The sequence below is a fragment of the Mycolicibacterium rutilum genome, assembly GCF_900108565.1.
Classification (GTDB): Bacteria; Actinomycetota; Actinomycetes; order Mycobacteriales; family Mycobacteriaceae; genus Mycobacterium; species Mycobacterium rutilum.
Genome location: NZ_LT629971.1, coordinates 173,015 through 286,091 on the forward strand (window position 1 = coordinate 173,015; position 113,077 = coordinate 286,091).

A 113,077-nucleotide genomic window follows, 5' to 3' on the forward strand; every position below is an offset into this window, starting at 1 on the left:
CGCGGCGCTTCGCGTTCCGCATCCTGGCGCTGCCGCGCGCCGGCCGCTCCACCACCGGCGTCATCATCGCGTTCGGCGTCATCACCTGCCTGCTGTCGGCGTTCGTGTCGAACACCGCGACCGTCGCGATGCTGTTGCCGACGGCGATCGGCATCCTCGCCGTGATCGCCAAGATGATGCAGCAGCGCGGCGACGTCGAAGCCGACTTCGATCCCAGACGCCTGCGAGTCGGCACGGCGCTGATGCTGATGCTCGCCTACGGCGCCAGCGTCGGCGGCCTGCTGACCCCGGTCGGCAGCCCCCCCAACCTCATCGGCCGCGGCCTGATCGAAGAGGCCACCGGTGAGCGCATCAGCTTCGGGCAGTGGATGGTGATGGCCGTACCGATCTGCGTGCTGATGTTCGTGCTGCTGGCGTTCACCCTGCTGCGGCTGAACCGGCCGGAGATCAAGCGCATCGACGGTGTCGCCGAGTACGTGGCGAGCGAACGCGAGAAACTCGGAAAGTTGTCGCGCGCCGAGAAGAACACGCTGATCGCGTTCGGCATCACGGTCACGCTGTGGATCCTGCCCGGCGTCGTCGCGCTGATCGCCGGCACCGAATCGTCGGCGTACGAGTTCGTCAGCGACCGGTTGGACGAAGGCGTGGTCGCGGTGTTCGGCGCGTCGCTGCTGTTCCTGCTGCCGACCGACTGGGGCACCCGCGAGTTCACCCTGCGCTGGAAGGACGCCGCCGAAATCGACTGGGGCACAATCATCCTGTTCGGCACCGGCATCATCTTCGGGTCGCTGATCTCGTCGACCGGGCTGGCGGAGACCATCGGCACGTCGGTCAACGACGCGCTCGGGTTGTCCAGCGTCGTGCCGATCACGATCTTCGCGGTGATCCTGGCGATCGTGGTGTCGGAGACCACGAGTAACACCGCGTCGGCGGCCGTGGTCGTGCCGATCGTCATACCGGTGGCGGTGGCCGCGGGCGTGAACCCGTTCGTGCCCGCCCTGGCGGCGACGTTCGCGGCGTCGTTCGGCTTCATGCTGCCGGTGTCGACACCGCAGAACGCGATCGTCTACGGTTCAGGCGTGGTCCCGATCACCAAGATGATCCGCTCCGGCATCACCTTCGACATCGCCGGGGCGATCCTCATCATCATCTTCCTGCCGCTGATGATCAGCCTGCTCGGGTTGGGTTCATGAGCGATATCGCGGTCATCCCGGGCGACGGGATCGGCACCGAGGTCATCGAGTCGGCGCGCGCAGTGCTCGACGCCGTCGCCGGTAAGCACGGAATCTCGTTGTCCTACACCGACTTCGACTGGTCGTGTCAGCGCTACGCCAACGAGGGCGCGATGATGCCTGACGACGGGCTCGAGACGCTGCGCGGTTTCGACGCGATCTTCCTCGGCGCGGTCGGCTGGCCGGGTGTACCGGACCATGTGTCGCTGTGGGGGCTGCTGATCCCGATCCGGCGGAAATTTCGCCAGTACGTCAACCTGCGACCGATCCGGGTGTTCAACGGCGTCGAAAGCCCCTTGCGCACAACCGGTGAAGTCGACTTCGTGGTGGTCCGCGAGAACGTCGAGGGCGAGTACAGCGAGATCGGCGGACGGCTCAACCGCGGCTTCCCCGACGAGATGGCGGTGCAGGAGTCGGTGTTCACCCGAGTCGGGGTGAGCCGCATCGCCGACTTCGCGTTTGAGCTCGCCCGCAGCAGGCGCGGCTACGTCACGTCGGCGACGAAGTCGAACGGGATCGTGCACACGCTGCCGTTCTGGGATGAGGTCGTCGCCGAGCGGGCAGCGGAGTTTCCCGACGTCCGCTTCGACAGCGAGCACATCGACGCGCTGGCGGCGAAGTTTGTGCTGCAGCCGCAGCGGTTCGACGTCGTCGTCGGCTCAAACTTGTTCGGCGACATCCTGTCCGATCTCGCCGCAGCTGTCGCCGGGTCGATCGGCATCGCGCCGTCGGCCAACCTCGACCCGACCAAGCAGTACCCGTCGATGTTCGAGCCGGTGCACGGGTCGGCGCCGGACATCGCCGGGCAGGGCATCGCCAACCCGATCGGCGCGGTGTGGTCGGCGGCACTGATGCTCGAGCACCTCGGGCACAGCGAAGCCGCCGCGGCGGTGATGACGGCGATCGAGTCGACGCTCGCGAACCCCGACACCCGCACCGGCGACCTCGGCGGCCGCGCGTCGACGGCTCAGGTCACCGACGCGCTCGTCGCCGCCCTCTCTTAGTCCGCGAGCACCGGGAAAGGTCAGAAGATGACCCGCAGATGCCCGAGGTGTACGACGTCGCTGTCGAGCAGCACCCGACGTTCCCGTAGCAGCAGCCCATCGCCACCGTCGACGAGCACGTCACGTCGTTCGGCCGTCGCGAACACCGGCGGCTCGCCGCGCTGGTTCCAGCTCAGCAGGATGTTGCTCGCGACCCGCAACACGTCGTCGCCGCAGGGCTCCACCCGCACATTCGTGACGAACCGCCGTGTGCGCACCGGCGGGTTCTCCGCATAGGCCGACCCGATCAGCTCCTCGGACAGCCGGTCGACCCACAGCGCGATCGTCGGCTTGGTTTCGGCCGCCAGGACGCCTCGTTCGGAATAGCCGGCTTCACCGGTTGCGCCGTAGGTCACCGGGATCGGGACCTCGTAGCGGAAGTCGTCGTGCAGCCAGTTGTACCAGTCGGCCAACCGGTTGGCGTCGAGTTGTTCGGCCTCTCTGCGGTAGGCCGACTCCACCCGCGCCAATCGCAACAGCTCGGTGGTGTCGACCGCCGTCATCGGTCGCCCGCCGTTCCCGGAAGCCGGTCGGTCCACTCACGGAAGAATTCTCGTTGCAGCACTTCGGTGTTCAGCGGCGCCACGTGGACCCGGCCGGGCAGCTGGTGTCCCGCGACCTCACTCTGCGGCTCAACATGCGCACCGCCGAAGAACAGGAAATCGCCCTGGCTTGCGCGGGTTCCGGTGTTCACCGACGACACCGACGCCGCGTTCGCGAGGTCGTCGGGCTCGAACGTGCCGCTGACGCCGAGTGTCCGGACCAGTGACTCCTGAGACCACCGCTTCCAGCGCGACTCGGCGGCACGCGGCACCAGGATCCACATCCAGATGTCGGTTGCGGTAGGACCGACCGGTTGCGCCAGCCGCAGCATGAACGCCGCGACCGGCGGCGCCTCAGGATCGCCGGTGGTGTCGTGGACGAGCTCGATGAAGCTGAGATTCGGGAACACGTTGCCCTTGCAGACCACGTTGTCGGCGGCGAACCAGCGCTGCGCGGCGCTACCGCGGCCGCCGAACTCGGCGACGAGTTCGGACGGATAGCCCGGATAGCGCGGATCGCCGTCGGCGGGCAGCTTGGTGGCGGTGACGCCGTGCCCGCCTCCGGTGGTGACCGTGTACGCCGTCGGTTTCGCGTCGCCGGCGCCGAAGACTCCGAGCTTGATCGGGTTGGCGTGCAACGTATCCAGATGCAGGCTGTCGAAGCCGAAGTTCTCCACGGACAGCTTCCAGTTGCATTTCGTGCGCCAGCGCAGTGGTTCGCCGACCACCTCCCAGCCGTCGCCGCACTTATCCAGCAGCGCGTCCAGGTAGAACGCCATGTCGCCGAGCCACTCGCTGAATTCGAGGCCTTCGGTGCTCCACGTCGCAAAGATCAAGCCTTGGTACGACGCGACCGTGGCCGTGGTCAGGCCGTGCCGGGACGGATCGACCTCCGGCGGGAACAATCGGCGGTTACGGATACCGCGCAGGTTCCCGTCGGTGTCGTACACCCAACCGTGGTACATACAGCGGAAGTTGGTCGCCGAACCGCGATCGGTCCGGCACAGCTGGGTCCCGCGGTGGGCGCACGAGTTCAGCATCACCCGGACGTCGCCGCCCTTCGACCGGCAGACGATAACCTCGTCGTCACCCATCTTGCGCACGACGTAGTCACCGGTCTCCGGGATCTCCGACTCGTGGGCGACGAACAACCAGGACTCGCCGAAGACGTACCGAAGCTCGTCGTCGAACACCTGCGGATCGAACACGGTGCCGCGGCGGAGCCGGCGAAAGTCGTTGCGACGCTGCCCGGTTGTCGTCACCGTCACCTCCTGTCAGACCTCAGCGCACCGTCAGCACTGCCCGTTCTTGATCTTGGCCTGCGAGTCCGCGAGGTTCTCGGTCGTGATCGTCAGCGCCTCGACGGGCACGAACCGGTTCTCCGGCTTCTTGTTCTCGCGCAGATAGCCGATCAGCGCCTCGGCGCCGGCGCGGCCGGTGGCGTAGCCGCACAGGCTGATGGTCATGTCCATCGACTTGGCGGCGATCGCGTCGATCGCCGGTGCGCCACCGTCGGTACCGACGATGTAGATGCTATCCATCGGTCGATTACGTTGCTGCACGGCCATGATTCCGCCGAGCGCGATGTCGTCGTTGTCGAAGTACAGCGCATCGACGTCTGGGTTGGAAGTCAACACGTTCTCGGTCGCGGTCAGGCCGGCATCGGAACTGAACTGCCCGGCGTAGGGACCGTCGATGACGGTGATACCGGGGTTGGCCGCGAACACTTCCTTGGCGCCCTGGGACTGCAGCTCGCTGAACGTCAGCCCGCGGATGCCGTGTACGTAGCCGACGGTGCCTTGCCCACCGAGGGCGTCAACGAGATACTGAGCCTTCTGCTTTCCGAGGTCGACGTACTCCTGGCCGACGTGGGCCAGCTGCGAGTCGTGACCGGACTCCTCGATGTCGTTGGCCATCGTGACGACCGGCACGCCATTGCTGGCGGCCTGCTGGATCACGGGGATCAGCGCCGACGGGTTGACCGGCACGATCAGCAGTCCGTTGGGCGAGGTGCTCATCGCGTTCTCGAGCTGGTCGTACTGCAGCTGAGGATTGGTGTCGCCGTAGGTGACGTCGACCGTGGTGTGGCCGTCGGCCTTGGCGACGTCCTGCACGCCGCGGATCATGTCCTGGAAGTAGGGCAGCGTCCGGGAGTACACGTTCATCGCGAGCGTGAGTTCGGTGTCGGCACCGGCCGACCCGCCCGCGTCGCCCGCACCGGAATCGTGTGAACACGCCACCGTCAGCAGCGCAGCTGAGGTCACCGCCGCTGCGGCCTTGGCGAATCTGGCAAGGGTCATTCTGCTTCTCCTCGGTTGGTGGCGGATCGACTCGGTTGTGCGAGTTGCTGATCGGGTGGGGCGGGCTCGAGCGCCGCTGATTGGCGCCGCGACCGCACGAAGCGGCGACGCAGGAAGTCGACGGAAGCCGCGGCGATCAGCACCGCGCCGACGACGACGTTCTTGTAGTCCTCGCTGATGCCGCTGATGTCGAGTCCGTTGCGCAGCACCGCGATCAACAACACACCCCACAGCGTGCGCACGATCGACCCGCGTCCGCCGTTGAGGCTGGTGCCGCCGACGACGACCGCCGCGATCGCTTCGAGCGCCAGCGTGGCGTTGGCGTTGGGCTGGCCGGACTGCACCCGGATCAGCAACGCCAACCCCGCGAGCGCGGATGCGACGCCGGTGATCAGGAACACCAACATCGTGATGCGCTGAATCGAGATGCCGGACAGCCGAGCGGCTTCGGCGTTGCCTCCGACCGCGAGCACGCGGTAGCCGAACACGGTCTGGCGCTGCAGCCACCACAACACGAAGAAAACGACCACCGTCAACCAGACCAGCAGGGGCAGGCCGGCAATCCGCAGCGTGGAAAGTGAGCGGAAGCCCTCGGGCAGCCCGGTGACGACACCACCGTTGGTCAGTGCGAGCGCGATCGCGCCGCAGATGATCATCGTCCCGAGGGTGGCGATGAACGACGGTACCTCCAGGTACGTCACGATCGCGCCGTTGAGCAACCCGAGCACGACGCCGACCGCCAGACACACGGCGATGCCCTGCAACGCTGATCCGGTCTGCACCATCGCCGTCGCACCCAGCACGCTGATCAACGCCGACGCGCTGCCCATCGACAGATCGAGCTGTCCGGCCATGATCACAAACGTCGCGGCGAAGGACACGATCGCCAGGATCGACGCCTGGGTCAGCACATTCGTGATGTTCATGGTGCTCAGGAACGCGTCGTTGGTCGCACCGAGATAGACGATCAACAGCAGCAACACGCCTGGCACGAAAGCGGTGTCGATCCGCTCCCCCAGTGTGCGGTGCGGACGCCGCGGCGACGGCTCCGGTTCGGCCGGCTTCGGTGAAGCGATGTTGTGCGTGAGGGTCACGACCCACCTCCCTGACTGATGGACACCGCGTCCACGTGGACCGGTTGCGGCGCGACGTCGTCGTCACGGATCTGGTCGCCGACCACCAGGGCGGCCAGCTGATGCTCGGTGAGCTCTGATGTCGGAAGCATGCGGGTGAGCGCACCGTGCCGGAACACGCCGACACGGTCCGCCACTGCGAGCACCTCGGTCAGGTCGGTCGAGTAGACCAGCACACCGTTCCCCTGGGCAGCGAATTCGCGTAGCAGGTAATGGATCTGGGAGCGGCCGCCGATGTCGACGCCCTGTGTCGGCTCCTCGACGGCCATGATGCGGACGTCGGAGGCGAGCAGCTTGGCGAGCATGACCTTCTGCTGGTTGCCGCCCGACAGCGTGGCCGCCGGTGCGTGAGGCCCCGCCATCTTGATGCCGAGCCGCTCACGGTAGCGCTGCGCACGGCGGACGAGGTCACGGCGGGCCAGCCAGTACGACCGGCCCACCCGGTTGAAGGAGGCGAGTGAGACGTTGAACGCGCACGACTGATCCACCACCAGGCCCCGGGCCTTGCGGTCCTCGGGGATCAGCCCGATGCCGACCTTCTGCGCGTCACGGACCGACCGGATCGACGCGCCTGCTCCGGCGATTTCGCACTGCCCGCGCAGCGGCACATCACCGCCGGCCATCGCGACCACGGTGGCCGCCCCTGAGCCGAGAAGGCCGGTGACCGCGACGATTTCGCCGGCATGCACGTCGAGGTCGACGGCGGGTCCGTCGTCGACGGTACGCAGGTCCCGCAGCCGCAGCAGCACCTCGTCACGCTTGGTGGAGACGCTGTTCGGCGCCGACCGCTCCGATCGGTCTCCGATCATCATGGTGGCCAGTTGCCGGGTGGTCAGGGCGTCGACCGTCCTGTGGTCGACGCAGGCCCCGTCGCGCAGCACCGTCACCTCGTCGGCCGTCTCCACGATCTCGTCGAGTCGGTGCGACACGAACGCCAACCCCAGTCCTTGACCGCGCAGCGTGCACATCAAATCCAGCACCTGGCGCGCGGCAGCGGGTTCTAGCGCCGCTGTCGGCTCATCGAGGATCAAGAACCGCGGCTCCATCAACATCGCCCGGGCGATCTCGACGAACTTGCGCTCCGCCGCGCCGAGCGTGCCGACCTTCGCGTGCGGATCGAGGTCCACGCCGAGACGGTCGAGCAGCCGGCGCACCCGCTGCCGCCACCGCCGATGGTCCACCGCCCCCAACCGGCGCGGATTCCTGGGCGGCCGGGCAGCGCCCGCGAGCAGGTTGTGTTCGACCGACATCTCGGGGAACAGGTTGTAGTTCTGGTGCACCACCGCGATGCCGGCGGTTTGCGCCGCCTGCGGGGTCGTCCACGACACCTGCTCCCCGTTGAGCACGATCGCGCCGGCGGTCGGCTTCACCGCGCCGGTCAGGACCTTGATCAATGTTGACTTGCCCGAACCGTTCTCGCCGATCAGCGCGTGGATGCTGCCGCCGCGGATATCGAAATCGACGCCGCGCAGCACCACGACACCCGAGTAGTCGTGGGTGGCACCCCGGACTCCGAAGTGCACAGCCGGGTCTGCTGCGGTGACCGGCGCACCGGCCTCGGTGTCCGAGGTGGCCATCTTGGTCATTCCGCGGCCGCTCCGTTGACGCTCGCGCCCACGGTCTCGTACTTGCGGACGTCGTTGACCAGATCCAGGCGCATCTCCCGCGGCCAGTCCAGCTGGGTCTTGGGCAGCTCTCCGCCTTCGAACACGCGCTCGTAGGTCAGTAGCTCCCAGCCGTATTCGTGGGGCAGGTAGTTGTTGCGGATGAACCGCGTGCGGATGTCCTCGGGGAACGTCTGGACGGCGCCGTTCAGGATGACATGGGTGATCTTGCCCGGCGTGTAGAGCACCCGGATGTTCTTGAGCGGATCGCCGTCCACGACGATGATGTCGGCGAGCTTGCCTTCGGCGAGCACGCCCACGTCATCAGGCAGATTCACAGCTGGCGCACCGTGTTTGGTGCCGGCCTGGATGGCCTCGAGCGCCGACATGCCGGTGTAGAGCATCAGCATCTCGAGCTCACGCGCGTGGAACTGGCCGTACGGCACGGTGGCGAACCCCGAGTCGGTTCCCATGGCGAACTTGACGCCGGCGGCGTAGGCGCGGTGCAGGCTGACCATCGTCGCCTCGTTCATCCGGGCAGTGGCGTCCACGATGGACTGCCTGTTCCGGGAGATCTCGGCGAATTCGACGATGTGGTGCATGAACAGCTGTGTCGGCGCCAGCGGGATCTGCGAGGCGGCCAGTTTGGCGATCGTCTCGTCGTTCATGTGGTTGCCGTGCATGATGTGGTCGAAGCCCGCGTCCACGGCGGCGGCCACCTCCGCCGAACCCCGCGCGTGGATGGTGATCTTCTTGCCCAGTTGGTGAGCGAGGTCGGCGCACAGCTTCAGCTCGTCGTTTGTGAACGCCTGGAAGTCGCCGTAGGGGCTGTCGGCGAGTTTGATGAGGTCGACGCCGGCCTTGGCCTGGCGGCGGATCTCGTCGACCATCTCGGCGGTGGTGTTGGTGAGCTTGCCGATGCTCGACTCCGGGTTGCCCGTCGCGTCCGGGAACCAGTCGGTCAGACCGTTGCTGGTGGTGAGATACCTTCCGGCACTGGTCATCCGCGGTCCGTGCACGAGGCCCTGCTTGATACCTTCGCGCAGTCCGACGCCGATGAAGTAGCTTCCGCCGGGTTGCGAGATGCTGGTGACACCGGCGGCGAGCACCTTCTCCACGTTCGCGGCCGCGATCAGCGTCCGCAGCTCGGGCGGGGTGTAGATGCTGATCTCTTCCTCGGTGCGCGCCAACCCGTAGGTCATGTGGCAGTGGATGTCGATCAGGCCGGGCATCACCGTCTTACCGCGGGCGTCGATCACCGACAGCTGCGCGCCGCGAGGGATGTCGGTCTCCCGGTCGACCGCGCCCATCTTGACGATGCGCGCGTTGTGTACCAGCACGGCACAGTTGTCGATCGGCGGGTTGGCATCTCCGTCGATGACGGTGCCGTTCTCGATCAGCAGCCAGGTATCGGTCATGATGTACCTCCAAGTTCGGTGTCGTCGAAGAACGCCATCTCGGCGTCGTCGAAGAACGCGGCCACGACACCGACGAAGGTGTCGGGGTCTTCGAAGTACGGGGCGTGCCCGCATCCGGACATGACCCGCAGTTCCGAGCCCTTGAGCAGTTCGTGGGCCGCGTGCCCCATCGACAGCGGTGTCCACCGGTCGTCTTCACCCCACACGATGAGGATCGGCAGGTCGGGCCGTTCCTTGGTGAGACGCTCGGTCTGCCGGTCCGCGTTGGCTTCCGAGTTGAGGTGTTGCGCCGCTGTCAGCAGCGCATCGCGCGCGCCGTCCGACGAGTTAATCATCGACTCCTCACGCACCCAGGCGTCGCTGACCATCTCGGGATCAGAAACCACGAGGCTGAACTTTCTCCGCACCGCCGCCTCGCTGCCGTCGGCCACGCCCTCGGGGGCGACCATGTTCTCCTCGGGCAGCTCGGAGATCCCCATCGTGCCGATGAGCACCAGACCCGCGACCAGGTCGGGCCGGTCGCACGCGAGCCTGGCCGCGACGTGACCGCCCAGCGATGTTCCGGCGACGATCGCCTCCTTGAGTTGGAGTTCGTCCAGCACCGCGGCGATGAAGTCGGAGAACCCGCGTGCGCGGTAGTCGATGCCGTCACGTTTGTCGGCGAACCCGTGGCCGGGAAAGTCGATCGCGTAGACGTGGAAGCCGGCTTCGACCAGTCCCGGTATCGCCGGGATGAACCGGTCCGCACGGGACCCGACGCCGTGCAGGCACACCAACGGCACTGATCCGCCGTGAGATTCGACGACCCTGGTACGGATTCCGCGGGCGGTCACGGGATAGGAGATCACGTGGTCGCGCCCGTGGTTGAAAGGCAGCGTGCGCCGGTCGACGAACATCATGCGTCCTTGGACCGCGCGATCGCCTCGATCTCGACGACGAACTCCTCGTGCACCAGACCCGCGACGATCAGCAGCGTGTTGGGCGGGTAGACGCCTTCGGGATAGATCTCGGCGAACACCTTCTTGCGTTCGGACATGAACGGCGGAATGGTCTCCCTGCCGACCAGGTACGTGGTGAACTTGATGACGTCGGAGAACCCGAGTCCCGCGGCGGCGAGTGCCTTGCCGACGTTGGCGAACGCGCCGCGCACCTGCTCCTCGGGGGACGTTCCGTCGGTGCCGAACTGCCCCGCGACGGCGACCACGCCATCGGTGACCGCCACCGGCGAATAGTCGCCGAACAGCGAAAGTCCTTCAACTTCAGGCATATAACGTACAGTCATGTGTCGTCCCTCTCGTTTCGTGTTCACTCGGTCAGCGTCGGCGCAACGTGCTCGACGGTCGATCTGAGGTGTTGGCGGATCGCGGCCTCCATCGCGTCGGGATCGGCGGCACGCAGCGCGTCGAGCATCTCCTGGTGCTCGTGCACCGCCCCGATCGCAGGTGGTTTGCTGGACACCAGGATTCGGACGTAGAACTTGGCACGCGCGGCCAGCACACCGATCAGCGTGACGAGTTCGACGTTGGCGCACGGCGCGTATACCGCCGCATGGAACTGCTGGTTGAGTTGGGCCCATTCGACGGGGTCGTCGACCTGGGCCATCCGGTGATTGATCGCGGCGATCTCGTCGATGTGGCTGGTGTCGGCGAGCGAGGCAACCTTGCGGCCCGCGTACACCTCCAGCAGCTCGCGGATTTCGTACAGATCGAGCAGCTGCTGCACCGTCGGTTTGGTCACCACCGCGCCGCGGCGCGGGTCCAGTGTGATGAGTCCCTCGCTGGCGAGCCCGTGCAACGCCTCACGCAGCGGGGTCCTGCTCACCTGCAGACGGGCGGCCAGCTCGTCTTGTCGCAGTGGCCTGTCGATGTCGACGCCGCCGCTGATGATCAGGTCGCGCAGTGCGTCGCGCACCGCATCACGCACTGTGCTGCGTGCGATCGGCGCGATCCCGGCCACCCCGCCGGCTGGAGCGTCTGCATTGGTCGTCATGGATTCCCCGCGGCGCCAACGGTGTTCACCAAGGTGCCCAACCCGGTGATCGTCATCTCGATGACGTCCCCGGCGCGCAGGAAGCGCGGCGGGTCGAAGCCGATGCCGACTCCTGGTGGCGTACCGGTGGCGATGATGTCGCCGGGCACCAGGGTCATCCCGGCGCTGATCGTTGCGATCAGCTCGGGGATGTCGAAGATCAGGTCGACAGTCTTGGCGCTCTGCCGCAGTTCACCGTTGATCCGCGTCTCGATCAGCATGTCGCGGTAGTCGACCTCGTCGGCGGTGACAGCGAACGGCCCCATCGGGCACAACCCGTCCTTGGACTTGCCGAGGAACCATTGCCGGTGGGCGTGCTGGATGTCGCGGGCGGTGACGTCGTTGATGATGGTGTAGCCCCACACGTGCGACATCGCGTCGTCGGGACTGATGTCCCTGCCTTCACGTCCGATGATCACCGCGAGTTCCGCTTCGTAGTCGAGTGACTGGGTCAGCTCGTCGTGCGCGGGGATCTCCTGCTCGGGACCGATGACCGTCGTCGGCGCCTTGGTGAAAACGACAGGGCGGTCGGGGATTCCCTTGCCCGCCGTGGCGTTGAAGCCGGATTTGTCGAATTCGATCGAGTGCTCCACGTAGTTCTGTCCGACGCAGATGATGTTGCGCCGCGGCACCGGGATCGGGGCGACGAGCTCGACCGAGTCCAGCGGAACCTCGGTGCCGGTCGTGATGGCCTCGCGTCCGCCGCCGATGTGTTGCAGCAGTCCCGTGGGTTGTCCGGCCCAGTCGACAGAGTCACCTCCGTCCAGCGGAACCACAGCAGCGCCGCGTACGACGCCGGCGACGATGCCGGTCGGACCGAGGAACGACGCGAACTTCACCTGAAGGCCTCCTGAATATGTTGTGGAAAAGCAACTTTGATCGACATCAGAGCCGGACCGGGTCGGTCCTGGCGCCCGCGGGTACCGTGCGTGCGCCTTTGTTGAGTCCGTTCTGGAAGACCTTGGTGCCCGACACCGCGCGCAGCATCCGGGCGCGCACCGGGTCGAGCCGCTCGGGGAACTTGGAAACCACGAAGCCGTAGAGATACGACCACCATTGGACGTGGTCGGACAGCGCCCGGCACTCCTTCTCCCAGCGCCGTAGCGCGGTGGGGATGTCGGATTCGTCCTCGAGGACCATCGCCAGTGCCATGGCGTTGATGAACGCGGTGTTGGCGGCCTGCCCGAGATTCGGAGGCATCGCGTGTGCTGCGTCGCCGATGATCGCGGCGTGCCCCTGCGACCAGTGCCGGCAGCGCACGTTGACCAGCCGGTCCCATCGACTGGCTTCCGCGAACCGTTCGACGAGATGGGCCGCGCTGGGGAACGCCGCGCTCCACAGGTCTCGGTCGACGGGCATGGCGCTGGCCCGCTTGTCGTCGACGGGGGCGCTCAGGAAGATGTAGTCCTGGCCTTCAGTGCAGGGGTTGTAGAGCAGCCGCCGCCGGCCGTGCCAGTACTCGATGATCGTGTCGTCCGGATCGTCGTCCTTGCGGTCGATCATCATCCGGATGCCGGCCTCGACGCCGTAGTCCACCCACCCTGTCGCCAGAATCGATTCGCGCAGACGGGAATACGCACCGTCGGCGGCGACGACGAGGTCGGCCTTCAACTCGGTGCCGTCCAGCATCTGCAGGACGCCGTCTCCGGTGACGCTGACCGCGGTCGACGATGTCTGGATGTCGACACCGAAGTGCTCGGCCTGCGTGATGAGCGCTTCGTAGAGGTCGGCCCGCGGCGGCAACAGCAGGCGATCACTGGCAGTGGTGTAGCGCGACATCAAGGGGCGTCCGTTGTGGTCGGCGATGCGCCATTCGGCGATCGTCCGAGCGCGCGCGACCGCCTGGTCGTAGGCGCCCACGACCTCCAGCGCGCGCAGTCCGCTTTCCCAGATCCAGATTCCGGCGCCGAACATGCGGAGGTCGGGGTTGCGCTCATGCAGCCGCACCTGCCATCCGAGCTGAGCCAATCTGGTCGCCAGGAGCAGTCCTGACAAGCCCGCACCAGCGATTTCCGCAGTTCGTCGCATGCTTCTCCTGCCGTCGAGCTGTCGTTCGGATCCTGGATCCAGGATTCCGGACCCGGGATCCTGCGAGCGTAAGTCGACTTAATTGACTCCGCAACAGGAACGGCGAAATTGGTTGTTACGTTTTTGTTGACTGCGAAATTCGCGGTGAGTTAAGCGGTTTCGCCTCGCCTGATCCCGCGAGCGCCAGGAAAGGGTCAGCGCACCGGCGTGACCAACGCACCCGACGACAGGAACGACGCGACGTTGCGCAACGTCAGCTCCGCCATCGCCGCGCGGGTCTGCGTCGTGGCGCTGCCGACGTGGGGCAGCAGCACGACGTTGTCGAGCGCGAACAGCGCTTCGGGCACGTTCGGCTCATCGGCGTAGACGTCCAGACCCGCGCCGGCGAGCCGCCTCTCCGTCAGCGCGGCCACCAACTCGGCCTCGTCGACCACGCTGCCGCGCGCGATGTTGATGAGATACCCGTCGGGGCCCAGCGCGTCGAGCACGGCACGATCGACCAACCCGCGACTGGAATCACCGCCGGCCGCCGCGACCACGAGCACGTCCGCGTTCCGTGCCAGCTCCTCCGGCGACGACGCATACTCGTACGGTACGTCGACCCGGTGTCGATTGTGGTAGCTGATCGTGCAGCCGAATGCGCTGAGCCGCAACGCGATCGCGCGACCTATCCGCCCCAGCCCGAGGATGCCGACCCGCGATCCGCTCACCTCGCGGGTCAGCGGGAACATCTTGTCCACCGGCCACCGGCCGGCCCGCACGAACCGGTCCGCCGCCGAGAACCCGCGCAACGTGTCGAGCAGCAACCCGACCGCGGTGTCGGCCACCGCGTCGTTGAGCACCTCGGGGGTGTTGCTGACCCCGATCCCCCGCGCGAACGCCGCGTCGACGTCGACCGTGTCGTATCCGACGCCGAAGTTCACGATCGCGCCGAGGTTGGGCAGCGCATCGATCAGTGCGGCGTCGACCACCGCGGAGCCCGACGTCACGACGACAGTGATGTCGCCGCCGTGCGTCGCCAGGAATTCGGCCGGCTCATCGGGCAGGACGTAGGCGTCGTAGTCGTCGCGCAGGCCCTGCGCCACCGCGGGCATCAGCGGGCCGACCTGCAGGACCTGGGAAGTACTCATAGCCGCCACGATGGCGACCCGAGGCCGCGGTGTCCAGCGAGAACCGCGCTGTTTGAAGGTAGCCGGTACCGCCTTCTGCAACCACCCGGAGCCCAACTGCCTGACGCTGTCGTCATTTTCGCGTAGCGTGAGGTCGTGGCCGAGATCGACCGCAGCCGCACCCTCGCGGCAACCCCGACACAGATCTGGACCGTGCTGTCCGATTTCGGTGCGCTCAGCGCCTGGGTCGACAAGGTCGACCACTCGTGCATCCTCGAGCGTGGCCCCGACGGCGAGATGGTCGGCACGACTCGTCGCGTGCAGATGGGCCGCAACACCGTCGTCGAACGCGTCACCGAGTGCGACCCGCAGTACGTGCTGGCCTACGCCATCGAGGGGCTGCCGAAATTTCTGGGCCGGCTCGGCAACCGCTGGACCCTCGAAGCCACCAGCGCCGGCGACACCGTCGTCACGATCACCAGCAGCGCGCGCATCGGCGCAGGCAAAACCCAGCAACTCGTCGAGCGGTTGGCGTGCCGGCTGGTGGCCCGCGAGTCCGACGGCATGCTCGCCGGGCTGGCCCAGCGATTGGAGAACACCCGTGACTGACCGGCCCGACATCGTCATCGTGATGACCGACGAAGAGCGTGCGACCCCGCCGTACGAGGCGCCCGAGGTGCTGGCCTGGCGCGACTACACGCTGACCGGCCGCAAGTGGTTCGACGATCACGGCGTCAGCTTCCAACGGCACTACACCGGGTCACTTGCCTGCGTGCCCAGCCGCCCGACGATCTTCACCGGCCACTACCCCGACCTGCACGGCGTGACGCAGACCGACGGCATCGGCAAGTCCGCCGACGACTCCCGCATGCGCTGGCTGCGCGCAGGCGAGGTGCCGACGCTGGGCAACTGGTTCCGCGCGGCCGGATACGACACCCACTACGACGGCAAGTGGCACATCTCGCACGCCGATCTCACCGACCCCGGCACCGGCGCTCCGCTGGCGACCAACGACGACGACGGCGTCGTCGACCCCGCCGCCGTGCAGCAGTACCTCGACGCTGATCCGCTTGCCCCGTACGGGTTTTCGGGCTGGGTCGGCCCCGAACCGCACGGCGCGCTGCTGGCCAACGCGGGTGTGCGGCGCGACCGCCTGATCGCCGACCGGGTGGTCGCGTGGCTGACCGACCGCTATCAGCGCCGCCAAGCCGGCGACCCCGACGCTCTGCGCCCGTTCCTGCTCGTCGCCAGCTTCGTCAATCCGCACGACATTGTGCTCTTCCCGGCCTGGCAACGCCGCAGCCCGGTGCGGCCCTCGCCGCTGGATCCGCCGCACGTGCCGCCGGCGCCGACGGCCGACGAGGATCTGTCTGACAAACCCGCCGCGCAGATCGCGTTCCGCGAGGCCTATTACTCCGGCTACGGCCCGGCCCCGGCGATCGACCGCACCTACACCCGCAAGGCCCAGCAGTACCGCGACCTGTACTACCGGCTGCACGCTGAGGTCGACGGGCCGATCGACCGGGTGCGGCGCGCGGTCACCGACGGCTCGACGGACGCGGTGCTGGTGCGCACGGCCGACCACGGCGATCTGCTCGGCGCGCACGGCGGCCTGCACCAGAAGTGGTTCAACCTCTACGACGAGGCCACCCGCGTGCCGTTCGTCGTCGCCCGCGTCGGCGCCCACCAGACCGAGCCGCGCACCGTGACCGCGCCGACCAGCCACGTCGACATCGTGCCCACGCTGCTCGGCGCTGCCGGCATCGACGTCGACGCCACGGCGGCCAGACTGGCCGAAACCTTCACCGAGGTGCACGAGCTGCCGGGCCGCAACCTGATGCCGGTGGTCGACGGGGCACCGGCCGACGAGTCGCGCGCGGTCTACCTGATGACCCGCGACAACGTGCTCGAAGGTGACACCGGAGCCTCCGGACTGGCACGCAAGCTCAAGCGGTCGACGAATCCGCCTGCGCCGCTGCGGATCCGGATACCCGCGCACGTGGCGTCGAACTTCGAGGGGTTGGTGACGCAGGTCGACGGGCAGCTGTGGAAGCTGGTCCGCACCTTCGACGATCCGGCGACGTGGACCGAACCCGGGGTTCGTCACCACGCGGCGAACGGTATCGGCGGCGACGCCTACCGCTCGACGCCGCTCGACGACCAGTGGGAGCTCTACAACCTGACCGCCGACCCGGCCGAGAGCACCAACCGCTGGGTCGATCCGGATCTGCACGAGCTGCGTCAACACCTGCGCACGCAGCTCAAGCAGGTGCGGGCGGCCTCGGTGCCCGAGCGCCACCAGCCGTGGCCGTACGTCACGCGCCGGTCACAAGTGTGACCGTTTTCCGAATCTCCGTGCCCAATCACGTTTTGCCGCCACGCTGACGGCTACAGTCGGCACGTCCGGTCAACCCGCTTCAGCCGAAGCCAGGGCGAACCGGAGGCTCGGAGGGGCGATGTGAGCCGATTTACCGAGACGATGTACAGCAATGCCCAGTGGAGCACCCACGGCATGATCACCGGCGAACCGGTCGCACCCGTGCGGCACACCTGGGCCGAAATCCACGAACGCGCCCGCCGGGTCGCGGGCGGCTTGGCGGCCGCCGGGGTCGGACATGGTGACGCCGTCGCGGTGCTGGCCGGCCTGCCCGTCGAGATCGCGCCTGTGGCACAGGGTGTTTGGATGCGCGGCGCCAGCCTGACGATGCTGCACCAGCCCACGCCGCGCACCGACCTGGTGCGGTGGGCAGTCGACACGGCCGCGGTCATCGACATGATCGAGGCGAGCACCGTCGTCGTCTCCGACCCGTTCATGGCCGCCGTACCCGCGTTGTCCGGCCTCGGGTACTCGGTGGTCACCGCTGAACACCTGCTGGCCAGCGCCCCCTGCGACCCGCTGCGGTCCGATGATGACGACGTCGCGCTGCTGCAACTGACCTCGGGTTCGACGGGCAGCCCCAAGGCTGTCCAGATCACGCACGCCAACATCGTGGCCAATGCCGAGGCGATGACCGTCGGCTGCGATTTCGATCTGGACACCGACGTGATCGTGAGCTGGCTGCCGTGTTTCCACGACATGGGCATGACCGGCTACCTGACGGTCCCGATGTACTTCGGCGCTGAACTGGTCAAAGTGACGCCGATGGACTTCCTCAGCGATATCTTGTTGTGGCCCAGGCTGATCGACAAGTACCGCGGCACCATGACGGCCGCGCCGAACTTCGCCTACAACCTGCTCGCGAGCCGGCTTCGTCGACAGGCGACGCCCGGCGACTACGACCTGTCGTCGCTGCGATGGGCGCTGTCGGGGGCCGAGCAGGTCGACCCGCGCGACGTCGAGGCGCTGTGTGAGGCGGGCGTACCGTTCGGGTTGCGGCCCGAGGCGATCGTCGCCGCCTACGGGATGGCGGAGACGACGGTCGCCGTCTCGTTCTCCGAATGCGGGCGCGGTGTGCTCGTCGACGAGGTGGACGCCGATCTGCTCGCGCTGTTGCACCGCGCGGTGCCGTCGACCAAGGGCCGCACCCGGCGGCTCGCCACGCTCGGGCAGCCGCTGGAGAACCTGCAGGTGCGCATCATCGGCGACGACGGCGCCGAACTGCTGTCGCGGGGCGTCGGCGTGATCGAGGTCCGCGGTGACGCGGTCACCAGGGGATACACCACGACCGCCGGGTTCATCGCCGCCCAGGACGGCCAGGGCTGGTACGACACCGGCGACCTCGGCTACCTCACCGAGACGGGCAAGGTGGTGGTGTGCGGACGACTCAAAGACGTGATCATCATGGCCGGCCGCAACATCTACCCCGCCGACATCGAACGCGCCGCCGGCCGCGTGCCCGGAGTGCGGCCGGGGTGCGCCGTCGCGGTGCGGCTCGACGCCGGCCAATCGCGCGAGACGTTCGCCGTCGCCGTCGAGTGCACGGACCACGCCGACCAAGACGCGGTCCGCCGAGTCGAGCGCCAGGTCGCGCACGAGGTGTTCGCCGAGGTCGACGTCCGGCCCCGCAATGTGGTGGTCCTCGCGCCGGGAACGATCCCGAAGACACCGTCCGGCAAGCTGCGACGCGCCCACGCGTTGTCGCTGGTGAACTAGCGGTCGGCGAACTTGCGCTCGGACGCTGTCTCGGGGGCATCGTCGCTGGTCGCGGACAGGAATTGATCCGGAAGGGCGAGCTTGAGGATCGTCCGCATCGTCAGCAGGTACTGACGCGGCAGCGGGCCGGTGGTGTACGGCAGGTCGTACTTGTCGCAGATCGCCCGCACACGCACGGCAATCTGCGCGTACCGGTTGCTGGGCAGGTCCGGGAAGAGGTGATGCTCGATCTGGTAGCACAGGTTGCCGGTCGAGAACGCCAGCACCGGGCCCGCGGTGAAGTTGGCCGCGCCCAGCATCTGGCGCAGGTACCACTCGGGGCGGGTCTCCTCGTCGAGCACGTCGGCGGTGAATTTCTCGGCGCCGTCGGGAAAATGGCCGCAGAAGATCACCACGTACGTCCACAGGTTGCGCAGCAGGTTCGCGGCGACGTTGGCGCCCAACGTCCGGCGCCACCGCCGTCCGCTCAACGCGGGCGCCACCGCGTAGTCCTTGACCGCCTGGCGGGTGATCTTGCGGATCAGCCGCGTCCGCTCCCGCGTGACGCGCTGGGTGTCGCCTTCGGCCCGGTCGCGTTCGGCGTGCACGCCGTGTAGCGCGATGCCCCACTCGAAGATCAAGGCCAGCAACGCGTTTCGCAGCGGCTGCAGCAGATGGACCGGCTGCCAGGGCACGTCACGTGAGATCCGCATGATGCCGAAACCCAGGTCGTCGTCGACGCCGACCACATTGCTGAACACGTGGTGGCGGTAGTTGTGCGAGTACCGCCACTGCGACGACGCCGCGACCATGTCCCACTCCCACGTATTGGAGTGGATCTCGGGGTCGTTCATCCAGTCCCATTGACCGTGGCCGACGTTGTGGCCGATCTCCATGTTCTCGACGCTCTTCGCGTACGCCAGCGTCGCAGTGCCCAGCAGCCACCCCGCCCTCGACCGGGTGCCGGCGATCAGCAGCCGCCCCGCGACCTCGAGTAAGCGCTGGACGACGATCGTGCGCCGGATGTAGGCGGCGTCCTTCTCCCCCAGCGACTCTTCGATGTCGCTGCGGATCGCGTCCAACTCGGTGCCCAGCGCCTCGATGTCGGCATCACTGAGGTGCGTGTAGGCGGCGATATCGCTGATTGCCAAGAATTTTCCGTTCGCGCGGGTGGTGCAGGTCGGAACTCGCGGTGACGGCCGAAGAACGCGGACGACGGCAACGCGTCGAAAGTAATTCCAGCCTAGAGAAGCCGTCGGCGGGTGTCGATGCCATGGACTCAGCCGATCGACACGAGATCGTCGATGGAATCGCCGGGCAGGTCACCGTCGACGACCGCGGTCACCAGCAGCTTGTCCAGCGAGATGGTGCCGCCGTGGTTGGTCAGGAAGGCGGTGTCGGCCGCATCGCGGCCGGTGGCGATGCGCACCAGCGACGACCGCGGAGCCAGCAGGGTGCCGTCGACCACCCGCCAGTGGCCCTCGATGAACGCCTCGACCACCGCGTGGAAGTCCATCGGATACAGGCCCGGCGCGTAGACCGAGACCATCCTCGCCGGCACGTTGACCGCGCGCAGCAGCGCGACCACCAGATGGGCGAAGTCGCGGCACACCCCGGCGCCGGAGAGCAGGGTGTCGACCGCGCCGTCGATCGGGTCGCTGGAACCGGGCACGTAGTTGAGCCGGGTGCCGACCCAGGAGGAAACCCGCTCGAGCAGCGTCGCCGAATCGGCGTAGCTGCCGAATTCGGTTGCGGCGAAACCATAGAACTTGTCCGCCTCGGCGTAGCGGCTGGGTCGCCGGTAGGCGAGCAGGTCGTACGCGGTGACCGGCGGCGGTGCGGTCCGGCCCTCGATCGCTGCGCTGTACTGCACCGCCAACGTGCCCGTGGCCGCCGGCATCGTGTGGACGCGGGTGCCGTGCGGCCCGCTGATCTCCTCCGGCTCAATCGGCTCACCGTCCAGGACGAACGACAACCGCTCGGTCACCTCGGTGCCCGGATGCGGCGCGACCGCGATCTGGAATTCCAGCAGGGTCGGTTCGGTGATCTCCACCTGCAACTCGACGCCGACCTCCCGCCTCATGAGTAAAACGTCAGGCGCCGGTCGAGAGCAGTGCGTCGACGGTCGAGGTGTTGTCGGCGGAGGCCGCAGCCATCGAGATGGTGTGGGCGAGATCGGCCTCGGTGCGCGACGGCACCACCAGCAGGACCAGTCGATTTCCGCGCCCGTCGAGGACGCCGATCGTGTTGGCCGGTTGCCGCTGATAGCCGTCGAGTTTGACGAATCGGTCGTTGACCAGCATCTTGCGCGGCGCTTCCGCCCATTCGCCGAGGTGGTAGGTCACTCGGGCCACGCCCCCGAGGCGAACCGCAAGAACGCTCACCAGATCGGGGAGTTCGTGCGGCAGATCGTCGCTGTGCGGCCACCAGGCGCCGTCGACGTAGCCGCTGGCCGGAGCCTTCCGCTTGAGCCGAAGCCGCGGGCTGTTGTCGGGCCCGTCGTGCGGCCCGTCGTGGCGCCTCGAGTCAGTGGAAGTTTCTTGTCGTGCCATGGGGTTGATCCCGCCTGAGCCGACGCGCGGCTCATCTATCGAATCGGCGACGACACGATCTCAACCTTCGTATGCGAGGAATCGCCGATACCTACAGCCTACGGCACCGGTCAACCGTTCCCCGACCGTCGCGGTTTCCGTTGGCGCACTATGCATTTGGGCGCTCAAACGAAAAGTGGGCCGGTGGGATAACCCACCAGCCCACAATGTTCGATCTGACTAGACGGCGCTTACGCCGACTGCCTGAGGTCCTTTGGCGCCCTGTTCGATCGTGAACTCGACGCGCTGGTTCTCCTCCAACGACCGGAAGCCGTTACCTTGGATTTCCGAGTAGTGGACGAACACATCCTTGTCGCCGCCGTCGGGGGCGATGAAGCCGAAGCCTTTTTCGCCGTTGAACCACTTCACAGTTCCCTGTGCCATACTTTTCCAACTTCTTTCATCGTGATGGATGTAGAAGAACATCCAGGTAGAGGCTAGCACGGCCGACGGAAAACGCGGGTGTAGTGTCAGCAGGGAACCGTTTCGTCTGTCGACGTGGTCCACCCCGTGCGGTGTTGAACATGATCAATCTGCGATCCGATTCGTCGATTACAAACGAAGGATTGCAGTGAATCAGGCGACTCAGCGGCGCAGCGCCAGCCCGATCCGGCTCACCATGGTCAACGCTCCCGGCGAGGGTCTCGACGGCGCCTGGTGGCCCCGCACCCCTTCTATCGCGCGTGAGTTGCCCCAACTGATCGACGCGCTGCGCGCCTCGCTGGGGCAGATCGTCGACCTCAACGTCAACTGGTCCTCGGCCAATGCCGTTCCCGATCTCGACATGCTCACCCGCCGCGGCATCGGCGCCCTTCCCGGCTGGAAGGACCGCCCCCAGCGGGTGATGTGCGTGACCGGCGAGACGGCGAAGGCGAAACTGTTGGTGGTCCCCTGCCACACCACGCCGGCGCTGGCGGTCATGGTGCTTCGGCACGCGGCAGGCCTCCCTGTCGACAGCAAGCATTACGACTCGGCGCGGTATCTGGCCGCGTTCGACATCGTCGAGGCCGCTCGCACCGTGTGCGCGCAGCAGGCGACCTGAGCGCTGTTACGCGCACATTTCCGCGGTGAGCGCTTTCTAACGCAGACGTAGTCCATCGCTAACCACCCGGACATCGTCCAGGCCTGTAATCGGTAGAGCCGAACTTCACTCGGCCCGCGACCTGCTACCGAATCCTGGAGATCTCCATGCCATTTGACGCCGCCATCGACGAGAACATCAAGACCTCGCTCGCCGAGATCCCCCACCCCGCGCTGCCCAAAGGGTCGAACATCTACGGCGGCACCAAGATTTTCCCCGACTACAAGGCCGAGGACGGCGAGACCTACTTCACCCTCGTGCACGGCATCGCCCACGAGTCGTCGGTGAGCTTCGTCGCGGTGCTGCAGGCGACCCGCGCCCTGCGCAAGGGCTTCGAATCGGCCATCTACTTCTACGGCCCCGGCGCCATCAACTGCCTTGCCACCCGCGGCTTTCCGAAGACCGGCGACTCCGGGTTCCCGGGCGAGCAGAACATCAACGACGCACTCGAGACCTTCATCGGCGAGGGTGGCACCGTGTTCTGCTGCCGCTTCGGCCTGGCTCTGCACGGTGGCCGCGAGGAGGACCTCATCGCCGGGGTGATCCCCGCCCACCCGCTCGACGTGCAGGACGCGATCATCCACTACGCCCGCAAGGGCGCGATCATCAACTCCACCTACATGGTCTGAAAGCCGCTGCGAGATGACCACTTTGGCCGCCGTATCGGCGAACTTCACCCGCGACCTCGAACAAAACTACGCGCTGATCTCCTCACTGGCGGCCGAAGCCCGCGACCGGAACGTCGACTTCCTGGTCTTGCCGGAGGCCGCGATCGGCGGGTACCTGTCGTCGCTCGGCAACCACGGTGACACCGTCAAGACCACGCAGCGGTCGCTGCCGCCGGCGATCCGGCTCGACGGCCCGGAGATCGCCCGCGTGCAGTCGATCGTCGGTGATCTGGTGGTCGCGATCGGATTCTGCGAACTGGCCGACGACGGTGAAACCCGCTACAACGCCGCCGCGGTGCTCGACGGCGGCACCGTCTACGGCAGCTACCGCAAGGTCCACCAGCCGCTCGGCGAGGGCATGTCGTATTCGGCGGGCGCGCGCTACGACGTCTTCGACACCCCGGTCGGCCGGGTGGGCCTGCAGATCTGTTACGACAAAGCGTTTCCCGAGGCGGCCCGTGTCATGGCGTTGCAGGGGGCGCAGATCATCGCCAGCCTGTCGGCCTGGCCCGCGGCGCGCACCGCGACCGCCGAGAACCTGCAGGAGGACCGCTGGACCTACCGGTTCAACCTGTTCGACATGGCCCGCGCCCTGGACAACCAGGTGTTCTGGGTCGCGTCGAATCAGAGCGGCACGTTCGGGTCGCTGCGCTACGTCGGCAACGCCAAGGTCGTCGATCCCGGTGGAAATGTCTTAGCGACAACGCTTCTCGGTAGCGGCATGGCCGTGGCCGAGGTGGACGTCGACGCCACGTTCCGCACCATGCGGGCGGGCATGTTCCACCTGCGCGACCGTCGCCCCGACGTCTACACCGCGCTCACCGAGTGGCAGGAGCTGGTGTCGTGACCAAGGTGGCGATCATCGGTGCCGGGCAGGCGGGCCTGTCGGTCAGCTGGTACCTCGGCCGCGCCGGGATCGACCATGTCGTGCTCGAGGCCGCGACGCCGGTGCACGCCTGGGCCGACAGCCGATGGGACAACTTCACGTTGGTGACACCGAACTGGCACTGCCGGCTGCCCGGCTACCACTACGACGGCCCGGACCCCGACGGGTTCATGACCCGCGACGAGGTGGTGCAGTGGCTCGCGGGCTGGCTGGACACCTTCGCTCCGCCGGTGCGCACCCACACCCGCGTCACGAAGTTGCGTCCCGCCCCCGACGGCGGTTTCGAGCTCACGCTGCACACAGCGACGGGCGAAGAGACGCTGAGCTGTGAGCACGCGGTCGTCGCCACCGGCGGCTACCCGCTACCCGTGACACCGCCGTTCGCGAGCGCGCTTGACCCGTCGATCACCCAGATCCACTCCGAGCAGTACCGCAACGCCGACCAGTTGCCCGACGGCGCCGTCCTCGTCGTCGGCACCGGCCAATCCGGCGCACAGATCGCCGAGGACCTGCACCTCGCCGGCCGCCGAGTCCACCTCGCGGTGGGCAACGCGCCGCGGGTCGCCCGGTTCTACCGCGGCCGCGACTGCATGACCTGGCTGTCGGACATGGGCCTCTACGACCGCGCAGCCGGCGAGTACACCGGCGGCAAGGCCGCGATCGAGAAGACCAACCACTACGTCACCGGCCGCGACGGCGGACGCGACATCGACCTGCGCCAGTTCGCCGTCGAGGGGATGCGCCTCTACGGCACGCTCGACGACGGCAAGGACACCACCCTGCGGTTCGCGCCGACGCTGCGCGCCGCACTCGATCACGCCGACGCGGTGTACAACTCCATCTGCGCCGACATCGACGCCCACATCGACGCCACCGGCGTCGACGCCGGTCCGCCCTCGCGGTACACGCCGGTGTGGGAGCCCGAAAACGAGGCGACGACACTGGATCTCGCCGCCGAGGGCGTCACCAGCATCGTGTGGGCGATCGGCTACCGCCCCGACTACCGGTGGATCGAGGCCAGCGCGTTCGACGGCGCCGGCCGCCCGATGCAGAACCGTGGCATCACCACCGTGCCCGGCTTGAGTTTCATCGGGCTGCCGTGGATGCACACCTGGGGCTCGGGCCGGTTCCTCGGCATCGACCGCGACGCCCGGCACATCGCCACAACGATCGTGGCCGACTACGACGACTCCCTACTGCGCCTGGCCGCCGGCCACTGAGGAGGTCCGATGTCCGTATCGACCCGCGTCGACCTCGCCCTGCTGGGCATCCGCGGCCGGCCACCGGTCACCCGCACCGCCGGCGCAGGCCCCAGCGACGACGGGCACCTCGTCATCGACGGCCTCAACGCGGCGATTCCGCGAAACCCGCAGAGCCCGTTCGTGTTCGACGGTGATCAGATCCTGTTCGACGGGCAGGACACCGGCCTCGACGTGCAGGTGATCGAGCGTCCGAAGTTCTACGATCTGGTCACCGCCGACGGTGTGCCCTACGAGAAGCTGGCGCGGCTGCACGGACGCAACGTGCTGGCCACCACCGTCGTGCAGACCTGCATCCGGTACTCCCCCGACCAGCGCTGCCGCTTCTGCTCGATCGAGGAGTCGCTGCGCGCCGGCGCCACCACCGCGGTCAAGCGGCCGGCCGAGCTCGCCGAAGTCGCCGAAGCCGCAGTGCGATTGGACGGCGTGACGCAGATGGTGATGACGACCGGCACCTCCGCGGGCACTGATCGCGGCGCGCGCCACCTCGCCCGCTGCGTCGCCGCCGTCAAGGCCGCGGTGCCGTCGCTGCCGATCCAGGTGCAGTGCGAGCCACCCGCCGACCTCGCCGTCCTCCAGGACCTGCGCGACGCCGGAGCCGACGCCATCGGCATCCACGTCGAGTCGCTCGACGACGAGGTGCGCCGGCGGTGGATGCCCGGCAAGGCAACGGTCCCGCTCGCGCAGTACCGCGCCGCGTGGCGGGAAGCGGTGCGGGTGTTCGGCCGCAACCAGGTGTCGACGTACCTGCTCGTCGGGCTCGGCGAGGATCCCGACGAGTTGATCGCCGGCGCCACGGAACTGATCGCGATGGGGGTGTACCCGTTCGTCGTGCCGTTCCGGCCGCACCCGGGCACGCTGGCCGTCGACGTCGACGACGCCCGCGCGCCCGACGCCGCGCTTGTCGAGAAGGTGTCCCGCGAGGTGGCGACGCAGCTGCGGCTCGCGGGCATGTCCGGCGCCGACCAACGCGCGGGCTGCGCGGCGTGCGGGGCCTGCGGCGTCCTGCAGAATTTCGGCGGGTGACACCATGATTCGTGAGTTGTCGATCCTGGCGGGCCGCGCCGCGGACCCGCAGCCGCAGTTTCTCATCCACCCCGCCGACAACCATGAGGTCGCGGCGTACCGGCGGTTGCGGCGCGACGAGTTCGTCGTCACCCAGAACCTGTTCGACGGCAGCGACCGCGACGACATCGACGACGACCCGCGCGCCGTCGTCCTGGTCGCCACCGCGGCCGACGGTGCGGTGCTCGGCGGCGTTCGGCTGGCGCCCTGCTGCGCCGACGACATCGGCTGGTGGGCTGGCAGCCGGTTGGTCGTCGACGCGCGGGCCCGGGCCGCCGGTGTCGGGCCGGCGCTGATCCGCGCGGCCTGCGCGCACATCGAATCCGCGGGGGTGCTGCGCTTCGAGGCGACCGTGCAGCGACGCTATCGCGACCTGTTCATCGGGCTGGGCTGGGAGGTGCTCGGGGACTGTGCGGTCGCCGGGCAACCGCATGTCCGAATGAGGTATCCGCTCAACCAGTTCGAACGCCTGGCGGGCGCGACGAAGGCGTTCCTTGGTGAGACCTTGGCGCCGTTGCGGTCGGTGCCCGGTGCGCTCGGCCCGGCCGGCTTCGTCGGCGACGACGGGGTGCCGCTGCCGGGCAGCGACATCGTCGCCGCCTGCGACGCGATCATCCCGTCGATGGTCGAGCGCGACCCGGAGTGGGCGGGCTGGTGCTCGGTGCTGGTCAACGTCAACGACCTGAGCGCGATGGGCGCCGCGCCGATCGGTCTGCTCGACGCGGTCGGCGCGCCGACGCGGTCTCTGCTGACCCGCATCATGCGCGGCGTCGCCCGCGGATCGCAGGCCTGGCGGGTGCCCGTCCTCGGCGGGCACACCCAGCTCGGCGTGCCCGCCGCGCTGTCGGTGACGGCGCTGGGCCGCACCGCGAATCCGGTCCCGGCGGGCGGCGGTCGCGTCGGCGACGATGTCCGGTTGACGACGGACGTGACCGGTCGCTGGCGCGCGGGTTATCCGGACAGACAATGGGATTCGACCAGCACACGCTCCTCCGACGAGCTGGTGCGGATGGCGGGACTGGTCGCGTCGATGCAGCCCAGCGCCGCCAAGGACGTCAGCATGGCCGGTGTCGTCGGGACCGCCGGGATGCTCGCCGAGGCCGGCGCGACCGGCGTCGAACTGGACGTGGCGGCCATCCCGAAACCCGCCGCCGCGGACATGGGCGCGTGGCTGACCTGTTTCCCCGGTTTCGGGATGCTGACCGTCGGCGGCGAGGCGGTGCCCCTGCCCGACGGCGTGGCCGGCGCGGACTGCGGACGGTTGACCGCGCAGCCCGGGGTGCGGTTGCGGTGGCCGGACGGTGCGGTCACGACCGTTATCGGCGCCGGTGTGACGGGGTTGGGTTGCGCGTGACGGTGTCCGCATGGCGGTGGTGACGATCGGGGCGGTCGCGGCGCACTTCGGCCGCGACGTCGACCGCTGCGTCACCAAGGTCGTCGGCATCATCGAGTCGGCGGCCCGAGAAGGTGTGCAGCTGTTGGTGTTTCCCGACGCCTGCCTCGGCGGCTATCTGGGCGACCTGCGCTCACCGGATCCGGCCGACCCGCCGCCGGCGCTCGACCCCGACGGCCCGGAGATCGAAGCGGTGATCGCCGCAGCGGGTCCGATGACGGTGTGCGTCGGCTACGCGGAAGCGACCGTCGGTGGCGGACGGTACAACTCGGCGATCTGCGTGTCCGGCGACGGTGTGCTGGGCACCCATCGCAAGGTGCACCAGCCGGCCGGCGAATCGTTGGCGTATCTACCCGGTGACGCGTTCACCGCGTTCGACACCCCGGTCGGACGGGTCGGCATGCTGATCGACTACGACAAGACGTTCCCCGAGTCGGTGCGCGCGCTGACGCTCGACGGGGCGTCGATCATCGCGGCGCTGTCGGCGTGGCCGGCCAGCGTCACCGACCGCGCGTCGCGGCTGCCCGCCGACCGGCAGTCGCGGCTGTTCGACCTCTACGACTGCGCGCGGGCCGCCGAGAACCAGGTGGTGCTGGTGTCGGCGAACCAGACCGGGGTGATGGGGTCGCTGCAGTTCCTCGGGCAGGCCAAGGTCGTCGGCCCGGGCGGCGACATCGTGGCCACCACGCGGTCGAAGGGCGGGCTGGCAAAGGTGGCGCTCGACGTTGACGCCGAGATCGCCCGCGCCAGAAAGGTGTTGAACCACGTGGCCGAGCTGCGGCTGGACGCCTACCGAGGAGCCGACCGGTGCGCGTCGCCCTGATCACGTACTCGACCAAGCCGCGCGGTGGCGTCGTGCACACGCTGAACCTCGCCGAGGCGATGGCCGACCTCGGCGCCGACGTCACGGTGTGGTCGCTCGCGCGACAGGGTGACCGCGGGTTCTTCCGCACGGTCGACCCGAAGGTGGCCGTGCGGCTGGTCGATTTCCCGGAGGTCGACGGTGAGACGGTGACCGAGCGGATCGTGCGGTCGATCGACATGCTCGCGCACGCGTTCACCGCCGCAGACTACGACGTCGTGCACGCCCAGGACTGCATCAGCGCCAACGCCGTCGGCCCGTGCATCCGCACGATCCACCACCTCGACACGTTCACCACACCGATCCTCGTCGAGTGTCACGAAAAGGCCGTCGTCGCACCGTATGCGCGGATCTGCGTGTCGGCGGCCGTCGCCGCCGAGGTCGCCGCGGGCTGGGGGCTGAATCCGACGGTGATCCCGAACGGCGTGCGCGCGGACCGGTTCATCGCGGCGGCCGCCGACGTCGACGGCCAAGCGTCATGGCGGCGGCGACTGGGCCGCTACGTGTTGGCCGTCGGCGGGATCGAGCCGCGCAAGGGCACGCTGGACCTGGCGGCGGCGTTCCATCTGTTGCAGCGGCGGTACCCGGAGCTGTCGCTGGTGCTGGCCGGCGGTGAGACGCTGTTCGACTACCGGGACTACCGCGCGGAGTTCGACCGGTTGTGCGCCGACCTCGGCGTCGCGCCGGTGATCCTCGGGGCGGTGCCCGACGACGACCTGCCGAGCCTGGTCGCCGCGTGCGAGGTGTTCGCGTTCCCGTCGACCAAGGAGGGCTTCGGGCTCGCGGCGATGGAGGCGCTGGCGGCAGGCCGGCCCGTCGTCGCGCGCGATCTGCCGGTGCTGCGCGAGGTGTTCGGCGCGACGGTTCGCTACGCCGCCGACCCGGCGGGGTTCGCGTCGGCGCTGGCCGACAGCGTCGGCGACGACAGCCGGGCCGCCGCCGGCCGTGCGCTGGCGTCGGCGCTGACGTGGGAGAACGCCGCCCGCGCGCACCTGGACTTCTACGCCGGCCTGCTTTGAATCGCGCTGAACCTAACCGGTGACGCGCACGCCTCCGGTAGGCAGCCTTTCCGGGTGACCCGTGTGATCCGCTTCAACGCCTTCGACTGGGGGCACCACCCGCTTGCGGGGGAGAACTGCGTCGCCCATCAGTCCCCCGGGTTGTGGAAGCACCCCGACGACCAGTCGTGGCGGTACAAGGACCTCGAGTACTGGACCGAGCTGGCCAAGCTGCTCGAGCGCGGCCGGTTCGACGGGCTGTTCATCGCCGATGTGCTCGGCACCTACGACGTGTACGGCGCCAGCGACGAGGCCGCCATCCGGCAGGCCGCGCAGATCCCGGTCAATGATCCGCTGCTGCTGGTGTCGGCGATGGCGCTGGTGACCGAGCACCTCGGCTTCGGCATCACCACCGGTACGGGTTTCGAGCACCCGTATCCGTTCGCGCGGCGCATGTCGACGCTCGACCACCTCACCAAGGGCCGCATCGGCTGGAACGTCGTCACCGGCTACCTGCCCGCGGCTGCGCGCAACATGGGCCAGACCGACCAGCCCGCGCACGACGCCCGCTACGACCACGCCGACGAGTACCTCGAGGTGCTCTACAAGCTGTGGGAAGGGTCGTGGGAGGACGACGCGGTGGTCCGCGACGCCGCCCGCGGGGTGTTCACCGATCCGGACAAGGTGCATCACATCGGCCATCAGGGAACGCATTTCAGCGTCCCGGGGGTACACCTGTCCGAGCCGTCGCCGCAGCGCACACCGGTGATCTACCAGGCCGGGTCGTCACCGCGCGGGGTGCGGTTCGCCGCCGAGAACGCCGAGGCGATCTTCACCGCGTCGCCGACCAAGGAGATCCTGCGCCAGACGGTCAGCACCATCCGTCAGGAACTCGAAATCGCCGGCCGCGACCCGTATTCGGTGAAGATCTTCAACCTGTCGACGATCGTCACCGCCGCCACCGACGAGGAGGCGCACGCCAAGCACGCCGAATACCTGTCCTACGGCGATCCCGAGGGTGCGCTGACGTTCATGTCCGGATGGATGGGCGTGGACCTGTCGCGCTACGGGCTGGACGAACCGGTCGGCAACGTCGACTCCAACGCGATCCTGTCGGCGGTCGCGGCGTTCCAGTCCGCCGATCCTGACGGCCGCGAGTGGGCGGTCCGCGACATCGCCGAGTGGGGCAAGATCGGCGGTATGGGTCCGCGCTTCGTGGGATCCGGTGTCAGCGTGGCGGATTCGGTGCAGGAGTGGGTCGAGGAGACCGACGTCGACGGGTTCAACCTGGCGTATGCGATCACGCCCGGCTCCTTCGCGGAGTTCGTCGACCATGTGGTGCCGGTGCTGACCGAGCGCGGCGCGTACCAGCCGTCGTACACGCCCGGCACGCTGCGCCACAAACTGCTCGGCAACGGCGACCGGCTGCCCGACGACCATCGCGGCTCCCGCTATCGTGTCGGCGGGCCCCTCTCGACGGTCATCGACCGGCCCGCCACCGTGCCCTCGACAGGACTCTGACATGACGATTCAACTGCACTGGTTCCTGCCCACCTACGGCGACAGCCGACTGATCGTCGGCGGCGGCCACGGCATGCCCGCCGGCGCCGCGCACGGCGACCGCGACGCGTCGATCGACTACCTCGGCTCGATCGTGCGGGCCGCCGAGTCGTTCGGCTTCACCGGCGCCCTGATCCCGACCGGCGCCTGGTGCGAGGACGCGTTCATCACCGCGGCGCTGTTGGCGCGCGAGACAACGTCATTGGCGTTCCTCGTGGCGTTCCGGCCGGGACTGGTCAGCCCGACCCTGTCGGCGCAGATGGCCGCAACGTTCGCGCGGCACGCGCCGGGTCGCATCCTGCTCAACGTGGTCGTCGGCGGCGAGGCCCACGAACAGCGCGCGTTCGGCGACCACCTCGACAAGGACGGCCGCTATCAACGCTGCGACGAGTTCCTCGAGGTGGTCCGCCGGCTGTGGGCCGGCGAGACGGTGTCGCTGAACGGCGAGCACATCAGCGTCGAGGACGCGACGATCCCGACATTGCCGAACCCGGTGCCGCCGTTGTACTTCGGCGGCAGCTCGGCAGCGGCGGGCCCGGTGGCGGCGCGGCACGCCGACGTGTACCTGACGTGGGGTGAGCCGCCGGCCGCGGTGCGCGAGAAGATCTCGTGGATCCGCGGGCTGGCCGCCGAGGAAGGCCGCGACGTGCGGTTCGGCATCCGGCTGCACACGATCTCACGCGACACCGCCGACGAGGCGTGGGCGCAGGCCGACCGGCTGGTCGCCGCCCTCGACGAGGAGACCGTAGCCAACGCGCAGAAAGGGTTGCACCGCAGCCAGTCCGAGGGTCAGAAGCGGATGCTCGCGCTGCACGAGCAGGCCCGCAGCAGCGGCAGCTGGCACGACGCGCGGTCGCTGGAGATCGCGCCGAACCTGTGGGCGGGTGTCGGCCTGGTGCGTGGCGGCGCGGGCACAGCGCTCGTCGGCAGCCACGCCGAGGTCGCCGAGCGCATCGCCGAATACGCCGACATCGGCATCGACGAGTTCATCTTCTCGGGCTACCCGCATCTGGAGGAGCTGTACTGGTTCGGCGAGGGTGTGGTGCCGATCCTGCGGGAGCGCGGGCTCTACAAGGGTGCGGCGACGACGGTGACGCCGGCCTCGATCCCGTTCGTGAGCGGTTCGCGATGACGCAGATCGCTTCGGCGGACGAGGCGCTCGACGTCGCGGCGAAGCTGTCGGCCGAGTTCGAGGCGGAGGCGTCGACGCGCGACGCCGAACGCCGGTTGCCGCACGAACAGGTCGCCGCGCTCAAGAAATCAGGGCTGCTGGCGGTGACGGTGCCGGTCGACTACGGCGGTATCGCGGCGCCGGCGGCGGTGCTCGCCGAGGTGTTCCGGCTGATGGCCCACGCCGACCCGTCGCTGGCGCAGATCCCCCACTCGCACTTCGTGTTTCTCGAGGCGCTGCGATTGCAGGGCACCGACAGTCAGAAGGCGTACTTCTACGGGCAGGTGCTCGGCGGCGCGTTGCTCGCGAACGCGCAGTCCGAACGCGGTCCGCATACCATCGACGTCGACACCACCACGCTGGTGCGGCGCCCATCGGGTGACTACCTGCTGTCCGGCCGCAAGTTCTATTCGACCGGAGCGTTGTTCGCCGACTGGGTGTTGGTGCGGGCGTCGCTGACCGACGGATCGACGGTGCCGACGGCGCAGACACCGAAGGCGATCGCGTTCGTCGCGCGTGACGCCGACGGCGTCGAGGTGGTCGACGACTGGGACGGCATGGGCCAGCGCACCACCGCGTCGGGCACCGTCACACTCGACGACGTCGCGGTGCCCGTCGAGCATGTGGTGCCGTTCTCGCCGATCTTCGCCGGGCCGTCGGTGTACGGCGCACGAGCGCAGTTGATACACAGCGCGATTGACGTCGGCATCGCGACCGGCGCGTTGGCAGCCGGGGTGCGTCAGGCCGAACGGGCGCGACCGCACTTCGAAGCGGGCGTCGCGACCGCGGTCGAGGACCCGACGCTCGTCGCCCTGGCGGGCGAGCTGGCGGTGACGGTGCGCGGCGCGCAGGCGCTGCTAGCCGAGGCCGCGCGGGCCGTCGATCACGCGGCAGCGCACCTGAGCGACGAGTCGGCCGCCGAGGCGTCCATCGCGGTCGCCGTGGCCAAGGTCGCGGCGGTGCGGGCCTCGCTGGAGGCGTCGAACGTGCTGTTCGACTTGGGCGGCACCAGAAGCGCTTCGGCGTCGGGCAACCTCTCGCGCTACTGGCGCGACGCCCGCACGCACACGTTGCACGACCCGACGCGGTGGAAGGTGCAGCACATCGGCCGGTACACGCTGTCCGGCACACCGCCGCCGCGGCACGGCCAGCTCTGAGTCAGGCGCCCGCCTTACCGATTTCTACACCAGGGCTGCGATCGATCGGAGATCGCGACCCTGGTGTAGAAATCGCGCGCTACACGGCACCTACTCCTTGGAGTAGTCCAGGCTGATCCAGCGCTGCGGCCGCATCCGGATCGCGATCGAGGTCTGCGTCAGGTTCTCGTCGGTGAACGCGTTACCGGCTTCCTCGCCGAGGTAACGGATAGCCAGCCGGCGCACGTCGGCGTCGACCGCCGGGCCGATGCTCGTGACGTCGCCCTCTGCCGAGACGTACTTGTACGGCGGCGCCTCGTCCTGCGCGGTGATCGAGAACCGGCCGGCGTCGCGGATCAGCCGATGCTTCAGCGAATCGGACTCGGTCCACAGCAGCACCTCACCGCCCGGCTCGTAGCCGTACCAGATCGGCACGCTCAACGGCGCCCGACCTGGCCGTTCGACCGCTATGACGCCCACGTGCACGTCGGCTAGAAACTTCTCCCGCTCGTCATTGGTCATCTTGGCCATGACTCAACCAACCGCTGCGACGCCGATCACATTCCCGCGCCGGTCCGGCACCCGCGACAACCCGAGGTGGCCGCGCAGCGTCGTGTGCCGATACTCGCGGCGGAACAACCCGCGATCGCGCAGGATCGGCACCACATGGTCGACGAACAACTCCAGGCCCGACGGGAACACGTCCGGCATCAGGTTGAACCCGTCGACCGCGCCCGCGACGAACCACTCCTCGATCGCGTCGGCGATCTGCTCGGGCCCGCCGATCACCAACCGGTGCCAGGTGATGACGCGGTCGAGCAGTTGCCGCACCGTCAGGTTCTCCCGCCGCGCCAGATTCACCACGATGTCGCGGGCGCCCTGCGAACCGGTGTCGGTCACCGCGCCATCGAGCAGATACCGCGGCAGCGGCTTGTCCCAGGACAACTCCGACGGGTCGACCGACAACTGTGACGCGAAGTGCGCCAGCCGCCGCTCCCCCGCCAACGCGTTGAGTTCATCGTTGCGCCGACGCGCCTCCTCCTCGGTGCTGCCGAGCACGAACGACAAGCCGGGCATGATCCGCACCGCGTCCCGCGGTCGGCCGTATGCCGCTGTGCGCGAACGTAAATCGTCGGCGTTGCGCAACGCGTCCGGCAGCGACGCCTGCGCCGCGAACACCCCGTCGGCGTACTTGGCCGCCAGATCCAGTCCACCCGCGGACCCGCCGGCCTGGAACAGCACCGGATGCCCCTGCGGGGACCGCGGCAGCGTCAGCGGCCCGTCGACGCTGTAGAACTCGCCGCGGTGGTCGATGGTGCGGATCGCGCCGACCCGACTGAACGCGCCAGCAGCCTTGTCGGCGAGCACGGCGTCGTCGTCCCACGAATCCCACAGCGCCCGAACGACATCAATGAACTCCGCGGCCTGGCGGTACCGGTCCCGTCGGTCCGGCTGCCCGGAGACCCCGCCGCCACGGCCGAAGTTGTTCCACGCATACGGGTCGCTACTGGTGACGACGTTCCACGCCACCCGGCCGCGGCTCAGATGGTCCAGCGTCGCGAACCGTCGCGCCAGGTTGTACGGCTCCTCGAACGACGTCGACACCGTGCCGATGAGCCCCAGATGCGTGGTCGCCGACGCCAGCGTCGACAGCAGCACAATCGGGTCGAGCGCCAGCGGCGGCGCCGTCAACGGCGCGTCCGGCGGCTGGAACAGCGACGGGCTGTCGGCCAGGAACAACGCGTCGAGTGTGCCGCGCTCGGCGATGCGCGCCAGCTCGATCCAGTAGGCGGGGTCGGTGAACCAGTTCGGGTCGGCGTCGGGATGCTGCCACGCCGCCGGGTGCATCCCGTCGGACAGTACGTTCACCCCGAGGTGCAGTTCCCGGTCGGTCATGCCGGATTCCCGGGCAGCGCCAGCTTTTTCACCTCGGGATCCTCGGCGATATAGGCCTGCACCCGCGGATCCTTGAACGCCTTGATGAGGTTCTGGATGTTCTCAGTGTCGACGTAGTCGCTGCCGACGGTCAGCACGGAGGCGAACTCGTCGGGCGATTCCGGCGCGAAGATCAGCTCGTCCTCGGGCACGCCGGCCGCCAGGAACGACTCGGCGTAGCCGACGATCGCGTCGAGGTCGCGTAGCGCGCGCGGCTGAGCGGCCAGGTCGAGCAGCGTGAACTTCAGGTTCTTCGGGTTGTCGACGATGTCCTTCTGCGTCAACGCGGTGATGTCGGCGTCCGGGCGCAGCGTGATCAGCCCGGCCTGCCCGAGGTACCACAGCGCCTGCGCGTTGTTGGCCGGATCCGACGGCAGCGACACGCTCGCCCCGTCCGGAAGGGCCTGCGGCGTCGGGTACTTGTCCGACCAGATGCCGAACACCCAGTGGAAGAACGGCCCGGTGACCGCCTCCTCACGGAAACCGGGATTGGCGTCGAGCACCTGCTGCAGCCAGTGCCGATGCTGGAAAATCGTTCCGGCGTAACGCCCGTCGCTGACCGCCTGGTTGATCTGGGTGCTGTCGCCGAGACCGACGGCGCCGACCTTCACGCCGTAGTCGGGCGCGATGTTCTCGGCGATGTACTCGATGATCAGCTTTTCGGCAGGGTTGGAGTCGAGGTAGACGACGTCGAGGGTGGCGCCGGCCGTTTCGTTGGGTGACGCGCTGCCGCTGAAGCGCGCGATGACGAACGCGGCGACGACCGCGGCCACCACGACGGCGCCGATCACCAGATACGGCCACTTGCGGCGCCTGGCGATCGTGAAGCCGTGCGGATCGTCGCTGACGGAGACAGACTCGTCGATGCTCATGCCCATGACAGTGGGGCGCGGACACGCTCCCGGCCATGGTTTGAATCAGGGTGAATGCCTTATGACCGGCATTGATTCACGGTGAGCGCAAAGGTATTGGCCGCGACGGCCGTTTGGCACCGTCGATCCGGCGGCGATGCTGCCTGCGTACTTTCCCTTCCCACAAGGATTTCTCTCGCATGATTGAGCTGACCGATCTGACCAAGGTCTACGGGCACGGCGACGACCGCACGGTGGTGCTCGACCGGATCAACTTCCGCGTCGAGGAGGGCGAGATCCTCGCCGTCGTCGGCCCCAGCGGTGCCGGCAAGAGCACGCTGGCGCAGTGCATCAACCTGCTGACACTGCCCACCTCGGGGTCCGTCGTCGTCAACGGCGAAGATTTGACCACACTGTCGTCACAGAAGCTGCGGGTGGCGCGCCGACGGATCGGCACGGTGTTCCAGTCGTCGGGGCTGTTCGAACGGCGCACCGCGGCCGAGAACGTCGCACTGCCACTGGACTACCTCGGGGTGACGGCGGCCGAATCACACAAGCGGGTGGCCGAACTGCTCGACCGGGTGGGGTTGAGCGCCCGCGCGAACCACTACCCGTTCCAGCTGTCGGGGGGTCAGCGGCAGCGCGTCGGGATCGCGCGGGCGCTCGCGCTGCGGCCGTCGGTGCTGCTGTCCGACGAGGCGACGGCCGGGCTGGATCCGACGACGACGTCCTCGGTGGTCGACCTGCTGCGCGAACTGCGCGACGACCTCAACCTGTCGATCGTGTTCATCACCCACGAGATGGACACCGTGCTCAAGATCGCCGACTCGGTGGCACGGCTGGACCACGGCAGCATCGCCGAGTCCGGCCGACTGGTCGACCTGCTGACCAACCCGGCGTCGTCGTTGGGCGCCGAGCTGCGCCCGCAGGGCGTGGCCGCCGACGCGGGCACCGGCCAGCGGGTCTGGCAGGTGGTGTACGACGCGCCGGATGTGCCGTCGGACTGGATCTCTCGCGCGTCTGCCGACCTCGGTGCACCGGTGTCGGTGCTGGGCGCGTCGGTGCAGTCGGTCGGCGGCGTGACGGTCGGCAGCGCGACGCTGGGCATCGCCGACCGATTGAGCGCACGGGTCCCCGAAGTGTTGGGCCGCTACGGGCTGGCCACCGCCGGAGCTGAAGCCGCGAAAGAACTGGAGGGCGTGGCGTGACCGAGACCGTGCTGGCCAACGCCAAGGTTCCGGTCAACGAGCTGCCCGGCCTGCTGTTTCCCGCCCTGCTCGACACGCTGATCATGGTCGGCATCGTGATGACGATCGTCGTGCTCGTCGGCGTGCCGCTCGGTGCGCTGATCCACAACCTTGCCCCCGGCGGGCTGTTCGAAAACCCCACGCTGCACACGATTCTGAGTTGGGTCATCAGCATCGGACGGTCGCTGCCGTTCCTGATCCTGATGGCGTCGATCATGCCGTTCACCCGGTTCATCACCGGCACGAACATCGGTATCGCCGCCGCGGTGGTGCCGATGTCGTTGGCGGGTATCGCGTTCTTCACCAGGATCGTGGAGAACTCGCTGCGCTCGGTGCCGCCGTCGGTGGTGCAGGTGGCGCGCGCGTCGGGCGGATCGCGACTGCAGATCATCCGCACCGCGCAGGTCAGCGAGGCGGTGCCGTCGATCCTCGGCGGCCTGACCATCAACATCATCGCGATGATCGAGTACTCCGCGATCGCCGGCACCATCGGCGCGGGCGGAATCGGTTATGTCGCAGTCACATACGGATACCAGCGCTTCGATCAGGGCGTCATGCTGGCCACCATCGTCATCCTCGTCATCACCGTCGCCATCGTGCAGTTGACCGGCGACGCACTCGTCCGATTCACCACCCCGCACGCGCGGATCCGCGCGGCAGCAGCCTGAAAGAGGTAATCATGGCAACGACAACGACACCGGTCGACGGCGATCACGGTTTCGAACTCAAACGCAGACCCAAATGGCTGTGGATCGCGGTGAGCCTGCTCGTCGTGGTCGCGCTGGTGATCGCGGCGCGGTTCATCTTCTTCGGAAAAGCACAGTCGCCGAACGAGATTCCGGGCGCGACGCTGATCGTCGCCACCAACGAGGGCAACGCGGCCGAACAGGCTCTGATCGAGTACATCGCCCGCGAGGTGGCGCCGCGGCACGGCATCACCGTGGCCTTCCGCGGCCTGGCCGACAGCAACACGATCAACCGCGCGGTCAGCGACGGCGAGGTCGCGGGCACCATCTACCAGCACAAGCTGTGGCTCGGGCAGGTGCTCGAGGCGAACCCCGACTTCCGCGAGGAGGCCGCAACGCCGGTGTTCCGCTGGGGCTTCGGGATCTGGTCGGACAAGTACACCGACCCGGCGCAATTGCCCGACGGCGCGACGGTGTCGCTGTACTCTGACCCGGCCAACGAGGCGCAGGGGCTGTGGCTGCTGGAGCGCGCGGGGCTGATCACGCTGGACCCCGCCAAGGACAAGTGGACCGCCACGCAGAAGGACATCGTCGCGAACCCGAAGAACCTGAAGTTCACCCTGCTCGACTTCGCCGCGCAGTCCCGGTCACTGCCGGACCTCGACGCCGCGGTCGGCTACACCGAGTACTACTTGGCCGCGAAAGTGCCGCTGCAGTATCAAATCTTCGCGCCGCCGGCCCCCGACGAGTTCGCCGGCCAGTTGACGATCGGCAGCCGCTGGGCCGACACCGACAACATCAAGAAGCTCGTCGAGACGTTCAAAGACCCGGCGGTGCAGCAGTTCCTGGCCACCGACCCGAGCGTCAAGGACATCCTGCTGCCGCTGTAGAACCCTATTGCGCCGAGTTCTACGTCAGGGCTGTGAAATGTCGAGAATCGCTACCCTGGCGTAGAACTCGGCGCAGGATTAGGCCAGCTCGAACACCGGGATGACGCGGTCGGTGCGCTGCTGGTACTCGCCGAAGCCCGGCGCCCGCTCGACGACGATCGCGTAGATCCGATCGCGCTCGTCGCGCGGCAGCTCGCGAGCGGTAACGGTGCGCGGCGGGTCGGCGCCGATCTCGACCGAGGCGCTCGGATTGGCGCGCAGGTTGAACACCCAGCCGGGGCTGGCGTCGCGGCCGGCGGCGGAGCCGACGATGTAGATGCGGCCGTCGATGTCGAAATACGCGACAGGGCTGACGCGCCGCTTGCCGCTCTTGGCGCCGGTCGAGGTGAGCAGCAGCAGCGGGAACCCCTCGAACGGCCCACCGACCTTGCCGCCGTTGCGGCGGAACTCCTCGATGTTGCGTTCGTTGAACTCGCGCTCGGCGGACATGTCGTCGGTCATGCGGTTCATCGTGGCAGACGACGGCCGCCGGCGGGGCTCACTCGTTGTCGTTGGCCTCGCGCCAGGCCTGCCAGATCTCGGGACGCAGCCGCCCGCGGTCCGGCACAGACAACCCGGCGCCGCGCGCCCAGGCACGAACGGCGGCGGTGCTGGGCCCGGAATCGTTTGCCGGGATCGCGGCAGTCGGCACGTGTCCGATGCGCTGCAGTACGGCCTCTTCAGTGACAGCCCACGCGTGAGCAGCAGCGAGGAATCGATACGTCCATTCCTCGGCCAGCTGCCGGGTCTCGCAGAAGACGACCGGCACTGTGGGCCAACGGATCTGCAACTCAGCCAAGTTGTCGGCAGCCAGCGCCGGCCGGATGAAGCTGTTTCGGAAGAGTTGCGAGTACCGGTCCTCGACCACGACGGCCGCCCGTGGCAGCGACGCCAGATGCCCGACCTGGTATCGCAGCTTGCCGTTGGTCAGGCTCGACGTGAGGTCCGACAACGACTTTCGTTCCACGCTCGCCACCATCGATCCCTCGACGGCGACCCCGTAGTCGCCACACGGCAACGCCTGTTTGACGAGGTCGACCTGCTGAGTGGCGAACGTGTACGCGTAGCGCTCACGCGCGTCGACCAGGATCTGTAAGCGCTCGATGCCCTGTGCGCGCGCGGTCGGGGTGCGCACGTTGGGTCGTGCCTGCTTGCGGGTGCGCGGCGACTGCCAGAAGACCGTCTCGCGTCCGCGCGCGGTGGTGAACACGATCTGCGATCGGTTCTCCCGCCCGCGCGTCAGGATGACGTCGATCGCGGCGCCTCGGCGTTGGCACGACTGCAGCGGCAGCCGTTCGACGATCTCGGCGTCGGCGGGCCACTCGTCGATACTCATCGGGTGGCAGTAGAGCGCCTTGACCCGCGGCCAGGTGCCCGACGTTCGAAACAGCAGGTCACCGCCGGGCTGCGGAAGCCGCAGCAGGTACGGCAGCCGGGAGTCCTGCTGGGGATTGACTGCGATCAGCAGCTCTGCCACGCGTTCAGTGTTGCATCGGGACTCGGATTTGGCCGTCATACTGACCGACGTGGCGGCAAAGCGGGACACATCACCTAAACGGGGCTGGTTGACAGCCAAACAGCAGCGCGCCTGGCTCGCCTACATGCGGGTGCAGCTGCGGATGAACTACGAGATGAACCGCCAGCTGCAGGCGGACTCCGGGCTGTCGCTGACCGACTACGACGTGCTGGTGGCGCTCAGCGAGAACAAGCAGGGGATGCGGGTCAGCGACCTGGCCGCGCACATCGGCTGGGAACGCAGCAGGCTGTCACACCACTTGCGGCGCATGGAGGAACGCGGCCTCACCGCACGGCGTCCCGGGACCGAAGACGCCCGCACCACCACCGTCGTGCTCACCGACGGCGGGTGGCAGGCGATCGTCGACGCCGCGCCCGCGCACGTCGATCTGGTGCGCCGCCTGTTCTTCGACCCGCTGCCCGACAACCTGCTCGGTCCGTTCACCGCCGCGCTGGAACACATCCACGTCAACCTCAACCACAACAGCTCGCTGCCGCCGTCACCGCGCTGACCACGTTTCAGTCCCGACCACACGGGAATAGGTGACATATCACCTATGTTGCAGTGCGCGAACGCACGAAACACGCAGACGAAACGGAGCGCACTCATGGGACAACTCGACGGCAAGACAGCACTGGTCACCGGGGGAAACTCGGGCATCGGGCTGGCCTCGGGCAAGCGGCTCGCCGCAGAAGGCGCGTACGTCTTCATCACCGGCCGTGACCGCACCCGCCTCGACGAGGCCGCTGCGACGATCGGCGCCCAGGCCGTGCAGAGCGACATCAGCAAGCCCGAAGACCTCGACCGCCTGGCCGACGAGATCGCCAAGCACGGCAAGGGACTCGACATCCTGTTCGCCAACGCCGGCGGCGGCGACTTCGCCACCCTCGAACAGGTCACTCCGCGGCACTACGGCGACAACTTCGACCGCAATGTCGCCGGCACCGTGTTCACCGTGCAGAAGATGCTGCCGCTGCTCAACGAGGGCGCGTCGATCGTGCTCACGGGGTCCACCGCCGCCGCCGAGGGCGATGCGGCGTTCGGGCTCTACGCCGCGTCGAAGGCGGCCATCCGGTCGTTGGGCCGCACCTGGGCAGCCGAGTTGGCCGGCCGCAAGATCCGCGTCAACACCCTCATCCCCGGCCCCGTCGACACCCCCGGGCTCGCCGGGCTAGCCCCCGACGAGGAGCGGCAGAGTCTGCACGACAGCCTGGCCGCGCAGACGCTGATGAAGCGGCTCGGCCACCCTGACGAGATCGCCGCCGCGGTGCTGTTCCTGGCGTCCGACCAGAGCAGCTTCATGACCGCGGCCTCACTCGTCGTGGACGGCGGGCAGATCAAGCTCTGACACTCGCGGGATTGTCGTACCCCGTCTCTACAGTCCCGGACATGAACAGCGACACCATCGACACCACAGCGCCCAAGCCGGTGGCCAGGCGGCGTCCGGCCGACGTCGTGCCGGCTCGTCCTCGGCCGGTCACGACGGTCGCGGTCGTGGTCGCCGGACGCGGCGGTGAAGCTCGCTACTCGGCGTGTTCGGCGACGCGCAGCTGGACCGGCGCGGTGACGGTCGATTCGGCCGAGACCGCGATCCTCGATGTGATGCGGCTGGTCCGTGCCGAGTCGCCGGCGACCGCACGGCTGCGGTTCGTCGTGCAGTTGCCGCCGCGCAGCACGCTGTGGGCGCTGCGCGACGAGATCCCGGTGCTGATGCCGGGGGTGTGCATCGAGCGGCCGACGCTCGCGGACGACGCGTTGATGACGGCCGCGCGCACCGGGCTGCTGCGTCGGCCGGCCACGCAGGCGCCGGTGACGGTGGCGACGGACGGCTCGGTGCGCGGCAAGGTGACCGGATACGGCTGGCTGGCGTCGACGGGCGAGTACGGGCTGATGGGATTTCGCCACTCGCGCAAGCAGATTGGGCCGAGGGTCGTGCTGGTCGCCGAGCTGCGGGCGATCGCGAAGGCGGTGCAGTATCTGCGCGGCCGCGACATCACGGTGCTCAGCGACAGCAAGCTGGCGATCGCGATGGTGCAACGCTGGAAGGCCGGCGACGACGTGCTGCCCGACGGCTACAGCCTGATCCGGGAGAGCGGCAAAACTCCAGGACTGGTGACAGCCCAGCGGATGATCTACGCCGAGCGCGACCGGATCCATCCGGTGTGGGTCAAGGCGCACACCGGAGAGCCGCTCAACGAGGGCGCCGACGCCCTGGCCCGGCTGGCGTCGCGGTACGTGCTCGGCGACAGCGGACTCGACAGCGCCGAATACCGCCGTCGCGCCGAGGATCTCGCCGAAACCTTCGCGGCCGAGTTCACGCGGCGCAGGTCCGCCTGATCAGCGGGTCAGACGCACGGCGCCGAGGGAGCGGAGCACCCCGTCGGTGAGCCGCTGGGCGAAGTCGGTCGGGAAATCTTCGTCGAGGATGACTCCCTTGAAGTAGAGGGGGCCGCCGAACATGTCCTGGGCCATTTCGGGGTCGCTGTCGGGGGCGATCTCGCCACGATCCATCGCCCGCTGAAACATCGCGGCACCGGCGGCCCGCCGGGGCTCGATGAACTTCTCGGTGATGACGGCGTCGAGGTCGGGTGATCGCCGGCGCTCTGCGACCAGTGCTCTGATGACGTTGCGTACCAACGGATTCTTCAGCACGTTGATGGCGTCTTCGGCGACTGCGCGCAGGTCTCCGGCCAGGCTCCCGGTGTCCGGGGGCAGGACGGCTTCCGTCGCGTAGCGCCCGACCAGGTCGATCAGCATCTCCTTTTTGGAGTGCCACCGTCGGTACAGGGCCGCTTTCCCGACACCCGCGCGTTCGGCGACCTTGTCCATGGTCAGACCCTCATATCCGCAACCGCCCAGCTCACCGAAGAACGCGGCGATGATCGCCTCGGTCTTCTCCGGTCGCAGAACGGCGGCACCGGCCGGGGGTCTGGCTCGCATACGGCCAGTTTAGCTGCGTCGGCACTCACCAGTTCCGACGCACGTGTACGCTGAGGATACGACGGAACGAAATAGTTCCGTTCTAACGCGCGCCAGGAACGCGCTCCACATCCGACCAGGAGGAAGTACCCGCATGACTGCTCCCAACGATCTGGTGATCGCCGAGTTCCGCGCCAACGGCGGAGCCGTCGTCGAGGCCATGGGCGGCCACTTCAAGGAGGTGCACCTCCTTCTGCTGCACCACACCGGAACGCGCACCGGCCGGCGGTACGTCACACCGCTGATCTACGTCGCCGACGGTGACTCGTACGTCCTGGTCGGCTCCAACGGTGGGGCCGCCAAGGAACCCGCGTGGGTCGCCAACCTCGCCGCCGTGCCCGAGACCGTCGTCGAAGTCGGTGAGCGAACGCTCACGGTGCGGCCGACGGTCCTGCGCGCGGGTCCGGAGTGGGATCGGCTGCACCGCTTGGCAGTTGACTACTGGCCCGACCTCGTCGAGTACCAGTCCCACACCGATCGCACGTTCCCGCTGGTCGTGCTGACACCGCTCACCGGGTAGACGGTCCCGGGCGTGAGTCCGCGTGACCGTACTCAGGGCGTCACGAGAATCGCGACGTCGCTGTGCAATTGAGCAAGCCCTTCGTCGAGTGTGGCCAGTCGACCCGTGCGACTCCTCGCGAGCGCCGCCAGATACGCGTCCGTCACTTGCCGGTGCCCGATGATCCCGGCGGTGTCGATCTCTGCGTAGGACAACGAGTCCGGCCAAAACTCATGCCGGTCGCTGGCGGCCAAGGTCGTGACGACTTCCTGAGCCACAGCCACAGTCTGGCCAGCCCGAATGAGGAACCGGACCAAACTCCCCTCGGTGATCGGGCACGTCGCGATCGCGAGGTCGCTTGCCGCCAACCACTCCGCTGCCCGGTCGTGGTGGACATGGTCAGCGACGACGAGCGCAATGAGCACGTTGGCGTCGAGCAGTGCAGTGGTCACTCGTCTTCCAAGGAACGGACGTCCTCGGACGTCACCACGGTTCCCACGCTGATCACGGGCAATCCCGTCCGAGGATGCTTGGCAAGCGATGACACACCACCTGCTGCCAGACCGCGGCGCATGAGGTCAGCCACGGTCTGACTCAACGACCGGCGGGTGTCGCGCGCGATCGCGAGAGCCTGTTTATGCAGGTCATCCGGCAAGTCGATGGTGGTACGCATATCGCATCTTAGCATCAGTGCATCAAGATGCATCGATGTAGAGCTGTTACGCCGACGGCGCCCACGACTGCCGCAACAGCGCACACGCCTGCTGAAAACGCGCCCATTCCGCGGCTGTCGGACGCACCGCAAAGTCCGCCAACGCTTCGGAACCCACCTCCATCCCCGGCGCGAGGGGCGCCAGCATCCCGGCCAACGTGGCAATTTGACCGGCCGGACTGTCTTCATAACTCTCGAAAACCCGCTTGGCGATCCATGATTCGGCAAGGTCCACGCCCCCGACCAGATCGAGTTCCGGGACGCGCATCGCGCTGCCGCATGCGGCGACGTGGTTCTCGTAGCGATCGTCCCACCGTTCGGTGCGCCAACCCGACCACAAGTCCGGCAGCGCCTCGAAGAAGCCCATTGTGTCGGCGGTCTGCCAGGCGCCGATCGTCTTGTTGGGTACATCGATGTGCGCACCACCCTCCGGGATCTTCTTCAGCCGGATCCGGCTGATCCCGGGACCGGGCAACTTGTCCAGCAGCGCCGGGCCATGCCAAGCCTTACTCAGATGCCACCACAACGGCCAGAACCGGAGCCGACCGTCGCTGTCGACGACAGAGATCAAATGACACAGGTGGTTTCGCCCCCGGGCCAGCCGCAACGTCGGATCCCGGCCCCACTTCGACGGCCACAACTGCGCGCCGACGTACTTCGCGAGCTCGGAGGTCCGAAATCGATGAGGGCCCCGCCGTCGACCCACGACGCGTCGGTCCATTCGTCCTTGTGACACTTGCGAAGCGAATTCACGTATCGCCGCGCGAGATCGGGGCCGCCGATCAACGCGTCGAGCAGCCGACACCCGCCCCAGTGCGAGTAGTACAGCTTCCAATCCCGGTTCTCGACCACGACGACGTTAGCTCGGTTTCCCCATATCCTTTCCCGATCGCCCAGACGCGGATGCGTCGCTGCTGCGAGTCTCGGATGGCGCCCCGACAAAATCACCTCACCCGACCCGAGCCTGGGGATAACTAGGGCGTTGTCCACAACCTCCGCCCCACCCCGCCCGAAGGTCGGCCGCGTGCCTTATGTTGGACCATCGCGTCGAGACAATCGAGGGACATCGAGGACACCGGGTGGACGACACCGCCGACAACGGGGGGCTTGCGGCCGCCGACCTGCTCGAACTCAATCGCGACCTGCAGTCCAGCCCGACGATCCGGCTGCTGGCCACCACCAACCTGAGCTCCTACGCCACGCTGATGGAGCGCCACCTGTCCGACGGGGTGAGCACCGAGACCGAGCTCGTCGTGCGGCTGGAACGCGACCTCGACGATCTCGGGCATCCCGACGGGCAGTCCGGGCTGGCGCTGATCAAGTCGTGGGCGAGCCAGGGCTGGCTGCATCGCATCGTCGATCCGCGCACCGACCAGAACGTCTGCTACCTGACCCAGGAGGCGCGCCGGGCGCTGGACTTCCTGCGTGGGATGCGCCGCCAGGACACCATCGCGACGGGCGGCTCGATCCAGGGCATCGCGTCGCGGCTCAAGCAGGTCGCGATCCGGGTCGGCAGCGACCCGGCCCGCGTCCGCAAGCACATCGAGGCCGAAATCGCCGCTCTGCAAGCCGAACTCGACGAACTCGACGCCGGCGAACGCCCGCAGCCCGACGTCACCGACGCCTACGACGAGGCCCGCGCGATCGCGCTGCAGATGGAACGGCTGATCACCGACATCGGCCAGTACGGCACGATGATCGAGCAGGCCACCGCCGCGCTCGACGAGCCGATCGACAGCAACGTGGCCTACCGCGACCGGCAGCGCCAGATGTACGCCGACTACCAGGCGGCATGGGATTCGCAGGGCCGCGACAGCCACCGCGCGTTCCTGCGGATGATCAACGACCCCGACCAGCGCGCCGAGTTCGAGGCCGACGTTGCCGCGGTCGCCGAGGCGCTGCCCGCGCTGGATCCGGCGCTGCGCAAGGTGATGGCCGGATTCTTCGAACTCGTGGGCCACCAGATCGACGAGGTCGAGCGGATCCAGCAGCGGTGCGCGCAGCGGGTCAAGCGGTTCACCGCGTTCGGCACGCTCGAGCAGAGCCGCGGGGTGGCCCGCCAGCTCAACGAGGCGATCGGCGCGGCCCGCGCCCTGCTGAAGTCATCGCTGACCGATTCGCGGCTCGACATCGACGTCCCGCTGGCCCGGCACGCGATCAGTTCCGTTGGGGCGCTGAGCTTCAAGATCGGCGACCTGTCCAACCCGAAGCCGGCCGTCGCCGCCGAGGGTGAGGTCGACCTGACCAGCTTCGCGGCGCTGACGACGCAGGTGGACGCGCCCGCGATGTCGGAGATGCTCAACGCCGCGGTCAGCTCGGGCCCGGTGTCGCTGCCCGAGGCCGTTGCAATGCTGGACAATGCATACCTCGGCCACGTCATCGTGCTGTGGTCATGGGCGTTGAAGCAGCCGAATGGGGTTGCGGCCGCGGGTAAGTCGACGACGGTGCGGTTCCGCTCCCTGGACGGCCCCGACCGCGAGATCGACGTGCCCGACCTGTTGTTCACCGAACCCATCACCACCCTGGCAGGAGTCACGCAGTGACCGCTGAGCCCGAGGTCGACTTCAGCTCGCTGCCGGAAGTCGACCAGAACGCCCGTCCCCCGCACCAGCGCCGCCCGCGCTTCGACGGCGACGTCTCCGAACTGCCCGACCGCGCGTGCTGGGCGCTGCAGCACCTGCTGACCCGGCGCTACATCAGCGCCGACGCCGACAGCGACATCTACTCGTGGGTGCTGGAGTACCGCGACCAGCTCAGCGTGCGGCTCTCCGAACTGGACCTGATCATGCGCATCGTCGACGGGACCGACGTCGCGTTCGTCGAGCAGGCCCGCTACGAATCCGCCAGGGGCATCAAGCTTCTGCGCCGCGAGCCGCTGGGCACCTACGACTCGATCCTGGCGCTGCACCTGGCGCAGATGATGCGGGCGTCGGGCGGGCAGGCGGTGCTGATCAGCCGCGAGGAGATGCACGGCCTGTTCTCCGGGGTGCTCAACGACACCGACCGCGACGCGGTGACCTTCGCCGCGCGCATCGACGGCGCGATCGCCCGGCTGGCCGGGCTGGAGATCCTGCGCCGCAGCCGCGACGACGAGGACAGCTACACGATCAGCCCGGTGATCACCGCGATCATGACCGCGTCGGTGATCACCGAACTCCAGCAGCAATTCGAGCAGCTGCTGAGCGGCGGCGCACCCGCAGAGGAAGAACCCGAAAATGACTGAACAGTTCCACCTGTCCCGGCTGCAGGTCATCAACTGGGGCGTGTTCGACGGGTACCACTCGATTCCGTTCAGCGCGGGCGGCGCGCTGATCGCCGGCGCGTCGGGCAGTGGGAAATCGTCTCTGCTGGACGCGATCTCGCTGGGCTTCCTGCCGTTCAACCGGCGCAACTTCAACGCCTCGGGCGACAACACCGCGGCGGGGTCGAGCGCGGGCCGGCGCACCGTCGACAAGTACGTGCGCGGCGCGTGGGGCCAGCGCAGCGACGGCGGCACCAGCCGGGTTATGTACCTGCGCGGCGAGGGCACCGCGTGGTCGGCGGTCGCGGTGACCTACACCGGGGACTCCGGGCGCACCGTCACGGGCCTGGTGCTCAAGTGGCTGACCGGAGAGTCGCGCAACGACTCGTCGAGCCGGTTCGTCATCGGCGACGGCGACCTCGACATCGAGGACGTCTGCAACCGCTGGGCGGCAGGGCGTTTCGATACCGGCGTGTTCAAGGACGGCGGCTGGCGGTTCACCACGAAGGTGGAGTCGCAGTACCTGGCGCAGCTGTACGCGACGATCGGCATCCGCGCCTCCGACGCCGCGCAGCAGCTGCTCGGCAAGGCGAAGTCGCTGAAAAGCGTTGGCGGGCTGGAGCAGTTCGTCCGCGACTTCATGCTCGACGAACCGGAGAGCCTGGCCCGGCTGCCGGAGGCGCTCAAGCAGATCGACCCACTGGTGGAGGCCCGCGAGCTGTTGGCCGTCGCGCAACGCAAGCGCAAGATCCTCGGCGACATCGACAAGATCCAGCAGCGCTACGCCTCGGAGTCGACGGATCTGGGCATCATCGACCTGGTCGACCTGCCGATGGTGCGCGCCTACACCGACCATGTGCGGCTCGCGCAGTGCCCGGGGCAGATCGCGCAGCTCGACACCACGATCGAGCAACTCGACAACGAGTACGAGGACGTCACCCGGTCACTGAATCTGGCCAAGGCCGAGGCGGATTCGCTCAACGCGCAGATCAGCGGGTCGAGTGCGAGCATCGGGCCGCTGCAGTCGCAGGTGACGGCGGCCGAGACCGAGGCCGAGCAGGTGTCGCGGCGGCGCGGCGCCTGCGAGGACATGCTGACCGCGCAGGGCCTCGACGTCCCGGAGACCGCCGAGGACTTCTGGAACTTGCGCGAGGAGCTGCTCGCCGAGGCCACCGAGCTGCTGGCCAAGGTGGAACGCAACCGCGAGGCCTCCACCGACGCCGAGTACGCGCAGAAGGCGGCGCGCATCACCCGCGACGACGCGGCCAAGGAGCTCAAGCGCGTCGAGCACGTCGGATCGGCGCTGCCGGAGTTCGCGCTGGTGATGCGCGAGCAGATCAGCGCCGCGGTCGGGGTGGACCCGAGCGAGCTGCCGTACATCGCCGAGCTTTTGGATCTGCGGCCCGACCAGACCCGGTGGCGCACCGCGGTGGAGAAGGTGCTGCGCGGCGCCGGGTTGCGGCTGCTGGTGCCGGATCAGCACTGGGATGCGGTGCTGCGGTTCGTCAACGAGACGAATATGCGGGGCCGGCTGCAGCTGCACCACGTGCGGGCCCGCTTCCTCGGCGCCGAGCCGGTCGATCCGGAGCCGAACACCCTGGCGGGCAAGCTGTTCGCGGTCGACCCGGCGCACCCGTGCGCGGCCGAGGCCGTCGACGTGGTGACGTCGGCGGGCGATCACGTGTGCGTCGACACCCCCGACGTGTTCGCGCGGTTCCGTCGCGCGGTCACCGACACCGGCCTGTACAAGGACAGCGACCGGTTGGCGGTCAAGGACGACCGTCGTCCGCTCAAGCAGTCCGACTACCTGTACCAGGGCGACGTGTCGGCGAAGATCAATGCGCTGACGATGGATCTGGCCGCCGCCGAGGAGGCCTACCAGAAGGCCCGCCGCGTCGCCGACGACATCGCCGCGCAGCGCCAGCAGTGGCGGGACCGGGCCGCGGCGTGCAAGGCGATCTGCGAGCAGTTCCCGCAGTGGAGCCAGATCGACATCGAGACCGCCGACGGGCACGCCGACCGGCTGCGCGAGCAGTACGAGCTGCTGATGGCCGACCATCCCGACATCGAGGCGCTCAATGCGCGCGCCGACGAATGCTGGTCGCAGATCCAGACATTGATGACCCGGCGCGGCGCGATCCAGACGCGTCGCGACGACCTCGACGCGCGTCGCACCGCGGTGCTAGAGCTCTCGGAGCGGCTGTCGCCGGCGTTCGTGTCCGAGCCGCTGACCGAGTTGTTGACGCGGTATGCCGCGCAGTTGCCGGTGTCGCTCGAGTTGCTCGACCCCGAGCCGCACCGGGATGCGTTGTTCACCGCGATCAAGAAGGAGCGCGAACAGTTGCGGGAGAGCCGCCGTCGCTCCTACGACGAGCTGGCGCGCATCCTCAACACGTTCGACACCGCGTTCCCCGACGCGATCCCGAACGACAGCGACAATTTCGACGAGCGGGTGCACGACTACGTCGCGCTGTGCCGGCACATCGACGAACGCGAGCTGCCCGAAGCCTACGAGCGGATGATGCGGCTGGTGACCGAGCAGGCGCCCGACGCGATCCTGACGCTGCACCGGGTCGCCGAGCAGGAGGCGCGGCGCATCGCCGAGCAGATCGACCGGGTCAACACCGGTCTGGGCGCGGTCGAGTTCAACCGCGGCACCCGGCTGACGCTGCGGGCCACGCCGCGGTCGCTGACCGCGGTGTCGGAGCTGACCGAGATCGTGCGGGCGATCTCGCGGCGCATCGCCGAGGTGGGGCTGGGCGACAAGCAGGCGATCCTCGACCAGTACGCCGACATCCTCCGGCTGCGCAACCGGCTGGCGTCGACGGCGCCGGAGGACAAGGCGTGGACGCGCGACGCGCTGGATGTGCGCAACCGGTTCACGTTCGACTGCGCGGAATGGGATGTGTCATCCGACGAGCTGATCCGCACGCACTCGAATGCCGGCGACAACTCCGGTGGTGAGCAGGAGAAGCTGATGGCGTTCTGCCTCGCGGGCGCGCTGAGCTTCAACCTGGCCAGCCCCGAAAGTTCGGACAACCGACCGGTTTTCGCCCAGCTCATGCTCGACGAGGCGTTCTCCAAGTCCGACCCGCAGTTCGCGCAGCAGGCCCTGCAGGCGTTCCGCAAGTTCGGGTTCCAGTTGGTGATCGTGGCGACCGTGCAGAACGCGACGACGATCCAGCCCTACATCGACAGCGTGGTGATGGTGTCGAAGACGGAGCCGACGGGCCGCAACGCGCGCCCGGTCGCGACCGTCGCCACGCGGACGATCTCGGAGTTCTCCGCGCTGCGCCGGGAGATGCGGGAGAAGGTGCCGGCCGGCGTCTAGCGTTCGCGCGCCGCTTTGCGCCGAGTTCTACGCCAGGGCTGCGATCCGCGACTGATCGCGACCCTCATGTAGAACTCGGCGACCGGTAACGTGCCAAGCGTGAGCGAGTTGATCCTCACCGACGAGTTCCGGGAGGCGCTGGCGCTGCTGGCCGGCGGTCGCCACCTGTTCCTGACCGGTAAGGCGGGCACCGGCAAGTCGACGCTGATCCGGCGGTTCATGGCCGAGACCGAGCGCAACGTGGTGGTGGTTGCGCCGACGGGCATCGCGGCGCTCAACGTCGACGGCTACACCATCCACCGGCTGTTCGGGTTCCGCACCACGACCACCCTGCACGACGTCACCGGCGGTGAGTACCGACCGGGCCGGTTCGCCAAGACGCTGGCGTCGCTGCAGACGCTGATCATCGACGAGGCGTCGATGATGCGCGCCGACGTGTTCGACATGGTGGCCACCGCACTCGAGCGGTTCGGCCCGCAGCCGGGTGAGCCGTTCGGCGGGGTGCAGATCGTGCTCGTCGGCGACCTCTACCAGTTGCCTCCGGTGGTCGCCGACGGCGAAGAGGGTTACTTCACGAGCGTCTACGACACGCCGTACTTCTTCTCCGCCCGCAAGTTCTCCCGCGACGACTTCCCGACGATCTCGCTGACGACGGTGTTCCGGCAACTCGGTGATGACCGGATGACCGCGATCCTCAACGAGATTCGCGAGGGTGTGCTGCTCGGCCACGCGCAGGAGCAGCTCAACGCCCGCGCCGACAAAGATTTCGTGCCGCCCGACGACGAGTTCTGGCTGACGCTGGCGCCGACGAACCGGCTGGTGACCGCGCGCAACCGCCAGCAGCTCGAGCGGCTCGACGGCGACGAGATGCTGCACCGCGCCCGCGAGTCCGGCGACCTGTCGCTGTTCGACAAGCCGATCGAGGATGAGCTGCGTTTCAAGGTCGGCGCGCAGGTGATGATGCTCAACAACGACCAGGGCGACCGCTGGGTGAACGGCTCGATCGGCCGCGTCATCGGCGTCGGCTACGACCGCTACGGCGTCGTGGTGGAGATCGAGTTCGCCGACGGGACGTGCTCGGAGGTCACGCCGTTCACGTGGGAGGCGACGCGGCCGGTCATCGACGGCGGCTCGCTGCGGCGTGAGGTCATCGGGACGTTCACGCAGTTGCCGTTCAAGCTGGCGTGGGCAATCACGATCCACAAGAGCCAGGGGCAGACGCTGGAGCGTGTCGTCGTCGACCTGACCGGCGGCATGTTCTCGACGGGCCAGCTGTACGTCGCGTTGAGCCGCTGCACATCGCTGGCGGGGCTGGTGCTCAAACGCCCTGTGCTGCCGAAGGATCTGAAGACCGACCGGCGGATCGCGCGGTTCCTGCGCAGGTCGGTCGGCGGTGCGACGGCCCGCCGGTACTGCGCGATCGGCATGCTGACCGTCGGCGACGAGGGCCGGATGTCGCGGCCGCGGCCGGTGGAGCTGGCGGTGGTGTTCGACGACGGCACCGCGGTGTCAACATTGATCAACCCGCAGCGTGATCTGGCCGATGCGCGAAATGCGTACGGCATCACCGTGTCCGATGTGCTGCTGGCGCCGACGCTGCGCGAGGCGTGGGCGGTGATCGCGCCGATGCTGGCGGGATGCACCCCGGTCGGCCCCGGGGTGGACGAGACGCTGGGGTTGATCGACTTTGAGCTCAAACGCCTGGGCCATGTGGCGGTCATGCCGCTCGGCGTCGAGATGCGGCGCGTGCAGGTGTTCGGGCGCACAGCGCTGGAGCGGGCGCAGTCGGTTCTGGGGGCGTTGGCGTCGGCGACGGTCGAGGAGGGGTCGTCGGCGTTCGAGGAACCCGAACCGGCGGAGTCGGTTTCGGGTCTGCTGGTGACCCGCGATCCGGCCGTGCCGACGCCGACGGCCGACCATCTGCCGGGGCTGTCGGCGTTGCTGCGGATCAGCCGCGACGTGGGAGCGGTGCTGCTGGGGGCGACGGTGCACCGCGACCTCGATTCGTCGTGGGATGCGGCGGCGCGGTCGGCGGTGGCCGATCAGCTGCGCGCGGCGGCGAGCCGGGCCCTGTTGCCGGACGAGGTGGTGGCGCGGCTGCACAAGGCGTCGGAGCTGCTCGGTGTCGACGTGATGGCTGATATCGCGACGGTGGTCCGCCATGACATCAACGAGGCTCTGGTGCCCGGCGCGCGGATCTGTTTCACCGGAACGGCTTTGGACCCGGCGGGCCGGGTGGTGGAGCGCGACGAGATCGAGCGGATGGCCGAGTCGGCAGGCCTCAAGCCGGTGCGGTCGGTGACCAAGACACGGTGCGAGGTGCTGGTGACGGCGGAGGCCGGTACGCAGTCGGGCAAGGCACGCAAAGCGGTCGAGTACGGCAAGGCGGTGTTCACCGCCGACGAGTTCTTCGCCTGGCTGTCGGAACGTGTCGGACCGCGGACGTAGCGTCGATGCATGGGGGTCAGGCACGCCAAGGAGGCGTCGCACGCGCTGGAGTGCGCCAAGTGTCGCAGCGCGGGTGATGTGCTGCTCGAGTCCAGGGGTAGTGAGGCGCTCTGCCTCGACTGTCTCGAGCTCGGTCATCTGCAGTTCCTGCCGGCGGGTAGCGCGCCGCTGACCCGTCGTGTGGTGAAAGCCAGCGCAGAGCCGATCGGCGTGATGCGGTGGAATCCTCGGTGGTCTCGCTTCGAACGGCAGGGGATCCTGGCCGAACCGGCGGTGATCGAGGCGGCGGCGCGGGCGAGCCTGGTCGACGCCGACGTCCGCGGCCGCGACGAGGTCACTGCGCAGATCCGGGAGCAGTTTCCCGGCTGTCCGGTGGAGCGCGCGGAGGCGATCGCGTTGCACACGGCCGTCCGGTTCCGCGGCCGCGGCCGGTGGCGACGCGGCCTGCGGGAGGTCGGCCCCGAGGAGGTCCGCCAGGCCGTCGAGGAATCCGTGCTCCATGTGGACACCGACTACGACGAGCTGGTCCGATCGGGCGTCGACCGCGCTGCAGCCCTGGCGCAGGTGAGTGGTCGGTTGGGAAACGTCCTCAGCGCGTGGCGCGGCGGCGTCACCATGCTCGACCCCTGACTCTACTGCCCGCGAGCCAACATCTCTCGGAGCGTCGGAAGCACGCGTTGGTCCTTCGGCCGATTGGCAGCTTGTTTGGAACGGATCACATCGGCCAGTGAGGCAATCTCGACGGTGACGTCATAGATCTCCGTCACAACGGCATCGCGATGCAGATCGGCGTAGCCATGGGTTCCCGACGGCCGAAACGCGATGTCGATGTCGCCGGTGTCGGTGACGAGGTTCCACGTCTGAGCAGCCGCCAAAGACTTCGCGTCACAGATGAATTCGACGCCTTCGCGGACACCGTCGACACGGATCCGTGCGCCGAGTTCACGGAGAGCGGCCGCGAGCCTTTCGAGGTTTGCGTCATCGCTATCCGGCGTGATGTCGGCATCTTCGGTCGGGAACGGAGAGCCGTGAAAGACCGCGGCAAGTCCACCGATGAGCACATATCTCACGCCATGGTGGTCGAGCGTCGCGAGTAGCCGCGGAAGATCCAGCTCCACGTCATCCTCGACTGCCGGCGGCGCGTAATCCGCTGAGCTGGCGTGCTATCCGAGCGTGCCGATCGAGCCGCTGCTGACCGGAGAGTCCAGCCAGCCGTGACGCTTGGGCGAGATCACTGTTGTCACACTCGACGAGGTGCAGCTCCAAATCCAGCCCACAGAGGCGGACGAGCCGGATGACGTCGTCGAGGCTTACCGCCGTCCGGCCGGATTCCCAGCGCGCGATCGCCGGCTGAGCGGTGCCCGCGCGATCGGCGAGGTCCGCCTGCGTCAGACCGGCGCGCTTGCGGGCCTCGCGAATCAGATCACCGCCATAGGACATGAACTCACTATAACAGAACTGTTATAGTGCCTCTCTGACGTTGACGCACTAACGCGCTAACCCGAGGCGAGTGCGAGCACTTCCTCCGGCGACAGCGGGCTCGGCGGATGGTGGGTCAGACACCAGGGCGCGACGATGCGGTGGAACGCCTGCCCTTCGGTGGCGACGTAGAAGTTGCCGGAGCGCAGCCGGCTGATGTCGGGCACCAGTCCGCCTTTCGCCCTGGCCATTTCCTTGGCCGACTCGATCTGGGCGGGTGCGTTGAGCAGCCCGTAGAACTGGGTCGTCGCGTTGCCCGGGATCTGGTTGTGCAGCGACTTGGGTGCCTGCGTCGCGAACACCAGCCCGAGCCCGTACTTGCGGGCCTGCGACGCCAGCGCCAGGGTGCTGCGGGTGCATGCGGTGTAGCCCTTCGACGGCGCCAGCGTCTGCGCCTCGTCCATCACGAGCAGACCGCCCAGCGGCCGGTCCCCTGCCGGATTGCGTTTGATCCACGCGAACAACGCCATCTGCAGCTGATTCACGAACCCTTGCCGCTGCTCGTCGGACGGCAGCCCGATCATGCTGATCACCGACACCCGCGCGCGGTAACCCTGCGACGGCGTCAGCAGCACGGCCGGGTCGACGGGCGTTCCCGCGCCGCCGAACAGCGGGTCGTTGACCATCGACGCCCGCAGGTTCTGCCCCAGATCGGACGCGATCTTGCGCGCGTCGGCCAGGCCGCTGGCGTCGTCGGGCAGGTCGTTGAGCACGCCGATGAATCCGGCCAGCGTCGGATCGGGCTGTCTTCCATAGTGCTGCAACGCTTCCCGCAGCACGGCGCGGGCGCGGTGCGCCTTCTGGGTCTGTCCGGTGATCGACGCGCGGGGTTCGAGCGCGGCGGCCGCCGACTCGACCGCGTCGTTGAACTCGTCAGCGTCGTCGAGCACGCTGGCGAAGTCCGGCAGCGGCTGGAACGCCAACGGCCGTCCGTTGTTTCGCCGCGGCGTCCACACGACGACCTCGGTGTTGTCGAGGTAGGCGGTGGCGCGGTCGTCGTCGGAGCGTCGCCACCCGTTCGGCGGTTCGGGCCATGCGGTGCCGAGCCGGGCGAGGTCGTTGTTGGGGTCCAGCACGATCGAGGACACCCCGCGCAGCGCGCACTCCTCGACCAGACGCCGGATCAGCACCGTCTTACCCGACCCGGATCCGGCGAACACCGCGACGTGCTTGCGCAGCGTCGACAGCTCGACCGAGACGGTCGTGTCGCTGCGCAGATCGGTGCCCAGCGGTAACTCGTTGTCGGGCACGAACTCTGGCTTGTCGTCGATGACGACGGGTTCCTCCCGCTCCCGCGGTGGCGGTGGCGGCGGCGCGACGCGCCCGTCGTCGCCGAGCACTTCTTGCAGCAGCGCCAAGCCGTGGGCGGGGCGACGGGCCCGCAGCCAGCCCGGCAGATCGGCGTCGTCTTCGGCGATGAGGTCGCGCAGCGCGATCATCGTGCGCAGGTCGTCGTCGGTCACCGCGAGCGTGCGGCCACCCGCGCGGTGGAACTCGTCGATCAGCGCGGCGGTCTTCGGCCCGGTCGGCCACGGGGTGTTGCGCAGCAGGAAGAGCCGGCGGCGGTTCGACCCCTCCCCCATTCCCGTTGCGCTCCAAGCTTTCTTGATCCGGTTCTGGGCGGCCAGGGCGTTGGTGGCGGCGATCGCGCGAAACGCCCAGTGCCGCTCGTCCTCGGTGGTGGGGTCGAGGCTCTGGCGCAGTCGCGCGTGCAGCAGGACGTGGCTGCCCGGCGGCGGATCACAGGCATAGGACTGGAAGTCCTCGTCGCGTTCGGCGATCCAGGCGGTGAGCGCGGCGGACAGCAGTTCGGGCATCGCGGTGTCCTCACCCTCGGCGTCGAGGGCGGCCGCGGGCACCGCGCGCTGCCGGTAGTCGGCGAAACGGCGCTCGAGCGCCGACGAAGTCGGGACGTCCACGACCGTCGTCCCGCCGCGGTGCACGGAATCGTCGCTCAAGTGGTCGAGTTCAACCACCTCACCGTCGCGCAGGCACTGGCGCACATGGGCGTCGGCGATCTTGAGCAAGTTGCGCGGGGTGCTGTCGGTCGCGTCGGCGAACGCCTCCGCCCGGATCGGCCAACTCGGGTACGGCGGGAGGAAGCCGACCTCGGCGTATCCGGCGGCGAAGCGGCGCTCGAGGATCGCGCGGCCGATGTCGGCGGTGGGCAGACCTTTGAGCGGCTCGGGCTCGCGGAACCGGTCGGCGACGCTGGCGGTCGCGTCGCGGCGGATGCGCTCCCACACGCCGGGCAGGCAGGCGACGACACCGACCGTGCGGCGCATCGTCTGGCGCACCGCCATCAGCCCGTCGGCGACCTGGTGCAGCACGTCGTCGCTGTCGTCGCTCGTGTCGTCGGTCCGTGAGACCGATTGCGCGAGAAGCGTATCGATCTGATCGAGCGCCAACACGGCGGGCCCGGCGAGCGCGACCAGCCGGGAGATGTCGCGCACGCACTCCTGCGCGGACTCGGGCGAGGCGCGCAGGCCCCAGGTGCTGCGGTCGTCGCCGCCGAACTCGTCGCTGGCCTGCAGCCAGGCCTCGCCGACGTCGTGGGCGGTCAGGTCGGAGGCGGCGAGCAACACCAGCGCGCGCAGGGTCTGGTGACAGTCGCGGACCGGGTCGCGGTGGCTCTTGGCGAGCGCGTTGACGAACTTGGTGAGTGTCTCGGGTTCGAGGTCGTCGTCGCCGATGATCGCGCGCCGCTCGGCGCGGCTGACGTGCGCGATCGACGACAGCTCCCACAGCAGGTCCTTGAGTTGCGTCTCGCGGGCGGCGCCGGGGCGGCCGAGGCTTTCCAGTACACCGCTGCGCACCGACTCCCAGAAGCTGGCCGCGTCGAGCAGTTCGACGACGAAGAAGAAGCCGCCGTCGGCCTGCACGCGTTCCCGGACCTGGCCGAGCAGGTGGGTCTTGCCGGAGCCGGCCGAGCCGCGCACGACGACGCCCAGCGGCGCGGAGACCGGGTCCCTGGCGGCGTCGCCGAAGGCGTCCATCACATCGTCGACGGCGTACTCGTTGAGCCCGGGGACGTGGGTCCTGGCCTGCGGGCGCCACAGGTCGTCGGTGGTCGGGGCCCAGGTGAGCCGAAGCGACGCGAGCGCTTCCCGTTCCGCGTCGCGCATCAGTGCTCGATCGCGATGAGGTGTTTGGGCTGACCGCCGATGACGACGGCGGCGGAGCGGTCGGCGTCGGTCAGCACTTTCTGGTTCTCTTCGGGGATCAGGCTGATGCCGGGTTGGCGGTACAGCGTGCGCAGGGCGGCGTCGACATCGTCGCGGCCGGCGCCGTTGAGCGCGGCGCGCAGCTTCGTCAGGCCGACCCAGCCGCCGGGGCGCGGTGCGAGGTCGGCGTATGCAGCGCGGATGCGGTCCTCGAGCGAGGGCGGTGGTGGCGATCCGAACACGTCAGCCAGGCTCAGGTCGGCGGCATCGAGGTAGCGGCCCAGCGCGCCGAGCACGGTGTACAGCGCCTTGCCGGGGCCGGCGGCGCGGGGTGGCGGGCCGGCGGAGACCAGGTCGCGGCAGGTGCGCCAGCCCTTGTCGGTGAGTTCGTGGACGAGGCGGTTGCCCTCGCGGGTCGACTCGATGAGGCCGAGGTTGTTGAGCTTGTCGCGGCCGGGCTTGTCGAGCTTGGGCCCGAGCGCGACCAGGTCGGGGTTGGGCACGGGTCGGGACTGGGCCATGAGCACGAGAAGGACGGCTCGTTCGGTTCCGGTCAGGTCAGCCACCCTTGCCAACTTAACGACTCCGGCGCGACGCGGTCGTCGGGGTGCGCCTGGGAATCGACGGTCGCGTAACGATCGGCGCAGTGGCCTCGATAACACCGGCAGCAACATCAACCTCATGAACCTCAGTCGGGGAGGTCGCATGCGTCGGTGGAAGACGGTCATCGGAGCGGTGGTCCTGGCGGCCGCCGCAGCACTTGGAGACGTGGGCACGGCGCAGGCGCAGCCCGCGCTCGTCGCGGCGAAGGACTTCTCGAAGCCGGCAATCGTCATCCTGGGCTACGGGCTGAACGACAACGGGACGATGCGCCCGATCCTGCGGCGGCGGGTGCTGACGGGGTTGACGGTGGCGCAGTTCTTCCCGCAGTCGCCGATCATCGTCACCGGCGGCAACCCCCGCAGCGGCAACACCGAGGCCGGCCAGATGCGGAAGATGCTGACGATGCTGGGCTTTCCGGGCAATCGAATCATCGTGGAGGACAAGGCGAACAGCACGGTGCAGAACGCGCGGTTCTCGGTCCCGCTGGCGAAGGAGGCGGGGACGTCGGGGATCATTCTGGTGACGTCGTCGACGCATCAGGACCGGGCCGACGGCAACTTCGCCGACGCGGGCGGCAACGTGCTGGCGACGGTGAGCTACCCGGACGGCAACCCGACGGTGAATGTCGTGCAGTTCGCGCGCGATGCGATGAGCCCGTTCCTCAACATCAGCTGACTCGTGGCGCCGAGCGTGCCGTTTCGTTCGCAACACGCCGCGCGGCCGTACCAATCCGCACACTCGCGGCGGCGATGACGCCTCGGCGTAGGGTGCGACGCGTGCACGTCGACGTGATGACCACGCCCCAGCCACTGCAAGCGATCGGCGACCTGGCCCGCCAAACTCACGATGCCGGCTTCGACGGAATGTTGTTCACCGAGACCGGCCGCACCCCGTACATGAACGCGGCGCTTGCTGCACAGGCCGCGCCGGGCCTCGAGTTGTCGACAGGCGTGGCGGTCGCGTTCCCGCGCAGCCCATTCGTCACGGCCGCGACGGCGTGGGAGCTGCAGGAAGCGACGGGCGGCAACTTCCGGCTCGGCCTCGGCACCCAGGTCCGCACGCATGTGGTGCGCCGCTACGGCGTCGAGTTCGAACGCCCCGGCCCACGGCTCCGCGATTACGTGCTGGCGGTCAAGGCCTGTTTCACGGCGTTCCGGACCGGCAAGCTCGACCATCGCGGCGACTTCTACAGCCTCGACTTCATCACCCCGCAGTGGAGCGCGGGCCCGATCGACGCACCGGACCCCAAAGTCGATGTGGCCGCGGTCAATCCGTGGATGCTGCGGATGGCCGGCGAGGTCGCCGACGGCGTTCACGTGCATCCGCTCGGCGAGCCCGGCTACATCGCACGGCATGTCATGCCGAATCTCGCTGAGGGCGCGGCGAAGTCGGGCCGCACCGCCGACGACATCGCCGTCATCGTGCCGGTGATGACGATCGTCGGCGACACCGACGAGGAACGCCACCACGAGCGCGAGATGGTTCGCGCCAGCATGAGCTTCTACGGCAGCACCCCGAACTACGCATTCATCTGGGACGAGGCCGGTTTCGAGGGCACCACAGCGCGGATCCGCGAGAAGCAGAAGGCCGGCGACTACAAGGGCATGGCCGCCCAGATCACCGACGAGCACATCGCGACGTTCGCGACCGAGTCGACGTGGGACGGGCTGGCCGACGCGCTGGTCGACAAGTACGGCGACACGGCGACGCGCCTCGTGCTTTACAACGCGCTGGCCGACATGGAGCGGTTCGAGCGCTACGGCGAAGTGGCGCAGCGCATCCGAGCCCGTTAGTCAGGCAACGGGCCGGATGGCCGGCCGACCGCCGTCCACATCGAGGATCGCGCCGTTGATGTAGCTGGCCGCCGGCGAAGCGAGAAACGTAATGGCGCTGGCGATCTCGTCGGGATCCGCCGCTCGTCCCAGCGCCGTCGTGCGGCCCATCGCCTCGATACCATCGGGCCCGAAATCCGCCGTGCCCGCGGTCTTAGTCGGGCCGGGCGAGACCGCGTTGAACCGCACGCCGCGGGCCCCGAACTCGTCGGCCCACGACTTCGTCAGCAGGTCAAGCCCCGCCTTGCTCGCGCCGTAGATACCGGCACCGTCCGCAGGGGTGCTGGCCGCCACGGTGGACAGATTCACGACGGCGCCTTCACCGCGGGCGAGCATGCCCGGCACCAGCTTCTGCACCAGCACATAAGGTGCCCGCAGGTTGACGTTGATCTGGGCGTCGAAATCGGCGTCGGTGGTGTCGAATGTGGGTGCCACGGGGTAGATCCCGGCGTTGTTGATCAGGATGTCGACCTCACCCGCCTCGTCAGCGAGCCGGCGGACGTCGTCGGCGTCGCTCAGATCGGCGGCGACGAAACGTGCTCTGCCCCCAGCATTCTCGATGTCCTGCACGGTCTTGGCGCCGCGCTCGGCGTCGCGGCCGTGGACGACGACCTCGGCGCCCTGGGCGGCCAGCTGCAGGGCGACGGCATACCCGATGCCCGCGGTCGCGCCGGTGACGAGGGCGGTCCTGCCAGAAAGTCCGTTGCTCATGACGGCTTCAAGCCGGCTCCTGGCGCGTTTATTCCGCGGCACACGACGTGCGACCCCTAGACTCCGCTCATGTCGCAGGGGGTTTACGACGACCTGGCCCGGTCGTGGCAGCAGCGGTTCGCGTTCTATGACCAGTACGGAGTGCCGAACACCTCGCCGCAGAGCCGCGAGGCGTACCGGCGGCTGCCGTTCGGGCAGAAGCTGCGGCTCAACACCAACATCTGGGGATTTCTGTTCGGCCCCTTCTACTTCTTCGTGAAAGGCATGTGGCGCAAGGGACTCGTGCTGCTGGCGGCGGCGATCGTCCTCGGGACGTTGATCGTCGGGCTCGATGCGCCGGACATCGTCAGCCGCGCGCTGTCGATCGTCGTCCCGGTGTTCGCAATGACCACCGCCAATTACGCCTACTACCTGCACGTGGTGCGGGGCAGCCAGTCGTGGAACGTCTTCGAAGGCCTCGGCCGGCGTTAGGTCACCACACGACGGCGATGGCGGCCGCGGCGAAGGACAGCACGCCGATCGTCCAGAACATCGCGCGCGGAATCGGCTCACCGGTGCGCTTCTGTCGCGCGCTGCCCATCCCGAGGAGCCCGCCGAGCACGATCAGGATGACGAGCTTGATGCCGATCTTCGGGTAGTTGAGCTCGATGCCCGCGGGCCACGGCGCCGCCAGCGCCAGGCCGGTGAGCAGGGACAGCAGCAGGCCGTAGTCCATGGCGCGGGTGGTGCGGAAGCGCTGGGCCAGGGCTTCGGCGGCCCAGCCACCGAACGTGATCGCAAAGCCGACGATGTGCAGCAGTACAACTACGTTGCGTAGTAGCTCCATGGGCTGAGCTTAGCGTCAAATGTCGGATTCGAGGATTACCGTCACCTCGTGCCGCTGCAGAACCGCGTGACGCCGAGCGGAGAGCTCATCGCGACCCGTGCGCGCGGGACCGTCATGGGCAACCGCGGGATCCTGCACGACGACCGCCGGCGCATCGTGCGGTCTACGCGCAACAGGGCATGGCTGATCTGCCGACTCGAGTTCCAGGGCCGCAGGCGCGCCGTGATGAGCCCCGGCTCGTACACCGAGCTGTTCTTCCTCGACGAGACCGTCGCCCTGGCCGCGGGTCACCGGCCGTGCGGTGAGTGCCGACGCTCCGCCTACCGCGCGTTCCTCGACGCCGTCAACGCCAGCGGTGCAGTCGAGCTCGATCGCCGGCTCAACACGTCGCGACGGGCCCCGAACGAGGTGGCGCGTATCGCCGACCTTCCCGACGGCGTCTTTCTCCGCATCGACGGCGACCGCCTCAAGTGGCAAGGCGCCCTACACCGTTGGACTCCCGGCGGATACGTCGATCCCGTTCCCGTCGCGGATGCCGGCGCCAACACCGCGATGGTGTTGACGCCGGCATTGTCGGTCGACGCGTTACGCCATGGCTATGCCGTCGAGGTGCACCCCACGGTCAAACAGTGAAGCCGCCGTCGACGTTGAGCGTAGCGCCCGTGATGTAGCCGGATTCCGGGCCGGCGAGAAAACCGACCAACGCCGCGATATCAGCGGCGCTACCGTAACGGCCCTGTGTGGTAACGGCTTTCATGATCGCGGCGAAGTCACCCTCATCCGGGTTCATATCCGTGTCGATCGGCCCCGGCTGGACGTTGTTGATCGTGATGCCGCGGTCACCGAGGTCGCGGGCGAGGCCGCGCGTGAAGGAGGCGACCGCCCCCTTGGTCATGCCGTAGACCGACAACCCGGGGCCGGGGATGCGGTCAGCGTTGACGCTGCCGATGTTGACGATGCGCGCGCCATCCCCGAGGTGCTTCATGGCGGTGCGCGTCGTCCAGAACACACCGCCGATGTTGATGGCCATCAGGCGCTCGAACTCCTCGGCCGGGAAGTCCTCGACCGCGGCCCAGTACACGGCGCCCGCGTTGTTCACCACGATGTCGAGGCCGCCGAGTTCGGCGGCGGCCCGGTCGACAGCGGCGACGCTCTGCTCACGGTCGGCCGCATCGGCCTGGATCGCCAGCACCTTGGCGCCGTCGGCGGTCAGTTCAGCGACGAGTTTGTCGGCGTGCGCGCTCGACGCCGAGTAGGTGAAGGCGACGGCCGCGCCGTCCGTGGTCAGTCGCCGCACGATCTCGGCGCCGATGCCGCGCGATCCTCCGGTCACATACGCGCGACGCCCCGTCAGGGGTGCAGTACTCATCTGTAAGGCCTTTCGCGATAACGAATCGATGTCGTGATCTGTACGTTCAAGCCGGACGTTTCATTCGCTGCGTGAGCGGCGTCATAACCCGTCGGTCAGACGGTGAAGCCGCCGTCGACGTTGAGGTTTGCGCCCGTGATGTACCCGGATTCCGGGCCGGCGAGGAAGCTGACGAACGAGGCGACATCGGCGGTCACCCCGTAACGACCCTGTGTGGTAACGACTTTCAGGCTCTCGGCGAAGTCGCCCTCGTTCGGGTTCGCGTCGGTGTTGATCGGCCCGGGCTGCACGTTGTTGACCGTGATGCCGCGGTCGCCGAGATCGCGGGCCAGACCGCGGGTGAACGAGGCCACTGCACCCTTGGTCATGCCGTAGACCGACAATCCGGGGCCGGGGATGCGATCGGCGTTGATGCTGCCGATGTTGATGATGCGCGCGCCGTCGCCGAGATATTTCATGGCGGTGCGCGTCGTGTAGTACATGCTGCCGATGTTGATGGCGACCAGGCGCTCGAACTGTTCGGCGGGGAAGTCGTCGATCGGCGCGATGTGCGCGACGCCGGCGTTGTTCACCACGATGTCGAGGCCGCCGAGCTCGTCGGCCGCGCGCTCGACTGCCGCGGCGCTCTGCTCGGCGTTGGCGGCGTCGGCCTGGATCGCCAGCACCGTGGCGCCGTCGGCGGTCAGTTCGGCGACGAGCTTGTCGGCGTGCGCGCTCGACGCCGAGTAGGTGAAGGCCACGGCCGCGCCGTCGGCGGTCAGTCGCCGCACGATCTCGGCGCCGATGCCGCGCGAACCTCCGGTGACCAGTGCTCGACGTCCGGCCAAGGTTGCAGTACTCATGTCGACGATGTCCTCTCCCTAATTACGAACCGTTGTGTTACTTAGTACGCTGAGGTCAAGCTAGTTTAGGCGGGAACCATTCCCGGTGTGACCGGCATCACAGGAGAGGTGGTGGGCGATGGCCGTCGGACGCCCGCGCGAGTTCGACCCCGACCAGGTCGAGGACGCCGCGATGAAACTGTTCTGGGACCGCGGCTTCGACGGCGTCTCGATCTCCGACGTGACCGAGGCGACCGGCGTGAACCGACGCAGCATCTACGCCGAGTTCGGTTCCAAGGAGAAGCTTTTCGAGCGGGCGCTGAACCGGTATCTGGCCGGCCCGAGCAGTTACACGGTCGAGGCGCTGACGCGGCCGACGGCCCGCGAGGTCGCCGAGGCCATGGTGCACGGCGCGGCCGACACCGTCAGCGGTGACGTGCACGGATGCCTGACGGTCGGCGAAGCGCCGGGGCTGGCCGAGTGGCGGGATGCGACGGTGCACCGGCTCGCCGAGCGGTTCGACGCGGCGGTGGCCGACGGGGACCTGCGCGAGGTCGACACTCTGACGCTGGCCCGCTGGATCGCCGCGGTGTGTCAGGGCATCGCGATCCAGGCGCGCAGTGGCGCTAGCCGGGCCGATCTGCACGCCGTCGCGGATCTGGCGTTGCGAGGTTGGCCGTCGACTGTTCGTTCTTGAACCCGTACGATGTCTCGGTACCGTTCTGGTACAGCGATACCGTACAAAAGGACATTGCATGAGCATCAGCGCCAGTGAGGCTCGGCAGCGCCTGTTCCCGCTCCTCGAACAGGTCAACACCGACCACGAGCCAGTACGCATCACATCGAAAGCGGGTGATGCGGTGCTCATGTCTGCCGATGACTACGACTCGTGGCAAGAAACGGTCTATCTCCTGCGCTCGCCCGAGAACGCCCGACGACTCATGGAGGCCGTCGCCCGCGACAAGGCCGGCCGGGAGGCAGCCACACAAGTCACCAAGTCGATCGACGAACTTCAGGAGATGGCCGGCGGGGAGGAGTGAGAAGCATCAGGTTCGACCCGGATGCTTGGGAAGACTTCCTGTTCTGGTTAGCCTCCGACCGCAAGACCGCTCGACGGGTCGTAAGACTTATCGGAGAGATCCAACGAGATCCGTCTGGCGGGATCGGCAAGCCAGAACCGCTCAAGGGCGAACTTTCCGGCTACTGGTCTCGGCGAATCGATCACGAACATCGACTCGTGTACCGCGCCGACGACAACGAAATCAAGATACTGAAGGCCCGGTACCACTACTGATCAGCGCGCACCAGTTCGCGCATAGTGAGACCCTTAGACGGCGTCGTCGAGATCCCAATCTCCGGCTCGCCGCAGGAGTTCTCGCTTGTAGTGCGACCGCATCGAATCAACCTTCGCGACCGTGCGCGCAGTCAGTTCTTCGCGAATCCCCGCTCGCGCATGCGCGTACGGGATGAATGCGCGCAACAGATCCGGCGCGTCGAGCGCGACCTCCAGCGGATAGTCGTAGAAGCCCTCGTCGAGATCCGGGCACCGCAGCGCAAATTTGACACGATTCTCGCTCCACCGCAACGGATCCTGGAAGTCCATGACGAGATCCCGCAGCAACTCTGGGTGGCGTTCGTGCGTGAACGGGGCGGCGAGCTCGGTTTCGAAGAACTCGTCGCAGACGCGATCCGCGTCCTTGCTGTACATGGTCAACGACCGCTCTCGGCCACCCTCGGGCATCGCACTGGCCCACCACTTGACGAGCGCGCGGTTGTGCGGCACATCGTCTGACTCGCACCCGAATGTATGCCTCGCGAGCGCACTCTCGATCCACGCCCGCGCATCAGCCAGAGACATGTCCACAAAGACGTCATCGGGCCAGTTTGCGGCTCCCCACGCGGCGATCTGGTCGATCGGCGCGGGCAACGCACTCGCGTCCGTGACGCCCGGCAGCCCGATTCTCTCGATGCGAACGCCGAGAGTGATCTCGTGCTTGTCGCCGATACGCGCGCCCATCCACACCTCGTCGAAGTCGCCGAGGGCATCGGTTCTGTGCACCGCGCGGTACACGTCGACTTGCGGAAGAGCGCTGACCCAGCGGGGCAGGTGCTGGTCACGCTCGGCCAGTTCGCGTCGGCATCGCTGCTGAAGCGACGGCTCGTCGACGAGAAGCTCAGCGAGGACCGCGAGGAGAGCCGTCGTCTCGTGCGTTCGTATACAGATCAGCCGGCTGACGAAGTCTCCGGAGCGGGACTTCACAACGTTGATCAGGACGCTCGCCACCGTGAGCAGGCCGAGTGGGTGCCCGCCCTTCATCGCGTCTCGGGTCAAGCGCCTCACTGAACGTTCGACGGGATCTCCCCGGTAACGCTTCCGCCGAAGATCGCGCCGGGCTTGCTTGGCTTTGCGTGCTCGTCGTTTGTCCCCCATGCAGCGGACGCTACGGAAGGGGTGTGACATCGCTCACTGGTCAGTCAGGCTTCGATTACTGGTTTGCGCACCGCGGCCAATACCATCGCAGGAAGCATGACCGACATCGCCCCCGCTCCGCCGAGCGCCCCACCTGCCCGTATCTCCACCGAGGCGGGTCGCCGCCGCACCTTCGCCGTCATCAGCCACCCCGACGCCGGCAAGTCCACGCTGACCGAGGCGCTGGCCCTGCATGCCCGCGTCATCACCGAGGCCGGCGCGGTCCACGGCAAGGCGGGCCGCCGCTCGACGGTGTCGGACTGGATGGAGATGGAGAAGGCCCGCGGCATCTCGATCACCTCGACGGTGCTGCAGTTCCCGTACCGCGACTGCGTCATCAACCTGCTCGACACGCCCGGCCACGCCGACTTCTCCGAAGACACCTACCGGGTGCTGACGGCGGTCGACTGCGCGGTGATGCTCATCGATGCGGCGAAAGGTCTTGAGCCGCAAACGCTCAAGCTGTTCCAGGTGTGTAAGCACCGCGGCATCCCGATCATCACGGTCATCAACAAGTGGGACCGTCCGGGCCGCCACGCCCTGGAGCTGATCGATGAGATCCAGACCCGCATCGGCCTCAAGCCCACTCCGCTGACCTGGCCGGTCGGCATCGCCGGCGACTTCAAGGGCGTGCTGGACCGTCGCGGCGGACAGTTCATCCGGTTCACCCGCACCGCCGGCGGTGCGACCGCCGCCCCCGAAGAACACATTCCCGCCGACGCCGCCCACGCGGCCGCCGGCGACGACTGGGACACCGCAGTCGAGGAGTCCGAACTGCTGAGCGCCGACGACGGCGACTACGACCGCGACGCGTTCCTCGCCGGAACCGCGTCGCCGACGCTGTTCACGTCGGCCGCACTGAACTTCGGCGTGAACCAGCTGCTCGACGTGCTCGTCGAGCTGGCGCCGTCCCCGAGTGGGGCCCAGGACGTCGACGGCGAGCGGCGCGCCCCCGATGCACCGTTCAGCGCGTTCGTCTTCAAGGTGCAGGCCGGCATGGACACCGCGCACCGCGACCGCATCGCCTACGCGCGCGTCGTCTCCGGGACATTCGAGCGCGGCGACGTGCTCACCCACGCCGCCACCGGCAAGCCCTTCGTCACCAAGTACGCCCAGTCGGTGTTCGGCCAGCAGCGTTCCACGCTCGACGACGCGTGGCCCGGCGACGTGATCGGCCTGGCCAACGCCCAGGCGCTGCGCCCCGGCGACACGCTGTATCGCGATGTGCCCGTGCAGTTTCCGCCGATCCCGAGCTTCTCCCCCGAACACTTCGCGGTCGCCCGCGGCACCGATCCGAGCAAGCACAAGCAGTTCCGCCGCGGCATCGAGCAACTCGAGCAGGAGGGCGTTGTGCAGGTGCTGCGCAGCGACAAGCGCGGCGAGCAGGCGCCGGTGTTCGCCGCCGTCGGCCCGATGCAGTTCGAGGTGGCCGTGCACCGGATGGCCGCCGAGTTCAACACGCCGATCGCGTTGGAGTCGCTGCCGTATCAGGTCGCGCGGACCGTCGACCCCGCCGACGCCGAGTTCATGAACAAGCAGGTCTCCGCGGAGGTGCTCACCCGCAGCGACGGCGTCATGCTGGTGCTGTTCTCCACGCCGTGGCGGCTCGAGGGCTTCCAGCGCGACAACCCCGACATCGAGCTCGGCTCACTGGTCGCCGCTTAGCCCGAGAGCGCCGCGCCGCGAGTTCTACGCCAGGGTCGTGATTGCCCCAAGATCGCGACCCTCACGTAGAACTCGGCGAACGAACTAGAGCCCGGCGTAGACCGCGGCTTCGAAGCCGAGGATCGTCTCGACCATCTTGTCGTCGAAGAACGGCAGCAGCTGCGTCGCGATGATCCCGCTGATCCCCGCCGCGCGGTCGATCCAGAAGAAGCTGTTGAACAGTCCCGACCAGTCGCCCGAGCCGGCGCTGCGCATGCCGGGCAGGTCGACGTGATAGAGGTGAAACCCGAGGCCCCAGCCCTGCGGAACCGGCAGCGGCTCGACGGCTTTGGCCAGCTCGGGCATCGTCGGCTCCATCTTTTCCGGCAGCGGCGCGCCGTTGAGGTGGTCCTGCAGCGCCAGCTCGACGGTCTCCTGCTTGAGGATGCGGGTGCCGTCGAGTTCGCCGCCGTTGAGCCAGGCGCGCACGAACCGCCCGTAGTCGGTGAGCGTCCCGTACGACCCGTGCCCGCCCGCGTCCCATTCCGCGTCGCGCGGCAAATCGATCTCGCTCGGCACCAGGCTGCCGTCGGCCGCCCTCGAGTAGACCGGCAGCAGCCGCGCGCGTTGCTCGGCGGTCGGGGCGAACGTCGAATCCGTCATGCCGAGCGGTCCGTACACGTGTTCGGCGAGGTAGTCGCTCAGCGGCTGGCCGCTCACCGCCTCGACGACGACGCCGATCCAGTCGGTGTTCACGCCGTACTCCCAGACCGTGCCGGGGTCGTGGACCAACGGAGCGCTGATGCTCTGCTTGAGGCCCGTAAACGGATGCGGGAACCCGAATTCGGTGCAGTACCGGTAGAGCTTGTCATTGAGGAAGTGGTAGCCGCAGCCGGCCGTGTGGGTCATCAGCTGGCGGACCGTGGCCTGCGTCTTGGGGGCACGCAGAATCGGCTCATCGCCGTCGAAGCCGTCGAGCACCTGGAGGTCGCCGAACTCGGGCACGATCGACGCGACCGGCGCATCGAGGTCGACGCGGCCCTGCTCGACGAGCTGCAGCGCCCCGGTGGTCGCGACGGCCTTGGTCATCGACGCGTTGCGGAACATCGAGTCGGGTCCTGCGTCGCCGGCCGCGCCCTCGTACAGCACGCCGTCGCGGCCGACGACCGTGGCGGCGATGCCGTGCAGCGAACCGTCAGCGGTCACCCCCTTCAGCAGGTCGTCGATCCGCTCAAACCCCATCTGAAGCTCCTTTGCTTTCGAATGTGACGACCTTGCCACGGTTGATCGACACCCAGTCCCTGGCCTCCAGGTACGGGCGGAAGGTCTCGGCGATCGCCTGCTGATCGGCGGGCGTCTTGGGCCGCTGCAGCTCGTAGAGATGGGGGAACTCGGTCCACGCGACGACGGCGTCCCACAGCCGCAACGCCGCCGCACCGGTCGGCGGATCTATGAGCACCGGCCCGAACAGGCACTGCCCGTCGGGGAAGAACAGGGTCGGCACCCCGTAGCCGTCGGCATCGACGACGCGCTGGTGGTCGGCCATCACCTCGTCGTTGGTCGTCGGGTCCGCGATGGCCTGGTCGACCAGGCCGGGGTCGAGGCCGAGTTCCTCCAAAAGTGCGCGGGCGACGGACTTTTCGTGCGGTTTACGCCCCTCGACGTGCAGCGCACGCGCGGCCCGCTCGTACCACCTGTCGAGGTCGGCCATCGAGTGCCGGCGCAGCAGCGCGCCGATGCGCATCATCGACCAGCCGTAGGACCACTCCCGTTCCCAGGGGTGCTTCTTGCCGTCCTGACGGTTGATCTCCTCGAGGCTGAAGAAGCGCCAGTTCACCTCGACACCGCGCAGGTCGCGCACCTCGCGGATCCAGCGCGACGTCTGGTACGCGTACGGGCACATGACGTCGAAGTGGAAGTCGACGGCGGCGGCGAGACGGTTGTTCACCGGTGTCAGTGTGCCACCGCGCCGGTGCGCTCAACCCGTCAACGCAAGACCCGCTCGTTTCGGGGCCCGACGGTGCAGGGCCGCGAACGCCGCACCGATCACCAGCCACATCAGCGCCTGGTTGAGCAGCGAGTAGACCCGGAAGTCGGCCAGCACCTGCGCCGGGAAGCCGTCGAGCAGCAAGCCGTCCGGCCCGCTGAGCGGTCCGGGCACCTCGTGGAAGCTCGGCAGCAGGACCATCGCGCACAGCATCACCGCGAGGTACCCGCCGACCGCGGCCGCACCCGAGCGCCACGCGCCCCACCGCCGTGCCCAAGCCACGCCGACCGCGACCGCGACGGCCGCGGCCACGACGGACACCGCCGTGATGGTCAGGAACGCCGAGCTGCGCGCCGCCACGGTGTCGTCCAGGCCGACGCTGGGCGGGTTGGCCGGGTACTTGAGTCCCGGGAACAGCGCGACGGCGACGAACATCCCCGCCGCGAGCAGCAGCGCCAGCGCGGTCTGATCCGGCTGAAATCCGCGGCGCTCCAACACCGTGCGCAGCACGCCGTACGCGACGGCGAACAGCACCCCCATGATCACCCCGAACATCACGATTCCTGTTGCGGCGCCGAGGTTCTCCTGCACCGCGCGGGTGAACAGCTCATGGCCGTGCGAATGGCCGCCGCCGAGGTGTTCCTCGGCGTGCTCGCGCGCGCCTTCGTACTCGATCGCGGCGGCGATCAGCGGCGCGATCATCAGCCGACTGAAGACGAATGCCACGAGACCGGCCACCAGGCCGGGCACCAGGTAGCGAACGGCGTTCAGTGGCATGGGAATCCCAGCAGGTGGCGGGCGTCGTGCAGGAACTCGTGGATGTGGGTGTCGGAGCCGAACACCGACACCGCGCCCTGGTCGTAGCCGACGAAGTAGTAGGCGATCAGCGCGAGCATCGTGAGCGCCGCCAACCGGGCGGGGGTGGCCAAGGCGGCCGGGTTGACCCGCGGAGCGGCGACGGCGGGATTGAGGCTGGTCATCGTGGGGTCTCCCTAGTGGTCGTGGTCGTGCGCGAGGGCGTGGTCGTTGGCGTCGGTGAGCACCGGGGCGGTCAGCAGCTCGTGGCGGTCGACGAGCTGTTCGAGCGCGGCGACCCAGTGGTCGTAGTACTCCCACTGTCCCCGTTGGCTTTCCGGCTTGCTCTCCCAGTCCCCGATCGTGGCGATCAGCTCCTGCTGGAACTCGCTCCAGTCGTAGTGGCGGAACTCCGAAAGCGCGAGCGCCAGGCCGAACGCCCGGCGCTGCCACTCGTGGTCGAACTGCGGCGCGGCCTGGTCGGTGGTGCAGGTCTCGTGCAGCTTCATGACGTGGGTCCCGCCGCCGCGACGCCGATCATCGACTCGGTGGTCACCAGGTCCATCAGCATCTCGTCGGTGAAATCCTCGGTGCCGGCGGGCCGTTCGGGGATGACGAACCAGCGGGAGTGTCCGCTGGAGTCCCACACCTTGATCTCGGTGTCGGCGGGCAGGTCGAGGCCGACCTCGGCGAGCACCTTGCGCGGTTCGCGGGCGGCGCGCGACCGGAACGTCGGATCCTTGTACCAGTAGGGCGGCAGCCCGAGCACCGGCCAGGGGAAGCATGAGCACAGCGTGCAGATCACCAGGTTGTGCACGCCCGGGGTGTTGGCGACGGCCTGCAGGTGCTCCCCCTCGGCGCCGGCCATCCCGTCGGGGAAGTCGAGTTCGGCGATGGCCGCGGGGGTGTCGGTGACGACCTTCTCGGCGAACTCCGGGTCGGTCCACGCCTTGACGACGATCTTCTTGCCGTTGAGGGGGGTCATCTCGGTCTCGAAGTAGGCGAGCACCTTGTCGACGGTCTGCGGGGTGATGACGCCCTTCTCGATCAGCAGAGACTCCAGTGCGGCAACCTTTTTCGCGCTGGCCTCCTCGCGGTCGGGCGGGTAGGCGAACTGGGCGGTCATGCTTCCTCCTCGATCGGTTCCAGATAGGCCTCGAACAGCTCGGCGTACAGGCTCAGCGGGCCGTCCTCGGCGCGCGGGCCCCAGATCTCCGCCGGGTCGAACGCGACGATGTAGATCGGCATGGGATCGCCGATGCCGTCGCCGGTGTGGACGAAGTAGGCGTAGTCGCCCTCGAAGACGCGTTCCACGGTGCCGGTGCGCCCGCGCAGATAACCGGGCAGGCGACTGTGGGCGTCGGCGGGCACGTTGGTGATGCGCACCGTGGAGCCGACGGCGAACTTCGGGTGCGCGACGTCGCGGCGGGGGCTGTCGCCGTGGCGCAGGTAGGCGATGACCTGGTCGTCGATCTCGGGGGCGCCGTCGGTGTCCGCGGAGGCCTGCTCGGCCATCCGCTCGGCGAGCTCCTCCTCGGTGACGTAGCCCTTGTCGAGGAAGAACTGGGTGATGCCGCCGAGCCACTTCTCGTAATAGCGGAACTTGAAGTAGTCGAACGGGTTCATCGCCTCGGCGCCGGTGCGCAGATCGGCCCACGTCCACTCGTCCTTGAACGCCGTCGGCACCTCGTCGATCGGATAAGCCGGCAACGCGTAGCCGAGATGGTTGGACAGGCCCATCATCGCGACGTGGATGCCGAAGATGCGCTTCTCCCAATCCTGCACGAAGACACGCTTTTCCAGCGTCAGCGGTTCGGGCAGGCCTTCGAGGCCGCCGAGATAGTGCTGCAGTTTCATCAGGCAGGGCTTCCTTCCGGGGCTTCGGTGGTGACGGGTTTCTTGGTCATCGCGGTGGCCGCGTATTCGGAGAGGATCCCGAACGAGGCACCGAGGATGCAGGCGACCGCGGCGACCAGGCCGGGGTGCGAGATGGTGGTGACGGTGATGGTGTTGCCGGTGCCCGCGACCGTGGAGACGGTGGAGGCGAAGCCGACGACGACGGCCGGCGTGGTCGACAGCAGCGGCACCCAGGACGCCTGCACCATGACCGCGCTGCCGACGCCGACGGCGATCGCGGTGACCAGCAGGCTGCCGCCCATCAGGTGCGCGGCGTACAGGCTGGCCGAGGCGATGACGACGCCGGCGAGGTTCGACGACACCGAGCGCACCCAGCCGGCGGGGCCGCCGCCGACGAAGAAGAACGACGCCCACGCCAGGAACACCACCCAGATGGGTACGGTGATGACTTCGGCGGTGAACGCGACCGCGATCCCGCCGAGGACGCCGATGCTCAGCGTCAAGGCTGTCCGAGAATCCATGGGCTCACCTTCTTGAAGGAAACGGCTGATATTCAGTGGATTCAGGTTCGCGGCAGCAGGTTTCGCCGGCGTAACGGCTGAATGTCTGGGGCCGTCGCGACCGGACACGAATCGCGCAGATCCGGACCACGGCACGCGCGCAACGCGGATGTAACACGTGCGCGCTAATTTGCTGGGATCACGGGAGGGCAGCGATATGTCCGAGGATCGAGCACGGCGGCACCACCGAACGGTCGTCTTCGCGCTGTACAACAAGGTGACGTTGCAGGACGTGGCGGCGCCGTTGGAGATCTTCGCGCGCGCCAACGACTTCGGGGCGCACTACCGGGTGATCCTGGCGTCGTTGACGGGTGAGGCGGTGAACACGACGTCGTTCGTGTCGCTGAAGGTGGACATGGCGCTCGACGAGGTGCCCGAGCGCATCGACACGTTGATCGTGCCGGGCGGCGTGCCGCCGGACTTCGACTTCACCCCCGGCGAGCACGACATCCCCGAGGAACAGACCCCCGACGTCGTCGCGGCCGCGTTGAAGATCGTGGGTGAGCTGGCGCCGCGGGCGCGGCGGGTGGCGTCGGTGTGCACGGGGGCGTTCGTGCTCGCCGCGTTGGGCCTCTTGGACGGCCGGCGCGCGACGACGCACTGGGCGCACTGTGCGGAGTTGGCGCGGGCGTATCCGGAGATCGAGGTCGACCCGGACTCGCTGTTCGTGCAGGACGGCCCGTTCATCACCGGGGCCGGGATCAGCGCCGGGATCGATCTCGGGCTGGCGATGGTGGAGAGCGACTACGGTCCCGACGTGGCGCGGCGAGTGGCGCGGTGGATGGTGGTGTTCCTGCAGCGTCCTGGCGGCCAGGCGCAGTTCAGTGTGTGGACGGAGTCGGCGGCGCCGGTGTCGCGGGGGCTGCGGGAGATCCTGGACGCGGTGGTGGCCGACCCCGGAGCGGACCATTCACTGGCGGCGATGGCGGCGCGCGCGGCGGTCAGCGAGCGGCATCTGGCGCGGATGTTTCGGATGCAGGTCGGGATGACGCCGGCGCGGTTCGTGGAGCAGGCGCGACTGGAGGCGGCGAAAGTGCTTCTGGCGACCGGTGATCACGGGCAGGAGGCGGTGGCGCGGCGGGCCGGGTTCGGATCGGCGGACACGATGCGGCGCACGTTCCGACGGGCGCTTGGGGTGTCACCGAGCATGTACCGCAGTCGGTTTCGGACGACGGGCATTCACCAGCACCTGTAGCGCTCAGGGGCGGACGACCGGCCAGAAAAGGTCGAAGAGTCGCGCTTCCCATCCTCTTGAGAGTCGGCCGGTGCGGGCGCGCTCGGCGATGACCGCGCCGACCACGGCGTCGATGAAGGTGGTGCTGTCGACGTCGGCGCGAAACGACCCGTCGGCCTCGGCCGCGTCGATGACCGACTCCAGATCGGCGCGCTGCTCGGCGAGGATGCGGCGAAAGAGCTTGTTGAATTCGGGGTCCTCGTCGGTGAGCATCGCGGCAAGACCGCCGAAACCGATGCCGACATCGATGGCCTTGACGGCTTCGCTGATGATCCAGCGCAGTCGGTCGGGGGCGTCGGCATCCGGCTCGAGCGGGTCGGGGGTGGTGACGCGTGTCAGCGCGGCGGCGAGCATGTCGCGGCGGTCGCGGTGGCGTCGGTAGATGGTGGTTTTGGCGATGCCCGAGCTCGCGGCCACCGCTTCGACAGTGACGGCCTTGGGTCCCCGGCGGCGCAGCAGCGCGAGCGTGGCGTCGGCGATGCCGGCGTCGACGTCGGGTCGCGAGGGCATCAGACCTCCTTTGAACTGCAGGGATGCATCTTGCCGGAAAAACGCTACACTAGGCGTAGCGCTACGCTACACGTAGCGTTTTATGCGAATCGGATCTTGTGAGGTGAGTGTTTTGATGAGCGTGCTGCGGCGGATTCCGCCGAGGTATGCGATGTCAATCTGTCTGCTGTTGGCCTTGGCCGCGCTGGGCACGGGCGCGTACGCGCTGGTGGCGGGAAGTGCGGTGGCCGGGATGTTCGCGGCCGGCTTGGTGCTGCTGCTCGCGGCGACGGCCATCGGATTCCGGATGGTCCCACCGATCCTCGCGCAGTCCACCCGCAATTCAGCGAAAACCCCACGGCGCGAACAGGTTGGCTCGTCCAAGGCGATGTACCGCGAGATCAGGGAGAACCACGAGCAATTGCTCCAGGCCGTCGCCGTCCCGGTCGGCGCTCCGACGACGCTCATGGCCCGCCGCAGGGCTTGAGGTCGTCGCGATCGTTGCGAGCTGCGCGCGACCGCGCAGGGCGGTCGCGCGTAGTCCGCCCCCCGCGCTGAATTTGGCGCTCCGACTGCCTCCGCAGCGGTGTTAGTGTGCGGCTAACGCCGATGCGGAGGCGGTGGAGGGATGATGGGTCTGTTCCGAAAGACGCAACGGCCAGAGCCGGCGCCTGCCGTGGAGGACAAGGTCTATTACTCCACTCCGTTCGGTGACACGAAAGACGGTGGGCAGCGGCTGTTCTTGCTTCAACGCGAGGGTGTTCAGTACATGCCGGTCTTTCGCAGCGTGGAGTCGATGAGGGACTTCTACGAGCGGATGAACCGAGCGGCGTACATGATCCTCGAGGGGGACGTGCAGTCGGTACTCGACACGAATCGCTCCATCGACGCGATGAGGAACGTGGGGCTCGTTATTGAGCCGTTCAGCGAGCAGCCGGTCTTGATCATGCCTTCCGGTACTGACTCGCACTCCAGGGAATAAGCAACGGATTCACCAAAATGCAGCCTCAACCGAGCAGCTCGCACCATTTGTCGCTGCGGGTGGAAGCATCGCCGACACATGGACTTTCGGCTATGTCGGCGGCATCATCGGCAATATAGTTTGTCCAGAATGAAGACCGTTCCCATCGCGATCCTTTGCGCGCTACTCTTCGGCCCTCTGGGTATCTTGGCGGCGATCTGGGCAGTTCTCAGCGTCGGGCGGGGCGAGTTTCTGGCAGCCGTCGTGTCGCTTGGTTTCGCGATGTTCTGCTTAGGACTCATCGTCCCGTTTGCCAAGGTCGTTCGCAAGAAAATATCCCCTGTCGGGGAGTTCGACGGTGAGGGAACAACGATTCGGCCAGATCGCGGCATCGACCTACCGATCCAGATCTCCGTGCTTGGACTGACAGTGGCGGGCGCTTTGTTCGCGATATTCGGTCCCCTTGGAATGGTGGACATTCCGGTGCCCGTGCAGATGCGCTATGCCATACCGTTCGTCAGCGCGGCGATCGCGATGATGGGTGCGCCGATCCTGTGGCGAACCCTTCGCCGCGGTAGCTTGCAGTACCTGCGCCTGACGCCTGACGGATTCGTGATCGTTCAGGGCTGGCGACCGCGGAGCGGCGACTGGGCGCAGGTGGCAAACGTCACCGATATGGCTCCGGGCCAGTCTGCCCAGACGCCTAGTGCGGTTGTCTTGGTGATGTCGGACGGGAGTGCCCCGACGCTACCGGGAGCCTCTTTCACTCCAGAGGGGCGCGATCTTCGCAAGTTGGTGCGCTTCTACTGGATGCACGCCGATCGCCGTGACGAACTCACCGATGGCAGAGCGCTCAGACGTCTCGCCGACGGCCGGTTCTCGGCTGATTCATAGACTCACGTCCGCGAAGCCTGAACGACCACCATCTCTAGCATTCCGACTCGGAGTAGCCCACCTCTGCGCTGTACATCCAAGGTGCTGCGAAGAACTGAAGGGTGCCGGCACGAACGGACACGCGCAGGCGCGACACCTCTCCGTCGTCGTGCACCCGCTCGAAGAACCTCACGAGATGTGTCAGCTGGTTGTCATCGATCATGATCTGCTGATTGAACCGGCCACGGCGAGCGGTCCCACACTCCCAGTACATCGGCGGCTCGGGCAGGACGACCTCCAGCCGCTCCGTGTCCGCCGACCTCTGTTCGCAGTCGTGCGAACCACCCATCCATGAGAAGTAGGCGACCTCGCAACACCTCCCGCAAACCGGCCACCGGGTCATGGCATCGAGCAGTGGAAGCACCCCCTTGTATCGCGGTCTCATCGCACGTACGGCCATTTTACCTGTGCAGACCGACAATTGCTGACAGCGAAAGCTCCACTTGTAGCGCTCACCGGCCCTCGCCGATGCTCGGCTTCCCGCACTCGACAGCAAATCGCGGAGATTACGCGCGTCGTCGTCGGAACAGCTCCGCGGGACGACCCCTGCCGCGGGCGGCACTCATGCCAGTGGCGACGAGGTGCGGCTCCATCGCGCGCCGGAAGGTGTCGCGTTGCAGCGGCTGTCCCGCGATCGCCTCGTGGGCCATACGTAGGTCCCGGAGGGTGAACGCGTCGCCGAGGAGTCCGTCCGGATCCGGCTTCTCGAGATAGTGCGCACGAACATCGCCGACGGCCAGTTCGATGATGTCGGCGTGGTCATACGGGAGCCGCCCGGGTCCGTCGACCGGCATGAGCCTGGTGGTCTCGGCGAACCGGTCCGCCAGTTGGTCCCGCCGGACCACCTGCACGTGGGCGACCGACAGGACCCACCCGCGGTCGTCGCGCGCGGGGTCGTCGAAGACATGGAGTTGGCGCGGGTGCAGACCGCGCACATTGGCCTTGGCCCGCAGTGACCGGTCGACGGCTTTGGCGAGTGTCTCCCCTTCGTGGACGAAGGTGCCCGGCAGCGCCCAGCCGGTCCCTTTCGGACGGCGTACTTCGAGCACGACCAGTCCGCGATCCGGGTCGAGCGTGAGAACGGCGGTGTCGACGGCAACCGAGGGTCGCGGGTAGTCGGTCAGCTTCCGCCCGCTGGTGTCTCGGTAGACGTTCTCGGTCATGTCGGAGCCTCAGCGTACAGTGTTTGACAATTAGCGCAGATCTGCTCAATATGGTTTGCGGGAGGAGGCGGAGCATATGACGTCGTACAACGATCGTGTAGAAGGTGTGCTGCTGGGCACCGCTGCGGGGGATGCACTGGGTGCGCCGTACGAGTTTCAGCCGCCACGCGGACCGGAGCTCGAGGTGGCGATGGTCGGTGGTGGTCCATGGCAGCGGGGTGAGTGGACCGATGACACATCGATGGCAATCGCAATCGCCGAGGTCGCGGCGACCGGCGCGGACCTACGGCACGAAACGGCGCAGGACGCGATCGTCAGCCGGTGGCTCGACTGGTCGCACACAGCCAAAGATGTTGGCTTACAGACGCGTTCCGTCTTGCAGTCTGCATCGCGCGGCGGACAGATCACTGCCGCCGATGCACGCGCCGCGTCCGAGTCGCTGCACCGGCAGACCGGCCGCACGGCGGGCAACGGCTCGCTGATGCGCACCGCCCCGATGGCACTGGCCTATCTCGATGACGAGGACGCAATGGTGGAGGCTGCGCGTGCTGTCAGCGAGCTGACCCATTACGACGACGACGCCGGCGACGCCTGCGTGCTGTGGTGCTGCGCGATACGGCATGCGGTGCTCACCAGTGAGCTCGATGTGCGAATCGGGTCGCAGCACATCGACGCCGACCGTCGTGATCTCTGGGCCGCACGTCTGGACGCCGCCGAGTCCGCCGCGCCCGCGTCGTTCCCCAACAACGGTTGGGTGGTCGCCGCGATGCAGGCGGCGTGGTCGGCTATTGCGACGACGCCGGTGCCCGCGGACGAGCCCGGAGCCGGATCGTTCCGCGCGGACCATCTACGGCTGGCGCTGGACGCCGCGGTCCGCGCTGGGTATGACACCGACACGGTGGCGGCGATCGCCGGCGGCCTGCTGGGCGCGGCGTATGGAGCGTCGGCGATCCCGAGCGCATGGCGCCGGGTGTTGCACGGCTGGCCGAACATCACCGCCCATGACCTGGTAGCACTGGGGTCGGCGATCGAGCGCGGAGGGAAGCCCGATCTGTTCGACTACTCCTACCCCGGTTCGGCGATCGACACCTGCGCACGCCACCCCTACGACGAAGGCGTCGTGCTGGGCGGCATCGGCGTGCTGCGGGATCTGCCGCCAGATGTCGATGCGGTGGTGTCGCTGTGCCGGGTGAGCGACGACGACATGCGCCGGGACATGCCGCACGTCGAGATTCGGTTGATCGACCGGACGAGCCATGACGAGAACCCGCACCTGGACTTCGTACTCCTGGACGCAGTGCGTTCGATCGAAGAGCTGCGCGGTGAGGGACGCACGGTGCTGGTGCATTGCGTCGCCGCGTACAGCCGCACACCGACCATCGGCGCGCTGTACGGCGCGCGGCTCCGGGGTGTGGGAGTGGACGAGGCGGTGCGAGACGTCACGGCGGTGCTGCCGGATGCTTATCCGAACCGGGCATTCCGGGAGGCATTGCGGCGCGTCAGGCCCTAGCGCGAAGGTCGCTTATGCGCGTTTTCTGGCCAGGAGCCATGCTTCGCCGTCGCCCTCACCGGCGGCGATGACTTCGAGCTGAACGAATGCCGTGGTCAATTCGCCAGGTGCGACGCGGAAGCGCCCCGGGCCGGCGCCGACGACGCTCAGAGCTGAAATCGCTAAGAGCCCACCGGGTGTCACTCGCTCGATGATCGGTTGGTCGAGCCGAGCGTCGCGGAATCGGTGGCAGACAAGGAGGTCGACAGGCGGTCCCGCCGGCAAGCCGAGATCGAGATCGACGACGTCGAACCGGCACCGATCGCTGACGCCGCTCCGCGTGGCGAGGTCATTCGCCTGACCGATGGCTGTCGGAGAGATGTCGATCCCCCAGACATCCATGCCGCGACGCGCGAGCCACGCGCTCACTAGTCCCGGCCCGCACGCCAAATCAAGTGCTCGGCCATGCGTGGGGAACATGTCCTCGAACGGCGTGAATAGGGCGGGGAGACCGACCGCGGTCGAGGGGGGCGTCTCTCGACTCCTGTACCGCTGTTCCCAGCGAACGCGGTCCTGCTCGCTCACGCACGTCAGATTACGCACCGATTCTCAGAATAGTTCCCGGAAAGGCACCTGGTACGTCGGGCATCCGATCAGCAAGGTCCGCGCGGGCGCTGCATGACGCGAGGGCGGAACTCCGACTGCGGCATGCAGTTATCGGTGACTGGCGTCTGCGCGAGCTGCAGACATGCAGGGCGTCGAGATCCGGTTCGGTTGATCAGACGAGGCCCGCGGCCTGAGCGGCTAGGAATCCTGGCACGAGCACGATCAATCCCGCGGGCACGCACAGAAGCCCAATCAACATTCCTCGACCGACCTGCCCGGAAGCGCCCTTCCGCGCCTCGAGAACTATGGCCACGATGAGGTCGACGACAATGAGTGGCACGACGTAGATCGCGAGAAGCAGGTACGGCAGCGTCGCCCAGACCGCCAGCTCAATGACGAGAACATTGAACAGCGCTGCCACGAGGGACCACGGCCCGTAGCCAGCTGTGTGCCTCTGTGCCGGAACGCCTTTCACCATTGAAGAAACCAGAGTCCGTAGATGGCGCACCCAACGAGGACGACCGCGTATGAACCGAGGACGCCAAGTGTCACTCCCCGTGCCCGCGGGGAGACCGACCGGCTCAGCAGTCCGCAGAGCACCGCACACAGAAGGAAAACTGTTGCGGCGCCGATGAGGAATAGGACAAGCCCGCTTGTGCCGGGGAACCACTTCCCAAGCAGCCATGCAATCACGAGGACCAGCCCCAGCAGTATCTGGGTGGCTAGCGGCGCCGCCCAGGTCGCCGTGCGCCAAACAACGGACTCCCCTGCCGCCATCGACATCAGAAATGCACCACGCCGGGGGACTGGATCGTCGGACCACGTGGCGGGGCCGCGGCCGGACCGAGCTCCGTCCACGGAAGCGGAACTCGGATGTCGTACTTCGGATTCCAGGAACCTTGATCAAAAGGCGCGAAGGCGGATCCGCCCGCGCCGATGTCATGATGCTGCGGCAGATTGATCATCGGCCCCGTTGAGTTCCCTGCTGTGGCCGGATCGATCAGTACCGTCCGAGTCGTCCCGTCGGGGAGGTCTTGATACACCTCCATCGAGGGGTAGTCGGTGCGGGTCCCGTCGACACGCACGCCGTCGGCCGTAGGCGTGACCACCAGATCACCGTTGACTGTCCACGGGTTGTCTTGCAGTGGCCACGGCGGATTTGTTGCGATGTCGGGCGCGAACGGATTGCCGGCGTCGTACTGGATGCGGACCGAGCCGTCGGGCAGTTGCTGAACCGCCGCCTCCGGTACGCCCACTCTGACGTCGCCCGGACCACCGTCCGGCGTCAGCTCGACCGAAGGGTTTTGGCGCATCACCACCAATCCATTCTCGTAGTCGATATACGCGGTCACCTTCGTGTTGGCCGGGTCGAATTGCGGATCGGCGCCTCTGGTGTTGCCGAAGTCCCGCCTCCATGGACCGCTGATGACATCACGTTGTTCGATCCATTGGCCCACACGGACGACTCCCTGACCCGCAACCGGATCAATCCGCGCGAGCACGACCTCCGGCGCAACACCCGCTGCAGCCGGGTCATAACTATGCGGATCGAGAACAGCCGCCGTTGTCCAATCCGCCGCAGAGACCGGCAATCGCCCGAAGACCGTGTGGAACGCCTCGATCTCATTGAAGCGCCGGTCACCCACGCCGCCCGGTCCCTGTTTGAGGTCGACGGATTGAATGCTCGAGGTTTCGTCGTCCTCGTTCTGCCCTTGACGTTCCTCCTCGGTTCGCAGGTCGGCGTACTCGTCGGCCAGCAGCCGGATCCTGGAGGCGATCACGTCGAGCTCACTACTTGAGCTCGTGACGGCCTGGCGAAGTTGTGTCAGACCCTGCAGCACGATCGGCGCCAGAAACTGTTCACGATGGCTGCCGGGCGGCACGGCTCGCGCTGTGGCCAATACCCAGTCTCTGACCGCTTCCAGACTCTGCCGGCCCACTGACACCGTCAGCGCTGACTCGGTCACGCAGGAGCCGAGCTCTCGGTCCAAGACCGCGACCCGCCCGATCCTCTGGGCTTGGCGAGCGTTCCTCTCGCCATAAGCCGTGGCCGCTGCGCCCGTCCAGTAGCTGCCGGGGTGGGCGGCATCAACGGCGGTTTGCAACTGGCTCAGTCGGTCACCGTCGAGCCACTCACCACCTCGAGGGATGCCCGTCCCGAAGGTGGCTCGCGCTCGCGACCACGTCGCCAGGAAACCGTCGAGCGGAGTCACATAACGAGCTTAAGCGCCCAGCGTGGGGGCGCCGCACACCAAAATGCGTCGCGCTTAGTCCTGCGGGACGTTGAGCCGGCGCGCCAGGTCCGGACCACCCACCTCGCGGATGAACTCCGGTTCCCCACAGACGACCAATTGGTCACGGGCGCGGGACAATCCGACGTAGAGGCGTTCGCGGGAGCGCTCGAACATGCTTGTCTCGTTGACGACGAGCACGACGCAGCGCCGTTCGAGGCCCTTGAACCCGAGTACGTGGCCGTAGAACACCTGGTCGGTGTCCCAGAAGGTGTCCCAGTAGGCCTTGTGGCCGTCCTTCTGCCGCTCGGCCTGTTCGGGGTGGCGGCTGCCGGTGGTCAGTAGCGCGACATCTTCTGGTCGCCAACCGTCTTCGAGCAGGGCATCGATCTGATCGTCGCCGACCTCGAGCGCATCCTCGCGCTTGCACGCGACGAACGTCACCGCTGGCCCCTCGCCGCCGAGGAACCGCATCGGGTGGTCGACGAGTGGCTGGAAGGCGTTCGCGATCTGGCGGGTGTTGCGCACGTTGTGGTCGAGGATCAGCGGGACCAGCGGGACCGGCGGCGCGCCGTGGCGGTCGAAGACTCGCTGGCCTTCGTCGGTGAACACGTACAGGCCGCCCTCGACCGGATCCTTCAGGGCGGCGAGAAGCGGATCCCACCAGGCATCGGCGAAGTCCTGGGCTTCGTCGACGACGATCGAGTCGAACCGGTGCCCGGGTTCGAGTTGCGCTGCTAATTCGGCCATTTGGAGCGGCAGGTCATGTTCCCAGAACTGGACCGTCTCGTCGGTGCGCAGTGCTTCGTCGGGCCCTTCGGGCGCACCCCACTGCACCCCGAGCGCGTGGAACTCCCCGACGTAGGCCGGTTGCTGGCGGCGGGGCCAGGTAGCGGCGATGCGCTCGAGGTAGGACGCGAGCCCGTGGGAGTAGCAGACGAGCGCGACGCGTTGTCCGCGCTGGGCCAGCCGGCGGGCCTGCTCCATCGCCAGGAAGGTCTTGCCGCTGCCGGCGCCGCCGCGGACCTCGACGCGGTTGAGGAGCCGGATGGCGTCGAGGATGACGGCTTGGTGTTCGGTGAGCGCGTCGGCGGCGTCCTCGTTGGCCAGGGCGCGGGCGACGACGTCGCGCTGCGGCAGCCCGCGCCCGGACAGCGCGGTGCTGAGTTGGTCGATGCCGTCCCTGCTCAGCAGCGGCCGGTCCAGCTCCTGCTTGACGAGGACCTCGCGCAGCTTGGCGACGAGCTTGGGCAGGTCGGTGCGGTCGATCACCTTCCACCGCGGACAGTCTGGTAGCCCGAAGTCGGCGGGTAGCTCGGTGTTCGGCAGCACGACGACGTGGTCCCAGCGCAGCCGATTCTGGGTCCAGCGCGGGTCTTTCTCGATGAAATCGCGCAGGGCATAGCAGGCTTCGCGGGCTTGGCGGACCGGCTCGATCGTGTGCTGGCGGCCGCCGCGGATCTGGCGCCAACCCTCGCCGTCGTGCCAGACCTCACCGCCCTTGACCTCGATGCAGACGATGCCTGCGCCCTCGATGGCGACGACGAAGTCGACCTCGTGGTCCTTGAGGTGGTCGGTGACCCGCTGTCCCGGCACGACAAGGTCGTTGGGCTCGAGCTGGTCGATCAGCGCCCGGTAGGTACTGCGCTCGGAGGCGTTGAGGCGCGGGTGCTCGTCGGGCGTCATGCTCATGTTCCGGGCTCCACGCTGTCGGAGGGTAGGACCTGCCGCTGAAGATTTCCCGATATTTGCGGTAACGGCGGTGCCTGAATCACTGCTAACTACCAAATCAGATGGCAGAGCCACCTCGGCTTGCGCCACTTGGCGAAAAATGTCGGTGCCTGCTGGCAACCTAGTAAGTGCCGGGCTAACCAACGACTCTCGAGCAACGCGTGAGCGTCGGTGCAGCAAGGTTGCGGCGGCACCGATGAGCTGCACTTGACACTGGCCTGCGGCTCACTGGGTTCGAACCAGACCCACGCCTCGTAGGAGAGGCGACACTCGGCCCGCGATCAAATATGAACGGAGGGAACAGGTGAACGTCTCCTCGACACCCGGGTACGACGTCATCGGTGACGTGCACGGCTGCGCGATCCAACTCGAAGCATTGCTGAACAAGCTCGGGTATCAGGTCGGAGAGTCGGGGTATTACAAACATCCGCGTCGACAGGCCATCTTCGTGGGCGATCTCATCGACCGCGGGGACGAACAGCTCCGCGTCCTCCAAATCGTTAAGTCGATGGTCGACGCAGGCAACGCCCGGATCGTAATGGGCAACCACGAATTCAACGCGCTGGCTTACCACACGGAGTGGCCCTCCGCTAGCGGCAAGTTTCTTCGTCCCCACGATGATCCTGACAACCCATGGTCAACGAAGAACACCAAACAACACGCTGCCTTCCTTGAGCAGGTCCAAGGCGATGATCGGTGTGTGTACCTGGAGTGGTTCTCGACCCTCCCTCTGTGGCTCGATCTCGGTGGGCTACGCGTCGTGCACGCGTGCTGGCACGACGATTCGATCAAACTCGTGGAAAGTCGGTGCGGGTCGAGCGCCCCGTTCACTGAGTTGTCTCATCTTGTCGCGGCGAGCACCGAAGGGAATCCGCTCTACGAGGCTGTCGAGACGCTGCTGAAGGGCCCCGAAATCAGCCTTGTCGCCCATGGACAACCGGAGTACCACGACAAGGACGGCATCGCGCGCGACCAGGCGCGGGTGCGATGGTGGAACAGCGAGGCCCGTACACTTCGCGACATCGCCGAAATGGGTGGTCGTTTCACCACTTACACCGGTGAACTGTATCCGCCCTTACCCGAACTAGAACTCGCCAGGGTGGACCGGTCGTACGTCTACACCGCCGAGACCCCCGTCTTCTACGGGCACTACTGGCGACAGGGCCCACCCAAGCGCCACCACGACTGGACCAACTACACGGCGTGCGTGGACTTCAGTGCTGTGAAGGGCGGGAAGTTGACCGCCTACCGCTGGTCCGGGGAAAAGAACGTCAACGCTGAGAACTACGTGGCCGCCGACTGACGCGCACGCTCAGGGACCGCAATGCAACGGTTCAGCCGTCGGCCATCTGGCGACGCCCGATAGAGTGACCGCGCTCGCTGAAATTCCCCACTGACGCTCATCGAAATTCCCCACCCGTGTGGCTCCGCCGAGAAGGGCGGGCCTCCCTCGAAGCTGCTGGTGTCTGACGCCAGTTGCTTCACCGAAGGAGGCCCGCTTTCTCATGCTCACATGGGAGGACGATTTGGAAGTACATGCCCTACGCCGTCGTGGCTGGTCGATCTCAGCGATCGCCCGCCACACTGGTTTCGACCGCAAGACGGTCCGCAAGTATCTGGCCGGTGGCGGCGAACCGGGGGTCCGTGCCCGCAGCGGTCCGGACCCGTTCGATCCGTTCGTCGACTACGTCACCGCCCGGTTGACCGAGGACCCGCACCTGTGGGCGCGCACCCTGTTCGACGAGCTCGAGCAGCTGGGGTTCGGCCTGTCGTATCAGAGCCTGACGCGCAACATCCGGGCCCGGGATCTGCGTCCGGTGTGCGAGGCGTGCCGCACGGCCACACAGCGCCCGAACGCGGTGATCCCGCACGCCCCGGGTGAGGAAACCCAATGGGACTGGCTGGAATTGCCCGATCCGCCGGCATCCTGGGGGTGGGGCAAGACCGCGCATCTGCTGGTGGGCTCGCTAGCGCATTCGGGCAAGTGGCGCGCCGCCCTGGCGCCCTCGGAAGGCCAGCCGCACCTGGTCGCCTGCCTGGACCGGGTGACCCGAGGCCTGGGCGGGGTCACGCGGGTGTGGCGTTTTGACCGGATGGCCACGGTGTGTGATCCCGGCTCGGGTCGGGTGACCGCGTCGTTCGCCGGGGTGGCCAAGCACTACGGCGTCTCAGTGGCGGTCTGCCCGGCTCGGCGGGGCAACCGTAAGGGTGTGGTGGAGAAGGTCAATCACACTGCGGCGCAGCGCTGGTGGCGGACGCTGGCCGACGAGGCCACCGTGGAGCAGGCTCAGGTGAGCCTGGATCGCTTCGCCGCGGTGCGCGGCGACACCCGGCTGCGGGCCACCGCCGACGGCCGGTCCTCGGTCGCTGTGGTGGCCAAGACCGAGCCGTTGGCACCTGCGCCGGCGTCGCCGTATCCGGTGATCGTGTCGGAGACTCGCACAGCGTCGCGGCAGGCGTTGGTGTCCTATCGCGGTAACCGTTATTCGGTGCCCCCGGAACTGGCGGCGGCTCAGGTCGTGGTCAGCCATCCTGTCGGTGGCCAGTTCTGCGACATCGCCACCACTGGCGGGATCGTGATCGCCCGCCACCGGATGGCCGCCGACGGGCTCGGGGTGATGGTGCGCGACAGCGGCCATGTCATCGCCCTCGATACCGCCGCGATGGCCACCGCCACCACCGGACGCCCACACCGCCGCAAAGAACGCATCCCACCCGGCCCAGCCGCCAAAGCCGCTGCCGCACAACTACTGCGGCTCGATGCCGAAACAATCCAAACATCAACTCCATCAACCAATTCCACCGTCATCGACCTGTCCGCCTACGAGCGGGCCGCCCAGAACAGGACCATCCAATGACCCCCACCCCACGCACCCCGAAGACCACTAGGGCCGCCGCCGAGGAGGCGCCGTCGGCAGCCGCGAGCCGCTATCAACAGCTGCGCTCGCATCTGGCCGAGCTCAAACTGGCTGCCGCCGCCGAAGCCTTGCCCGCCGTCTTGGACCAGGCCAGCGCCGAAGGACTCTCGCTCACCGTCGCCTTGGAGCGGCTGCTGGCCGTCGAAGTCGAGGCCAGCACCGCGCGCCGCCTAGCGGGCCGGTTGCGGTTCGCTTGCCTGCCCACCCCGGCCACCCTCGTAGATTTCGATGTCGATGCCGCCGCCGGGATCGACCGCAAGCTCATCGATGAGTTGGGCACGTGTCGCTACCTCGAATCGGCGACCAACATCTTGCTCATCGGCCCACCGGGCACCGGCAAGACACACCTCAGCGTCGGCCTCGCCAGAGCTGCCGCGCACGCCGGCTACCGGACCTACTTCACCACCGCCGCGGATCTGGCCGCCCGCTGTCACCGCGCCGCCATCGAAGGACGCTGGGCCACCACCATGCGCTTCTACGCCGGACCGACGCTGCTGGTGATCGACGAACTGGGCTACCTGCCGTTGCCCGCCGAGGCCGCATCGGCGCTGTTTCAGGTTGTCTCCCAACGATATTTGAAGACCAGCATCGTCATCACCACCAACCGCGGGGTGGGTGCTTGGGGCGACATCCTCGGCGACACCACCGTCGCCGCCGCCATGCTCGACCGCCTGCTGCACCGCTCCGTGGTAATCAACCTCGACGGCGAGTCCTACCGCCTACGCGACCACCAAGCGGCCGCCGAAACGCTACGCCGAACCACCACCGGCAACCGCCAACAACTACACTGACCGCTGCTCACAGGTGAGGAATTTCGGCGAGCACACCTGAGGACTTTCGATGAGCGCGATCAAGAGCCCTAGAGTTTGGCAGGCCTGCCGCTTTGGGGACCGGCAGGGGATGTTCCCGAAACTGAAAGTCTCCTCGGTGCGCAGGGCTTCGTCGGCCCCTTCGGGCGCACCCCACTGCACACCCAGTGCACGAAATTCACCGACATAGGCAGGCTGCTGGCGGCGCGGCCAGTTCGCCGTGATCCACTCGAAGGTAGGACCCCAACCCCGTGCGCGTGGCATACCTGCGCGACCCGTTGGCCGCGCTAAGCCAACCCGCGCGCCTGCTCCATCGCCAGGAAGGTCTTGCCGCTTCCGGCGCCACCGCGAACCTCGACGCGGCCGAGCAGCCGGATGGCGTCGAGGATGACGGCCTGCTGTTCGGTCAGCGCGTCGGCGGCGTCCTCATTGGCCAGCGCGCGCCACGTCGTCGCGCTTTGCCAGCCCGCGCTCGGACAGCGTAGTGCCGAGCTGTCTAATGCCCTCCTTGGGGAGCAGCAATCGATCCAGCTCCTGCATGCCGAGCACCTCGCGCAGCTTGGCGACGAGCTTGGGAGGTCGGTGCGGTAGATGACTACCACCGTAGGCAGTCTGGTAACCCCAGTCGCTGTAGACGGTCGCACGGTGATGGTGCACTGCGTCGCCGCGTACAGTCGCACGCTGACCGTCCGCGCTATATGGGCGCGCCTGCCTGGTGCCGGGATGGACGAAGCCGTGCGCGACGTACAGGGGGTGCCGTCGGACGCCAATCCGAACCCGGCGTTTCGGGAAGCGTTGCGCCGCATCGATTCGCTCGTAAACGGGCGAATCGTGAAACGGACGAAGCGCAAGGTCCGCTCGAAGTTCTGAACCTTCTGTCAAGTCAGGATGCGATCGCCCAACTGATGCAAATGCAGAACTACGAGTGCCGGCTCAACTCAAAGCGCACGCTGTAGAGGAACCATTCGCACTTGATGCCCAATCTCTCGGCCTGCACGCGCACGAGGTCGGCTAGCTGTTCGTCGGGCTGGCCCGTGATGATCATCAGACGGGCCCCGCGCAATCCTTCTGCCTCCGCTTGATCCTTGAGCACCGTCATGTACCTAGCCGCCTGCGCGACAATGCCCTGGTCCGGGTGACCCGCCTTCAGTTCAATCGCGACAAGCTCTCTGGTCTTGGTGTCGATCGCAACGAGGTCAGGACGCGAGCCAGGAGCCAACGTCTTCTCACGATCCGTAAGCCTCAGGTTCCGCACCGCCTGACCCAGGAAGTGCTTGTTCACCCATAGGAAACGCGCAAGCTGCGCTTCTTCATGGAAGAGTTGGCGGGCTGGGCGCAAGCCTTCGACCGGTCGCTTCATATCGAAGAAGTAGATGCGCGTATCTGGGGTGTTATCGGCGTCGAGAAGTTCGGGACTGAAATCGATGCCCTCAGCATGGAAGCGATCGCTGAGCTCATCGAGAAGTCTACGGGAGGCCCGCTCATAGCCGGCTTCTCGAACAAGCACACTCAATTTGCTGCTCGGCATGTGCTTGAGCAGGCGTGCCGATGGCGGGCTCTGGTCCACCCGTCGTCGCGTCTTCTCGACAAGACGATCGATCTGAACTTCCCTCGTCAACTTGGCAGCCACACGCTCCCCTCCCAAACGCCGGACGCGTCGAATGTTTCAAGCGCAGGCCCGTATGTCAATCACTTCCGGCCGGTGAGCGACGAAGCCGCTGCACTGCTCAGCCACAGTTGGCAGAGCAATACTGGGCACAAATGGAGGCCGCCGGCAGGTCCAGCCTCCTGACATGTGCCTGCGCCACCACATCGACCAGTGCATCGCGCTCAGATCGGATGTGGCCGTGGCCTCAGATCCAGGAGCGCCCCTCCTCGGCTGGCAGCAATACAATCTTCTGTCGGCGCGAGCAGTACGTTTTTCATGCAAGGGCATCACATGGGGAGAACACAGTGCTTTTTGCGATTGATGGTGATCGGCTAGTGAAACAGGACATCGCGAGCTTTTCGGAACTGAATATCCGAGAGCGGACCGACTTGCAGCGCCTGCTCCGTGCCCAACCCGACGCACTTGGTGAAGACCTAATGGTCGTGGCCGAAGAGTTCGGTGATTGGGAAGACTCTCGGCGCCGGATCGACTTGTTGGCGATCGACCGGCAACGGAGGCTCGTGGTGATTGAGCTCAAGCGTACCGAAGATGGGGGTCACATGGACCTCCAAGCATTGCGGTACGCGGCGATGATCTCGGCGATGACATTCGACGAGGTAGTCGCGGCGTATTCACGTCACCGCAACGGCTCAACGGCTTCGATGGCCTCGATATCCGCTGTATTCGCCTTGCGCCGTATGAGCTGGACGGCAAGGTGTACATCGACGTCAACCAGGTGATTCCCCTGCCTGAGGCACAGGACTATCAAGTCCGGTTGCGCAAGAAGGAGATTGCAAGGGAACGCAGCGTTATCGGGTCTGACGGACGAGACTTCACTCGCTACCACGTGGTTGTCGATGGCGTCGAGTCTGAGCCGCTGAACAAGCGTCACGCGGTAAGGACATTGATCACCGCGCTTGGGCAGAAAGGCGTGCCTTTCGAGAAGATTGCGGCGCAACTGTTCAACCGTGCGTTGCGCTTCGTGCCGGGTCAGTTCAACGACGCCGAAGCGCTCTGCGAAGCGTTGGCTGCCGATCATCCAACAGCGAAACCTCGAAGTTGGTTCGTGGAGTATCCGATATATGACTCCGACCATGACCGTACATGGGTCATCTTCCGCAAGTGGGACGGTGCTACGACTGAGGAAGCACTTTCCAGACTACAGATGGCCTTCCCCGACGCTGGAGTTCGGGTTCGAACCGCTACGTGAAGCACAGCAGCGCAAAGGCAGCCTCGATAGCCACCGCATCGAGGACCGCCGTACTGGCCACACATGGCCATAAGAACCCAGCAGCCTCAACAGCGGCCCACCCACGTGATATCACGATTCCGCGGGTGTCGATCAATTCAATGCCGTAACAATGGCATATGAGCTATCCGTACGACAGTCAGGCAAGCGAGGAAGCCGAACTGTTCAAGATCAAATCTGAAGCAGCCGACAGCGTGGCCGCCGCAGTCGAAGACACGCGGCGGTGCCTAGGTCCACCGGGCGTACGGGGCCACAAGATTAAATACGACCCACCAAAGTGGGGGGCGCTCCTTCCGGCCTCCCTCACGAATTGTGATTTGGGGTTCCCCTGAAAAAGTGGACACGGTTAGCTTGATTGCTGGTTGATCCGTGCGGTGATCTCGAAGTCGATTGGTGAGATCATTCCCAGTGAACTATGCCGCCTGCCATGGTTGTAGTAGCGAAGGTAATTGTCAAGTCCCGCAGTCAAATTCGCGTACGTGGTGAAGGCATGCCGCTTGTAGTACTCGTGTTTGACCGTCGACCACAGTGATTCGGACCCGGCGTTGTCCCAACATATGCCGGTGGCCCCCATAGAGCGGCGCAGGCCGTGATCGGAGCAGGCTTTGGCCAGGTCGTGACTGGTGTATTGACTGCCCCTGTCGCTGTGCAGGATGGTGCCGGCCACCGACCCGCCGCGGGTGAACACCGCCGCGTTCACCGCCTGCTCGACAAGCTCGGTACGCATGTGGTCGGCCACCGACCAGCCCAGCACCCGTCGTGAGTGCTCGTCGCGGATCGCACACAGATAGGCATCCCCTTCACCGCAGGTCAGATAGGTGATGTCGGAGGTCCACACCGCATCGAGGCGGCCCTGATCGAAGACCCGGTCCACCCGGTCGGGCGGAAACGACGCCGCCGGATCGACGATGGTGGTTTTGACCTTGAAGGTGCGCGGGCTGATGCCCTCGATGCCCATCTCGGCCATGATCGCCGCGACGGTGTTGACCGACACCGAGACCCCAGCGGCGTGCAGGTCGGCGGTGATGCGTGGTGAGCCGTAGGTGCGCTTCGATTCCTGCCAGTGAGCCAGGATCTTGACCTCCAGGTCGCGGCGCCACTGCTGCCGCGGCGTGGGTTCGGTGCGTCGCTGCCGTGCTTCCCAGGCGTAGTAACCCGAGCGTGAGACGCCGAGGAGTTCGGTCAGTGTGGCGATGTCGTGGTCGGCGCACTCCGCGGCGATGAGCTCAAACCGACTCACCGATGTTGCTGTGCCGCAAAGTACGCCGATACTTTTTTCAAGAAGGCGATATCGCGGTCCTTCTCGGCGAGTTCGGCACGCAGCCGCACCAACTCGGCGCGTTCGCGCGCTGTCAGATCGCCTTCTGGGGGCCCGTGGCGGACATCGCTGGCTATCCCGTCGCGGACCCGCTCCTGGCGCACCCACTTGCCCAGCAAGCTCTCGTGCAGGTTGAGTTCGCGGGCCACCTCCGAGACCGGCCGCCCCCCGTCAATCACCCGACGAGCAGCCTCCACCTTGAATTCGGGTGTGAACGACCGACGCGTCCGCGACATGTCGACATCCTTCCAGCAGGACACCGTCCCGCTATGTCAGGTGTCCACTGAAACTGGGGAACCTCCATTTCATCTCGCGCGGTGATCTTTTCGGACTAGCGCGATCCGGAAGCCTCGTCGACGTATTCGTCGCTTCCTACATTTGGGGAGTCGGCCGGGTTGGATACGGTCCTCGCCGCCTTCGTACGATCATCGACTCGACCGCTGGTCGGCTCAACGAGATGCTTTTCCGAGCCGCTGACGCAGCTGCGAAGGATCCTATTGGTGGGTACATGATGTTCTACGGCGGCGAGGATCCGAAGAATCGTGCGGCGCCCAATTCACCGCCATATGCCCGAATCCATGGCCTCGGTCCCGCCTTCTTCACAAAGTTTCTGTATTTCACTTCGTCGACTTCGTTGATCCTCGACAACGTGCTGGCACGAAAGGTCCACGAACTAAGCGGATTACCGTACCTCGTCAGAAGCGGCGGTCAGTCATACGTTTGGACCCCCTACCGGTACGCGGTGTACTTGCACTGGATGTCTCAGACCGCCGACACCCTGAATTGCGCGCCTGACGAACTCGAGTTGAGTCTGTTTCGGATGCGTCGCGCCTAGGCTGCGGGACGTTGAGCCGTCGCGCCAGGTGACGGCCTGGTGTTCGGGTGTCCCGGCGGTTCAATGCGCGGGGCCGGCGCTCACGTGGAGCATTCGCCCGCCCGAATCGGATCGGGTATCCCGACGACGGCTGAAGCGCGAAAATAGCGGTTCCTGCCCGGGACAGTGGCCGGCTGCATCGTTGATGGCATTCAGTCCGGTTCTACCTCCGGCAACATTCGTTTCTCCTCGGCCGCTTCGACGAACGCATTGAGGGTCGCTATCAGGCGCATATCTTCGACCGTGCGGGCACGCGTATCGAGCAGGGTTTCGGTGCATACCAGATAGGCCAGGCAGCGGGCGCGACTCACCGCCACGTTGAGGCGATTCCGAGAGAATAAGAAATCCACGCCGCGGGTAAGGTCTTCACCGCTGGAGGTGGCCATGCTGAAGAACACGACCGCAGCCTCGCGGCCCTGGAACTTGTCGACTGTACCCACAGGAACACCAGTGAGATGCGAGTGCTCTGCGAGTCGGGCCTTGATCGTGTTGACCTGATCGTTGAACGGCGCCACGACCATGAAGTCGTTTGGCGCCAGAGGCTTCAGATCCCCCTTTTGGTTCGTCCACTGGGACCCCATCAACAAAGACAACTGCTCGACGACCGCGTCGGCTTCCTCGACTGACGATGTGCGATTACCAACATGGTCCACCCGCACCCACCGAAGTCCGGTTCCAGCGACAGTGGACTGCTGCTCGCAATCGGGGTGGCTGTGCAGCTGGCCTTCGTAGATTTGCTGCGAGATGAACTTACAGACATCGGGATGCATCCGCCGCGTCTCTTCTAGAAACACCCCCCGTTCGGCGGGAAGCAGCGTCGCCTCACCCACGATGTGATCCAGCACGCTGCATCCGGAAATGCCTGGGTGGCTGCCCTGGGCGACTTGCGGTAGTTGCAGCGGATCGCCGAAAAGCACCACATTGTGTGCTGAACCCGACGCCGCCAACGCGTCCGCCAGCGCCAGTTGGCCGGCCTCGTCGACCAGTAGGACATCAACTGGTGCGTCCCGCATGACCGGGTTGGAGAACAGCCATGTAGTGCCCGCGACCACGTTGTACTCGTCGCGGGCGGCCCGAGCATTGTCGCTTGTGTACGTCACGCCGTACAACGGATTTCTCTGTCCGGCACCATCTTTGCAGACCGCACGCAGCAGATCACCTTCGCCGGACTCCGCAAGAGCCTCGACCGCAGCCTCGAGTAAGTTTGCAATCGCGTGATGGCTAACAGCGGTGATTCCAATTCGCTTCCCAGCCCGTACCAGAGCGCGGACCAATCGCGCTGCACGGTAGGTCTTTCCTGTACCCGGCGGACCCTGCACCGCCACCACGCTGTGATCAAGCCGGGTGACCCAATCAGTCATATCGTCGAGGTCGTCCACGAACGCCTCGCGCACCGTGGCATCAGTAAGCCGTGGCAGGGCACGCTGCAGCAGCGCCAATGTCACCGGGCTGGGATCACGGTTCTCCAGAAAGTTGATCGCAAAGGCGCGCAGCGCCTCGAATTTCACCGTCGCGTCGACCCAATCGTGCACTACAGCCACCCGTGGAATGTAGCCGGCCTGTTGTAGTTTCTCTCCCCACAGGAGGTCAAGGGTGAGCGCATTGCGATCGAGCTTGACGATGCTCGGGTACAGCCGTTCTCCGGTGGGAGCGGCGATCATGATTTTCCCGCCCATACGCGGGAATCGATCGATGTCTTGGGGAGGGAACGCGAACCGCATGGCCGGAGTGATCGAATTACCCTGCTTTCCAGTCCTTTCAATCAGCCCCACCGGACTCAGATTGGCGATGACCTCGGAATCATCGAAAAGGTCCGAGGGATCCGCTACGAGCTTCGCCTTCTTGGGCGCGAGGTAGGCAAACCACTCGTCGCGCCAGTAACACAGAAGGTCGCCGAGGTTGTGGTGGTCGGTCCCGATTGAAAATTCATGCAACCTGGCGATGGTTTCGTCGAGCTCCGGTAGATCCTGGTCGGGGTCGGTGACCGCAGGGCGCCACGGCGTTCCGGGAGGACGATGGTCGACCAGCCAGTCGCGTAGCGCCAGGGTCGCGCGGACGTCATCCTCGTTGTAGGCGGCAATGGCATCGAGGGCGGCCTGGTCATGCTCAGTCATGAAGCGTTCATACTGTAGGACCGCGCCGGCGCCTTTATCGATCTCGTGGCTGCGTTCGAAGTCGGTCAGCCGCTCGAGGTGCTTCAAACCGTAGGATTCAGTTCCCACCTGGATGCTGTTGCGGGCCACTAGCAACAGATCGACGAACGCTCCGGTATCAATGAGTTCGGCGAGTAAAAGCTCTGCGATACCGTGAGTTTCAGCCAGCCGTTGCAACGCGGACCGTTCAGTGTGGTTGTAGTGGTAGACGTGCATACCGGGGAACCGTTCACGCCGCTGGATGAGGTAGTCGACAAGCTGCTCGACTGCGGCCGCTTCCTCACCCAAATCGTGCGCCCACCAATGCCGATATCTCCAGCAGTCTTCGCCATTCCGTTCAATAAGCCCGAACAGGAAGAACAACCCTGTATCGGCGCGCCAGAAGGGGTGGCCCTCGAAGTCGAGGAAAACGTCTCCTGTATCCGGTTCCGGCAGCATCTCAAACCCATGACCCCAGGGCTCGTCACCGGATTCGATCAGTTCGAACGGCGGTCGCTTGTCAGACAGCTGGCGTGCCGCCAGCTGTAAGGAGGCCTGTCCGCGAAGCCGGGACAGACGGTCCGCCGGCAAACCGACCACTGGACTCTCGCCGGTGGCCAGGGTCGTCAACGTGGAGATGTCCGCTTCGACCAACGCAGCGATATCGGGCTTGCGAATGTTCGCAACGTAGATCAAAGAATCGGCGTCACGCCACTGGGCCTCACACGTGGGCTGGAACTCGCAGAACTCGCAGTGCGGACACTTCTCGGGAACCGTCCCCGCCGCACCATCGGTCAGTGCGGACGCGAGTTGGCCTTGCAGGCGGCGCCAGTAAGGCTGGAAATCGACGACTCGGAGGGTTTCCAGTTGCCCGGAACCGAGCCAGATATGCATTTTCTCAGGCGCCCGACCAGTCAGCGCTTCGATGGCGTCGGCGTAGAAGCAAAGCTGCAACACGTGCCCAGGCTTGGCTTCGATACGCGTGAGCTTGGCGTCGACCGGCTCGAAATTGATCTCGCCCGTAACAGGGTCCTGCACCCGCACGAGGAAGTCTGCGACCCCTCGGATCCCGTTGTTGACGAAAGGCATCTGGTAGATGACATCGTGATTGGCGAATAACGGGTTACCAACCGTCTCAACCCATGCTGAGAACGTCTGGCCATCCGCTTTCCCCGGTACCTCCAGGATGCTCTTGCCTTGTTGGCGGTAGTGGGCCAGGCATTCCTGCTCGTGGGTCAGGCCTTTGTCCAACAGAAGCTTTGCGAATGATCCGAAGGTCATCTCCGGCTTGGGGCGCGTCCCGTCATCTACCTCGGCAGTGAGAGTCAGGTAATGCGGACAGTCCAGCCAAGCCGTCACCTTCGACGGAGTCAGGAGTCGTTGCGTCGGAGCTCTGGTCATCGGTGTGCCGCCCATCTAATTCTGGGCGATAGATACCTACCGATCTGCATAAGTCATACGCCCCGATTCATGACGTTCCCATGGCCGATCACTGCTGCAACTCCCGCACCGCGCGGACCAACTGGCGGATCTCCGAAACGGTGGGTTGAAGTTCGTAGGCGTGGTGGTGAACCGCCCGGCTGAGTCGGTGCCACACTCGCCGGGTGCGCTCACCCTCGGCACCTCGGACAGCGCCTAGCGCAATAATTTTGGACCTGGTGGTCGGATAGCCCAGCGTCGGCGACACCCACGACGCGCTCTGTTCTTCGATCCACTCCTCCAGAACCGAGCGGGCCAGCAGCGCAGCGGTTCGCGGTCCACGCGCACCGAGACCGAACTGGCCATCGAGGAGCTTGTCGGCGTAGTCGAGGAACGCGGCGCGCGATGTCACGGCGAGAGCTTCCGGAGGTCTTCGGTCGCCAACCGCGTCTGTCTGACCGCCTCTGTGTAGTCCTGGATCCCCTTGTGCGCACCCTTGGTAGCCACCGACATCGCCGCACGGCGCGCAGATCCACCCGCGAGCCACTTCTCGAATGCGTTGTCGTCGGCTGGATCAACGGCGAGGCCCACTCGAAGCCGAGTCGTGGTCGCGTTCTCCCACGCCTCCTCCAGTTCAGCCCGCGACCGGCCTGCGGTCAGAAGCCGCGACGAGAACACATCCCACGCCGATGTTTCAATCGCCTCGCGACACAAGACTGGAACGGCCTTCTTCTTGATGTCGTCCGGGACCGCGTCGTCGACAGCAATCGCGAAAGCGTCCTCCAACAAGCGGTCAGCAGGACGCGTCGACTCCGTCACCGAGACAACAGAGTTCGCGGCCCGCGTGAGTTCGACGATCCGCGCCGGAGCACGCGAGACGCGGATTGCCGACGGCAGTCGATCGTCATGCGTAAAGACGATGACCTGACGGGTCTGGGCGAGCCGGACGAGCACCTCGAGGAACCCGTCGATCTTGGACGGGTCCATGGCTTGGATCGGGTCGTCGAGGACCAGGAACCGGAAAGGGCTCGACGGGGACGTCGCGCGAGGAATGAAGATCGCCAGCGAAAGCGCCTGCAGCTCACCTTGACTCATCACCCCGAATGCGTCGGTACCGGAGCCGTCGACGTCGGCCTTCAACACCACGCGGCGCGAGGTCTTCTGACCCTCGAGGCGGATTTCTCCGAGGTCGACGTTGCTCTCCTGGCGCAGAGCCGCCCAGATCTCCTTGGCCTCCTCGGCGAGCGGGGCAATTCGTTGATTGCGGAGTTCGCCGGCGTTTCTCTGCAGCCACTTGAGCGCCTCGTCGGCGACCTTGAGCTTGGGTGCGGCTTCGGCGGCGCGTTCAGACTTGCGAACCCATTCGGCGAGCTCGAGCGCGACCGGTCCCCAGGCATCGGCGCGGAGCTGGATCAGTTGTGCGGCTTCCTGACGGAGGGTCGCGTAGGTCTCACGCAGCACGCCGAGAGGTTTTGAGATGTGTTCGACGAGGGCGATTTCGCCGTCGGCGGGCAGTTTCACAAAGGCGTCGTATGCCTCACGCGCAGCGGCGAGCGTCGTCAGGTCCGGGTCAGTTGGAGGAGGCGCAGCGACTTCCCGCACGGCGGTCATGAGCGCCGAGCGCGCCTGGGCGGTCGCGGCACGCGCGGCGGTGAGGGCCTGCGCTGCCTCTTGGTCCTGTTCCAAGGCGGCACGGGCGGCGACGGCCCACGTTTCGTCGAGCGTTCCGTGTCCGCAGACGGGGCACTTCTGATCGCCGAAGTGCTCGTGAAAGTCGAGGCCGCGCTCCAGCAGCTGGGCGCGCTCGGCAGCCAGCGCGTCGGACCGCTGTGCTTCCTGGCGTTGACTCTCGGCAGCAGACCGCAGTGCTTCGCATTTGAGCGCGAGATCATCCGGATCGGGCGCGGACAGCCGTTCGGCGCGCAGCCACGCCTGCGGAACGGCCGCGTCGGAGCCGTCGGTGATGAGCGGGCGCACGGCGTCGAGGTCCGGTTTGGTCTTGCGGAGCTGCGCCAGCGCCGTGGCGGCGCGGGGGTCGTCGTGAGACTCCAGGGTCGGCTTGAGTGCGTCCCGCGTCTTGCGGAGGTCGGCGGCGGGTTGGCGCAGCTGTTTGACCTCGACGTCGAGAAGCGTGATGGCGTCGTTGAGCTGTTCGAGGCCAAGGAGCTTGTAGAGCTGGTCGTAGAAGGCGCTGGGGCTGCCCTCGAGGATGCCGCTCAACTCGTCGTAGCTGAGCAGCGGGCGGTACATCTCCAGCGCTGTCTGCCAGCCCAGCGCCGCGATGTCTTCCTGCTTCATGCCGGCGCGCTGGACCCAGGTTTTGCAGTCACTGACCGCGACGTCGCCGGAGGGCCAGTCGACACCGATGACCGCGGTGCCGGAGCCCTCCTCGGCCAGGCCGACGCGAATCCCGGACGTCTCACCGGCGTGCAGATTGCGCCAGTCCAGCGACCAGATCGCGGGCTTGTTCTTCCAGCGCGAGTTGGTGCCGGTGAGGGCGAGCTCAAGGCCTTCGGCCAGGCTTGATTTGCCGGAGCCGTTGCGGCCGGCGACGACGGTGAGGCCTGGACCTGGCGTCAGCGGCAGTATGGCCTGGGGGCCGATGCCGCGGAAGCCCTCGACGGTGATCGACGTCAGATAGGCACCGGTCGGCTCGGCCGTGGTGGCGGTGGGTGTGGTGAGGGACTCGACGAGTTCGGTCCGTGTGGTCTCGTCACCGAGCACCTCGGACAGATCGCCCGATCCCTCCAGGGCGGCCAGAACGACCAGTCGAGCTTCCTCGCTGAGGTCGGGGTCATCGTCGGCACGGGCGAGGACGTGGTTCTTTAGCCGGGCGTCGGAGACGGCACCGCCCTCGTCGGTAGTCGTCGACGTCATCGGGCGTCGGGATCTGGATCGATCGCTTCCAGCCACAGGCGCATGGCAAAGCCTCCCCGCTTCTCACGCTTCGTTCGTGCGACCTCGCCGATGGTATCGAGGCTGACGCCGTGTTCGACGGCGATCGCAGCGAGGACTTCGAGGACGTCCGCCGCCTCCTCCAGCACCGATTCTGTTGTTTGCGCAGCTGAGAGCTCCGCGGCTTCCTCGTGCAGCTTGTCCAGCAGGGCGCTGCGATAGGCGTTCGTAGACAACGTCACAACGTGGGGCGTTCGACCTGACTCCCGAATCATTTCGGGAACCCTGTCTCGAACGAGTTTGCCCACACAATCCCCCAATCTCGTCATAATGCGATAGTGCTGTTGTACCGTCCGGCCCGGACAGCGACGCTCGTTGTCGGTGCCAGTCGCCATACTGCGCTCTGCGGTCGTAACGCAAAACAACCGGCGACCGCACACGGGATCAGGGGGACTCGACATTGCACTCTGAAGCGCCGTTGACCTCGAAAGTCCTGAGTCATGATCGAGAAGTAGGTGCGCACAGTTGTCAATGACCACGCCGGAATCCCCCTTCTTCGGCATTCCGCAGGCGGAGTGGATCACCGCCAATCGGTCTGCATTCGCTATATGGGAGACCGATCCCGCGACCGTCGGACACGCCCTTGTGGTAACCCGACGGCAGATCGGCGACTGGTGGGAAGCGACGTCAGGAGAACGCGCCGACATCTTTGAACTGGTCGACGAGGTTCGCGCCACAATCGACCAGTTGCACCGACCCGATGGATACAACGTTGGCTTCAACGCGGGCACGGCCGCCGGTCAGACCGTCGACCATCTGCATATCCACGTGATCCCTCGCTACTTGGGAGATGTTGCAGAGCCACAGGGTGGCATCCGCAACCTTCTGGCGGCAGGGGCCCACACGGCTCAGCTCCTGAACAACTCGCGGACCCGCATGGCTGACGATATTGAACTCAGCGCGGCTGCTCCGGTGCTGATTGACGGCCAGGTCCGGCTCCTGTTGCCCCAGCTCATCCGACATCTCCGAAACACCCGATTCGACCGGATCGACATCGTGGTCAGTTTCATCAAGATGTCTGGGTTGAACCTGATCCTCGACCCACTCGAGGACGCTCTCCAGCGTGGAGCAGGGGTGCGGGTCCTCACGACCGACTACCTCGGGCTCACCGAAGTCGCCGCACTGACACATCTTCATGACCTCGTCGGAGATCACGATGAGCTGAACGTGCGGGTGTTCCAGGATCCCGAAGTCAGTTTCCACCCGAAGGCCTATCTGTTCTATGCCTCTCAGGAGCGTGAAGAAGCCGCGTTCGTGGGCAGCAGCAATTTGAGCAAGTCGGGCCTCGACGGCGGCATCGAGTGGAACCTACTTGTCGGTTCCATCGAAGAGCTCAAGCAGCGGTTCCTGGCCTTGTGGCACGACGTCCGCAGCATCCCTCTGACCGACGAACTCATCGCGTCATACCAGCCGGCTCCGCCCTATGTGCCCGAGGTCGTCGAAGTCATTGACCATCCGGAAGAGGCTCCTCAACCGCGGCCCATTCAAGAGGAGGCGCTCAAGGCGCTCGCACAGACAAGAACTGATGGCTTTCGCGCCGGAATGGTCACCATGGCCACCGGTTTGGGAAAGACATGGCTCGCCGCCTTCGATGCTGCACGGCCTGAAGTGAACCGAGTCCTCTTCGTCGCCCATCGTGAGGAGATCCTCAAGCAGAGCCGCGATGTGTTCCGACGAGTCATTCCGGACGCGACGATGGGCCTCTACCACGGCGGCGAAAAGAGCCCCAACGCGGCGTTTGTCTTCGCTTCGGTACAGACCTTGTCGCGAAACCTGGACCACTTCGCTTCAGATGCGTTCGACTACATTGCCGTCGACGAGTTCCATCACGCCGCCGCGGAGACGTATCGAAAGGTGCTGGACCATTTCAGCGCTGATTTCCTGCTGGGGCTCACCGCGACGCCCGAGCGAATGGACGGGGCGGATCTCCTGTCGCTTTGTGCGGACAACCTGGTGTACCAATGCGATTTGGTCGAGGGCATTCGCCGCAACGAACTAGTGCCGTTCCAGTATTGGGGCGTCCCCGACCCTATCGACTTCGAACCAATCCCCTGGCGCAACGGGCGCTTCGACCCCGCTGCGTTGGAAGCGGCCGTCGAAACTCAGGAGCGCGCCCAGGCCGCTTTCGACGAGTGGCAATCACGGTGCGGATCGCGGACATTGGCGTTCTGTGTGACGAAGCATCACGCGGATTTCATGAGTGAGTACTTCCGGGATCGAGGTGTCCGCAGCACCTCCGTTCACAGTGGTTCAACAAGCGCGCCCCGCCACGAGTCGATCCAAGCTCTTCGTAGCGGCGACCTTCAGGTCATCTTCACAGTCGACATCTTCAACGAGGGACTTGACGTTCCGGATATCGACACGGTCCTGATGCTTCGTCCTACGGAGTCGCCGGTCGTCTTCTTGCAGCAGCTGGGTCGTGGCTTGAGGACTCAAGAGGGCAAAGATGCGCTCACCGTCATCGACTTCATCGGCAATCACCGCTCATTCCTGCTGAAGCCGCGCACGCTACTCAGCTTGGGGCGTCACGAGGCCCCGACGACCCTACAGGTGCTTACAGCACTGGAGGACAACGACTTCGGTCTTCCGCCCGGTTGCTCTGTGGACTACGCACTGACAGTTGTCGAGATGCTCAAGTCGCTGGCGCGCACGACCGCTCGTGATGCGATCGAGGAGTACTGCCGGTCATACTTGGAAGAGGAGGGCTTGCGGCCCACCGCGGCACAAACATTGCGCGCCGGCCACGATCCCGCAGTAGTCAGTGCGAAGTACGGCAGCTGGTTCGCGTTTCTCCGTGTTGCGGATCTGCTCGGTGAGCGAGAAGCTGAAGTTGTCGACGCCCACGGTGACACGCTGCGAGCCTTCCAAACCGAGAGCATCACCAAGAGCTACAAGCTCGTGACAATTCGCGCGTTGCTTCACGACGGCGCGCTGCGCACCGGGGCCGAAGTGATTCGTAATGCAGAAACCTCACGCGAACTGCTTCTCGCTGATCCGCGACTTGCTCGGGACGTTCCGATTCGTGAGTTCCCCGACCTGGAAGATGCACCGTTAGAGCGATGGGGCAAGTACTGGGCTAAATGGCCAATCGCGCACCTGACTAGTACGGGTGACAGCGCTGGCTCGGGCACGAAACTGTTCATGCTCGACGGTGATCGCATCCGGCCGAACTTTGCGGTGGACGGTGAGCTGGGTGATGTTTTCGAGCCGATGGTCGCCGAGCTGATCGAGTACCGGTTGGCGAGTTATGTGCTGCACAAGGACAAGTCGGTCAGTCGAACCTGGCTGTGCCGCCTCGCTTACGCCGACGGGCATCCTGTCGTCCGGTTGGACCGCAGGCAGCATCCTGATCTCCCAGTTGGTCACCAGACATTGGTGGCCGACGGCACCGAGTACGAAGCTTCATTTGCGAAGGGCGCTCTGGCAGTTGCAAACCGGCCAGATGTGATGGGGAATGCGCTACCCGGCCTCTTGAGGGGTTGGTTCGGTCCGTCCGCCGGACATCCGGGTACCTCTCACGCTGTCGAGATGGAGCAGATTGACGGCACACTGTTGATGCGGCCAAGCAAGGCGGCCGCATCCGAGATGGAGATGGACTACGTTCCGTTCTTCGGTGATTACACGGTGGCGTGCGGTCCGGACGCGCCGACTTCATGGAGTGACCATGCCAGCACGGAGATCCCGATCAGGAAGCGGTCCGAGCAGGCGTTAACGCCCTCAGCACACTTCGTCTGCTTCGCACGCGGAGACTCGATGAATGGAGGGCCGAGCCCGATCCGGCATGGCGACCCACTGCTATTCGAGTGGATAACTGGCGGATCGGCGCGCGATTACGTCGATCAACCGGTATTGGTAGAAGCAGTTGGCAAGACCGGTGTTTCGGCTACCTTGAAGGTGCTGCGTCGGTCTGGCGGTGGATATCTTCTGGAATCCACGAACCCGGCGGTTTCTCCGATCGAGGGCCGCTCCGATATGAGGCCGGTCGCCCGACTCTTGACGAAGCTGGATCAGACCGACATCAATCCGCTAGCGCCCCGGATCGGTGAGCAATACAAGAGCATGGATGTGCCGCCGTTGTACGGCGAGGTGTACAACCCCGGCAACTGGCGTTCAGGACATGTCTCGTTGCGAAACCACGCGATCCTGTTTGTCTCGCTGGAGAAGCGGGCGGACCGTCCTCAATACACCGAGCACTTCGAGGGTCCCGACATCTTCGTGTGGAGTTCTCAGATGTCGACGGCTCCAGAAGGCAAAAAGGGCAGGGAAATTCTGCAGGCACTGGAAACAGGGAAATCGATTGAGCTGTGGATGCGCAGGAAAGGCAACGACGTGGCATTCACCTACCTGGGACGCGTTGTGCCGATCAGCTACGAGGGGTCCAAGCCGATGTTGGTGACGTTCCGACTCCTGACGCCTCTGTCGGGCGACCTCCAATCGCGGCTCGGGCTGCAACTGTAACCGCCGCCTCTGGTCAGTTTGGTCGAGCTATGGATGCGTTGAGCCGGAAGCGATATCTCACCCTTGTGGCACCGCCCGCGATGAGGTCGATTACATCGTGGAGACAACGTCGGATACCGGCGGACAAATGCTGGCGTCGCGAAAGTCGGGCAGATCGCCTTACGGAGACCTACGACCGAGTGAGCGAAGCCGAAGCCACAAAGCTGACCTTCGAGTCCCTTCCGATGACTACGCAGGCAGGATAACTGGAGATACGACAATGAGTGAAGATGAAGTCGGAACGTTTGCCCGCGCGGCTGCGCCGAAAGTTGAAGCAATCGGCAGGCGGCTCATCGACTCTGGACTGGGTGAAGACAATTCACTCCTGACTCCCGGGGAGCCGATCTGGAGTACTGCCAATCTCCAACAATTGAAGCGGAACTATGTCGACAAACCCGACCTAGGTGCCGGCGACTTCTTCGAGAAGTTGAAGAGTCAACTGGCCGGCACTTCTCCCTCCGTTGTGCAACTTTTCGCCGAATTGCTCATCCTTAACGTACTTCCCATCATCAATATGGGTGGCCCGCTGAAGTTGAAGCAGGTCCAAACGGTTCTCGACATGAGCAGCGCGCCCGCGACTATCCCCCCCGACGTCGAGCAAGCGTTGCTTGCCGGCGGGGTATTCCATGGCGGCCAGGCGTTCACGTCTTATCGGTGGGCGCAGATCGGCTACCTCATACAGGTAACGAGCCACTTTAAGTTGCTGCCCGATGTACGCCGACACGATGCACTGGCCGATCCGCTAGCGTTCCGCGATGAGCTCGACGCAGTGCCAACCGGCCAAGCAGCACAACGGCAGGCTTTGTTATATCTGGCCTTCCCCCACTTCTACTTGCCGGTGGTAAGCAACGCGCACCGCACCACCATGCGTGACGGACTGGCTGCCGACTACCTCGGCGCCCCATCGGACGACGTGGACATCGATCTGGCCCGCATCTATGAAGCGCTGATGGAAGCCGAGGGCGGGCACGTTGACCTTTATGCGCCCGAATGGCTAAAGAAGTGGCAGAAGGCGACTCCTCCCAAACCGGAACCGACGCCGGATGTCCAACACGCATGGAAGGTGCACGGCTCCAACGTCAAGGGTCAGGACATGGTTCCGATCTGGCGCCGCAAGCAGTCATTGTCGTTGGGGGCGAGTCTACTTCGACCAGTCGAATCCGACATTGCCCGCGAAGAACTCAAGGGTTTCGTCGACGAGGACTACCGATCATCAGGGTATGCGGCCCGGCTGGAGAAGTTCGACGAATTCTACGCGTTCCTGAAGCGAATGCACCCCGGCGACCTCGTGGTGACCGTGAGCCAGGGCGAGGTCCACTTCGGCACCGTCACCGGTGATCCGGTCTTCGTGGCCAGCAGCGACGGGCGGTCCAACTTGCGCCGGTCGGTCAGATGGTACGAGCGCCCCTGTCGGTTGGCGGAGCTGCCGGATGACGTCGCCGCACGGCTCGGCACCCAGGGCGAAGTGTTGGATATGAGCCAACACCTACAAACGCTTCTCGCACTGGCGGAACGGCGGCCGGCAAAGCCACGCGCCGGCGAATTGCATCTACCCGATGCGAGCGACGACTTGGCACAGCGACTTCACGTCGGAACCGACTGGCTTCAAGACTGCATCGACCTGCTACGTGACCGCCGACAGCTCATCTTCTACGGACCGCCTGGAACGGGAAAGACCTACATCGCCCAGAAACTCGCCCGCCACATCACTGATGAAGCGAATGTCAAGCTGGTGCAATTCCACCCCGCCTACTCCTACGAAGACTTCTTCGAGGGCTTCCGCCCGCAAGGAGTGGCCGGGGGCCACATCGGCTTCGCACTCAAGCCGGGCCCGCTGCGGTCCCTGGTCGACAAGGCTGCCGACAACCCTGATGCGGTGTACGTCCTCATCATCGACGAAATCAACCGCGGCAACCTGCCGAAGATTTTCGGCGAGCTATATTTTTTGCTCGAGTATCGGGACCAGGCAATCGATTTGATGTACTCGTCCGACAGCGCAGAACCGTTCTCGCTGCCGAAGAACATCTTCGTCATCGGCACGATGAACACCGCTGACCGCTCCATCGCGCTCGTCGATGCTGCACTCCGGCGCCGATTTGCCTTCCTGCCGCTGCACCCTTCGGAAGAACCAACCAGCGGCATCCTGCGCCGTTGGCTCGACACCAAGGGCTACCCGGTGACGCTCGCCAACCTGCATGACGAACTCAACGCCCGCATCGCCGACACGGACTTCAAGATCGGGCCCTCCTATTTCATGCGGGACAAGATCGTCAAAGACACGACCGGAGCCGCGCTCAGATTGATGTGGCGCACCGATATCCTGCCCCTTCTTGAGGAACACCACTACGGCGATCGTAATGTCGACGTGAAGTCCCGCTATGGCTTAGACGGGCTGATCAAGAGCCTCAACGTCGCGACAGTGCCCCCAGATAGTGCCGGACCGAATGTGGACACCGAAGCGAGCGACGATGACCTCAGCTCCCCTGATCCTTACTGAGGGTGCACCGGGCATCCCGGTAACCCTTTCCTCGGCGGAATACCGCGCACTGACAGACTTGGGCATCATCACCGTGACACCGACGCTTACCGACGGTATCTACGAGGTCATGGCGGGCCGCAAAGTGGGGGCCGTGGCCATCGGTGACCGCCACCTCATCGTTCGTCCAAAGATCACCGATCTGAACCGGCTGCTGTTCCTCCTCGGCTATGCCCAGAACCCCGACATATGGCGTGAGGAATCTATTGGCCTCACCGGCGCCGACGAACTGTTGTCCGGGGTCGCCGAGGCCTTCGCTCGTCTAGCTACCCGCGCCGTCGAGCAGGGGTTGCTGCAGGGATACCGCAGGATATCCGACACGCTGCCTGTTCTTCGCGGCCGAGTCTTGGCTGGCGAACAGATGAACCGGCTCTTCGGCCTTCCGGTGCCTATCGCCGTCGAATACGACGACTTCACCGTCGATATCGCCGAGAACCAGCTGCTGGTGATGGCAACCTTGCGACTGCTGATGGTGCCGCGTGTGAGCGAGCCGGCACGCCGTCTCCTGCGCAGGCTGCGGCGTACGCTGGCCGACGTCAGTGTGCCGCCGCGCGGCAGCATGATCCCGACCTGGCAGCCCAGCCGACTCAACGCCCGCTACGGTGCTGCCCTGCGCCTCGCCGAGATAATCCTCGCGGCCGAATCGTTCGAGCACCACCTCGGTGAAGTCACCGTGACCGGCTACATGTTCGACATGTGGCGCATCTTCGAAGATTTCGTCACGGTTGCCCTGCGCGAGTCGTTCAACGACCTTGGCTGGCGCTGCCGTATCCAAGCCTCGCTGTATCTGGACGAACGACGACAGGTCAGTATGCGGCCGGATTTGTTGTGTCATCACAACGGAGATGCCACAGCGGTCATCGACGCCAAGTACAAAGCAGAGCGGCCCGACGGGTTTCCCAACGCCGATCTCTACCAAATGCTCGCTTACTGCATCGTTCTCGGCCTTGGTCACGGTCACCTGGTGTACGCGAAGGGCAACGAACCGGTTAGTACCCACACCGTGCAGCACTCCGGCGTCACGATTCACTGCCACGCGCTCGACCTGACGCTGCCGCCGACGGAACTGTTAAAGCAAATTGACGAACTGACGTCGGTGATGGCAGCAGCGTGATGGCATTCAAAATGAAGCGTACCGGTGTAGACGACGGAAGAGTTGTCGCAACGTTTGCCAGCGGGCCGGTCGAGGCCCATTCGCGACAACGATGACGGAAGGTTGACCTGTGGCAGAAGGAACTGGTGGGCGGTTGGATATCGTCGACATAGCGCACGCATCAGGTTGGGAAGTTGAATCCACCATCCAGGCTGACGTTTTCACGAAGGGCGCCAGCCGCATTCAAGTTCAGTACTCCCAAGAGGACATGATCGAAAATGCGGTGAAGAACGACGGAGACGGCGACCGCGGCGCTCTCGGCAACCACGCGGAGTCGAAGGTGGCCCAGGTGCGGTACTGGTTGACGGGTCGGCCGATCGAAGCACCTGCGGCACCTACGCGTTTCCCTGAGGCAGACTTCACCACTGAGCCCAGCGGGTGGACGCGCCCTCGGTTCATCGCGGCCCTAGAAGACCCGGGTGACCGAGCGTTCCTTGCGGGGTTTCTGCAACTGATGGACGCAAACGGCCAACAACCTGCGCAGGGGACGCACGCACGGCTGACTTTCGGTAAGCGTCCGGGCGGAGCGGTATTTGTCTACCCCTTCGGTAGACGGTTTCCACCCTTCAAGTTCTCGATCAAAGATGGACGCTTGATGATTTCGGGCTGCTGGAAAGGTAACTTCAAAGTTTCGGGTCATCCTGGATTCGCCGAGATTGCAACGCTGTTGGGCCAAGACGAGTCAGGCCCTGCGAAAGCAGTGCCGGTTGCCGGCCTGGATCCTGACGAAGTATGGCAAATCGGGGATAGAGTTTCCCGAGCGATCAATCGGTAGGCATACGTCGGGACGCAGTAGCAGGTACACGCGGCGCGGAGACATCCACGCTTAGGGCGAGACGAAACGAAGACCTGCCGGCACTCCAAGGTCCGCGGGCTCCATTTCGCCCGGTGGGTTTCGTCACGTACGGGAACCAATGAACTGAGGAGGCAACCGATGGCAGATGAGACGGCCACTCGGCTAGACAATCTGGATGTCGCGTACGCCAGCGGATGGCATGTCGAGTCAACGGATATGATTGACGTCTTCAAGAAGGGCGACACGGTCATCGAAGTTCGATACACGATGAACGATGACTTGGATAGAGCGGTGAAGCGCCGCCCGAATGGTGACACCGAGACGATCGGGGTGCACACGACTGCGAAGGTCGATCGACTGCGATCGTGGCTCACTGGAGATAACCGCCAGCATCGCGGTGAACGATTTGTGTCCGCTGGCCCCACTTCCGATCGGTCTCAGCTTTACTCGGAGTTCTGGCACCAGTTCCGCAATCGAGTGGCAGCCGAACACCCCGACTGGAGGGCTCGAGCGGGTACATCGAGAACCGCGCCGAATGCCACCCTCCCGGGCGAAACGCCACGGACCCTGTGGGTCTCGGCTTTCAAACCTGGGCCGCTGCGTCTCGAGCTGGCGTTTGTGCATCCCGACTCCGCCGTCAATCTGGCACGGTTCGAGGCGTTGCGCGCAAAGAAAGGGCAGCTTGAGCGCGCACTCGGGGGAACCGTGACTTGGGATGAGATGGCAGGCAAGAACGACACTCGCGTGTACATCGAGTCGTCTTTCGAGAGCATCGATGATCGTGATCAGTGGCCGACCATGATGGACTGGCTGGTCGAAATGCATGTCCGCTTCAAGGAGGCAGTTCGAGCGGTCGGCACACCATAAGACGTCGTGGACGCGATTTGCAACCGACGACGACATTCGGCCGGTGAGTGCCGGTATCCCTGCCGCTTAGTTTGTAACTGTCTATTCCCTTCGTGAACCATACGGATGCTCGCCGCCATACGCGGTTCGCGCAAATTTAAACCTGGCACAAACCCAATATCAGTCGCGGTGCCTCCCCTTCAGCCCGCATGAGGTCAAGGCCCGTCAGACTAGTGAATTCCCTTCCCTTATTGCGGTACGCTTCGCGCGGGGTTTGCGGTGCCATGCGGGCTGCGAGCCACCGCCGACGGCCGCTCCTCGGTCGATGTGGTCGCCGAAGCCGAGCCGCTGAACCCCGCGCCGGCCATGCCGTAACCGGTGATCGTGGCCGAGACCCGCGCCGCTTCACGGCAGGCGCTGGCGTCCTGCTGCGGTAACCGCTACTCGGTGCACGCGGAACTGGCCGCCGCCCAGGTCTGGCCAGTCATCCCGTCGGCGGGGATTTCTGTGACATGGCCACCGTCAGCGGGATCGAGGTCGCTCGGCACGGCCTTTCCCCGACGGGCTCGGGGCCCATGGGTGCGCGACAGCGTCCGCGTCATCGCTCTCGACACCACAGCATGGCCACCGCCATGATCGGTCGTCCGCCTCGGCGCGCAAGCTACGCATCCCACCCGGACCAGCAGCCAAAGCTGCTGCACAACTACTTCAACGACGTGACACCAGTTCCTCTTCAGCCAGTCTCACACTCCATCAACCAATTCCACCGTTACGTACCCATCCGCCTACGAGCGGGTCGCTCCAGAACAGGCCCATCCAATGAACCCCACCCCCGCGCACCGAAGACCACCACGACCACCGCCGAGGAGCCACCGTCGGCCCCTGCCAACAACTACACTGACCTCTGCTCACACGTGGAGGATTTCGGCGAGCACACCTGAGGGCCGTCGATGAGCGCGACCATCTCATGAAGTGCTACGAGCTTGCACATCGTGATATCCGTGGAATTTCCGACGGCCGACTTGGGACATAGTCCGGTTCTAGCAAAAGCGTTAACTCATGCCGATTGATGGCCGCCCATCATCGCCCTGACCCCGCCGCGACGTCACGGTGAACTCGATCCGATCGACTACCGCCGCCGGGTCATCATGCTCCCAGAACCTGAGAGTCACCCAGCCACTTGCGGCGAGATGCGCATCAACGATGTTGTCTCGAGCGATATTTGCCGCGATCTTCGAACGCCAGTAGGAAGAGTTCGCTCTAGGTGGCCGGTGATGCTGGTTGCATCCGTGCCAGAAGCAGCCGTCAATGAACACAGCCACCTTCGCCCGAGTGAACACCATGTCCGCTTTGAAGCGCTCGGACGTAAGCGGCCGGTAATCGACGCGGTAGCGAAGACCTCGAGCGTGAGCGCGACGCCGCACACGCAGCTCCGGTCTTGTGTCACGCCGCCGATTCGCACGCATAGCATTGCGCGTCGCTGGTGATGATGCCCAACTCTCCACTCGTCGATCCCTAGGTGTCGAGTGCCTTCGCGATTTGTTCTGCCAATGCCGCAGCTAACAATGGCGGCACTGCGCTACCTACCATCTTGGCGACATGCGGCTCCGAGCCACTAAGGAAGTCGAAGTCATCGTCGAAGCTTTGCAAGCGGGCGGCCTCGCGCATCGTTATTCCGCGATCCTCTTCAGGATGCCCGAAACAACCTGAACCGAGATAGTTGCAGCTCTTTGTAATTGTCTTAGCCGGAGCGTCCCACGACAACCGACCATAGCAGTTATAATAGTGAGACTTTGGCAATAGCTCGGGCGGGAGATCTGACGTGATCATCCCCGGCCGCATCGCACGCAATCGCTTCAGTACCATTTCGCCAGGCGTTCTAGCCACATGGTTCATGGGGGTTGCAATGTTGGACTGCATCGCCTTTGCGTAGGCGGACCGTGTCTTGCGATAACGAGACACACCACCACGACCTGCCTCTGCCTTAGCAGCCGGAGGTAGATCAGCAATAGCATCCTTGACTGTGTTTATTGGTCGCAGCCGCGATTTGACTCCGGGCTTTTCTTTACCATGTGTGGGCTCAGGCCATCGAAATCCGTCGATACTATCCTGCCAAGCGACCACAAACGCACGCCTTCTAATCTGTGGTACGCCATAATCACTCGCCAATAAAATGCGCCATTCAGTATGGTAGCCGATCAGAGCCAGCGTACGCTGGATTTCTTGGACAGTCGCGCCCTTTCGGGATGAAACCATTTGCGGAACATTCTCGATCAGAACCATACGAGGACGTAAAATGTCGACGAGCGCAAGGAAGTATCGGAAGAGGTCGTTCCGCGCATCATCATTATCTAGTGGGTTGCGAGTGAACGTACGCTTCCCTCCGGGGAGTATCACCTCGTGCCGGCGGTTTTGACTGAACCCCTCACAGGGGGGACCACCCACAAGGATATCCAAGCTGCCCGGATGATCGAGGCCAAATACATTTAGCTTTCCGGCAAGTGCGCTCGGCGGAAGCGATCTGATGTCGCCCGATACGGTGACAGGATTCGAACCGTGTTTGGAATGATTATGTACGAACGTGTCCAGCGCACGCTCGTCTATGTCAGTCCCAAGTACGACATCAAACAGGCCCGTGCGCACGAACCCGTGCGATAGTCCGCCGCATCCGGCGAAGACGTCAGCAACGGTGAATCTCATGCAGCACCTCCGCGTTGGTTGTCCAGAAATGAACCGATGATTTCCTCCATCATCGCTGTGTTCTTCGGCAGCATTGGAACACCACCAACACGCACCGCGTGCCAACTCCGAAAGAAGCGGTGGTTGCGATACCGTGCGGAATCGCGGCCAGGGAACGCGATCAAACCCCCGTGAGCGATCTGACGGTACGGCGGCTGAGTATGCACAATCGCATCGCGATAACGGTGTATCACGTTTATGTCCGCGGCGAGCGGTCCAGGCGTACCGAATCGCGCCACATACTCGCTGTCGTTTTGAATCCTGTATTTCGCGTCTATTATCAGCATCCGGTCGACGTTATCGATCCAGATGACGGAGTCGGGCCGTTGATCCGTTGTCGGCAGCCCAACAAACGCACGGTTATACTCACACCTGACTTCTTCACCCGCGTCGTCCTGCAGCGTAATCCGAGATCGCCGACCTGCCACCATCACAAGCTGAGAACCAACTCGCTGCACTAAAGGCTCGCCAACGGAGGTCACCTTGGCATAGCGCCGACGCAATATCTCGACTATTCGCAGAAAAACCCAGTACTCGTACAGCGTCGGAAGATCTTTCAATCCAACGAGCGCGGCACCCTGCAACGGGATAAGAGAATTCCTCAAGGCACGGAGGTGACGAAAGGCACCCTCATACAACGGATCTCGGAGGTTTGTCTGCAGATTTGGCAGGTGCATTAC

The 113,077-nt window shown here is 66.4% G+C and carries 112 protein-coding genes and 1 pseudogene (2 of these 113 cut by a window edge); 53 read left to right on the forward strand and 60 right to left on the reverse strand.

Annotation, left to right across the window (positions count from 1 at the left end):
- Positions 1-1,193: the 3' portion of an SLC13 family permease gene (locus BLW81_RS00775; RefSeq protein WP_083405531.1), read on the forward strand. Its footprint begins 412 nt before the window's first position; only the last 1,193 of its 1,605 coding nucleotides appear in the window; its start codon lies beyond the left edge, outside the window; the stop codon is at positions 1,191-1,193.
- On the forward strand, positions 1,190-2,236 hold the full coding sequence (locus BLW81_RS00780) for a tartrate dehydrogenase (protein ID WP_083405532.1): 1,047 nt from the start codon (positions 1,190-1,192) through the stop codon (positions 2,234-2,236). The genes BLW81_RS00775 and BLW81_RS00780 overlap by 4 nt, the downstream gene beginning before the upstream one ends.
- 20 nt (positions 2,237-2,256) lie before the next feature.
- Here BLW81_RS00780 and BLW81_RS00785 read toward each other — a convergent pair whose 3' ends face one another.
- From BLW81_RS00785 to BLW81_RS00840, 12 genes are all read right to left on the reverse strand, one after another.
- A complete protein-coding gene (locus tag BLW81_RS00785) occupies positions 2,257-2,778 on the reverse strand; it encodes an aromatic-ring-hydroxylating dioxygenase subunit beta (RefSeq protein WP_083405533.1) in 522 nt (173 codons plus the stop codon).
- Positions 2,775-4,079, reverse strand: coding sequence for an aromatic ring-hydroxylating oxygenase subunit alpha (locus BLW81_RS00790; protein ID WP_162277392.1), 1,305 nt, complete (start codon positions 4,077-4,079; stop codon positions 2,775-2,777). Before BLW81_RS00790 ends, BLW81_RS00785 begins: the two co-directional genes overlap by 4 nt.
- A 30-nt stretch (positions 4,080-4,109) precedes the next feature.
- Complete coding sequence (locus tag BLW81_RS00795) at positions 4,110-5,117, reverse strand: sugar ABC transporter substrate-binding protein (RefSeq protein WP_083405535.1); 1,008 nt, start codon at positions 5,115-5,117, stop codon at positions 4,110-4,112.
- Positions 5,114-6,211, reverse strand: coding sequence for an ABC transporter permease (locus BLW81_RS00800; protein ID WP_083405536.1), 1,098 nt, complete (start codon positions 6,209-6,211; stop codon positions 5,114-5,116). Before BLW81_RS00800 ends, BLW81_RS00795 begins: the two co-directional genes overlap by 4 nt.
- Positions 6,208-7,836 carry a sugar ABC transporter ATP-binding protein gene (locus BLW81_RS00805; RefSeq protein ID WP_083405537.1) on the reverse strand — a complete coding sequence of 543 codons (1,629 nt, stop codon included), beginning with the start codon at positions 7,834-7,836 and terminating at the stop codon, positions 6,208-6,210. Before BLW81_RS00805 ends, BLW81_RS00800 begins: the two co-directional genes overlap by 4 nt.
- A complete protein-coding gene (locus BLW81_RS00810) occupies positions 7,833-9,272 on the reverse strand; it encodes an amidohydrolase family protein (RefSeq protein ID WP_083405538.1) in 1,440 nt (479 codons plus the stop codon). Before BLW81_RS00810 ends, BLW81_RS00805 begins: the two co-directional genes overlap by 4 nt.
- A complete protein-coding gene (locus tag BLW81_RS00815; RefSeq protein ID WP_083405539.1) occupies positions 9,269-10,171 on the reverse strand; it encodes an alpha/beta fold hydrolase in 903 nt (300 codons plus the stop codon). The genes BLW81_RS00810 and BLW81_RS00815 overlap by 4 nt, the downstream gene beginning before the upstream one ends.
- Entirely contained in the window at positions 10,168-10,539 is a 372-nt protein-coding gene (locus tag BLW81_RS00820; protein WP_157897529.1) for a RidA family protein, read from the reverse strand. Before BLW81_RS00820 ends, BLW81_RS00815 begins: the two co-directional genes overlap by 4 nt.
- Positions 10,540-10,577: 38 nt before the next feature.
- Positions 10,578-11,261, reverse strand: a complete 684-nt coding sequence (locus BLW81_RS00825; protein WP_083405541.1) for a GntR family transcriptional regulator — start codon at positions 11,259-11,261, stop codon at positions 10,578-10,580.
- Complete coding sequence (locus tag BLW81_RS00830; RefSeq protein WP_083405542.1) at positions 11,258-12,139, reverse strand: fumarylacetoacetate hydrolase family protein; 882 nt, start codon at positions 12,137-12,139, stop codon at positions 11,258-11,260. The genes BLW81_RS00825 and BLW81_RS00830 overlap by 4 nt, the downstream gene beginning before the upstream one ends.
- Positions 12,140-12,185: 46 nt before the next feature.
- Positions 12,186-13,328 carry an FAD-dependent oxidoreductase gene (locus BLW81_RS00835; RefSeq protein ID WP_083405543.1) on the reverse strand — a complete coding sequence of 381 codons (1,143 nt, stop codon included), beginning with the start codon at positions 13,326-13,328 and terminating at the stop codon, positions 12,186-12,188.
- A 194-nt stretch (positions 13,329-13,522) separates the two neighbouring features.
- The gene (locus BLW81_RS00840; RefSeq protein ID WP_083405544.1) at positions 13,523-14,458 is read right to left on the reverse strand and encodes a 2-hydroxyacid dehydrogenase; all 936 of its coding nucleotides are present in this window, start codon (positions 14,456-14,458) and stop codon (positions 13,523-13,525) included.
- A gap of 135 nt (positions 14,459-14,593) precedes the next feature.
- Here BLW81_RS00840 and BLW81_RS00845 point away from each other — a divergent pair, with 135 nt between their 5' ends.
- The 3 genes from BLW81_RS00845 (at position 14,594) to BLW81_RS00855 (ending at position 18,530) form a co-directional block, all read left to right on the forward strand.
- On the forward strand, positions 14,594-15,046 hold the full coding sequence (locus BLW81_RS00845) for an SRPBCC family protein (RefSeq protein WP_083405545.1): 453 nt from the start codon (positions 14,594-14,596) through the stop codon (positions 15,044-15,046).
- Entirely contained in the window at positions 15,039-16,775 is a 1,737-nt protein-coding gene (locus BLW81_RS00850; RefSeq protein WP_083405546.1) for a sulfatase-like hydrolase/transferase, read from the forward strand. The genes BLW81_RS00845 and BLW81_RS00850 overlap by 8 nt, the downstream gene beginning before the upstream one ends.
- A gap of 120 nt (positions 16,776-16,895) precedes the next feature.
- Positions 16,896-18,530: a fatty acyl-AMP ligase gene (locus BLW81_RS00855; RefSeq protein WP_083405547.1), complete on the forward strand. Its 1,635-nt coding sequence runs from the start codon at positions 16,896-16,898 to the stop codon at positions 18,528-18,530.
- On the opposite strand, the gene BLW81_RS00860 is transcribed toward BLW81_RS00855, so the two are convergent.
- The 4 genes from BLW81_RS00860 to BLW81_RS00875 form a co-directional block, all read right to left on the reverse strand.
- Entirely contained in the window at positions 18,527-19,660 is a 1,134-nt protein-coding gene (locus BLW81_RS00860; protein WP_083405548.1) for a fatty acid desaturase family protein, read from the reverse strand. The two genes, BLW81_RS00855 and BLW81_RS00860, sit on opposite strands and share 4 nt — an antisense overlap.
- Before the next feature lie 128 nt (positions 19,661-19,788).
- Positions 19,789-20,592 carry a transglutaminase-like domain-containing protein gene (locus BLW81_RS00865; protein ID WP_083405549.1) on the reverse strand — a complete coding sequence of 268 codons (804 nt, stop codon included), beginning with the start codon at positions 20,590-20,592 and terminating at the stop codon, positions 19,789-19,791.
- 10 nt (positions 20,593-20,602) lie between these two features.
- Positions 20,603-21,061 carry a DUF5994 family protein gene (locus BLW81_RS00870; protein WP_083405550.1) on the reverse strand — a complete coding sequence of 153 codons (459 nt, stop codon included), beginning with the start codon at positions 21,059-21,061 and terminating at the stop codon, positions 20,603-20,605.
- Between the two features lie 219 nt (positions 21,062-21,280).
- Positions 21,281-21,484, reverse strand: a complete 204-nt coding sequence (locus BLW81_RS00875; RefSeq protein ID WP_083405551.1) for a cold-shock protein — start codon at positions 21,482-21,484, stop codon at positions 21,281-21,283.
- A gap of 187 nt (positions 21,485-21,671) precedes the next feature.
- On the opposite strand from BLW81_RS00875, the gene BLW81_RS00880 reads away from it, so the two are divergent.
- The 11 genes from BLW81_RS00880 to BLW81_RS00930 all read left to right on the forward strand — a co-directional run bounded on the left by BLW81_RS00880 (position 21,672) and on the right by BLW81_RS00930 (position 33,200).
- Positions 21,672-22,142 (forward strand): DUF5994 family protein, encoded by a 471-nt coding sequence (locus BLW81_RS00880; protein ID WP_083405552.1) that lies wholly within the window; start codon positions 21,672-21,674, stop codon positions 22,140-22,142.
- Between the two features lie 146 nt (positions 22,143-22,288).
- Entirely contained in the window at positions 22,289-22,810 is a 522-nt protein-coding gene (locus tag BLW81_RS00885; RefSeq protein WP_083405553.1) for an MSMEG_0572/Sll0783 family nitrogen starvation response protein, read from the forward strand.
- 13 nt (positions 22,811-22,823) lie between these two features.
- A complete protein-coding gene (locus BLW81_RS00890; protein WP_083405554.1) occupies positions 22,824-23,696 on the forward strand; it encodes a carbon-nitrogen hydrolase family protein in 873 nt (290 codons plus the stop codon).
- Entirely contained in the window at positions 23,693-24,955 is a 1,263-nt protein-coding gene (locus BLW81_RS00895) for an MSMEG_0569 family flavin-dependent oxidoreductase (protein WP_083405555.1), read from the forward strand. Before BLW81_RS00890 ends, BLW81_RS00895 begins: the two co-directional genes overlap by 4 nt.
- Positions 24,956-24,964: 9 nt before the next feature.
- Positions 24,965-26,020 carry an MSMEG_0568 family radical SAM protein gene (locus BLW81_RS00900; protein ID WP_083405556.1) on the forward strand — a complete coding sequence of 352 codons (1,056 nt, stop codon included), beginning with the start codon at positions 24,965-24,967 and terminating at the stop codon, positions 26,018-26,020.
- Positions 26,021-26,024: 4 nt separating this feature from the next.
- Positions 26,025-27,413, forward strand: a complete 1,389-nt coding sequence (locus tag BLW81_RS00905; RefSeq protein ID WP_083405557.1) for an MSMEG_0567/sll0787 family protein — start codon at positions 26,025-26,027, stop codon at positions 27,411-27,413.
- A gap of 10 nt (positions 27,414-27,423) precedes the next feature.
- Complete coding sequence (locus tag BLW81_RS00910; protein ID WP_083405558.1) at positions 27,424-28,275, forward strand: carbon-nitrogen hydrolase family protein; 852 nt, start codon at positions 27,424-27,426, stop codon at positions 28,273-28,275.
- Positions 28,260-29,333, forward strand: coding sequence for an MSMEG_0565 family glycosyltransferase (locus BLW81_RS00915; RefSeq protein ID WP_083405559.1), 1,074 nt, complete (start codon positions 28,260-28,262; stop codon positions 29,331-29,333). The genes BLW81_RS00910 and BLW81_RS00915 overlap by 16 nt, the downstream gene beginning before the upstream one ends.
- Before the next feature lie 54 nt (positions 29,334-29,387).
- Entirely contained in the window at positions 29,388-30,833 is a 1,446-nt protein-coding gene (locus BLW81_RS00920) for an LLM class flavin-dependent oxidoreductase (protein ID WP_083405560.1), read from the forward strand.
- Position 30,834: 1 nt separating this feature from the next.
- Complete coding sequence (locus tag BLW81_RS00925; protein ID WP_083405561.1) at positions 30,835-32,004, forward strand: LLM class flavin-dependent oxidoreductase; 1,170 nt, start codon at positions 30,835-30,837, stop codon at positions 32,002-32,004.
- Positions 32,001-33,200 (forward strand): SfnB family sulfur acquisition oxidoreductase, encoded by a 1,200-nt coding sequence (locus BLW81_RS00930; RefSeq protein ID WP_083405562.1) that lies wholly within the window; start codon positions 32,001-32,003, stop codon positions 33,198-33,200. The genes BLW81_RS00925 and BLW81_RS00930 overlap by 4 nt, the downstream gene beginning before the upstream one ends.
- Positions 33,201-33,290: 90 nt before the next feature.
- Here the strand turns inward: BLW81_RS00930 and BLW81_RS00935 are convergent, their stop codons facing one another.
- From BLW81_RS00935 to BLW81_RS00945, 3 genes are read right to left on the reverse strand one after another with little or no spacing between them, the layout of a single operon-like run.
- A complete protein-coding gene (locus BLW81_RS00935; RefSeq protein WP_173839561.1) occupies positions 33,291-33,710 on the reverse strand; it encodes a pyridoxamine 5'-phosphate oxidase family protein in 420 nt (139 codons plus the stop codon).
- 3 nt (positions 33,711-33,713) lie between these two features.
- Entirely contained in the window at positions 33,714-35,075 is a 1,362-nt protein-coding gene (locus tag BLW81_RS00940) for an LLM class flavin-dependent oxidoreductase (protein ID WP_083405563.1), read from the reverse strand.
- Entirely contained in the window at positions 35,072-35,986 is a 915-nt protein-coding gene (locus BLW81_RS00945) for a MetQ/NlpA family ABC transporter substrate-binding protein (RefSeq protein ID WP_083410238.1), read from the reverse strand. The genes BLW81_RS00940 and BLW81_RS00945 overlap by 4 nt, the downstream gene beginning before the upstream one ends.
- Positions 35,987-36,165: 179 nt before the next feature.
- Here BLW81_RS00945 and BLW81_RS00950 point away from each other — a divergent pair, with 179 nt between their 5' ends.
- From BLW81_RS00950 to BLW81_RS00960, 3 genes are read left to right on the forward strand one after another with little or no spacing between them, the layout of a single operon-like run.
- Positions 36,166-37,173, forward strand: a complete 1,008-nt coding sequence (locus BLW81_RS00950; RefSeq protein WP_083405564.1) for a methionine ABC transporter ATP-binding protein — start codon at positions 36,166-36,168, stop codon at positions 37,171-37,173.
- Positions 37,170-37,880 (forward strand): methionine ABC transporter permease, encoded by a 711-nt coding sequence (locus tag BLW81_RS00955; protein WP_083405565.1) that lies wholly within the window; start codon positions 37,170-37,172, stop codon positions 37,878-37,880. The genes BLW81_RS00950 and BLW81_RS00955 overlap by 4 nt, the downstream gene beginning before the upstream one ends.
- An 11-nt stretch (positions 37,881-37,891) precedes the next feature.
- Entirely contained in the window at positions 37,892-38,788 is an 897-nt protein-coding gene (locus BLW81_RS00960) for a MetQ/NlpA family ABC transporter substrate-binding protein (protein WP_083405566.1), read from the forward strand.
- A 78-nt stretch (positions 38,789-38,866) separates the two neighbouring features.
- Here the strand turns inward: BLW81_RS00960 and BLW81_RS00965 are convergent, their stop codons facing one another.
- Both BLW81_RS00965 and BLW81_RS00970 read right to left on the reverse strand, forming a co-directional pair.
- Positions 38,867-39,289 (reverse strand): nitroreductase family deazaflavin-dependent oxidoreductase, encoded by a 423-nt coding sequence (locus BLW81_RS00965; RefSeq protein ID WP_083410239.1) that lies wholly within the window; start codon positions 39,287-39,289, stop codon positions 38,867-38,869.
- A 37-nt stretch (positions 39,290-39,326) separates the two neighbouring features.
- Complete coding sequence (locus tag BLW81_RS00970; protein ID WP_083410240.1) at positions 39,327-40,304, reverse strand: ERCC4 domain-containing protein; 978 nt, start codon at positions 40,302-40,304, stop codon at positions 39,327-39,329.
- Positions 40,305-40,428: 124 nt separating this feature from the next.
- On the opposite strand from BLW81_RS00970, the gene BLW81_RS00975 reads away from it, so the two are divergent.
- The 3 genes from BLW81_RS00975 (at position 40,429) to BLW81_RS00985 (ending at position 42,680) form a co-directional block, all read left to right on the forward strand.
- Positions 40,429-40,854: a MarR family winged helix-turn-helix transcriptional regulator gene (locus tag BLW81_RS00975; RefSeq protein WP_157897868.1), complete on the forward strand. Its 426-nt coding sequence runs from the start codon at positions 40,429-40,431 to the stop codon at positions 40,852-40,854.
- Positions 40,855-40,950: 96 nt separating this feature from the next.
- Entirely contained in the window at positions 40,951-41,691 is a 741-nt protein-coding gene (locus tag BLW81_RS00980) for an SDR family NAD(P)-dependent oxidoreductase (RefSeq protein WP_083405567.1), read from the forward strand.
- A gap of 41 nt (positions 41,692-41,732) precedes the next feature.
- A complete protein-coding gene (locus BLW81_RS00985; protein ID WP_083405568.1) occupies positions 41,733-42,680 on the forward strand; it encodes a ribonuclease HI in 948 nt (315 codons plus the stop codon).
- On the opposite strand, the gene BLW81_RS00990 is transcribed toward BLW81_RS00985, so the two are convergent.
- Positions 42,681-43,283 (reverse strand): TetR/AcrR family transcriptional regulator, encoded by a 603-nt coding sequence (locus tag BLW81_RS00990; protein ID WP_083405569.1) that lies wholly within the window; start codon positions 43,281-43,283, stop codon positions 42,681-42,683. It lies immediately after the preceding gene.
- A 133-nt stretch (positions 43,284-43,416) separates the two neighbouring features.
- On the opposite strand from BLW81_RS00990, the gene BLW81_RS00995 reads away from it, so the two are divergent.
- Positions 43,417-43,842: a nitroreductase/quinone reductase family protein gene (locus BLW81_RS00995; RefSeq protein WP_083405570.1), complete on the forward strand. Its 426-nt coding sequence runs from the start codon at positions 43,417-43,419 to the stop codon at positions 43,840-43,842.
- 32 nt (positions 43,843-43,874) lie between these two features.
- Here the strand turns inward: BLW81_RS00995 and BLW81_RS01000 are convergent, their stop codons facing one another.
- Genes BLW81_RS01000 through BLW81_RS01010 form a run of 3 tightly spaced genes read right to left on the reverse strand, consistent with a single transcriptional unit; the run spans position 43,875 to position 45,104 of the window.
- Entirely contained in the window at positions 43,875-44,273 is a 399-nt protein-coding gene (locus tag BLW81_RS01000) for a TA system VapC family ribonuclease toxin (protein ID WP_083405571.1), read from the reverse strand.
- Entirely contained in the window at positions 44,270-44,494 is a 225-nt protein-coding gene (locus BLW81_RS01005; protein ID WP_083405572.1) for an antitoxin, read from the reverse strand. Before BLW81_RS01005 ends, BLW81_RS01000 begins: the two co-directional genes overlap by 4 nt.
- Before the next feature lie 46 nt (positions 44,495-44,540).
- Entirely contained in the window at positions 44,541-45,104 is a 564-nt protein-coding gene (locus BLW81_RS01010) for a hypothetical protein (protein ID WP_235632138.1), read from the reverse strand.
- Between the two features lie 508 nt (positions 45,105-45,612).
- On the opposite strand from BLW81_RS01010, the gene BLW81_RS01015 reads away from it, so the two are divergent.
- The 5 genes from BLW81_RS01015 to BLW81_RS01035 all read left to right on the forward strand — a co-directional run bounded on the left by BLW81_RS01015 (position 45,613) and on the right by BLW81_RS01035 (position 54,183).
- Positions 45,613-47,076, forward strand: coding sequence for a DUF3375 domain-containing protein (locus BLW81_RS01015; protein WP_407662306.1), 1,464 nt, complete (start codon positions 45,613-45,615; stop codon positions 47,074-47,076).
- Positions 47,073-47,756: a DUF4194 domain-containing protein gene (locus BLW81_RS01020; RefSeq protein WP_083405574.1), complete on the forward strand. Its 684-nt coding sequence runs from the start codon at positions 47,073-47,075 to the stop codon at positions 47,754-47,756. Before BLW81_RS01015 ends, BLW81_RS01020 begins: the two co-directional genes overlap by 4 nt.
- Complete coding sequence (locus tag BLW81_RS01025; RefSeq protein ID WP_083405575.1) at positions 47,749-51,105, forward strand: ATP-binding protein; 3,357 nt, start codon at positions 47,749-47,751, stop codon at positions 51,103-51,105. Before BLW81_RS01020 ends, BLW81_RS01025 begins: the two co-directional genes overlap by 8 nt.
- A 99-nt stretch (positions 51,106-51,204) precedes the next feature.
- Positions 51,205-53,553 (forward strand): AAA family ATPase, encoded by a 2,349-nt coding sequence (locus BLW81_RS01030; RefSeq protein ID WP_173839562.1) that lies wholly within the window; start codon positions 51,205-51,207, stop codon positions 53,551-53,553.
- Positions 53,554-53,562: 9 nt separating this feature from the next.
- Positions 53,563-54,183: a DUF2293 domain-containing protein gene (locus BLW81_RS01035; RefSeq protein ID WP_083405576.1), complete on the forward strand. Its 621-nt coding sequence runs from the start codon at positions 53,563-53,565 to the stop codon at positions 54,181-54,183.
- A 2-nt stretch (positions 54,184-54,185) separates the two neighbouring features.
- Here the strand turns inward: BLW81_RS01035 and BLW81_RS01040 are convergent, their stop codons facing one another.
- Genes BLW81_RS01040 through BLW81_RS01055 form a run of 4 tightly spaced genes read right to left on the reverse strand, consistent with a single transcriptional unit; the run spans position 54,186 to position 58,717 of the window.
- Entirely contained in the window at positions 54,186-54,671 is a 486-nt protein-coding gene (locus tag BLW81_RS01040) for a cation-dependent mannose-6-phosphate receptor (RefSeq protein WP_083405577.1), read from the reverse strand.
- 1 nt (position 54,672) lies between these two features.
- Positions 54,673-54,993, reverse strand: coding sequence for a type II toxin-antitoxin system RelB family anti-toxin (locus BLW81_RS01045; protein WP_083405578.1), 321 nt, complete (start codon positions 54,991-54,993; stop codon positions 54,673-54,675).
- 56 nt (positions 54,994-55,049) lie between these two features.
- The gene (locus BLW81_RS01050) at positions 55,050-58,157 is read right to left on the reverse strand and encodes a helicase HerA domain-containing protein (RefSeq protein ID WP_083405579.1); all 3,108 of its coding nucleotides are present in this window, start codon (positions 58,155-58,157) and stop codon (positions 55,050-55,052) included.
- Positions 58,157-58,717, reverse strand: coding sequence for a hypothetical protein (locus BLW81_RS01055; RefSeq protein WP_083410244.1), 561 nt, complete (start codon positions 58,715-58,717; stop codon positions 58,157-58,159). The genes BLW81_RS01050 and BLW81_RS01055 overlap by 1 nt, the downstream gene beginning before the upstream one ends.
- 184 nt (positions 58,718-58,901) lie before the next feature.
- Between BLW81_RS01055 and BLW81_RS01060 the strand changes: the two genes are divergently transcribed.
- Positions 58,902-59,474 (forward strand): YdcF family protein, encoded by a 573-nt coding sequence (locus BLW81_RS01060; RefSeq protein ID WP_083405580.1) that lies wholly within the window; start codon positions 58,902-58,904, stop codon positions 59,472-59,474.
- 101 nt (positions 59,475-59,575) lie between these two features.
- Entirely contained in the window at positions 59,576-60,592 is a 1,017-nt protein-coding gene (locus BLW81_RS01065; protein WP_083405581.1) for a TIGR03617 family F420-dependent LLM class oxidoreductase, read from the forward strand.
- On the opposite strand, the gene BLW81_RS01070 is transcribed toward BLW81_RS01065, so the two are convergent.
- On the reverse strand, positions 60,593-61,342 hold the full coding sequence (locus BLW81_RS01070) for an SDR family NAD(P)-dependent oxidoreductase (RefSeq protein WP_083405582.1): 750 nt from the start codon (positions 61,340-61,342) through the stop codon (positions 60,593-60,595).
- Positions 61,343-61,411: 69 nt separating this feature from the next.
- Here BLW81_RS01070 and BLW81_RS01075 point away from each other — a divergent pair, with 69 nt between their 5' ends.
- Positions 61,412-61,813 (forward strand): DUF2628 domain-containing protein, encoded by a 402-nt coding sequence (locus BLW81_RS01075; protein WP_083405583.1) that lies wholly within the window; start codon positions 61,412-61,414, stop codon positions 61,811-61,813.
- Position 61,814: 1 nt separating this feature from the next.
- On the opposite strand, the gene BLW81_RS01080 is transcribed toward BLW81_RS01075, so the two are convergent.
- Positions 61,815-62,168, reverse strand: coding sequence for a Fe-S protein (locus BLW81_RS01080; protein ID WP_083405584.1), 354 nt, complete (start codon positions 62,166-62,168; stop codon positions 61,815-61,817).
- A gap of 48 nt (positions 62,169-62,216) precedes the next feature.
- On the opposite strand from BLW81_RS01080, the gene BLW81_RS01085 reads away from it, so the two are divergent.
- Positions 62,217-62,801, forward strand: a complete 585-nt coding sequence (locus BLW81_RS01085; RefSeq protein WP_083405585.1) for a hypothetical protein — start codon at positions 62,217-62,219, stop codon at positions 62,799-62,801.
- On the opposite strand, the gene BLW81_RS01090 is transcribed toward BLW81_RS01085, so the two are convergent.
- Complete coding sequence (locus BLW81_RS01090; RefSeq protein ID WP_083405586.1) at positions 62,791-63,537, reverse strand: 3-oxoacyl-ACP reductase family protein; 747 nt, start codon at positions 63,535-63,537, stop codon at positions 62,791-62,793. The two genes, BLW81_RS01085 and BLW81_RS01090, sit on opposite strands and share 11 nt — an antisense overlap.
- Positions 63,538-63,632: 95 nt before the next feature.
- Positions 63,633-64,379, reverse strand: coding sequence for an SDR family oxidoreductase (locus tag BLW81_RS01095; protein WP_083405587.1), 747 nt, complete (start codon positions 64,377-64,379; stop codon positions 63,633-63,635).
- A gap of 118 nt (positions 64,380-64,497) precedes the next feature.
- On the opposite strand from BLW81_RS01095, the gene BLW81_RS01100 reads away from it, so the two are divergent.
- From BLW81_RS01100 to BLW81_RS01110, 3 genes are read left to right on the forward strand one after another with little or no spacing between them, the layout of a single operon-like run.
- Positions 64,498-65,055 (forward strand): TetR/AcrR family transcriptional regulator, encoded by a 558-nt coding sequence (locus BLW81_RS01100; protein ID WP_083405588.1) that lies wholly within the window; start codon positions 64,498-64,500, stop codon positions 65,053-65,055.
- Positions 65,056-65,113: 58 nt separating this feature from the next.
- Positions 65,114-65,398, forward strand: coding sequence for a type II toxin-antitoxin system Phd/YefM family antitoxin (locus BLW81_RS01105; RefSeq protein ID WP_083405589.1), 285 nt, complete (start codon positions 65,114-65,116; stop codon positions 65,396-65,398).
- A complete protein-coding gene (locus BLW81_RS01110; protein ID WP_083405590.1) occupies positions 65,395-65,652 on the forward strand; it encodes a Txe/YoeB family addiction module toxin in 258 nt (85 codons plus the stop codon). Before BLW81_RS01105 ends, BLW81_RS01110 begins: the two co-directional genes overlap by 4 nt.
- A gap of 33 nt (positions 65,653-65,685) precedes the next feature.
- On the opposite strand, the gene BLW81_RS01115 is transcribed toward BLW81_RS01110, so the two are convergent.
- A complete protein-coding gene (locus BLW81_RS01115) occupies positions 65,686-66,699 on the reverse strand; it encodes a hypothetical protein (protein WP_235632372.1) in 1,014 nt (337 codons plus the stop codon).
- 186 nt (positions 66,700-66,885) lie between these two features.
- Here BLW81_RS01115 and BLW81_RS01120 point away from each other — a divergent pair, with 186 nt between their 5' ends.
- Positions 66,886-68,493, forward strand: coding sequence for a peptide chain release factor 3 (locus BLW81_RS01120; protein WP_083410245.1), 1,608 nt, complete (start codon positions 66,886-66,888; stop codon positions 68,491-68,493).
- Between the two features lie 84 nt (positions 68,494-68,577).
- Here the strand turns inward: BLW81_RS01120 and BLW81_RS01125 are convergent, their stop codons facing one another.
- Genes BLW81_RS01125 through BLW81_RS01160 form a run of 8 tightly spaced genes read right to left on the reverse strand, consistent with a single transcriptional unit; the run spans position 68,578 to position 73,632 of the window.
- Positions 68,578-69,714, reverse strand: a complete 1,137-nt coding sequence (locus tag BLW81_RS01125; RefSeq protein ID WP_083405592.1) for a serine hydrolase domain-containing protein — start codon at positions 69,712-69,714, stop codon at positions 68,578-68,580.
- Positions 69,704-70,420: a mycothiol-dependent nitroreductase Rv2466c family protein gene (locus BLW81_RS01130; RefSeq protein WP_083405593.1), complete on the reverse strand. Its 717-nt coding sequence runs from the start codon at positions 70,418-70,420 to the stop codon at positions 69,704-69,706. The genes BLW81_RS01125 and BLW81_RS01130 overlap by 11 nt, the downstream gene beginning before the upstream one ends.
- 30 nt (positions 70,421-70,450) lie before the next feature.
- Positions 70,451-71,236, reverse strand: coding sequence for a CbtA family protein (locus tag BLW81_RS01135; protein WP_083405594.1), 786 nt, complete (start codon positions 71,234-71,236; stop codon positions 70,451-70,453).
- The gene (locus tag BLW81_RS01140; RefSeq protein WP_083405595.1) at positions 71,227-71,439 is read right to left on the reverse strand and encodes a CbtB domain-containing protein; all 213 of its coding nucleotides are present in this window, start codon (positions 71,437-71,439) and stop codon (positions 71,227-71,229) included. Before BLW81_RS01140 ends, BLW81_RS01135 begins: the two co-directional genes overlap by 10 nt.
- A 12-nt stretch (positions 71,440-71,451) precedes the next feature.
- Positions 71,452-71,763, reverse strand: a complete 312-nt coding sequence (locus tag BLW81_RS01145) for a nitrile hydratase accessory protein (RefSeq protein ID WP_083405596.1) — start codon at positions 71,761-71,763, stop codon at positions 71,452-71,454.
- Entirely contained in the window at positions 71,760-72,380 is a 621-nt protein-coding gene (gene nthA, locus BLW81_RS01150; protein ID WP_083405597.1) for a nitrile hydratase subunit alpha, read from the reverse strand. Before nthA ends, BLW81_RS01145 begins: the two co-directional genes overlap by 4 nt.
- A complete protein-coding gene (gene nthB, locus BLW81_RS01155) occupies positions 72,377-73,111 on the reverse strand; it encodes a nitrile hydratase subunit beta (RefSeq protein WP_083405598.1) in 735 nt (244 codons plus the stop codon). Before nthB ends, nthA begins: the two co-directional genes overlap by 4 nt.
- Positions 73,111-73,632 carry a DUF1097 domain-containing protein gene (locus BLW81_RS01160; RefSeq protein WP_083405599.1) on the reverse strand — a complete coding sequence of 174 codons (522 nt, stop codon included), beginning with the start codon at positions 73,630-73,632 and terminating at the stop codon, positions 73,111-73,113. The genes nthB and BLW81_RS01160 overlap by 1 nt, the downstream gene beginning before the upstream one ends.
- A gap of 196 nt (positions 73,633-73,828) precedes the next feature.
- Here BLW81_RS01160 and BLW81_RS01165 point away from each other — a divergent pair, with 196 nt between their 5' ends.
- Positions 73,829-74,866 carry a GlxA family transcriptional regulator gene (locus tag BLW81_RS01165; protein ID WP_083405600.1) on the forward strand — a complete coding sequence of 346 codons (1,038 nt, stop codon included), beginning with the start codon at positions 73,829-73,831 and terminating at the stop codon, positions 74,864-74,866.
- A gap of 3 nt (positions 74,867-74,869) precedes the next feature.
- On the opposite strand, the gene BLW81_RS01170 is transcribed toward BLW81_RS01165, so the two are convergent.
- On the reverse strand, positions 74,870-75,415 hold the full coding sequence (locus tag BLW81_RS01170) for a TetR/AcrR family transcriptional regulator (RefSeq protein ID WP_083405601.1): 546 nt from the start codon (positions 75,413-75,415) through the stop codon (positions 74,870-74,872).
- A gap of 115 nt (positions 75,416-75,530) precedes the next feature.
- On the opposite strand from BLW81_RS01170, the gene BLW81_RS01175 reads away from it, so the two are divergent.
- The 3 genes from BLW81_RS01175 to BLW81_RS01185 all read left to right on the forward strand — a co-directional run bounded on the left by BLW81_RS01175 (position 75,531) and on the right by BLW81_RS01185 (position 77,249).
- The gene (locus tag BLW81_RS01175) at positions 75,531-75,881 is read left to right on the forward strand and encodes a hypothetical protein (protein ID WP_157897530.1); all 351 of its coding nucleotides are present in this window, start codon (positions 75,531-75,533) and stop codon (positions 75,879-75,881) included.
- 144 nt (positions 75,882-76,025) lie between these two features.
- Positions 76,026-76,376, forward strand: a complete 351-nt coding sequence (locus BLW81_RS29565) for a hypothetical protein (protein ID WP_083410246.1) — start codon at positions 76,026-76,028, stop codon at positions 76,374-76,376.
- 129 nt (positions 76,377-76,505) lie between these two features.
- Positions 76,506-77,249, forward strand: a complete 744-nt coding sequence (locus tag BLW81_RS01185; RefSeq protein ID WP_083405603.1) for a hypothetical protein — start codon at positions 76,506-76,508, stop codon at positions 77,247-77,249.
- Positions 77,250-77,283: 34 nt separating this feature from the next.
- Here BLW81_RS01185 and BLW81_RS01190 read toward each other — a convergent pair whose 3' ends face one another.
- Positions 77,284-77,577: a hypothetical protein gene (locus tag BLW81_RS01190; protein ID WP_157897531.1), complete on the reverse strand. Its 294-nt coding sequence runs from the start codon at positions 77,575-77,577 to the stop codon at positions 77,284-77,286.
- 217 nt (positions 77,578-77,794) lie between these two features.
- Positions 77,795-78,451: an NUDIX hydrolase gene (locus BLW81_RS01195; RefSeq protein ID WP_083405605.1), complete on the reverse strand. Its 657-nt coding sequence runs from the start codon at positions 78,449-78,451 to the stop codon at positions 77,795-77,797.
- A 76-nt stretch (positions 78,452-78,527) separates the two neighbouring features.
- Between BLW81_RS01195 and BLW81_RS01200 the strand changes: the two genes are divergently transcribed.
- A complete protein-coding gene (locus BLW81_RS01200) occupies positions 78,528-79,961 on the forward strand; it encodes an ADP-ribosylglycohydrolase family protein (RefSeq protein ID WP_083405606.1) in 1,434 nt (477 codons plus the stop codon).
- Positions 79,962-79,973: 12 nt separating this feature from the next.
- On the opposite strand, the gene BLW81_RS01205 is transcribed toward BLW81_RS01200, so the two are convergent.
- From BLW81_RS01205 to BLW81_RS01225, 4 genes are all read right to left on the reverse strand, one after another.
- The gene (locus BLW81_RS01205) at positions 79,974-80,525 is read right to left on the reverse strand and encodes a class I SAM-dependent methyltransferase (protein WP_083405607.1); all 552 of its coding nucleotides are present in this window, start codon (positions 80,523-80,525) and stop codon (positions 79,974-79,976) included.
- Positions 80,526-80,718: 193 nt separating this feature from the next.
- Positions 80,719-80,967, reverse strand: a complete 249-nt coding sequence (locus BLW81_RS01210) for a hypothetical protein (protein WP_157897532.1) — start codon at positions 80,965-80,967, stop codon at positions 80,719-80,721.
- 361 nt (positions 80,968-81,328) lie between these two features.
- Positions 81,329-82,759 carry an EspA/EspE family type VII secretion system effector gene (locus BLW81_RS01220; RefSeq protein ID WP_157897533.1) on the reverse strand — a complete coding sequence of 477 codons (1,431 nt, stop codon included), beginning with the start codon at positions 82,757-82,759 and terminating at the stop codon, positions 81,329-81,331.
- A 54-nt stretch (positions 82,760-82,813) separates the two neighbouring features.
- Entirely contained in the window at positions 82,814-84,469 is a 1,656-nt protein-coding gene (locus BLW81_RS01225) for an NERD domain-containing protein (RefSeq protein ID WP_083405611.1), read from the reverse strand.
- Between the two features lie 343 nt (positions 84,470-84,812).
- Between BLW81_RS01225 and BLW81_RS01230 the strand changes: the two genes are divergently transcribed.
- The 3 genes from BLW81_RS01230 to istB all read left to right on the forward strand — a co-directional run bounded on the left by BLW81_RS01230 (position 84,813) and on the right by istB (position 88,217).
- Positions 84,813-85,811: a metallophosphoesterase gene (locus BLW81_RS01230; RefSeq protein WP_083405612.1), complete on the forward strand. Its 999-nt coding sequence runs from the start codon at positions 84,813-84,815 to the stop codon at positions 85,809-85,811.
- Positions 85,812-86,013: 202 nt separating this feature from the next.
- A complete protein-coding gene (locus BLW81_RS01235) occupies positions 86,014-87,366 on the forward strand; it encodes a Mu transposase domain-containing protein (protein ID WP_059166925.1) in 1,353 nt (450 codons plus the stop codon).
- Entirely contained in the window at positions 87,363-88,217 is an 855-nt protein-coding gene (gene istB, locus BLW81_RS01240) for an IS21-like element helper ATPase IstB (RefSeq protein WP_059166926.1), read from the forward strand. Before BLW81_RS01235 ends, istB begins: the two co-directional genes overlap by 4 nt.
- 100 nt (positions 88,218-88,317) lie before the next feature.
- Here istB and BLW81_RS29175 read toward each other — a convergent pair.
- A pseudogene (locus BLW81_RS29175) lies at positions 88,318-88,857 on the reverse strand (nuclease); the annotation flags it as partial.
- Positions 88,858-88,958: 101 nt separating this feature from the next.
- Between BLW81_RS29175 and BLW81_RS29180 the strand changes: the two are divergent.
- A complete protein-coding gene (locus BLW81_RS29180; RefSeq protein ID WP_157897534.1) occupies positions 88,959-89,105 on the forward strand; it encodes a hypothetical protein in 147 nt (48 codons plus the stop codon).
- A gap of 49 nt (positions 89,106-89,154) precedes the next feature.
- Here BLW81_RS29180 and BLW81_RS01250 read toward each other — a convergent pair whose 3' ends face one another.
- Positions 89,155-89,865 carry a PDDEXK family nuclease gene (locus BLW81_RS01250; RefSeq protein WP_083405614.1) on the reverse strand — a complete coding sequence of 237 codons (711 nt, stop codon included), beginning with the start codon at positions 89,863-89,865 and terminating at the stop codon, positions 89,155-89,157.
- Between the two features lie 353 nt (positions 89,866-90,218).
- Between BLW81_RS01250 and BLW81_RS01255 the strand changes: the two genes are divergently transcribed.
- Together BLW81_RS01255 and BLW81_RS01260 are read left to right on the forward strand one after the other, a co-directional pair.
- Positions 90,219-90,623, forward strand: coding sequence for a PDDEXK family nuclease (locus BLW81_RS01255; protein WP_083405615.1), 405 nt, complete (start codon positions 90,219-90,221; stop codon positions 90,621-90,623).
- On the forward strand, positions 90,599-91,093 hold the full coding sequence (locus BLW81_RS01260) for a hypothetical protein (protein WP_157897535.1): 495 nt from the start codon (positions 90,599-90,601) through the stop codon (positions 91,091-91,093). The genes BLW81_RS01255 and BLW81_RS01260 overlap by 25 nt, the downstream gene beginning before the upstream one ends.
- Positions 91,094-91,478: 385 nt before the next feature.
- Here the strand turns inward: BLW81_RS01260 and BLW81_RS01265 are convergent, their stop codons facing one another.
- Both BLW81_RS01265 and BLW81_RS01270 read right to left on the reverse strand, forming a co-directional pair.
- Positions 91,479-92,372, reverse strand: coding sequence for an IS3 family transposase (locus BLW81_RS01265; protein ID WP_173839555.1), 894 nt, complete (start codon positions 92,370-92,372; stop codon positions 91,479-91,481).
- Positions 92,369-92,686 (reverse strand): transposase, encoded by a 318-nt coding sequence (locus BLW81_RS01270; RefSeq protein ID WP_083405617.1) that lies wholly within the window; start codon positions 92,684-92,686, stop codon positions 92,369-92,371. The genes BLW81_RS01265 and BLW81_RS01270 overlap by 4 nt, the downstream gene beginning before the upstream one ends.
- 71 nt (positions 92,687-92,757) lie before the next feature.
- Between BLW81_RS01270 and BLW81_RS30245 the strand changes: the two genes are divergently transcribed.
- On the forward strand, positions 92,758-93,285 hold the full coding sequence (locus BLW81_RS30245) for an 8-oxoguanine DNA glycosylase OGG fold protein (RefSeq protein ID WP_407662369.1): 528 nt from the start codon (positions 92,758-92,760) through the stop codon (positions 93,283-93,285).
- A 191-nt stretch (positions 93,286-93,476) separates the two neighbouring features.
- Here BLW81_RS30245 and BLW81_RS01280 read toward each other — a convergent pair whose 3' ends face one another.
- The 4 genes from BLW81_RS01280 to BLW81_RS30195 all read right to left on the reverse strand — a co-directional run bounded on the left by BLW81_RS01280 (position 93,477) and on the right by BLW81_RS30195 (position 100,333).
- Positions 93,477-96,815, reverse strand: a complete 3,339-nt coding sequence (locus BLW81_RS01280) for a TM0106 family RecB-like putative nuclease (protein ID WP_235632139.1) — start codon at positions 96,813-96,815, stop codon at positions 93,477-93,479.
- Between the two features lie 130 nt (positions 96,816-96,945).
- Positions 96,946-97,287, reverse strand: coding sequence for a hypothetical protein (locus tag BLW81_RS01285; protein ID WP_083405619.1), 342 nt, complete (start codon positions 97,285-97,287; stop codon positions 96,946-96,948).
- The gene (locus BLW81_RS01290) at positions 97,284-99,599 is read right to left on the reverse strand and encodes an AAA family ATPase (protein ID WP_235632140.1); all 2,316 of its coding nucleotides are present in this window, start codon (positions 99,597-99,599) and stop codon (positions 97,284-97,286) included. The genes BLW81_RS01285 and BLW81_RS01290 overlap by 4 nt, the downstream gene beginning before the upstream one ends.
- A 149-nt stretch (positions 99,600-99,748) precedes the next feature.
- Complete coding sequence (locus tag BLW81_RS30195) at positions 99,749-100,333, reverse strand: pyrophosphohydrolase domain-containing protein (protein ID WP_322788814.1); 585 nt, start codon at positions 100,331-100,333, stop codon at positions 99,749-99,751.
- Between BLW81_RS30195 and BLW81_RS01300 the strand changes: the two genes are divergently transcribed.
- The 5 genes from BLW81_RS01300 (at position 100,302) to BLW81_RS01320 (ending at position 109,679) form a co-directional block, all read left to right on the forward strand.
- Entirely contained in the window at positions 100,302-104,288 is a 3,987-nt protein-coding gene (locus BLW81_RS01300; protein WP_083405622.1) for a DUF3427 domain-containing protein, read from the forward strand. The genes BLW81_RS30195 and BLW81_RS01300 overlap by 32 nt on opposite strands.
- 259 nt (positions 104,289-104,547) lie before the next feature.
- Positions 104,548-106,824, forward strand: coding sequence for an McrB family protein (locus BLW81_RS01305; RefSeq protein WP_083405623.1), 2,277 nt, complete (start codon positions 104,548-104,550; stop codon positions 106,822-106,824).
- Positions 106,796-107,977, forward strand: a complete 1,182-nt coding sequence (locus tag BLW81_RS01310) for an McrC family protein (RefSeq protein WP_083405624.1) — start codon at positions 106,796-106,798, stop codon at positions 107,975-107,977. Before BLW81_RS01305 ends, BLW81_RS01310 begins: the two co-directional genes overlap by 29 nt.
- 109 nt (positions 107,978-108,086) lie before the next feature.
- A complete protein-coding gene (locus tag BLW81_RS29810) occupies positions 108,087-108,791 on the forward strand; it encodes a hypothetical protein (protein WP_235632141.1) in 705 nt (234 codons plus the stop codon).
- A gap of 159 nt (positions 108,792-108,950) precedes the next feature.
- Positions 108,951-109,679, forward strand: a complete 729-nt coding sequence (locus BLW81_RS01320; RefSeq protein ID WP_083405625.1) for a DUF4268 domain-containing protein — start codon at positions 108,951-108,953, stop codon at positions 109,677-109,679.
- Positions 109,680-110,710: 1,031 nt separating this feature from the next.
- Here BLW81_RS01320 and BLW81_RS01330 read toward each other — a convergent pair.
- The 3 genes in view from BLW81_RS01330 to BLW81_RS01340 are tightly spaced (at most 10 nt apart) and all read right to left on the reverse strand, a layout consistent with a single transcriptional unit that may run on beyond the window.
- Entirely contained in the window at positions 110,711-111,163 is a 453-nt protein-coding gene (locus tag BLW81_RS01330) for a very short patch repair endonuclease (protein WP_083405626.1), read from the reverse strand.
- Between the two features lie 10 nt (positions 111,164-111,173).
- Positions 111,174-112,358 (reverse strand): DNA cytosine methyltransferase, encoded by a 1,185-nt coding sequence (locus BLW81_RS01335; protein ID WP_083405627.1) that lies wholly within the window; start codon positions 112,356-112,358, stop codon positions 111,174-111,176.
- On the reverse strand, positions 112,355-113,077 hold the 3' portion of the coding sequence (locus BLW81_RS01340; protein ID WP_162277394.1) for a DUF2357 domain-containing protein. 777 nt of this gene lie beyond the right edge of the window; only the last 723 of its 1,500 coding nucleotides appear in the window; the start codon falls outside the window, past its right edge; it ends in the stop codon at positions 112,355-112,357. The genes BLW81_RS01335 and BLW81_RS01340 overlap by 4 nt, the downstream gene beginning before the upstream one ends.

Coding starts and splice junctions, on each gene's coding strand:
- BLW81_RS01080 (WP_083405584.1), bottom strand. CDS start 62,168: ATGGAGCTACTACGCAACGTAGTTGTACTGCTGCACATCGTCGGCTTT.
- BLW81_RS29565 (WP_083410246.1), top strand. CDS start 76,026: ATGGGTCTGTTCCGAAAGACGCAACGGCCAGAGCCGGCGCCTGCCGTG.
- BLW81_RS01270 (WP_083405617.1), bottom strand. CDS start 92,686: ATGTCGCGGACGCGTCGGTCGTTCACACCCGAATTCAAGGTGGAGGCT.
- BLW81_RS01185 (WP_083405603.1), top strand. CDS start 76,506: ATGAAGACCGTTCCCATCGCGATCCTTTGCGCGCTACTCTTCGGCCCT.
- BLW81_RS01235 (WP_059166925.1), top strand. CDS start 86,014: ATGCTCACATGGGAGGACGATTTGGAAGTACATGCCCTACGCCGTCGT.
- BLW81_RS00835 (WP_083405543.1), bottom strand. CDS start 13,328: ATGCGACGAACTGCGGAAATCGCTGGTGCGGGCTTGTCAGGACTGCTC.
- BLW81_RS00910 (WP_083405558.1), top strand. CDS start 27,424: ATGGCGGTGGTGACGATCGGGGCGGTCGCGGCGCACTTCGGCCGCGAC.
- BLW81_RS01100 (WP_083405588.1), top strand. CDS start 64,498: ATGGCCGTCGGACGCCCGCGCGAGTTCGACCCCGACCAGGTCGAGGAC.
- BLW81_RS30195 (WP_322788814.1), bottom strand. CDS start 100,333: ATGCCGAAGAAGGGGGATTCCGGCGTGGTCATTGACAACTGTGCGCAC.
- BLW81_RS00980 (WP_083405567.1), top strand. CDS start 40,951: ATGGGACAACTCGACGGCAAGACAGCACTGGTCACCGGGGGAAACTCG.
- BLW81_RS01145 (WP_083405596.1), bottom strand. CDS start 71,763: ATGAAGCTGCACGAGACCTGCACCACCGACCAGGCCGCGCCGCAGTTC.
- BLW81_RS01190 (WP_157897531.1), bottom strand. CDS start 77,577: ATGGGTGGTTCGCACGACTGCGAACAGAGGTCGGCGGACACGGAGCGG.
- BLW81_RS01055 (WP_083410244.1), bottom strand. CDS start 58,717: ATGGCCCAGTCCCGACCCGTGCCCAACCCCGACCTGGTCGCGCTCGGG.
- BLW81_RS01195 (WP_083405605.1), bottom strand. CDS start 78,451: ATGACCGAGAACGTCTACCGAGACACCAGCGGGCGGAAGCTGACCGAC.
- BLW81_RS01160 (WP_083405599.1), bottom strand. CDS start 73,632: ATGGATTCTCGGACAGCCTTGACGCTGAGCATCGGCGTCCTCGGCGGG.
- BLW81_RS00930 (WP_083405562.1), top strand. CDS start 32,001: ATGACGCAGATCGCTTCGGCGGACGAGGCGCTCGACGTCGCGGCGAAG.
- BLW81_RS01070 (WP_083405582.1), bottom strand. CDS start 61,342: ATGAGCAACGGACTTTCTGGCAGGACCGCCCTCGTCACCGGCGCGACC.
- BLW81_RS00885 (WP_083405553.1), top strand. CDS start 22,289: ATGCCATTTGACGCCGCCATCGACGAGAACATCAAGACCTCGCTCGCC.
- BLW81_RS00815 (WP_083405539.1), bottom strand. CDS start 10,171: ATGATGTTCGTCGACCGGCGCACGCTGCCTTTCAACCACGGGCGCGAC.
- BLW81_RS01200 (WP_083405606.1), top strand. CDS start 78,528: ATGACGTCGTACAACGATCGTGTAGAAGGTGTGCTGCTGGGCACCGCT.
- BLW81_RS29180 (WP_157897534.1), top strand. CDS start 88,959: ATGGACGAAGCCGTGCGCGACGTACAGGGGGTGCCGTCGGACGCCAAT.
- BLW81_RS01300 (WP_083405622.1), top strand. CDS start 100,302: ATGACCACGCCGGAATCCCCCTTCTTCGGCATTCCGCAGGCGGAGTGG.
- BLW81_RS00935 (WP_173839561.1), bottom strand. CDS start 33,710: ATGGCCAAGATGACCAATGACGAGCGGGAGAAGTTTCTAGCCGACGTG.
- BLW81_RS01320 (WP_083405625.1), top strand. CDS start 108,951: ATGGCAGATGAGACGGCCACTCGGCTAGACAATCTGGATGTCGCGTAC.
- BLW81_RS00805 (WP_083405537.1), bottom strand. CDS start 7,836: ATGACCAAGATGGCCACCTCGGACACCGAGGCCGGTGCGCCGGTCACC.
- BLW81_RS01025 (WP_083405575.1), top strand. CDS start 47,749: ATGACTGAACAGTTCCACCTGTCCCGGCTGCAGGTCATCAACTGGGGC.
- BLW81_RS00975 (WP_157897868.1), top strand. CDS start 40,429: ATGCGGGTGCAGCTGCGGATGAACTACGAGATGAACCGCCAGCTGCAG.
- BLW81_RS00875 (WP_083405551.1), bottom strand. CDS start 21,484: ATGGCACAGGGAACTGTGAAGTGGTTCAACGGCGAAAAAGGCTTCGGC.
- BLW81_RS00825 (WP_083405541.1), bottom strand. CDS start 11,261: ATGACGACCAATGCAGACGCTCCAGCCGGCGGGGTGGCCGGGATCGCG.
- BLW81_RS00780 (WP_083405532.1), top strand. CDS start 1,190: ATGAGCGATATCGCGGTCATCCCGGGCGACGGGATCGGCACCGAGGTC.
- BLW81_RS01090 (WP_083405586.1), bottom strand. CDS start 63,537: ATGAGTACTGCACCCCTGACGGGGCGTCGCGCGTATGTGACCGGAGGA.
- BLW81_RS01175 (WP_157897530.1), top strand. CDS start 75,531: ATGAGCGTGCTGCGGCGGATTCCGCCGAGGTATGCGATGTCAATCTGT.
- BLW81_RS00945 (WP_083410238.1), bottom strand. CDS start 35,986: ATGAGCATCGACGAGTCTGTCTCCGTCAGCGACGATCCGCACGGCTTC.
- BLW81_RS01005 (WP_083405572.1), bottom strand. CDS start 44,494: ATGCGTACCACCATCGACTTGCCGGATGACCTGCATAAACAGGCTCTC.
- BLW81_RS00865 (WP_083405549.1), bottom strand. CDS start 20,592: ATGAGGCGGGAGGTCGGCGTCGAGTTGCAGGTGGAGATCACCGAACCG.
- BLW81_RS01095 (WP_083405587.1), bottom strand. CDS start 64,379: ATGAGTACTGCAACCTTGGCCGGACGTCGAGCACTGGTCACCGGAGGT.
- BLW81_RS01075 (WP_083405583.1), top strand. CDS start 61,412: ATGTCGCAGGGGGTTTACGACGACCTGGCCCGGTCGTGGCAGCAGCGG.
- BLW81_RS00995 (WP_083405570.1), top strand. CDS start 43,417: ATGACTGCTCCCAACGATCTGGTGATCGCCGAGTTCCGCGCCAACGGC.
- BLW81_RS01225 (WP_083405611.1), bottom strand. CDS start 84,469: ATGAGCATGACGCCCGACGAGCACCCGCGCCTCAACGCCTCCGAGCGC.
- istB (WP_059166926.1), top strand. CDS start 87,363: ATGACCCCCACCCCACGCACCCCGAAGACCACTAGGGCCGCCGCCGAG.
- BLW81_RS00810 (WP_083405538.1), bottom strand. CDS start 9,272: ATGACCGATACCTGGCTGCTGATCGAGAACGGCACCGTCATCGACGGA.
- BLW81_RS00795 (WP_083405535.1), bottom strand. CDS start 5,117: ATGACCCTTGCCAGATTCGCCAAGGCCGCAGCGGCGGTGACCTCAGCT.
- BLW81_RS01120 (WP_083410245.1), top strand. CDS start 66,886: ATGACCGACATCGCCCCCGCTCCGCCGAGCGCCCCACCTGCCCGTATC.
- BLW81_RS00820 (WP_157897529.1), bottom strand. CDS start 10,539: ATGCCTGAAGTTGAAGGACTTTCGCTGTTCGGCGACTATTCGCCGGTG.
- BLW81_RS01170 (WP_083405601.1), bottom strand. CDS start 75,415: ATGCCCTCGCGACCCGACGTCGACGCCGGCATCGCCGACGCCACGCTC.
- BLW81_RS00890 (WP_083405554.1), top strand. CDS start 22,824: ATGACCACTTTGGCCGCCGTATCGGCGAACTTCACCCGCGACCTCGAA.
- BLW81_RS00785 (WP_083405533.1), bottom strand. CDS start 2,778: ATGACGGCGGTCGACACCACCGAGCTGTTGCGATTGGCGCGGGTGGAG.
- BLW81_RS00925 (WP_083405561.1), top strand. CDS start 30,835: ATGACGATTCAACTGCACTGGTTCCTGCCCACCTACGGCGACAGCCGA.
- BLW81_RS00905 (WP_083405557.1), top strand. CDS start 26,025: ATGATTCGTGAGTTGTCGATCCTGGCGGGCCGCGCCGCGGACCCGCAG.
- BLW81_RS01050 (WP_083405579.1), bottom strand. CDS start 58,157: ATGCGCGACGCGGAACGGGAAGCGCTCGCGTCGCTTCGGCTCACCTGG.
- BLW81_RS01140 (WP_083405595.1), bottom strand. CDS start 71,439: ATGACCAGCCTCAATCCCGCCGTCGCCGCTCCGCGGGTCAACCCGGCC.
- BLW81_RS01165 (WP_083405600.1), top strand. CDS start 73,829: ATGTCCGAGGATCGAGCACGGCGGCACCACCGAACGGTCGTCTTCGCG.
- BLW81_RS00985 (WP_083405568.1), top strand. CDS start 41,733: ATGAACAGCGACACCATCGACACCACAGCGCCCAAGCCGGTGGCCAGG.
- BLW81_RS00900 (WP_083405556.1), top strand. CDS start 24,965: ATGTCCGTATCGACCCGCGTCGACCTCGCCCTGCTGGGCATCCGCGGC.
- BLW81_RS01060 (WP_083405580.1), top strand. CDS start 58,902: ATGCGTCGGTGGAAGACGGTCATCGGAGCGGTGGTCCTGGCGGCCGCC.
- BLW81_RS01335 (WP_083405627.1), bottom strand. CDS start 112,358: ATGAGATTCACCGTTGCTGACGTCTTCGCCGGATGCGGCGGACTATCG.
- BLW81_RS00870 (WP_083405550.1), bottom strand. CDS start 21,061: ATGGCACGACAAGAAACTTCCACTGACTCGAGGCGCCACGACGGGCCG.
- BLW81_RS01105 (WP_083405589.1), top strand. CDS start 65,114: ATGAGCATCAGCGCCAGTGAGGCTCGGCAGCGCCTGTTCCCGCTCCTC.
- nthB (WP_083405598.1), bottom strand. CDS start 73,111: ATGAAACTGCAGCACTATCTCGGCGGCCTCGAAGGCCTGCCCGAACCG.
- BLW81_RS01035 (WP_083405576.1), top strand. CDS start 53,563: ATGGGGGTCAGGCACGCCAAGGAGGCGTCGCACGCGCTGGAGTGCGCC.
- BLW81_RS00960 (WP_083405566.1), top strand. CDS start 37,892: ATGGCAACGACAACGACACCGGTCGACGGCGATCACGGTTTCGAACTC.
- BLW81_RS01310 (WP_083405624.1), top strand. CDS start 106,796: ATGACCTCAGCTCCCCTGATCCTTACTGAGGGTGCACCGGGCATCCCG.
- BLW81_RS01135 (WP_083405594.1), bottom strand. CDS start 71,236: ATGCCACTGAACGCCGTTCGCTACCTGGTGCCCGGCCTGGTGGCCGGT.
- BLW81_RS00940 (WP_083405563.1), bottom strand. CDS start 35,075: ATGACCGACCGGGAACTGCACCTCGGGGTGAACGTACTGTCCGACGGG.
- BLW81_RS00990 (WP_083405569.1), bottom strand. CDS start 43,283: ATGCGAGCCAGACCCCCGGCCGGTGCCGCCGTTCTGCGACCGGAGAAG.
- BLW81_RS01045 (WP_083405578.1), bottom strand. CDS start 54,993: ATGTCCTATGGCGGTGATCTGATTCGCGAGGCCCGCAAGCGCGCCGGT.
- BLW81_RS00950 (WP_083405564.1), top strand. CDS start 36,166: ATGATTGAGCTGACCGATCTGACCAAGGTCTACGGGCACGGCGACGAC.
- nthA (WP_083405597.1), bottom strand. CDS start 72,380: ATGACCGCCCAGTTCGCCTACCCGCCCGACCGCGAGGAGGCCAGCGCG.
- BLW81_RS01125 (WP_083405592.1), bottom strand. CDS start 69,714: ATGGGGTTTGAGCGGATCGACGACCTGCTGAAGGGGGTGACCGCTGAC.
- BLW81_RS00965 (WP_083410239.1), bottom strand. CDS start 39,289: ATGACCGACGACATGTCCGCCGAGCGCGAGTTCAACGAACGCAACATC.
- BLW81_RS01305 (WP_083405623.1), top strand. CDS start 104,548: ATGAGTGAAGATGAAGTCGGAACGTTTGCCCGCGCGGCTGCGCCGAAA.
- BLW81_RS00840 (WP_083405544.1), bottom strand. CDS start 14,458: ATGAGTACTTCCCAGGTCCTGCAGGTCGGCCCGCTGATGCCCGCGGTG.